A 115343-nucleotide genomic window follows, 5' to 3' on the forward strand; every position below is an offset into this window, starting at 1 on the left:
CTGCTGGAGCCCATCGGCAACATCCCGCCGGCCGAAGCCGAGGCACGATACTACGCCATGCTCGAAGAGCCGGCCATGGCGGCGTGACTCAAACAAAACGGCCTCCGGCAAACCCGGCGCGGTTCATAGCTTCGGGTCGCGCCAATGTGTTCAACGCGATCATGACGAAACGAAAGAGGTTCTCCTGCCTCGGAACCAACCCATCGATAAGGCGGCCAAACTCCTCAAAGGTTGGCGTCCATTCACGAGGTTTGGGTTCGGGAAGATTGAGAGCCTTGGCGACCGCGTTCGCCTGGGTCACCACGTCCGGCGCCCCGCTGAGGAGCTGGACTTCAAACTCTTTGCCAAACCCGTCTTTGACGTCCACCAGCTTCCGACCGAACCTAAACGCTGCCGAGAACACTGAAAGATTTCGGGCGATCGTCGAGGGAGTATGGTCGAAGCGTGCTCTCGACCAGTTCATAAATTCCTTTTGCCTCAGGGGGCCAAACTCGGCGACAGATGCAGTCGGCAACAATCTCTCCTGAAGAAACTGAATACCAAGCTCGATTGCCCGTGCTGCCGGCGAAGCGGAAGGTTTTTCCTTCACCTCATTCTCATAGTAGTGATCGAGCGCTGTGAGGATCATCACTCGATCCGGGCCACGTGTGTCGCCGCCGGCCGCTGAGCCGGCAAGTGCGATTAGCTTTTCCGTCGCTTCTTCGAGTATTTCCGTTCCAAGTGATCTGCGAGCCTCGCGTCCTCGCTGTTTGTCGTACCAGCATGCATAGAGTTTGGGCGAATTCCCGAGGCCTCGAATCTAATATCCTTGGTATTCGAAGAGTCGCTTCGACATGGTACTTCCTTGTATTGGAGATAGGTGGCCAGATGCAGCGGGTGGTAGAGGACAATCCCGCGCTTTCCCTGCACGAATGTGATTTCGCCAGCGCGCCTAGCGGCACGCAGCTCGTAGGCGCTGACTAGATGCTTGAAGCGGGTACAAACTTGCTCTTCCGTCCGAAGTTCGTCGAAGCGTTCAAGCGCAGTGAGCTCTCTCGTCCCTACGCAGTTCGACTCGGTAGAGTTTTTCTGAAATGAGGGTGAGTGCTGATTAAACTCTACGCGCATAGTTCCTCAAGCTCGAAGTAGTAGTCGGCTTGAGGGTACTTGTGGGTGACGAGGAGGATTTGCGAGACACGCTCTGCCAAGCTCTCTAGGGTCTTCGCAGTATTATCCGCCCGATCAACGTCCATTGATGCGTCGATCTCGTCTCCGAGGAAGACAGAGAACTGATTGTTGGTCAGAACCTGCCCCAGTCCAAGACGCAGCGAGAGGTTCGCAACGGCCTTTCCGGAGCCCGACAGTGTGCTGATTGGCTGGCCGTCAACCTGAATGTCGAACTCCTCATCCACTTCGATAAGGTTGCGCTGCCCACCGGTCATCTCGGTGATGTAGTGAGACGCCACCTTGTTCAGCGACGGGATGAGATGCTGTTTCACCAGCTTGCGCAGGATGGTGAGAGCTTCCTTGCCCTTCCTGTAGCCCTGCTCCTCCTCCCGGCGCCGGTCGACCTCGTCCTTCTTGGTCCGGTAGATCCCGAGCGCCTTCTCGTAGGCACCGAGCCGGTCCTCGTAGATCTTGGCAGCTTGATAGGCTGCTTCGAGCTGGGCGAGGTTCTCAGGCACGTTCAGTAGATAGGTGTGGCGCTCCTCGTCCTCGACCCGACGAGCCTTGGCCTCGATCCATTCGGCATGACGCTTCTCGTAGGAGGACATGGCAGCACCGTTTTCTGTTGGGCGACAGACGGATACTTCATCCGTCAACGGTGTTGCACTTCACCTTGAAATTCACGCTCACAGTTCGGGCGTTTTCGGCGGAAAAGGTGTCGGGTCTGTGTTTGCGAGGCATAAGAACGAAATAGGAACATTATCCCATCAGCGCAACAGACGAGTGGTTGCAGTTCTCCCGCATGCATCAGATAGTCACCGGGGGAGCACCAGGTACGGCGCTGAGAAGGACAGACTCGGCTTCAGACCAATTGGCAGTTCGAGTTCGCATGAATAACGGCTGGTTTGATGTTCCGGTGAGAATTGAGACGGGGGGTAGCGTTCAGATCGTTATGAGCGCGAGGGAAGCCGCGGACATCCTCTCCATCCACTGGTTGGAAGAGCGCGGGCCGAAATATGATATAGCTCGTCGAGCTTGTCTCAGCGCGATGCAGCAGCACATCGCCCCGATCGTGGCGCGCCGCGCTTTCGAGAATGCAGCACGTGAAGCAGGGATACTTGTGGAATCGTAGGTTGTGCCTGCGAGCTCACCCATCCCGCTTCATCTTCCCCTCCCGCCGGCTCAAGTCGGGTGACTTGAAGCCTTCCCGGGTGACTGACTTCGGCGGCTCCGATAGCAGGATGCCGGCTTCGTCGGCCGCTTCCGCGAATGCTTTGCGGGCGCGTGCAATCGATGCGGCCGTGTAGGCGCTTTCCATCGCTTTCAGGACGGCCTTGCGCGCGGCCAGGTGTTTTGGCGTCCAGTTGGTCGGCCAGTCCGTGAGCAGGATTTCCGCTGCCTTTTCCGGGGACGTCACGGCGTGCGCTACATTGCCGGCGCGACTGAGCGCTAGGCGGACGGGCGGAGAGAATTGGCCGGGCATACGCGGTACTCACATGATCGGTAAATTGAACGCAGCGCTGGGCTGAGTGTTCCCGTTCAACCCCAGCTGCCATGTTCGGCAATCGCTTCCCCTCACTTCCGCGCGGAAGCCTTTTGTGCTTTGAATATGTCATCTTCTGATGGGGGGTTTGGAGATGAACAAGCGACTGAAAATGCTAGCATTCGTGGCATCACTTTTGATTTTCATGCCTGTACACGCGATCGCATTGGACCAGTGTACTGTCGGGCAAAAAGTCATCGCGCCCGGCGACATACTGGGGACTGTAATAGCAGTAAACGGTTCGGCGTGTACCGTTCGGCAAGATGACGGCGTGATGGGAGAACAGGTGTGGTCGGCCTTCATGCTGAAATCGCCTGGCGGCGTCGATCCCAATCCACTGCCGGCAATGACCAGCATTCCTGCTGGCACGTACAAGTGCTACTCTACTGGAGGATACACCTTCACGGATATCGTGATCCTCAGCGAGGATACGTATTCAGATCGAAACGGCGCTCCTGGCAGCTACACGATCGACGCAGGTGGCAGGATCACGTACATCTCCGGGCCATTTGCCGACCATCCTTCCTACGCGAAGAACGGAAATGTTTACCTCACCGCGCCAAGAGGTGCATTCTACATGTCGTGCAATCCGGACTGACGAGACCATAGGGGAATATTGCGGCCTAGCATGTGCAACCTCTACAACGTCAGCAAAAGCCCCCAGACGATCCTCGAGTTTACCCGGGCGATGATCAACCACGCCGGCATCCTTCAGCCGGGCAACGTCTTCCCCGATTATGCGGCGCCGATCGTGCGACCGGGCGAAAACGGCGAGCGAGAGCTGACTCCTCTCTACGATTGCGAAGAAGAGGTTGCTCCCCAGCCGCCACCGTTAGCCGTCTCGATCACGATCTCGTCCCCCGGCTTCAGAGCCACGCCGCTCGCGAACGTCAGCCGTTCGAAGACCCCATTGGTTCTCGCAACCGTCAGTCCATTCAGGCCGCCGTTGTCGCCACCGTTCGCTCCCCAGACCGGCTGCCGGGCGCGACTGTAGCCCGCCGACAAGATGGCTGGTGCGCGCAGGCGGTAGCTCGTCTGCAGCCCCTTCCCTCCCGAATGCAGGCCGGCGCCCTCACTGCTTTCGTTCAGGCGCTTGAAGCCGACGTCGAGACCGTATCGCGCCTCGCAGATCTCGACCGGGCAGTTGAAAGTTTCGCCATGATTGGTCGAGTACATTGCGTCGAGGCCGCCCCGGGTCGCAGTCGCGCCCCAACCGCCCATCTGCGGCTCTACCATGGTGAAGCGGCGCCCCGTATCGGGGTGGTCGCCCGCGATCACGGTGCCGCATATCGAGGCAAACGAACCCGCCGGCAGCCGTTCCGGCAGGGCTCGCGCCATGCACTGCCAGAGCATGTCGGCCAGCCGGATGCGGGTCTCGAAATAGTAACCGTGCGGCGCTGTGCCGGTCGCGTGGAAGATCGTGCCGGGCTCCGTGATGACCTCCAAGGCGCGGAAGGAGCCGGCATTGGCGAACAGCGTGGGGTCGGTCAGCGCCTTGAAGATCATCTGCGCGGAGATCACCGCACCGTCTCGGCTGGTGTTGTATGGGGCTTCGCGCTGCTTGGGATTGTCCCGGAGATCGACCGTGAAGCGATCTTTCGCGACGGTGATCGCAGCATGCCAGAGCGCGCCGTCGTCTTGCGTCTCGTCGATTTCGTAGGTCCCCTCGGGAAGCTCGGCGAGACCGGCGAGACCGCGACGTTCTCCCTCAGCGAAAAGGTCTGCCAGCGCCGACCGGTAGGCTTCCGCGCCATAGCCGTAAACCAGCTCCCTGATGCGGGACTCGGCCTTGCGGCTTGCAGCCACCTGAGCCCAGAGATCTCCCAGCACGAAGTCCGGAAGGCGGGAGTTGGCCATGATGATGTCGAAGACGGACCGGAGCGGCGTGCCTTTGTCGAAGAGCCTGACCGCGGGCAAGCGCAGCCCTTCCTGGAAGATCTCGGTCACGTCGACAGCCATCGAGCCAGGCGTCTTACCGCCGATGTCGTTCCAGTGTGCGATCGACGCGGCCCAGGCGACGAGCTCTCCGCCGGCGAAGACCGGCAGCGCGATGACGACGTCGTTAAGATGCGTCACGCCGCCGTAGTACGGATCGTTGGTGACGAAGCAGTCTCCTTCGCGGATCGTGTCGAGGCCGTTCAGCTCGATGATGCGCTTCACCGCCTTGTCGAGCACGCCGACGAAGGTCGGGATACCCGCCCCCGAAGAGACCAGTTCGCCCTGCGCATCGGTGATGCCCGTGCCGACGTCGAGCACTTCGTAGATGATCGGGCTCATCGCCGTCTTGTTGAGCACGGCGAACATCTCGTCGGCCGCCGCGATCAGGCTCGATTGGATGACGGAGACGGTAATCGGGTCGATCCGGTCCGCATTCGGCTCCCCAAGCTCCATCACATGGCACTCCCGACCTTAGGCGCAAAGATGGATTCCTGCCTGGACATGGCTACGCCTTCGCAACGAACAGGTCGCGCGGCAGGCCGGAGAAGATCTCCGGACCGTCCCCGCGCAGGATGACGATCTCTTCCAGCCGGATGCCGAAGCGGCCGGGGATGTAGATGCCGGGCTCGATGGAGAAGACCATGCCCTCCTCCAGCAGCGTTTCGGAGGTGGCGGTGAGGTAGGGCGGCTCGTGACCGTCGATCCCCAGTCCGTGGCCGGTGCGGTGCACGAAATACTCGCCATAACCTGCGTCCGCGATCACCTTGCGCGCCGCCGCGTCGACCGCCTTCGCCATCACGCCAGGACGCGCGGCCTTCAATGCCGCCTGCACGGCCTTTTCCACGATGGAATGCACTTGCCCGTAGCCCTCCGGCGGCTCGCCCACGACGGCCATCCGCGTGATGTCGCTCGGGAATCCGTCCTTGCGGCCACCGATGTCGATGACGATAGCGTCGCCTTCCTTCAGCTTGCGACCGCCGGTCTGGTGGTGCGGGAACGCGCCGTTGGGGCCGCCCCCGACGATCCAGAAGGCCGGCGAGGCGCCCTCGGCCGCGAACTGGTCGCGGATGATCTGCGCCAGTTCCTTCTCCGTCATGCCGGGTCGGATCGAGGCGAAGGCCTTCTGCATGGCGCGGTCGGCGATCCCAGCGTTCATCCTGATCTTTTGGTACTCGCTCTCGCTCTTGCGCATGCGCAGCCGGCCGAGCGTGCTTTCGGTGAAGGCGTGGCCGGCGTTGGGAAGCGCATCGAGCAGCAGGAGCGCGAAGTCGGCGCGCATTGTCTCGTCGAGCACCACGTTCTTCGCATCGCTCGCACCTATATCGTCGAGCGCCGTCGCGAGCGCCGCAACCGGTCCCTGGTCGTCGCTCCATGTGTGGAAGGCGATTGCCGTCGATTCGCGCGTGCCCTCGGCATTGAGCACCGGAATCAGGAAGGCTTCGCGCTCCGTGCCGACCAGCAGCAGGCACGGACGTTCGTCGGGATGCGGGTGGAAGCCGAGCAGCCATTCCATGTGCGAGCCGGGCGCGATTGCGAGGAGGTCGGCCCCTTCGGACGCCATGGACTGGCGCAGGCGGGCAAGGCGTTCGGTGGCGGGATGGTTCATCGTGGTCCTCGTTCAGGTTCTGTCGGGGACGGCATGACGCCGGCCTCCTGGTCCACTTGCCGTCGTGCGCGGTCGCGGGGACGGACAATCCTTACCGTCCGCCGCGAAATCGCCCGCGCGAGCTCCAGGCGGGCGACCGTGTTCGTCAGGCGGCGTTGCGGATGGTGCTTTCTCCGCTCGCAGCCACCACCATGCGCGAACCGAAAGCCTCGCCCTCGTCGAAGCCGCCGATCGAGGCGATCTCGTCTTCGGGCGGCGCCTCGCAGGACCATTTCCGGCTCGGCACCAGACCGCACTGGCGTTTCAGGATCGCAGCATATTCGGCACGCTTCAGCGCCGCGATCGACGGGTCAATGACGGGCACGCCGAGTTGACGCCCCAGTTTGCGGTTGAAGCCGACTTCCATGGTGCAGCCGAGGATGAGCGCTTCGGCGAAATCCTCCTCGACCGCCTTGCGGCCGGCCTCGACCAGCCGCCGTTCCGTTTCGGCATGATCCTGCTGGAATTCGGTGACGCCGAGTTCGACGTGGTAGAAGCCGGACAGCCGATGCTCATGCCCGTGCTCACGCACTGTCGCACCCATCTGGTGCACCCATTTGCGCCGCCCCACGATGACGCCGAAGCGGTTGGCGAGCGTGGCCGCGATCTCGCAGGAGGACTGGCACGGCGCCGTTACGATCATTTCACCCGACACCTCGCGCGCGTCGTGCAGGGCCGTATCGTAGAAGCAGCCGATCGCAAAGGCGTCGAAGCCTTCCCGCGCGGCCTGGCGGGCCGCCCGGATGATGCCGCGCGTCGCCATCGCCTCGTAGGAGCGGAACTCGATGTGCGAGAAGTTTCCTTCGGATGTGGGAAGGGAGGTGACGTGGACCTCCGTGCCCGGCAGCTTGTTGTCGCGCGCCATGTCGGCGAAGATCTCGTCATGCGCGTGGTCGCTAGCGACCGGACTGAAGTACATGATCTTCAACGGCTTCTCGTTCATCGCAGTGGTCCTTTCACCATATCTTTCCCCACCGGCCCAACGGGCGGCCCCCGATGCTCACCCGCCGTGGCCGTAGACCTCGCGGGCGCGCTCCGGCGTGATCAGCCCGTTGCGGACATCCTCGGCGACAGCCTTCGGATCACGCTCCTTCGGGTCGCCGATGCCGCCGCCATTGCCGGTCACGACGCGGATGACGTCGTCGGTGTGGGTCGTCAGGCCGGAGACGAAGGAGAACTTCTCCCGTTCGCCGTCCTTGCGGATGACCTCCACGTAGTTGGGCGAGCCCTCCATGCCGCCGTCCAGCGCCCAGGGCGGAAATTTCGAGCGCGTATATCCCGCGGTCAGGAAGCCGTTGTCGGCGCGGACCCGGTAGTCCATGACGATGCCGCGCCCGCCCCGGAACCTGCCCTCGCCGCCCGGCTCGACGTTGAGCTCCATACGGTCGACATAGAGCCCGTTGCGGGCCTCGTTGATCTCGGCCGGACAGTTGTAGGTCTCGCCATGGAAGCCGCAGAAGATCGCCGAGTTGCCATCGCGGCCGCGGCTGGCACCCCAGCCGCCGAGTTGCGGCTCGATGATGGTGTACTGCCTGCCCGTGTCGGGATGGATGCCGCCGATGAAGGTGCCGCAGACGCTCGCGAAGTGGCCCGACGCCAGCCGCTCGGGCATGTGAGCGGCAAGGCAGCGCCACATGAGGTCGTACACCCGAAGTTCGATCTCGTAGTAGAAGCCGATCGGCGCTGGTTCCTTCGCGTGGAAGACCGAGCCTTCGCGGGTGAGAAGGCGGATCGGCCGGAAAGAGCCCTCGTTCGCGGGCGAATAGGGATCGGTCAGGGACTTGAAGATCATCTGGGCGGCGACCATGACGCCGTCGCGACTGGTGTTGACCGGGTTGTTCGACTGGTCTGGGTTGTCGAGCAGGTCAACCTCGAAAGCGTCGTCGGAGATGGTGATCTTCACGTTGAAGGTGCGCCCGTCATCCTGCTCTTCCGAAAGCTCGAACGTGCCCTTGGGTAGCTTCGCGAGTTCGGTGCGGGAAACCTGCTCACCGAAATCCATGAACGAAGTCATGGCCTTCTGGAAGGTGACCACGCCGTATTTGTCGGCGATCTCGACCAGGCGCCTGGCACCGATGCGCACCGAGGCGATCGCCGCCCAGACGTCGCCTTCCAGCACGTCGGGCATGCGCGAATTGACCTTGATGATCTCCATCACCGAGCGGATCGGCTCGCCACCGGCGATGATCTTGATCGCGGGTAGCCGCAGGCCTTCCTGGAAGATCTCCGTCGCCTCGCCGGACAGCGAGCCCGGTGCCATGCCGCCGACGTCGGAATTGTGGGCGATGTTGGCAGTCCAGGCGATGATGGTGTCGCCGGCGAAGACGGGCATCGCCACGACGATGTCGTTGAGGTGCGTGACGCCGCCATAATAAGGATCGTTGGTGGCGAAGACGTCACCCGGCTGGATGTCGCCCGGCTTGTCGAACTTGGCGTTGATCACCTTCACCGCCTTGTCGAGCACGCCGATGAAGGCCGGGATGCCGGCACCCGACGAGGCGAGCGCGCCCTTCGCGTCGGTGATGCCGGTGCCCATGTCGAGAACTTCGTAGATGATGGAACTCATCGCCGTCTTCTTCATGACAGCGAACATCTCGTCCGCGGCCGCCTGGAGCGAGTTCTGGATGATCTCGAGCGTGATGGGATCGTTGGACAAGTCGTTCATGATCCGCCTCCTCAACCGGCCAGAGTGATGTGGATGTTGCCGTAGCCGTCGATCTCCACCTGGTTGCCCGGGTGGATGACCACGGTAGTCCCGGGGTCCTCGACGATGGCGGGACCCGTGAAGCTCATGCCCGGCTCCAGCTTAGTCCCGTCGTAGATGGCCGCCTTCTTCACGCCTTCGAGCGCGTAGTCGACGTCGCGATGACCTTTCAGCGCGCTCTCGGCCGGCGTGCCGGTGGGTTCGCGCTTCGCCATCGCGAGCTTTCCGACCTCCGCGGAAGCGACGAGGTGGATGCCGACCATCTCCACCGGCGCGTCCAGCCGGTAGGTGTATTCGCGCTCGTAGGTCTCGTGGAAGGAGGCCTCGATTTCCGCCAGTCTCTCGTCGGTCACCGCGCCGTCCGCGATCAGGACCTCCGTCGTGTGCTCCTGGTTCTGGTAGCGGAACTTGCCGTAGCGCAGCATCTTCACCTTCTCGGGAGCGACCCCTTCCTGCGTAAACTGCTGGCGCGCACGGTCCTCCGTCTCCGCAAAGATCGCTTCTATGCCGACGGCCGAACCCGGCTTCAGATCGGCGAGCCGGGTGACGAAGTAGTCGCGGCGCAGGTCGGACATCATCATGCCCCAGGCCGAGAAGACGGATGCGCCGGCCGGCACCACCACCTTATTCACCCCGAGTTCCTGACCGAGTGCAACGCCGTGCATGGCGCCGCCGCCGCCGAAGGCGACCAGCGTGAAGTCGCGCGGGTCGTGGCCGCGGTTGAGCGATACGAGCTTGAGCGCGTTGACCATGTTGTTGTTGGCAATGCGGATGATGCCGCGCGCGGCTTCGTCGGTATCCACGCCGAGCTTCTCGCCCACCGCTGCGAGCGTTTTCTCGGCAGCGGCCATGTCGGCGACCACTTCGCCGCCGCAGAAATAGTCGCGGTTGATGCGGCCGAGCCAGAGATTAGCGTCGGTGGTCGTAGCATCGCTGCCGCCGCGTCCGTAGGCGGCGGGACCTGGCATCGCGCCTGCCGACTGCGGGCCGACATGCAGCTTGCCGAAGTCGTCGACCCAGGCGATGGAGCCGCCGCCATTGCCGATCTCGACCAGGTCGACGACCGGCACCATGATCGGATAGCCGGCCGAGGTGCGGTCGCGCTCGATCCAGTAGTCGGTCTTGATCTTAACCTCGCCGTCCTCGATCAGCGAGCACTTCGCGGTCGTGCCGCCGATGTCGAGCGCCAGCACGTTCGGCTCATCGATCAGCTTGCCGAGTTCGGCCGCGCCCCAGAAGCCGGAGGCCGGCCCGGACTCGACCATCGTGATCGGGATCTTCGACACCGATTCCAGCGAATCCACGCCGCAGTTCGACTGCATGATGTAGGGGCTGCCCTTCAGCCCTTTCGCTCTAAGCCCGTTGGCGAGCCGCGACAGGTAGCGCTCGGCGATGGGCTGGACATAAGCCGACAGCACAGCGGTGTTGGTGCGCTCGTACTCGCGCCATTCGCGCGTGATCTGATGCGAAGAGACGACGGAGACCTCTGGCCAGAGTTTCCCTACCTCCGCCATCGTGCGCTCCTCATGCGAGGGGTCCGCGTAGGAATGCAGGAAGGAGATCGCGACCGCCGCGACACCGTCGGCTTTGAAGTCCTCCAGGATGGCCGGCAGCTCGGACAGGTCGAGCGGCTTCAGTTCCTCGCCCTTGTAGCTCGTGCGTTCGGGAAGCTCGCGGCGCAGGTAGCGCGGCACGAAAGGCTTAGGCTTCTCGTAATGCAGGTTGAAGAAGTCCGGCCGGTTGCCACGCGCGATCTCAAGAGAATCGCGAAAACCTTCGGTCGTGATCAGCCCGACCTTGACACCCTTTCGCTCGGTCAGGGCGTTGATGACGACGGTGGTGCCATGCGCCAGGAAGTCGATCGATGCCGGATCGACCCCGCCCTTGGCAAGCACATTCAGAACGCCTTCCTCGAAATTGGGCGGCGTCGTGTCGGACTTGGCGGTGATGACGCGCGCCTCGCCTGTCGCGGCATCGGTCTCGAAGCAGACGAGATCGGTAAATGTCCCGCCGACATCTGTTGCGACGCGGATGGTGGTCTCGGCCATGGTCAGGCTCCCCTACTCTTCATGCGTTCGTGGAGAAGAAGGCACACGAGGCCGGGCAGCTTGAGCACCTCGGCGGCCTCGACCCGTTTGGGCGTATAGTGGCCCGCCGCGTGCAGGCAGTTGATGGTTCCGGCGACCTCGCCGTCGATGAGGATCGGCACGTTCATGACGCTCTCGCACCCGAGCGAACGGATCAGTTCCCAATCGTCGAAAACCGCCTTGATGTCTTCAATGTCGTTGGCGACGAACGTCTTCTTCTCGCCGACCACCCTGCGGGACCAATCTGTCTCGTTGGCCGGCTTCGTTCCGGAGACCGGATAGGCGTCCGGCATGTTAGAATAGACCCGCGCGTTGACGCGCTGCGCACGGTCGCTGGTCATGATCGTGAACAGCTTCGCGCCGACCAACTCCTGCGTCAGGGCGCACAGACTGTCGAAGGCAGTCTGCGGCTGCGGAGTGGCGGCCCCCGCCGCCGCAAGGAACTTGGCATAGTCAGGCACTTGTATTTTCCTTCTTCATGAGACGGTCGCGTAGCCGCACTTCGTCGGCCGTCACGACCGGAACAGCGCAGATCAGGCGGCGCGTATAGGCGTGGTCCGGGTCGGAGAAGATTTTCTCGGTCGGATTGAGCTCGACCAGTCTGCCGCGCTCGAAGACGGCGACCCGGTCGGCGATGTTGCGGACGACCGAGAGATCATGCGTGATGAAGACGTAGGTGAGGCCGCGCCTGCTCCGCAGGTCGTTGAGGAGCTTCAGCACCCTTGCCTGCACCAGCACGTCAAGCGCTGATGTAGGCTCGTCGAGTACGACGAGCTCGGACTCGCACGCCAGCGCTCGGGCGATCGCCACGCGCTGGCGCTCTCCGCCGGACAGGGAGGACGGGGAGCGGCCGGCATAGTCCGCCGGCAAGCCGACTTCCTCCAGAAGCTGCCCGACGTGATCGCCGCGTCGGCCTCGCTCGCCCAGGCCGTGCACATCAAGCGGCAAGCGCAGCGACGCGCCGATCGAGCGTTGCGGATTCAGCGAAGAGAGCGGGTTCTGCTGGACAAGCTGGATCGCCCGGCGATGCACGAGCTCGCGCTTTGCGGGAAGCACCTCTCCCCGGAACGCGATCGTCCCTGTCGAGGGCGGATAAATGCCGAGGACGAGGTTCGCGAGGGTCGACTTGCCGGAGCCGCTTTCGCCCACGACCGCGAGGCATTCGCCCTCGGCCACGTCGAGGATAATGTTGTCGAGGGCACGCACCTCGTGCCTGCCCTGCACGAAGACCTTCGAGACGCCTTGCAGCGAAAGCAGATGGATCATGCCTCTACCTCCGGTTCCTCGCAGCCTTCATGGACCACGAGCGGCTGGAAGTAGGCCTCCGAGACATCATCGATCTCGGGAATGCCCTCACCGGTGATCCGGGGCACCGCCGCGAGGAGAGCGCGCGTGTAGGGATGGCGCGGATCGGCGAAGAGATCGGCCGTGCAGCCATGTTCGACGATGCGGCCCTTATAGATGACGTAGACCCGGTCCGCGAATTCCCGCACGACACCCAGATTATGGGAGATGAAGAGCACCGAGGTGTGGTGCTTTGCGACGAGGTCGCGCATCAGTTCCAGCGTCTGCGCCTGCACGGTGACGTCGAGTGCGGTACCCGGCTCGTCGGCGATCAGCAGCGAGGGCTCGTTGGCCAGCGCCATCGCGATCATGACGCGCTGGTTCATCCCGCCCGAAAGCTGGAATGCATAGGAATCGAGCGCGCGTTCCGGATCGGGGATAGCGACGTCCGCGAGCGCGGCGGCGGCCTTGTCGCGTGCGGCGACGGGACCGATGCCGGGCTCCGCCCGCTCGAGGACCTCGTGGAACTGTTCGCCGATGCGATAAACCGGGTTGAGAGAGGACATCGGGTCCTGAAAGATCATCGACATGCGGTTGCCGCGCAGGCGACGCCGCTCCGCCTCCGTCATCCTGGCGAGATCGCGGCCCTCGAATGCGACGAGCCCGGAGACCCGGGCACTGCGAGTCTGCTGCAGCAGGCCCAGAACGATGCGCGCGGTGACCGACTTGCCCGATCCGGATTCGCCCACGAGCGCTACCCGCTCGCCCTTGTTGATATGGAGGGAAATCCCGTGCAGCACGTCGACCTGCCCGGCCCAACCGCGGAAGGCAAGGTGCAGGTCGCGGATCAGAAGCGACGGCGCGGTCATTGCTCGGCTCCCAGCACGTCCCGCAATGCATCGCCAAGCAGGTTGAAGCCAAAGACCGCCACGAGGATGGCGAGTCCCGGAAACACCGTCAGCCACCAGGAATCGGGCAGGTACTTTGCGCCGTCGGCCACCATGGAGCCCAAGTCCGGGGTGGGCGGCTGCACGCCGAGCCCGAGGAATGAGAGCGAGGAGGCGATGAGAATGACGAAGCCGAGGTCGAGCGTCATCTTGGTGACGATCGACGGCACGCAGTTCGGCAGGATCTCACGGAAGATGACATGCGCTTTCGAAGCGCCGATCACCTCCGCCGCGAGCACGTAGCCTTCTTCCTTCTCCGAGCGGGTGAGATTGTAGACGAGCCGCGTGTACCAGGGCCACCACATCACCGTGACCGCCAGCATGCCGTTCGTCAACGTCGGTTCCAGCAACCCCATCATCGAGAGCGCAAGAACCAGCGGCGGGATGGACAGGAAAACGTCCGTCACTCGCATCAGCACGTATTCGGTCCAGCCACCGATGTAACCCGCGACGAGGCCGATCGTGACACCCACCGGAACCGCGATTGCCAGCACCACCACGCCGAGAAGCAGCGAGATGCGGTAGGCGTAGAGGATGCGCGAGAAGAGATCCCGGCCGACGAGATCGGTTCCGAAGATGTAAGGCCATTCCGGCGCCTTGTTGAAGTTGGCGAAGTCGACGACGGCTCCGCTGTGGCTGGGAAACGGCGCGATGAAATCGGCGAAGATGGCCGATAGGACGACGGTTCCGACCAGGATCAGGCCGATCACCGACAGCGGATTGCGCAGCAGGATGAAGAGCGTCCGCTTCATGCCGCCCTCTGCGACAGACGGATGCGCGGATTGATGAAGGCGATCAGAAGGTCGACGACGATGTTCACGATGAGGAACATGGCCGAGATGATCAGCACTGTGCCGACGATGGCGTTCAGGTCCTTCCTGAGGATGACGGCGACGCCGTAGCGAGACAAGCCCGGCCAGGCGAACACCGCCTCGACGAGGAACGCGTTGCCGAGCATCGCCGCGAAATCCAGACCGATGATGGTGAGCGACGGGATGAGCGATGGGCGGAAAGCGAAGCGGCGCGCGATCTTCGATTCCGGGAATCCGTAGGACTGCGCCATCTCGATGTACGGCTTGTCGTAGGTCTCCACCATGTTGGAGCGTGTCAGACGGGCCGCCTGCCCAATCCCCGAGAGCGCCAGCGCGAAGGCCGGCAGTATGATGTGCCATGCGGCATCGCCGAAAGCGGCGACATTGCCCGCCAGCAGTGTATCGATGAACAGGAATCCGGTGACCGGATCGATCGTGTAGCTGTCGGTGATGCGGCCCGCGATCGGGAAGATCGGCAGGAAGAAAGCGAAGAGTAGCATGAGGATGACCGCCCACACGAAGCTTGGCGCGGACACGCCGAGCAGCGTCACTAGGCGGATGAGATTGTCGGCCCACGACCCCCGGTAGCGCGCCGAGATGATCCCGAGTGGCAGGCCGACCAGCACTATCATCAGTCCGGCCACGACAATCAGCTCCAGCGTGGCTGGCAGGAACTGCGCGATGTCGGCGGTCACCGGACGGTTCGTGTAGAGGGAGATGCCGAGATCTCCCTGCAGCATGTCCCGGATAAAATACGCGTACTGGACGACGATGGAGTCGTCGAGATGCAACCGCTCGCGCAGCATCGCGAGTTGCTCGGCCGTCGCGTTCGGCCCGAGCGCGATGCGCGCGGGGTCGCCGGGAATGATCCGAGCAATGGCGAAGATCAGCATCGAGACCCCCACCAGAACGATGAGCGAGGTCCCCAGCCGCTTCGCAAGGAGGCGGACGACAGGCGGCATGATCGTTTGTCCGTTGTGGAGGGCCGGCGCCAGCCGCCGGCCCTGCCGTCTTGAGGCGTTATTCGCCCGTCATTTCCATCAGCCGGAAGGAGAAGCCCATTCCGTCGAGCCCGAACGCCTTCTCCGGATCGCTGAGCGCCGGCGCCTTCACGCGATTGGAGGCGGCGAACAGGGACTGACGATCATAGCCGTAGATCGTCGGCGCGATCTCCATCAGCCGGTCGTTGAGCTCGGCATAGGTCGCCTCGCGCTCCGCCGGGTCGGTGACCGTACGGCCCTCCGCCAGTAATTCGTCGACCTTGTCATCCTTCAGATATTCGGGCGACTGCCACGTTCCCGCGACCGAAGAATGGTACATCGGATAGAGCAGTGTGTCGGGGTCTCCGGTCACCGCGTTCACGAATATCTGCGAGATATTTGGCGTGTTCTCGGGCTTCGCGACCTGCTCCGTGTAGAGCGCCCACGGCACCTTGCGGATCTCGGACTTGATGCCGAGTTCGGCGAAGTTCGCCTGCATGAGCAATGCGAAGCGCTCCTCGATCGGCACTTCGCCGATCCACGACAGTTCGAGCGTGAAGTCGTCCGGGCTGTACTTGCAGTCCGCGAGGTGCTGCTTCGCGGCTTCGAGATCGCGCTTCAGCACGTCTTCGGCCGGGTTGGCGCCGAACATGCCGACCGGGACCGCGCCGGTGGACGGGCTTCCTTGCGCGACGTCGTCGGTGACCGCCACCATGGTGATCCCGGCGGCGTAGTCGTAGGCTTTCGCGAGCGCCATGCGGCAGTTGACGTCGTCGAGCGGCGGCTTCTGGGTGTTCATCTTGATATAGAAGGCGCCGCCGCCGGTCTCGGTCAGAATCTGCGCACCGTCCGCGGCGAGCGACTTCAGCACCTCCGGCGGCAGCCACTGCGAGGAGATGTCGTGCTCGCCCTGGGCGATGAGCGTCCGTACCGTCGCGGCCTCGAGGCCATAGCGGAGACGGACCTGATCGGGAGCGACTTCCGGAACGCCAAGGAAATAGTCCGGGTTCTTCTCCATGACCGTTTCCTGCTGCGGGTTGTGCGAAACGACTGTGTACGCGCCCGTTCCCGCGCTGTTGCCGGAAAGATAGGCCTGACCCCAGTCCTTCATCTCGCCCTCGCCTTCGCCGAGGTTTTCCATCACCAGCTTCTTGTCGACGATCGGCAGTCGCACGAGCGAGGCCACGAAGGGTGAATAGGCTTCGGTCAGATTGAATCGGACGGTGTGTTCGTCAACCACCTCGGCGCTTTCGACCTTATCGAAGACGAAGGATAGCCCCTGTCCGAGTTCCTTCATGCGGTCGAAGGAGAAAACGACGTCCTCGGCGGTCAGTGGGTTGCCGCTCTGGAATTTCACGTGGTCGCGCAGCTTGAAGACGAAATCCGTGCCGTCCGCCTCCCAGCTTTCGGCCAGATGCGGAGCATAGCCCGGACCGCCTTGCACCGGCAGGACCAGGGTGTCGTAGACGTTGAACATCAGGATGGAGTCGGCGTAATCCGTCGCCTTGCCGGGATCGAGCTCGCCGACGGCGACTTCGTCCAGGCGCAGGACGGTCTGGGCAGACGCCTGGGCGACCATCATCGGCGTGAGCATGGTAGCGGCCAGAAGCGCAGCCGCGAGCGGTCTTGCAGTGGTGTTCATGACGATTCCCCTTTTGTCTTCTTGGGTTTGGCAGTTTCGGTGCCGTCCTCGGCCATCTTGTGAAGAACCGGGTGCACATCGTCCGCTTCTGGATCATCGCCGAAGACATCCATCGTGCAGGTGTGCAGGATAGTGGCCGGCAGTCCGGTGTGGTTCCAGGACGAATGGATCCTGGTGGACGGAAAATGCAGCGAGTCTCCGGCTTCGAGGATGTTTGTCTCCCCTTCGATCTCGACGGTGATCCCGCCTTCGAGAACGTAGAAAATTTCCTCGCCCTCATGGGCGATTGGCTCCGAACGGTATCCGGGCGGCTCGTGGATGATCACGCTGCGCAGCACGTTGCCCGGGAAGAAGGTGGACAGGCGTTCGTAGACAAGGGAGTTGCCGCCGACGGCGTAGTGCGGCCGCTGGTCGTGCCGTGTCATTGGCGCCGTGACCTTCGGCTGCGACAAGAATTCACTCAAATGAGCCCCCAAAACGCGAGCCACGTTTGCGAGCGAAGACAGCGACGGCGTCGTGATCCCTCTTTCGATCTGAGAGATGAACCCAACAGACAATCCTGCGCTGTCGGCGACTTCCTTGAGAGTGAGGCCGAGAACCTGGCGGCGAGCGCGCAAACGATCACCTAGGGAAATCTCGCCCGCCTTTTGCTCTACTCTTGCATGATCAATTTGATGGTCCAACCGACGCACCCGCTTTAGTATTTGTAAAATCCTACTGAGGGCGGGGGAGTTGTCAAGCAGCATTTTAGCAGGGCTAAAACACGGACTGGCTAGGCGGGAAGGCCCAGCTCGGTGAGAAAAGTCGGTTAGCGTAGGGAGTCGTTGATTGTCCCAAGTGCCACCGGTCCTGGGCAGAGCGCGGTCTCGTCCAGCCGGTTAAGGGGAGAGGAGACGGTGTTCAGGCGCCCGTGCAGATCGCGCCGGGCGGGGTCGTAGTACAGCAGTCCAGTGGTGACCATGCCGGCCTCCTCGCGGGCCTGGATGTAGGCGAGGGCGGCGGCTTTGCTGGAGGTCTCATAGTCTTCCGCAACCTTGTGCAGTTCCAGCCGCTCGCCATTGGGTTGCTCGATGGTCACGCTTGTTCCGGGGGCGTAGTCCGCGGTCATGGGTTCCGCCCCGGCGATGACGTCGAGGCGGTTGAGCGTAGCGTTGTGCTCGCGCACATAGTCGTAGCTCCGCGTCGAGCCCTTGTGGTTGTTGAAGGCCACGCATGGCGAGATAACGTCAAGTATGGCCGGGCCGGGATGGCTGATTGCGGCCTTGATCAGCGGCACGAGCTGCCCCTTGTCGCCGGAGAAGGAGCGTGCCACGAAGCTCGCGCCCATCAGGATCGCCATGGATGCCAGGTCGATGCCGGAATCGACGTTTACGGTGCCCTTCTTGGCTTTCGACCCTTTGTCGGCCGTGGCCGAGAACTGCCCCTTCGTTAGTCCGTAAACGCCGTTGTTCATGACGATGTAGGTCATGTTGACTCCGCGGCGCATGATGTGGGCGAACTGCCCTAGCCCGATCGACGCGCTGTCGCCGTCGCCAGAGACGCCTAGATAGATCAGGTCGCGATTGGCCAGGTAGGCACCCGTCAGCACCGAGGGCATGCGCCCATGCACGGTATTGAAACCGTGGCTGCCGCCTAGAAAATAGGTCGGCGTCTTCGACGAGCAGCCGATGCCCGAGAGCTTGGCCACGCGGTGCGGCTCGATCGACAGCTCGAAACAGGCCTGCACAATCGCCGCCGAGATCGAATCATGCCCGCAACCCGCGCAGAGCGTCGAGATCGTTCCCTCGTAGTCGCGGCGGGTGAATCCGATTTTGTTGCGGGGCAGCGAGGGGTGGTGCAGCTTCGGCTTCGCGATGTAGGTCACGACACAGCCCTTTCGAACGGGGCGATGGCGCCTTGCGCCAGATGGTTGCGGATCGCCTCGGCTATGAACCGTGCGGTGATTGGCGTGCCGTCGTAATGCAGCACCGGCACCAGTCGCGCCGGGTCGATCCCCAGCTCGTTGACCAGCAGGCTGCGCATCTGGGCGTCGCGGTTCTGCTCGACCACGAAGACCTGGTCGTGCGAGAGGATGAACTCGCGCACCGCGTCCGGAAAGGGAAAGGCCCGCAGGCGCAAGGCATCGACATGCCGGCCTTCCCCGGCGAGCCGGTCAAGCGACTCAGTCATGGCCGGAGCCGTCGAGCCGAAATGGATCGCGCCCAGCTTCGTCGGCCTTGCCGCATGACGCGGCACCGGCTGCGGCACTAGCTTCCTGGCCGTGTCGAATTTGCGCAGGAGGCGCTCCATGTTCTCGACGTAGTCGGCGCCCTCCTCGGAATATCTCGCAAAGGAATTCTTGGTGGTACCGCGTGTGAAGAATGCTCCCTTGGTGGGATGCGTGCCAGGCAGGGTCCGCCAGGGAACGCCGTCGCCATCGACGTCCAGATAGCGGCCGAAGGTCTTCCCAGCGTCCAGTTCCGCCGCCGTCATCACCTTGCCCCGGTCTAGCCTTCGGCCCTCCTCCCATTCGAAGGGACGGCACAGGCGGTTGTTCATGCCGATGTCGAGGTCCGACATGACGAAGACCGGCGTCTGGAGGCGGTCGGCCAGGTCGAGCGCAGCGGCTGCGAAGTCGAAGCATTCGCGCGGATCCTCGGGGAAGAGCAGCACGTGCTTAGTATCTCCGTTCGAAGCGTAGGCGCAGGATAAAAGATCGGATTGCTGAGTGCGAGTCGGCATACCGGTTGACGGCCCGCCGCGCTGGACATTCATGATCACGGCGGGGATTTCGGCGAAATAGGCCAAGCCGATGAACTCGGTCATCAGGCTGATGCCAGGCCCAGATGTGGAGGTGAACGCCCGTGCCCCGTTCCAGCCCGCGCCGATGACCATGCCGATTGAGGCCAACTCGTCCTCCGCCTGGATGATCGCGTACTTCGCCCTCCCGGTCTCAGGGTCGATGCGCAGCTTCTTGCAATACCGCTCGAAGGCCTCCGCCAGTGAGGAGGACGGCGTGATCGGATACCACGCGCAGACGGTTGCGCCGCCATAGACGGCGCCCAGTGCGGTTGCTGCGTTGCCCTCGACGAAGATCAAGTCGCCGACGGCATCGCGCCGCTCGATCCTCAGCGCGCACAGGTCTGCGGGTAGGTTCTTGCGCGCCCAGTCGAGGCCGAGATGCAGCGCCTTTCGGTTCGAACCGATCAACGACTCCTTGCCCCCGTACTGCTGGACGAACAGCGACTCGATGACGCTGGTCTCGATTCCCAGCAGATCCGCGAGCACGCCGACATAGATGATGTTCTTGAACAGCTGGCGCTGGCGGGGATCGGAATAATTCGTGTTACAGATCACGGTCAGCGGGACTCCAATCGAGATGATGTCCTCGCGAAAGGCGCTGGCGGGCAGCGGGCGCGTGCTGTCGTAGAACAGATAGCCGCCCGGTAATATCTCTGCCATGTCCTGCTGCCAGGTCTCGGGGTTCATCGCCACGATCATGTCGACCCCGCCCCGACGCCCCAGATAGCCGGCCTCGGAAACCCGCACCTCGTACCAGGTGGGCAGGCCCTGAATGTTCGATGGGAAAATGTTGCGCGGGCTGACCGGCACACCCATGCGCAGAATTGAGCGTGCGAAAAGCTCGTTCGCGCTTGCCGAACCCGAGCCGTTGACGTTCGAGAACTTGACGACGAAGTCGTTGGTCGCGCTGATCTTCTGCACCATCCTCAGCCTGCCCACGTCGGTTCGATGAGGTATTTGCGCATGTCCCACGCACCGGTGGGACAGCGTTCAGCGCAAAGGCCGCAATGCAGGCAGACATCCTCGTCCTTAGCCATCACCCGCCCCGTGGCAAGCCCGTCGGCGACATAAATCGGCTGATCGGAGTTCAGCGCCGGCGCCGAAAGGCGCTGGCGCAGATCAGGCTCGTCGAGGTCGGGAGTGAAGTTGATGCAATCCATCGGGCAGATGTCGACGCAGGCATCGCATTCGATGCACAGGGGGGCGGTGAAAACGGTTTGAACGTCGCAGTTCAGGCAGCGCTGCGCCTCCTTCCAGGCCAGGTCCAGGTCGAAGCCCAGTTCCACTTCGGCATGCAGATCGCCCAGCGCGCGGCCCTTGACCAGATGTGGCACCTTGAAGCGTGCATCGAGCGCCACGTCGTTGTCATAGCTCCATTCGTGGATGCCCATCTTCTGGCTGACGATGCTCACCCTCGGCGGGGGCCGTTCGGCGACGTCCTCGCCATTGAGATGCCGGTGAATGGAAATCGCCGCAGCATGGCCATGCGCCACCGCCCAGATGATGTTCTTTGGCCCGAAGGCCGCATCGCCGCCGAAGAACACATGGGCGATGGTGCTCTGCATGGTGACCTGGTCGACCGTGGGCATGTCGGAGCGCGGGTCGAACTCCAGGCCAATGTCGCGCTCGATCCAGGGAAAGGCGTTCTCCTGGCCCACCGCCACCAGCACGTCGTCGCAGGCGAAGAACGGATCGGGCTCGCCGGTGGGCACGAGCCGGCGGCGGCCGTCGCCATCCTGTTCGGCGCGGACAATCTCGAACGTCATCCCGACCAGCCTGCCGCCTTCCACGACGAAGGCTTTCGGGACATGCCAGTTGAGGATGGGGATGTCCTCGGCGATGGCGTCGTCCTTCTCCCAGGGCGAGGCCTTCATCTCTTCGAAGCCCGAACGGACGATGACCTTGACTTCCTCGCCGCCCAGGCGTCGCGCGGTGCGGCAGCAGTCCATTGCGGTATTGCCTCCGCCCAACACGATCACCCGCTTGCCGATCCGGCTCACATGCCCGAACGAGACCGAGGCCAGCCATTCGATGCCCAGATGGATGTTGGCGTCGCCCTCACTTCGCCCTGGAATATCCAGATCGCGGCCCCTCGGGGCGCCGGATCCAACGAAGACCGCGTCCCATCCTTCCGCCAGAAGGGCAGACAGGCTGTCAATCGAGCGGTTCTCGATACGGATGTTGCCGATACCTGTGACGTTTGCCACCTCCTCGTCGATGACCGATTCGGGCAGGCGGAAGCGCGGGATCTGAGTGCGGATCAGTCCGCCCGTTCTGGGACTGTGATCGAACAGTGTGATCTCGTAGCCCAGCACCGCCAGGTTGCGCGCCACCGTCAGCGAGGCGGGCCCAGCCCCCACGCAGGCGATCCGCCGCCCGTTCGGCGCCGGCGCGCGGGGTAAGCGGCCGGTTATGTCGTCCTTGAAATCGGCCGCAACGCGCTTGAGCCGGCAGATCGCCACCGGCTCCTTGCGCTTGCCGGTCAGCGTCTCGTCCTCGACGCGGCCTCGTCGGCAGGCCGGCTCGCAGGGGCGGTCGCAGGTGCGGCCCAGAATGCCTGGAAAGACATTGGACTGCCAATTTATCATGTAGGCGTCGCTGTAGCGGCCGTGCGCGATGAGCCTGATGTATTCGGGAACCGGCGTATGCGCCGGGCAAGCCCACTGACAATCCACGACCTTCAGGAAGTAGTTCGGATCCGCGATATCCGTTCTCTGCAAAATCTCCTCCGCACGTTTCCCCCGGTTCCCCGCGGCGCTGAGCCGCGTGGTACCGCACGCCGTACCCGTGCGAACCAAGCCCGCATCGTGTCGACGTGGCGCCATGGGACCGCTGGGTTCTTCTTGCCCCGGTCTGCCATGACAGCGCGGTGAATTTGGCGACTTTGATATCGCTCGGCAACTTGATTCTGCGGTCGGACTACGAGGGGAGTTCAATCGGCGGAGAAAGTCTAGGACCTTACTGTCCTCGGCGGCGATAGCGGCAAAGCACTTCGGGCGCTCCCGGCATCCGGACGGATTGTCATGTGCGAGATCGACGGTTGTCAGACCCTCGCACCCTAGCCGTCGATCAGGTCCTCGCGCATCACACGGAGATTGATCTCGCCGCCGGTAGCGATCAGTTCATCGCGCCAGGGAGGCCACGTCACGCAAGAATTTCAGCACGATCTACCACAGCACTTGAAAAGCCCTTGGTCCTCGATAGCGACTGGCTACCGAACAACGAAGGACACGATCGGAGGCCTCCGTTGTTTCCGCGCACTCCCACGCAACTGTCCTGCCTTTACTCCGCCCTGGTGGCCTGGAATTGCTCCGCCGTCGGCACTTCCCGCCACAAGGGTTGCGCGTAACTTGCGCGTTGGACCGTGTTTGTTCTTGCATCGTTCGTCCAAGGTTCCCGCCAGCCCTCCGTCGGAAGTAACTGATTTTCCAGCATTTTCCCGGTGCGCGACTTCCTTGACATCGTAGGGGTCACAGGTTCAATCCCTGTCACGCCCACCATCAGTCCTCCTCCGACATCGTGACGCGGATCGATCGCTGGCAACGGAACGGCGCCTGAAGGCTTGTCGACCTTGCCCGGGCCATGTTCGCCGGAAGCGGCTAAAAAGGCGTTCAGCCTTGGGAACATGCCCGCCTCCCGTTGGTTCGTATCCTCACGAGGAGGACGCCATGTTGCGCAGGCTGCTGATGCTGTTCGCAATCGCCATCCGTTCCAGGCGCAAGCCGGTCACGCCCGAGGAGCGGCTGCGGCGCGCCGGACTGGCACCTGAATTCTTCGGCGCCACGAGTGCGCGCAAATCGGGTCCGAAGTCGAAGGTCTGACCGGGACGGACCATCACGCGTCCAGTTGCAGCGGTCAGGCGCACGCCAGCCAGATGGCCAGAACGAGTACCGCAATGCCGCCCCCCGACAGGAGCTCGGAATCAAAGCACCGCATGGCCGGATCGTGCGACGCCTGTTGCTCGCTTGGTACCTCCTCCAAGGCATGCTCGACGCGGGCATTCGCCATCCTCACCCGCTCTCCCGACACGGCGCGGCCGTGGGCTTCCGGGTCGGGTTCCAGCAGCGAGGCGGCCGGTTCGAAGCCCTCGAGCCAGTCTCCCCTGCGGCCCTTCCGGAAATCGCCCCGGACCTGGGCGTGATTGGTTCCGGCACCGTCTGTCGGATCAGCCGTCGGCGCGGGTCTCCTGCCTCCCCGCAATCGAACCGCGCTCGCGGATTTCCGATCCGAGGCAGCAGCCCGACAATGGTCCTGGAACGGAACCGCCGGTTCAGGCCCGTGCGAACATGGTTCCGAGCAGCGCGGGAAGGTCCTCCAGACTGTCGAGGACGTGATCGGCGCCGAGAGCGTCCGTCGATGCCAGCGAATAGCCGCCGCGCACGAGCACGACCGCCATTCCGGCTGCTTTGGCGGAGCGGGCGTCCGCGGCACTGTCTCCGACCATGAACGCGTGTTCCGCAGCGACGTCCATCCCCGCCAGCGCGGCGAACAGCATGTCGGGCGCGGGCTTCTTGGCGATGCCGGGCTCCGCGCCCTGCACCGCCGCGAGGAACGGCGAAAAGCCGTAGTGGTCGACCACGGCGCGCGTGAACGGCATCGGCTTGTTGGAGACGACGGCGAGCTTCAGACCCGCTCCCGAAAGCGCGGCGAGACATTCGCGCGCACCGGGAAGAACCGTCGTGAGGCGGGTCAGGTGCCGACCGTAGATCGGCATCATTTCGGCCACGGCATCGTCGAGCGCGCCGCCTTCGAGCGGCCGTCCGCCGGCTGCGAAGGCACGCTCCACCAGTTTGGACACCCCGTTGCCGATCATCGCCCGCACGTCCGCCAGCGAATGCGCCGGCAACCCGTGCTGCGCCATCAGTTCGTTGGTCGCGGCTGCGATGTCGGGCGCGGAATCGATCAGCGTCCCGTCGAGGTCGAAAAGGACCGCCTTCGGCCAGCCGTCCGGCCGTCCTGCGAGGAGCGGCGCGGCGCTCACGCGGCGCTCCGCATTGCGCCATCGGACGCCCGCCGGATCGCGGCGATGTTGTCCGCATAGGCCTGTTCGTTGCCGCCCTTGAACACCGCCGAGCCTGCCACGAGCACGTTTGCCCCCGCCGCCGCGACCAGCGGCGCCGTCTGGGGCGTGACACCGCCGTCGATCTCGATATCGATCGGCCGCGCCCCGATCATCGTTTTCAACCGCGCCACCTTGTCGACGACCGAACTTATGAATGCCTGGCCGCCGAAGCCGGGATTGACCGTCATGACGAGCACGAGGTCGAGCCGGTCGAGCACGTATTCAATGACGCTCTCCGGCGTCGCGGGGTTCAGCGACACGCCGGCCTTCTTGCCGAGGTCGCGGATCGCCTGGAGCGAACGGTCGAGATGCTTCGTCGCTTCGGCATGGACCGTGATGATGTCGCAACCCGCATCCGCGAAGGCGGCGAGATAGGGGTCCGCGGGCTCGATCATCAGGTGGCAGTCGAAGATCTTCTTCGAGCGTCCGCGCACCGCCTTGATGACGGGGGCGCCGAAGGTGATGTTGGGCACGAAATGCCCGTCCATCACGTCGAGATGGATCCAGTCGGCCCCTGCCCGGTCGATCGCCTCGATCTCCTCGCCGAGACGCGAGAAGTCGGCCGACAGGATCGAAGGGGCGATGATGGTGCTGGTCATGTCGAGCTTCCCTGGCTCTGGCCGGCCGCCGCCGCCGGCTTCGCGTCAGGCGCTGACATGGCTTGCGCGGCGCCGGATGGCAAGGGTGGTGGCGTGCGGCCTGTGCAAAACGCCGCGCCGACCGGCGATCTCCGGGACCGGCCGCTAGGCGTCGAGCAGGTGGACGTCCTCGGGCGAGAAACTGATCGATGCCTTTTCGCCCGCGACGGGGGGCGGGGTCGCCGGGTTGTTGAACGTATCGAGCGAGACCACGTCGTCGCCGAGCGCGACCCGGACCCGGATCACCGAGCCGAGGAAGGAGACCTCGCGGATGACGCCGTGCGCGGTGCTCCCGCGGCCGTCCTTCGGGCCGAGCGAGATGGCCTCCGGCCGCAGCGCCAGCGAGATGGCTTCCCCGACCTTGCGGCCGGCGAGCCGGCGCCCGGTGGCGACATCCTCGGCGCCGATCCGCACGATGCCCTGCTCGGCGTCGGCGACCTTGCCCTCCAGCACGTTGAGCGTGCCGACGAAGCCGGCCACGAAGCGTGTCGCCGGCTTATTGTAGATCTCGAACGGCGTGCCGACCTGTTCGGCCCGGCCATTGTACATGACCACGATCCGGTCGGACATCGACAGCGCTTCCTCCTGGTCGTGCGTGACGAAGATCGTCGTGATGCCGAGTTCCTTCTGGATGGCGCGGATTTCCTCGCGCAGCGACACGCGCACCTTGGCGTCGAGCGCCGAGAGCGGCTCGTCGAGGAGAAGCACCTGCGGCTTGCCCGCCATGGCGCGGGCGAGCGCCACGCGCTGCTGCTGTCCGCCGGAAAGCTGGTAGGGATAGCGGCCGCCGAACTCCTGCAGCTTGATCAGTTCCAGCATCTCGCCCACGCGCGCCTGCATCCGCGCCTTGGGCATGCCGGCCACCTTGAGGCCGAAGCCGATGTTCTGCGCCACCGTCATGTTCGGAAAGAGCGCATAGGCCTGAAACACCATGCCGATGTTGCGCTGGTTGGGCTTCAGGCGGGTGACGTCCTTGCCGCCGATGAACACCGAGCCGGAACTCGGCTCCTCGAAGCCGGCGACGATCCGGAGCATCGTGGTCTTGCCGCAGCCCGAGGGTCCGAGGAAGGAGACGAACTCGCCCTGCCGGACGTCGAGGTTGAACTCCTGCACGACCACGGTGGTGCCGAAGGCCTTGTGCACCTGACGGATGGAGAGGAACGTGTCTGACATGGCGTTTCGCCTCTCCTATCAGTGCGGCTGGGCCGGCGGCCGCGGCGCGAAGCGCGAGACGACCTGGATCAGCGCCATGCAGCCCCAGGTGATGCCGAAGGCGATGACGGCGAGCGCGGCCGGCTCGTAGGCGCGGTTGGCGCCGATCAGTTGCAGGTAGGGCCCGAAGGCCGGCCGGTTGAGGAGCGCGGCCATGACGAACTCGCCGATGACGATGGCGAAGGTCAGGAACGCGCCCGAGAGCACCGCGACCAGCACGTTGGGCAGGATGACCCGCCACATGATCGTCGCCCAGCCGGCGCCGAGGCTCTGCGCCGCCTCCGTCAGGGTGCGCACGTCGATGGCCCGAAGGCCCGTGTCGACCGCACGGTACATGTAGGGCAGCGCCAGCACGACATATCCGAACATGAGGAGGATGTTGGTGCCCATGGCCGTGCCGGTGAGCGGCAGCCAGGACGAGGTGTTGTAGAGCCGGATGTAGCCGAAGACGATGACGATGGGCGGGATGACGAGCGGCAGCAGCGTCACGAATTCCAGCACGGGACGCCAGGCCGGCAGCTTCAGGCGCACCCAGTAGGCTGTCGGCACGACGAGCAGCACGCCGACGACGATCGTGGCCAGCGCCATCATCACCGAATAGGTGAAGGTCTCCTGGAAGCGGGGATCGAAGATCACCGCCTCGTAGGCGTCGAGGCTGTAGACGCCGCGCCGCATCTTCATGGAGAACTCGAAGGTGCCGACCAGCGGCAGGGCGAAGTAAAGCACGCCCAGAACGAGGAAGATCCAGGACCAGAAGCGGTTGACCGTCATTTGATCCACCGTTCGCTGCGGGTCCTGAGCCAGATGTAGACGAAGTTGGCGATGCCGGTGATGACGATCATGCCAAAGGCCAGCGCGTATCCGAGATGCGGGTCCTGCAGCACGTCGCCGCGGATCTGGGCAAAGAGCAGGATCGGCACGATCGACAGGGACGAGCCGGTGAGCGCGTAGGCGGTCGCCACCGCGCCGAAGGAATTGGCGAAGAGCAGCGCGAAGGTGCCGAGCAGCGTCGGCCACAGGATCGGCAGCGCCACCATGCGCCAATACTGAAAGCCGGTCGCGCCGAGGATCGAGGCCGCTTCGCGCCATTCGCGCCGCATGCCGTCGAGCGCGGGCGTGACGATCAGGATCATCAGCGGGATCTGGAAGAACAGATAGGTCATCGTCAGCCCGCCGAAGGACAGGATGTTGAAGCCGTAGGCGTAGATGTTGATGCCGAACCAGTCGCGCAGGATGAGCGTGACGAGGCCAAGCCTGCCGAAGGTGGCGAGAAAGGCAAAGGCGAGCGGTACGCCGGCGAAGTTCGATGCGACGCCGGAGAAGGTCAGCAGTGGCGAGCGGACGCCTTTCGGCAACCCGCCGAGCACCATGGCCCAGGCGAGCAGGAAGCCGATCAGGCAGCCGAGGAAGGCGGATGCGACGGAGATACGGATCGAGATCCAGTAGGCCGCCATGATCGACGGCGTGAACAGGTTCGCGATGTTGTCCAGCGTGAACTCGCCGGCCGGGTTGCGGAAGGCGCCGGTGACGATCTGCAGGGTGGGGAAAACGAGGAAGAGAAGCGCGAAGGCGACAAATGGGACGATGCCGACCCAGGCGAAGGACAGGCGCAGCCGACGGGACCCCAGCGGCGCGGCGGAACTCGCGACAGATGCTTCGGTCATCCCCTACCCGCCCGACGGTCGCTGCATTCAAGGTAGGCGGTTCCCGCCGGGGCGGGAACCGCGCGTTCGTTCAAGCGGCGGACGCTACTGGACGTTGGCGCCGACGACACTGTCCCACTTGCCGGTGATGACCTGCTTGGCGGCGTCCTGCTCCTCGAGCGTGGGGAACACGGCCTTCTCGTAGGCGGCGGCCGGCGGCAGCGCGTCCATCATCTCCTGCGGGATCACGCCCTTGGCGGCGAGATCGTTGAAGCGGATCGGATGGCAGTACCCCTTGAGCCAGCCGAGCTGCCCCTCGTCGGAATAGAGATACTCCATCCACAGCTTGGCCGCGTTCGGGTGCGGCGCGTAGGCGCTGATCGCCTGGACGTAGACGCCGGCGACGACGCCCGAGGCCGGCACGATGACCTCGACCGGCGGGTTGCCGTTGAGCGCATCACGGCCCGAAAGCGCGTTGTAGTCCCACCAGATCACGACCGGGGTCGCGCCCTGGGCCAGGGTTCCGGACTTGCCGATGGTCGGCACGAAATTGCCGGCCTTGTTGAGTTCGGCAAAGAAGTTCAGTCCGGCTTCGCCGGCCGCCGCACCTGCCGCGGCACCCGAGGCGAGGCCGGCGGCGTGCACGCCGAAGATTGCCTGGTTGGAGGCGCGGGGATCGCCCGCCAGCGCGACGCTGTTGGCGAATTCCGGCTTGAGAAGGTCGGACCAGTCGGCCGGCAGTTCCTTGACGATATCGGTGTTCACGGCAAAGGAAAGCACGCCGTAGTAGTCGCCGTACCAGTGGCCGTCGGCATCCTTGGCGCTGTCGGGGATCGTGTCCCAGGTCGAAACCTTGTAGGGCATCAGGAGCCCTTCGGCCTGTGCCTGCGGTCCGAAGGCGAGGCCGACGTCGAGCACGTCCGGCGCCTGCGGGCCCTTGTTGTCCTTGTTGGCGCGGACGGCTTCGAGTTCGTCCGCCGAACCGGCATCGGGGTTCAGCTCGTTGACGGTGATTTCGGGATACTTCGCCTTGAAGCCGGCGATGACGTCGCCGTAGCCGCACCAGTCGTGGGGCAGCGCGATAGTGGTCAGCATGCCTTCCGCCTTGGCGGCGGCCTCGAGTGCGGCCATGTCCTGGGCCGACGAGATCGCCGTCGACACCATCAATAGCGCGGCTGTCACGGACAGCGCTGTTCCCGTGCGTTTCAACATGTTCTCTCTCCGTAGGAATGACGCCGAAGGGCGCCTGCGACGCGGTTACATTTGTCCCGTGACAATTGGATGAACGCCGCCGTCATCTTTCGCACGAGGCGCTAAAAGTTAACAACAGTTAGTCAACTGCGGCAATCGGATTCAGTCCTTCCCCGGCTAATTATCGCCAGATGCCGCGTTTGTTGCCCGATTGCCCGATAGGACAGGCGCTCACCCCGCGATCGCCGCATCCAGAAGGGCCAGAGCGGCCTTCTTCGTCAGCTTGACCGGATTGCCGCCTGCCGTCGGGTCGACGACGGCCATGTCCGCGATGAGCTGCCGCCGCGCCTTGTCCATGTCCAGGCCGTCGATGAGGCCGCCCAGCGTGTGCGGCACCTTCAGGTCCTTGCGCAGCTTCACGATCTCTTTCGCGAAACCGTCGAAACCGCCCTTGATGCCGCAATAGGCGGCCAGGCGCTCTATCCGGTCCTCCACCGCCCCGCGGTTGAAGGCCAGCACGTAGGGCATGAAGACGGCGTTGGTCATGCCGTGATGGGTGTCGTAGAGCGCGCCGATCGGATGCGACAGCGAGTGGATCGCGCCGAGCCCCTTCTGGAAGGCGGTCGCGCCCATCGCCGCCGCGCTCATCATGTGGGCGCGGGCGGTCAGATCCTTGCCGTTCGCAAAGACTTTCGGAAGGTTGTCCAGCACCAGCCGCACGCCCTCCACGGCGATACCGTCGGCCATCGGGTGGTATCCCGGCGCGCAATAGGCCTCCAGGCAGTGTGCCAGCGCGTCCATGCCGGTGCCGGCGGTGATGAAAGGCGGCATGCCGACCGTCAGTTCCGGATCGGCGATCACGATCGCGGGCAGCATCTTCGGATGGAAGATCACCTTCTTGGTGTGGCTCTCCTCGTGCGTGATGACGCCGGCGCGCCCGACTTCCGAACCTGTGCCGGCGGTCGTCGGCACCGCAACGATCGGCGCGATCTTCGAGGCATCCGCCCGCGTCCACCAGTCGCCGATGTCCTCGAAGTCCCAGACGGGCCGTGTCTGCCCCGCCTGGAAGGCGATCAGCTTGCCGAGGTCGAGCGCAGAACCGCCACCGAAGGCGATGACGCCGTCATGGCCGGCAGACTTGAACGCCTCGATGCCGGCGATGAGGTTCGATTCCACCGGGTTCGGCTTGACGTCAGAGAAGACGCGGTAGGGGATCTTCGCCTCGTCCAGCACCTTCAGCGCCTTCGCGGTAACCGGCAGCTTGGCCAGTCCGGGGTCGGTGACGAAGAGCGGATGCGAGATGCCGCACGCAAGCAGCGCGTCGTGCAGCTCGGAAATGCGGCCGGCGCCGAAGCGGACGGTGGTGGGGAAGTTCCATTTGGAGACGAGGGTAGTCATTGGGTTCTTTCCGGATGGCGTTGCATCCCGCTCCGTCTTGCTTCGCTAGCCACCTCCCCCCTCGTCAGGAAGAGATGAAGAGTGCCAGCGCGTTCGGCCAGGTCTTCCTCTCCCCCGGTCGATCGGGGGAGAAGTGGTCGCGAAGCGTACGGAGCGGGGGTCGATTACATGACGGTTGGCAGGTCTAGATCTTTTCTCTCAGATGGAAACTCTTCGGGCGCGTCAGGTTTCCGTAGCCGACCACGCCCATGGCGCCGCCCTTGCCGGTGTCCTTGACGCCGGTCCAGACCAGCCCCGGATCGACATAGTCACAGCGGTTCATGAACACGGTTCCCGTCTCGATGCGGTCGCCCAGCGCGGCGGCATGTTCGGTGTCGGTGGTCCAGACCGAGGCGGTCAGCCCGTAGGGGCTGTCGTTCATCAGTTGGATCGCCTCCTCGTCGTCGCGCACCTTCATGATGCCGACGATCGGCCCGAAGCTCTCCTCGCGCATGACGCTCATCTGGTGGTTGACCTCGGTCAGCACCTCCGGCGCGAGATAGGGCGAGCCTTCCCGGTCGTTCTCGACGGTCATGCCGATATGCGCCTTGGCGCCCTTGCGCAGCGCCTCGGCCTTCTGCTCGCGGATGAAGTCGGCGAAGCGCGCCTGCGCCATCGGCCCCATCGTGGTCGCCTGGTCGAGCGGATTGCCGACGATGTAGTTCTTCGTCTCGGCCACGAAGCCCTCGACGAAGTCGTCGTAGATCGCCTCGTGCACGTAGACGCGCTCGATGCCGCAGCAGCACTGGCCGGTGTTGTAGAAGGCGCCGTCGACGAGGTTTGCGATCGCGTGGTCGAGCTTCGCGTCGGGCAGCACGTAGGCCGGGTCCTTGCCGCCGAGTTCCAGCCCGAGCGTCATGAAGGTGCCGGCCGCCGCCTTCTCGATCGCCCGCCCGCCGGCGACGGAGCCGGTGAAGTTGCAGTGATCGATCTTGCCCGAACCGAGCAGTTTTTCGGTCTGCGCGTGGCTCATCACGAGGTTCTGGAACAGGCCCTTCGGCAGGTTCGCCTTGTCGAAGGCCTGTTGAAAACGCTCGCCGACCAGCAGCGTCTGCGCGGCATGTTTGAGGATGACGGCATTGCCGGCCATCAGCGCCGGCACGATCGAGTTCACCGCCGTCAGATAGGGATAGTTCCACGGTGCGATGGTGAAGACGATGCCCAGCGGCTCGCGCTTCAGGTAGCGCCGGAAGCCGGGACGTTCTTCCGGGACATATGGCGCCAGCGCCTTCTCGGCGAGCGCCACCATGTAGCGCGTGCGTTCTTCCACGCCGCCCTTCTCGCCGCCGTAGCGGACCGGCCGCCCCATCTGCCAGGCGAGTTCCGGCACGATCTCGTCGTTCATGGAAAGCAGCGCCTCGAGGAAGGCGAGCAGGTATTCGCCGCGCCGGGCGATCGAAACCTGCGCCCATTCGGCCTGCGCCGCCCTGGCGCGCGACACCGCCGCATCGATCGCCTGGTCGGTGGCAGTCGGCCGCTCGATGTAGATCGAGCCGTCGACGGGGGATTTCAGTTTCACGGTGTCCAAGGTCGTCTCCCCGACATGTTTTCTTCTCAGCAGGCAATCGTACGAACATGGCCTTCGCGGCCTTAGGCAAGGATCGGACCGTCTCTCGTGACCAGGATCATGTCCAGCATGCGAGCCGAAGCAACGAGGATACGATCCATCGGGTCTGGAACTACACCCCCAAAGAGGTGCAGATCTCTTTAGTACCTCTCGAAGCCCCGGTGAAGCTCCCAGTCAGTGATCCGCCGGTCGTATTCGAACTGCTCCCACCGCGCCGTATGGAGGTAATGATCGATGACGTCCTCGCCGAACGCCGCCTTGAGCATCTTCGACCTGGCCATGGTCTCGGTCGCCGCGCGCAAGGTCTTCGGGATCTCCGGCAGACGCGCGGCCTGGTAGGCGTCGCCGACGAAGGGCTTCTGAAGCGTCAGCTTCTCCTCGATGCCGGCGAGCCCCGCCGCGATCAGCGCCGCGAAGGCGAGATAGGGGTTCAGGTCCGCGCCGCCGATGCGGCACTCCATGCGGATGCCCTTGGTGCCCTCCCCGCACAGCCGGAAGCCGGCGGTGCGGTTGTCTTCGCTCCACATGATCTTGGTCGGCGCGAAGGTGCCGGCCTGGAAGCGCTTATAGGAGTTGACGTAGGGCGCCAGGAACCAGGTGAACTCCTTGGCGTATTTCAGCTGCCCCGCCGCCCATTGCTGGCCGAGTTCCGAGAGCGTCCAGTCGGCATCCCTGTCGAAGAACAGCGGCGTCTTGCCGTCGGCGCTCCAGAGCGAGTTGTGGATGTGGGAGGAGTTGCCGGCCAGCCCGTAATTGTACTTGGCCATGAAGGTCACGGCCTTGCCTATCTGGTGGGCGATCTCCTTGGCGCCGTTCTTGAGGATGACGTGCCGGTCCGCCATGTCGAGCGCCTCGGCATAGCGCAAGTTGATCTCCTCCTGGCCGGGACCCCACTCGCCCTTGGAATTCTCGATCGGGATGCCGGCGGCCTGCATCTCGTTGCGAAGGCGGCGCATGTAGCCTTCTTCCTTGGAGGTGATGCCGATCAGGTAGTCGCCGATGTATGGCGAGGCCGACTTCAGATCCCGCCACTGCTTTTCGCGCGCGGAATCGTAGGTCTCGTCGAGCAGATAGAACTCCAGTTCCGAGGCGAAATAGCCGATCCAGCCGCGCTCGCGCAGGCGCGCCACCTGCTTGCGCAGGATGGCGCGGGGCGAGTGTGGCAGGTCGGCGTGTGTGTGGTGGTCCTGCACGTCGCACAGCACCAGCGCCGTCTTCTCGAGCCAGGGGATGCGGCGCAGGGTCGACATGTCGGGCTTCATGACGAAATCGCCATAACCCTTGCTCCAGTTCGCCGCCTTGTAGCCGGGTACCGGTTCCATATCGATGTCGTTGGCGAGCAGGTAGTTGCATCCGTGCGTCTCGCCATGCGCGGATTCAACGAAGAAGCTTGCCAGGAAGCGCTTTCCGACCAGCCTCCCCTGCATGTCGACCGCGCAGGCCAGAACGGTGTCGACATCGCCGGAAGTGACGTCCGCCTTCAGTTCCTCGAAGGTCAGGTTGCCTGCCATGTGGTTCTCCATCCCTCCCGCGGGTCATGAGAAAATCGATCGACAAGACCCGGCCGCGCGGACGGCCGGGTCCAGTCCGCGTGCGTTGGCTCAGCTGTAGCGGTAGGGCTTGCCGGCCTTGACCATCGTCTCGTTGTAAGCCTTGAAGATGCCGACGATCTTGGCCTTCAACTCGCTTTCGGCTGCGATCTCGTCCCAGAACTTGTGGGCCTCGTCCTCGACCGTCTGCCACTCGCTGTCGGGGATGGTGGTCGATTCCAGCTTGGTCTCGTTGACCCGCAGGCTGGCCTCGCCGTTCCAGTACCAGTGCTGGCGGTGGTAGTGGGACGAGTTGAAGCAGACCTCCATCAACGTCTTGAGGTGATCCGGCACCTCGTTCCAGCGGTCCATGTTGGCGAAGAAATGGCCGATCCAGGCGCCTGAGATGTTGTTGGTCAGGAAGTAGTTGGTCACATTGGCCCAGCCCGAGGTGTAATCCTCGGTGATGCCCGACCAGGCGATACCGTCGAGCTCACCCGTCTGCAGCGCGACCTCGACATCCTCCCACGGCAGGGTGACCGGCACCACGCCGAAGCGCGACAGGAAGCGGCCTGCGGTCGGGAAGGTGAAGACGCGCAGGCCCTTGAGGTCTTCGAGCGACTTGATCGGGGTCTTGGTGGCGAAGTTGCAGGGGTCCCAGGACCCGGCCGAGATGTGCCTGACCCCAACCTTGGCATATTCTTCCTTCCAGATCTCGTCGAGACCCCAGTGGTTGAACAGCGCGGGCACGTCGAGCGAGTAGCGCAGGCCCAGCGGGAAATAGCCGCCGAACACCGTCACCTCGGTCGGGCTCGCCATCGAGTCGTCGTCCGACTGCACGGCGTCTATGGTGCCTTTCTGCAGCGCGCGGAACAACTCTCCGGTCGGCACCAGTTGGTCGGCATAGTAGAGCTCGATCTCCATCTGGCCCTGGGCGATCTCGTTGAACTGCCTGATGCAGGTGTCGACGACCTCGACCGCGAGCGCGGGGCCGGCATAGGTCTGCATGCGCCACTTGATCGGTGCCTGCGCCAACACGGCGGGGGCGGCCAGGGTAGCCGGAACGGAAGCGGCGGCAGTGGTGAGGAACTTGCGTCTCGTCGTCATAGGTCTCTCCTTGCTGGTTGGGGCTGCGCCCGTTGCCGGGTTCTTGTCATCTTGCGTTGATCTGTTGCGGCAGCCACAGAGCGATCTCCGGGAAGGCGAGCACCAGGATCAGAGCCAGGATCATCACGCCGACGAACGGCACGATGGAGCGGTAGATGTCGATGATGTTGATTTCCGGCGGCGCCATCGCGCGCATGAGGAACAGGTTGTAGCCGAAAGGCGGGGTCATGTAGGCGATCTGGCAGGTGATCGTGTAGAGCACCCCGTACCAGATCAGCACGTACTGACTGTCTATCCCGAGATCGAGCGTCGCGACGAGTGGCACGTAGAGCGGCGCCACGATCACCAGCATCGCGGTGTCGTCCAGGAACGTGCCCATCACCAGATAGCTGAGCTGCATCAGGATCAGGATGGTCCAGGGCGAGAGCCCCAGCCTGTCGATGAAGAACCCTTCGATGGCCTTGACCGCGCCGAGCCCGTCGAACACCGCGCCGAAGGCGAGCGCCGCGAGAATGATCCACATGAACATGCACGAGATGGCGAGCGTCTCGCGGGTGCAGGTCTCGAACACGGCGCGCGTGAAACGCCCCTTGATGACGGCGGCGACGACCGCGGCCAGCGCGCCCACCACCGAGGCCTCCACCAGAGAGGTGTAGCCGGTGACGAACGGCACCATCATCACCAGGAAGATGACCAGCGGGAGCACGCCCGCCGTCAGCAGGCGAAGCTTTTCCGAGCGCGGGATGGCCGCCCGCTCCTCGGCGTCGAGCACGGGGCCGAGCTCCGGGTTCAGCCGGCAGCGCAGCCAGATGTAGAGAATGAACATTCCCGCCATCATCAGCCCCGGCAGCACCCCCGCCAGCCACAGCAGGCTGACGGGCTGGCGCGCGATCATGGCGTAGAGCACCAGGACCACGGACGGCGGAATGAGGATTCCGAGCGACGATCCCGCCTGGATGACGCCTGTCACCATGCGCTTGTCATACTTCCGCTTGAGCAGTTCCGGCAGCGCGATGGTCGCGCCGATGGCCATGCCGGCGACCGAAAGGCCGTTCATCGCCGAGATGATGACCATCAGGAAGATCGTCCCGATGGCGAGCCCTCCGGGAATGGGGCCGAACCAGACGTGGAACATGCGGTAGAGGTCGTCGGCGAGCCGGCTTTCCGACAGGACGTAGCCCATGAAGATGAACATCGGCAGGGTCAGCAGCGGATACCACTTCATCAGCTTCATGGCCGCCGAGAAGCCCATGTCCGAGCCGCCCACCCCCCACAGCGGCAGCGCCGCGGCGACGGCCACGAAGCCGATGGCGCCGAAGACGCGCTGGCCAGTGGCCATCATCAGCATCATCGTGGCGAACATCAGGATGGCGATCAGCTCGTAGGACATCAGAGCTCTTCCCCGCGGATCTTCGCCACGTCGCGGAAGAAGAAGGCGATCGCCTGCAGGAGCATGAGCAGAACGGCGATGCACATGATCACCTTGATCGGCCACAGATAGGGCCGCCAGGCCGTCGGGCTGCGCTCGGCATATTCGATTGAATAGGCGGTGGATTCGACCGCTCCGTAGAGCAGGACGCCGAGATAGAACATCAGCGCGAAGATCGAGAAGGCATCGACCCAGGCGCGGGTGCGCGGGCTCCAGCGGTGGTAGAGGAGGTCCATCCGCACGTTCGAATCGAGCTGCAGGGAATAGGGCCCGCCCAGCATGAAGTAGGCGACCATTGCGAACTGGGCCATCTCGAGGGTCCAGATCGACGGCCAGGGCGTGATCTTCGAAATGGTCGACCAAGCCAGGATCGCCATCATCACGTAGAGAATGTACATGGCGAAGCGACCGACACGGCGGTTCACCGCCTCGACGACGCGGACATAGGTCTTCACCGCCTCAGGCACGCGCCATCCTCTTCCACGACGCCCGGCGTTTCGCCTGGCCCCCGACCTGATCGCCCGAAGCCCGATACGCCCTCAGTGCAGAACTTCCCAAAAACCCGCCTCCGGCACCTCGAGCGCCATCTCACGCCGCACCATTTTGCACGCTGCGTCCGGGCATGGAGCCCCCCGCCCCCTGCCCTCGGGGAATGATCTTCATCCGCCGCGTGGACGTTTGTCAAACCCTTGGCACGGTGACTTTTTTCGCTGCGGAGCTATAGTGGAAGGGTATCGGCGGCTGGCACCCCGGTTCTCGGGGGCGATTGCATCTCATATGCGCGTCGAGTGGTCCATCGCGCGAATGTTATCGTATTAAACATTCGTAATGATAATATGCGTGCAGTCGTGCCGGATAAACGTCATATTAGCTGGGCATTATTCGATCGTGCCTGCTGCGGGACCGGGTTGGGCGCCTTGATCCATAGTGCCTTCCAAGAACCCTGGAGTAGCTGATGTCGATATGGAAGCAGGCTGCCCTCACCCTCGTGGTGCTGCTGATCGCGGCGGTCTGCTGGGTTCGCTTCTACCCGGGCGCTGGCGAACTCCTCGAGCGGGCCGGCATCGACTGGGTTCCCTTCGTTCCTGAGGCACCGGTCGAAACGGCGGGCGGCGAAGGCCGCAGGGGCGGTCCCGGCGGCGGCGGTCCGCCGCAGTCGGCAGTGGTGACTGCGCCGGTGCTGGAACTCACGATCAACGACCGGCTCTCCGCGATCGGAACCGGTCGCGCGGTGCGCTCGGTAACCGTGACTCCCTATACCAACGGCCGCCTGACGGAGGTGCTGACCGAATCGGGCGCGACCGTCAGCCGCGGCGACGCCATCGCACGGCTGGATTCGGAAGCCGAGCAGATAGCCTACGACCGTGCGCAGATCGCCGTCGCGGACGCCCAGAGCCGCGTCGATCGTATCCAAGCATTGCGCAGTTCCAATACCGCGAGCGCGGTCCAGCTCACCGATGCTGAACTCGCGCTCGAGAATGCGCGGCTGGAGCTTCGCGATGCCGAACTGGAACTCGAGCGCCGCTCGATCGAGGCTCCGATCGGTGGCGTCGTCGGCATCCTGCCGATCACGGCGGGCAACTACGTGACCACGCAGACCGAGATTGCGACGATAGACGACCGTTCCGAGATCCTGGTCGACTTCTGGGTCGCCGAACGCTTCGCCGGCATGATCACCGTGGGCTCGGCGCTCACCGCGACCTCGATCGCGCGGCCGGGCGAGACCTTCGAGGGCACCGTCAGCGCCATCGACAATCGCGTCGATTCCGACAGCCGCACGCTTAGGGTGCAGGCCAGGCTCGCCAACGAGGACGACAGGCTGCGCGCCGGCATGTCATTCCAGGTCGCCATGCGCTTTCCGGGCGACAAGTTCCCGGCGGTCGACCCGCTCGCGGTGCAGTGGGGCACCGACGGTGCCTATGTCTGGGCGATCCGGGGCGGTCGCGCCGAACGAATCCCGATCAAGGTCATCCAGCGCAACACCGACAGCGTACTGGTGGACGCCGCGCTCAGTCTCCAGGACAGCGTCGTCACCGAGGGGCTCCACGTGGTTCGCGAGGGCGCCGAAGTGCGCATCGCCAGCCGCGACCGCGGCACTGACGTCGGGCAGCAGCCCGCCGGCGGCTCCTGAGCGGAGCCGGCGGCGCGGACATGGATTACGAAGCACAACGCCAGGAACACGGCATAACCGCACTCTTCGTGAGGCGGCCGGTGCTCGCCTTCGTTCTCAACACGCTGATCGTAGTCGCGGGGCTCGCCGCCTTCTTCGGGGTCGAAATCCGCGAGCTGCCGGACGTCGACCGTCCGGTGATCACCATCCGCACCGACTTCGCGGGCGCCGCCGCCGAGACGATCGACCGGGAGCTGACCGGCATCATCGAGGGCGCGGTGTCGCGCGTGGCGGGCGTCAAATCGATCTCCTCTTCCTCGTCGTTCGGCGAGAGTCGCGTCACCGTCGAATTCGGCGACGACGTCAATCTCGATACCGCCGCGTCCGACCTGCGCGATGCGCTGGGACGCGTCACAAACGACCTCCCCGAGGACGCGGAGGCAGCCCGCATCATCAAGGCGGACGCCAATGCCCAGGCCGTCGTGCGGCTCGGCGTGACCTCCGACACCATATCGGTCGAGGACATGACCGTGCTGGTCGAAGACGAGATCATCGATACGCTGTCGTCCGTGCCGGGGGTCGCAGACGTGCAGGTCTACGGCGACCGACAGAAGATCTTCCGCATCGACATCGACCAGAACAAGATGGCGAGCCTCAACCTGACGGTCGCGGACGTCTCCAGCGCGCTCTCCTCCATCGCCTTCGACACCCCGGCCGGTTCGCTGACCAGCAACACCCAGGACCTGATCGTGCGCGCGACCGCGTCGGTCAACACGCCGGCAGCCTTCGAGAACCTGATCATCAACCGCCGCGCCCGGCTCGGCGACTTCGCCACGGTGACACTCGGACCCGACATCGGCCAGTCGCAGCTTCGCGCCAACGGCAAGAGCGGCATCGGGCTCGGCATCATCCGCGCCGCGCAGTCCAACACGCTGGAGATTTCGCAAGGCGTGCGCGAGGCTGCGGCGCGGCTGCAGGAGAACCTGCCCGATGGCATGTCGATCGAGGTCACCAGCGACGATGCCACGTTCATAAATGGCGCCATCCACGAGGTCGAGATCGCGCTCGGAATCTCGGTCTCCGTGGTGCTCCTGATCATCTTCCTGTTCCTGTGGGACTGGCGCGCGACGATCATTCCCGGCCTCGCCATGCCCGTCGCCCTCATCGGCACCCTCGCCGCAATCTATCTCGCGGGTTTTTCCGTCAACATCCTGACCCTGCTGGCCCTGGTATTGGCAACCGGCCTCGTCGTCGATGACGCGATCGTGGTGCTGGAAAACATCGTGCGCAGGCGCAACGAGGGCATGGGCCCTCGCGCCGCCGCGGTCCTCGGCACCGACGAGGTGTTTTTTGCCGTCATCGCCACGACGGCGACGCTGATCGCCGTCTTCGTTCCGCTCTCCTTCCTGCCCGGCCAGACCGGCGGCCTGTTCCGCGAGTTCGGTTTCGTGCTGGCGATCGCGGTGTTCCTGTCGTCGCTGGTGGCGCTGTCGCTCTGCCCGATGCTCGCCTCGCGCATCCTGAAGGATACCGGCCATCACGAAGCCAGGAGCGGCGGCGTGGGCGGCGCGCTTTCGGGCCTCTACCGCCGCTGCCTTTCCGCCTGCCTCAACGCGCCCATGGTCGTTGTCGCCGTTTCGCTGCTGTTCGCCGCGCTTGCCGCCAGCCTCTATCCGACCATCAAGTCGGAACTGACGCCGACGGAGGACCGGTCGATGGCCTTCCTGCGCGTGTCCGCCCCGCAGGGCGTGAGCCTGGATTACCTCTCGCAACAGATCCGAGGGATCGAACAGGTCATCCAGCCCTTCCGCGATTCGGGCGAGATCACCAGCACCTTCTCGCTCGCCGGCTGGGGCGGTTCGTCCAACAGCGGCTTCGTGGTGATGCGCCTGGCGGATTGGGACAAGCGGGAGCGCTCGCAGCAGCAGATCCTCGACGAGGTGAACCGGCTCGTGCGGGACGTTCCCGGCGTCCGCGCCTTCGCCTTCCAGCCCAACAGCCTCGGCATCCGCGGCGCCGGCAGCGGCCTGCAGTTCGCCGTCGCCGGCAACAACTACGCCGAACTCGGCGCTGCAGCGCAGAAGATCGTGGCGGAGCTGGAGAAGGACCCGCGTTTCCAGCAGGCTCGCCTGTCAACCGAGGCGACGCAGCCGCAGCTCTCCGTCGCCATCGACCGCGAGCGGGCCTCCGATCTCGGCATCGAGATCAACGGGCTCGGCCCCGCCATGCAGGCGATGCTCGACGGGCGCAAGATCGGCCAGGTCTTCATCGACGACCGCAGCTTCGACGTGAAACTGGTTTCCACGACCAACCCGGTCAACGACCCCACCGACCTGGAAAACATCTTCATCCGCACCGGAGATGGTCGCTTCGTGCCGGTCTCGACCATCGCCAGCCTGCGCGAGCTGGCGGTGCCACCCGGCCTCGACCGCGAGCAGCAGTTGCGCTCGGTCGCCATCACCTCGGCGCTCGTGGGGGATTTCGCGCTGGGCGACGCCTGGGCCGAGGCGCAGCGCATCGCCGAGCCGCTGCTGCCGCCCGGATCCCGGCTGATCCCGCTCGCCGAAACAGCCACGCTCGGGGAGCAGTCGTCATCCATGGCGCGGACCTTCGGCTTTGCCATCGTCATCATCCTCCTGGTGCTGGCCGCGCAGTTCGAGAGCTTCGTCAGCGCGCTCATCATCATGGCGACCGTGCCGCTCGGTCTCGCCTGCGCCATCTTCGCTATGCTTCTGACCGGCACGTCGCTGAACGTCTACAGCCAGATCGGCCTCGTTCTGCTGGTCGGAATCATGGCCAAGAACGGCATTCTCATCGTGGAATTCGCCAACCAGTTGCGCGACCGCGGCCAGGGCGTGCGGGAGGCGATCGAGAACGCGGCCAACATCCGGCTGCGGCCGGTGATGATGACCATGATCTGCACCATCGTCGGCGGCCTGCCGCTCATTCTCGCCAGCGGCGCCGGGGCGGAGGCGCGCATCGCCCTTGGCTGGGTCATCGTCGGCGGCCTCGCGCTCGCCACGCTCTCGACGATGTTCCTGACGCCCGTCGCATACCTGTTGCTCGGCCGCTTCGTGACGCCCAAGGCGCACGAGGAAGCGCGGCTCCACAAGGAGATCGAGGCCGCGCGACAGCCGAAGCCGGTGCCGGGGGAGTAGGAAGGACCGGGAGCTGCGATCAGCTCCTCAGCCCGGGCGCCTCCTGTCCGGTACGCTGGACGTATTCGACGTAGCCGCCGCCATAAGCCTGCATCCCCTCGGGGGTCAGCTCCAGCACGCGGTTCGACAGCGCGGCGAGGAAATGCCGGTCGTGGCTGACGAAGAGCATGGCGCCTTCATAGCGCGACAGCGCCTCGATCAGCATCTGCTTCGTGGCGATGTCGAGATGGTTGGTTGGCTCGTCGAGCACCAGGAAGTTCGGCGGGTCGAACAGCATCCTGGCCATGACCAGCCGCACCTTCTCGCCGCCCGAGAGCACCCGGCATTTCTTTTCGATATCGTCGCCGGTAAAGCCGAAACAGCCGGCCAGGGCCCGCAGCGGCGCCTGTCCGGCCTGCGGAAAGGCGTCTTCCAGCCATTGCAGGATGGTGCTTTCGCCATCGAGCAATTCCATAGCGTGCTGGGCGAAATAGCCCATCCTGACGCTCGGGCCGCGCGCGACCGAACCGTCGTCCGGCTCCGACGCGCCGGCGACGAGCTTGAGCAGGGTCGACTTGCCGGCGCCGTTGACACCCATGACGCACCAGCGCTCGCCGCGGCGCACCTGGAAGTCGAGGCCCTCGTAGATGCGGCGCGCGCCGTAGCTCTTGTGGACGTTCCTCAGCGTCGCGACGTCCTCGCCGGAGCGCGGCGCGGGCTGGAACTCGAAGCGCACCGTCTGCTGGCGCTTGGGGGGCTCGACGCGGTCGATCTTGTCGAGCTTCTTGACCCGGCTCTGCACCTGCGCGGCATGGCTGGCGCGCGCCTTGAATCGCTCGATGAACGCGATCTCCTTGGCGAGCATCGCCTGCTGGCGTTCGAACTGCGCCTGCTGCTGAACTTCGGCCAATGCCCGCTGCTCACGGTAGAACTCGTAGTCGCCCGAATAGGACGTCAGCGTGCCGCCGTCGATCTCGATGATCTTGCCGACGATGCGGTTCATGAACTCGCGGTCGTGCGAGGTCATCAGGATCGCGCCCTCGAAACCCTTCAGGAATGATTCGAGCCAGATGAGGCTCTCGATGTCGAGATGGTTCGAGGGCTCGTCGAGGAGCAGCATGTCGGGCCGCATGAGCAGGATGCGGGCGAGCGCCACGCGCATCTTCCAGCCGCCGGACAGCTTGCCTACGTCGCCGTCCATCATCTCCGCACTGAAGCCGAGCCCCGCCAGCACTTCGCGCGCGCGGCCGTCCAGCGCGTAGCCGTCGAGTTCGTCGAACTTGCCCTGCACCTCGCCGTAACGCTCGATGATGGCGTCCATGTCGTCGGCCCGGTCGGGATCACCCATGGCCGCTTCCAGCTCGGCCATCTCGGCGGCGAGCGCGCTCACGGGGCCGACCCCGTCCATCACCTCGGCCACCGCGCTGCGACCGGCCATGTCGCCGATGTCCTGGCTGAAATAGCCGATGCTGACGCCGCGATCGACCGAGACCTGGCCCTCGTCCGGCTGTTCCTCGCCGTTGATCATCCGGAATAGCGTCGTCTTGCCGGCACCGTTGGGGCCGACGAGCCCCACCTTCTCGCCGCGCTGGATCGCCGCCGACGCCTCGATGAAGACGATCTGCCTTCCGTTCTGCTTGCCGATGCTCTCGAGACGGATCATTCGGAATGGACCTGGGTTCTGCTGGTAGGACGGAATGGTCGGGTGCGCCCCTCGGTGCGCTTTTCGCACCTGCGAAGGGACGCGTTCCTAAACCATCGCCACCGGTTCCGCGCAAGGTCCGCTCGAACGAAAGAAGCCGACGGATCGCTCCGCCGGCCTCTCATTGTCCGGGATCGTCCGATCAGTTCGACTTGGTGGGATCCACCCGGCCGACCTCGATCCACTTGCCGCCCTCGATCTTGGAGATGACGATCAGATTGCCGCCCTGGTGGTCGGCACCGACATCGATCGGCACGTCGTTGACGACGTCGTCGTACTTCAGCCCTTCCATGGCGGTGCGGAAGCTATCGGACGTCAGGTCCTGTCCCGCCGCCTCCAGCGCCATCACCAGCGTCTTGGCGGCGCTGTAGCCGAGCTGCGCGGCCGTGTCGGCCGGCTGGCCGGCGAAGGCCTGGTACTTGTCGGCCCACTCCTTCACTTCCGGCACGTCCAGCCGGTCCTCGAAATCGACCCAACCGGCGGCCGCGTAGTAGCCTTCGGTGACGCCTTCGGGGACCTTGGCGACGGCGGTGTTGAAGCCGGCCGACGAGCCGATGAAGGAAACGTCCGTCCAGCCGAGCTTCTTGGCAGTGCCGAAGGCGACGATCGTCTGGCGCACGCCGAGCGCCGTGGCGACGATGTCGCAGCCGGCGTCACGCAGTTTCTGGATCGAGCCTACGAAGTCCTGCTCGTCAGGCTTGTGGGTAGTCTCGGCCGCCCAGGTGAGCCCGAGCTCTTCCGCTTCTTCCTTCGCGCCCTGCTGTATCTCGAGGCCGAAGTCGGACGGGATGTACATCGCGCACACCTCCTTGGCACCCTTCTCGTTGGCGAGATACTCGACGCCCGCCCGCAGCTGATCGTAGTACGACGAGAACCCCGCGTACTTGAAGGACGTATCCCCCTCGAGCATCTGGCGCGCCGCCGTGAGCGGGCCGACATTCGCGACTTCCTTCGACGCCATGATCGGGAAGCCGGCGATGTTGTGCGGCGTGCCGAGGTTCAGGATCATCGCGAAGACCTGGTCGGAATTGACCAGCTTGTTGAAGTTCTGCACCGCCTTCGGCACCTGGTAGCCGTGGTCCTCCACCACGAAGCGGATCTTGCGGCCATGAACGCCGCCGGCCTGGTTAACCTCCTCGAAGACCTGCTGCGCGGCCTTGATGGCGCCGACGTTGAAGGCGGCGAAGATGCCGGAGAGATCGCCGTTCGAACCGATGACGATCTCGGTGTCGGTGACGCCCTGCGTGGCGTGGGCGGCCGAAGCCATCCCCGCCGCGATGCCCATCGCGAGGATGGACTTACCTATGGACCTGATCATGAGACTTCCTCCTTGTCTGTTCAGTTCCCAGCATGGCCAGGCTGGCCATACATCTCGTCGATCAGCTTCTTGTGCTTCTGTTCGACGAAGCTCCGTTTCAGCTTCATCGTGGCCGTGAGCTCCTCGTCCTCGGCGGTGAGCAGCACGTCGATCAAGCGGAAATCCTTTATCTGTTCCACGCGCGCGAACTCGGCGTTGGTCTCGGCGACGACGCCGGCAATCAGGTCGCGCACCTCCTGTGCCGCGCACAGGGAGCGGAAGTCGTTGAAGGGCACGCGGCGTTCCTGCGCGAACTTCTCCACGTTTTCCTGATCGATCATGATTAGGCAGGAGAGGAACTTGCGCTTGTCGCCGATCACCACCGCGTCGGAGACGTAGGGCGAGAACTTGAGCCGGTTCTCGATCTCGGCCGGCGTGATGTTCTTGCCGCCCGCCGTGATGATGATGTCCTTCAGGCGTCCGGTGACGAAGAGAAAGCCCTCGTTGTCGAGCCGCCCGACGTCGCCGGTCCTGAGCCATCCGTCCTGCGAGACGGTTTCCGCGGTCTTTTCCGGCTTGTTCCAGTAGCCCTTGAAGACGTTCGGAGCCTTGTACTGGATTTCTCCCTCAGGCGAGATGCGCAGATGACCGCCGGGAACCACCTTGCCGACGCTGCCGGTCTTGTTGTCCTCGATGAGGTTGACCGAGATGACGCCGGAGCTCTCCGTCATGCCATAGCCTTCGAGCACCTTGATGCCGACGGCCTGGTACCATCTGAGAAGATCCGGCGAGATCGGCGCCGCACCGGTCGTGCCGCGCCGCAGCCGGTCGAAGCCCAGCATCCGGCGCAGGTTCTTCAGGACCATGAAGTCCCAGAAGGCGTAGGCGAGCTGCGTCGCGGCCGGCACGGGATCGCCGTTCTCCAGCGCCCGGGCGCGGGCCATCCCTGTCCCGATCGCCTGCCTGTAGGCCCACCGGCCGAGCGGCGTGGCGTCGTTGGCCATGATCGTGACGCGCGAATAGACCTTCTCCCAGACCCGCGGCACGGCGGTAAAGACGTGCGGCGAGACCTCGCGCACGTTGTCGAAGACCGTCTCCGGGCTTTCGGCGAAATTCACCGTCGAGCGCAGGCCGATCGGCGTGAAGACGCTGATCAGCCGCTCCAGGATGTGGCAGAGCGGGAGGAAGCAGAGCTGCTCGTCGCTGTCGTCCACCGGCAGGGTCAGCACCGATCCGATGATCGACACGATGATGTTCTCGTGGCTGATCATCGCGCCCTTGGGCGGACCGGTGGTGCCGGAGGTGTAGACCAGGATCGCGGTCTCCTTCGGGTCGGAACGGGCGATTTCCTCGTCGAAGCGGTTCGGGTTAGCCTTCAGGAAATCGCGCCCGATCCGGTAGAGGTCGTCGAGGAAGATCACCTTGTCGTCGGCGAAATCGTGCAGGCCCTCGCGATCGTAGATGATGACCTTCGCCAGGCCCGGCATCTCGTTGCGGACCGACAGATACTTGTCCAGCTGCTCGTCGTTCTCGAGGAAGAGGAACCGGCTGTCGGAATCGTTGACGAGGTACTGGAGCTGCTTGGCCGAGTCGGTCGTGTAGACGCCCGACGAGATGCCGCCGACCGACTGCACGGCGAGATCGGTGTAGATCCATTCCTTGTTGTCTTCCGAAAGGATCGATACGACCTCGCCACGCTTGAGGCCGAGCGACAGGAGGCCGAGGCCGATCAGCCGCGCGTGTTCGTAGAAGTCGCCCCAGGTGTAGGACAGCCAGATGCCGTAATCCTTCTCCCGGTGCGCCACCTTGGAGCCGAGCTCCTGGCAGCGCTGGCGGAAGAGCTTTGCCAGCGTGTCGCAGCCATCGAAGTAGAACGGCCCGGCGCCTTCCAGGTCCGCGTTGAACGAATGTCCGCGGACGGTCTGCATTGGCGGCAGCTTTTCGGCGATGGTCATCCTGTCCTCCCGAATGGTGCTCATCTCCAGGTCTTCTTCTGCTTCCAGCGCTTCTGGCCGCGCTGGCTCTCTTCGGTCTGGACGCCGAGATAGAACTCCTGGACGTCCTTGGACTGGAGGAGCCGCCTCGCCTCGTCCGCCATGACGATGCGGCCGAGTTCCATCACGTAGCCGTAGTCCGCCACTTCCAGCGCCACCTTGGCGTTCTGCTCCACCAGCATCATGGTTACGCCCTGCTCGCGGTTCAGCCGCTTGATGATCTGGAAGATCTCCTTGACCAGAAGCGGCGACAGCCCGAGGCTCGGCTCGTCGAGCAGCATCAGCTTCGGCCGCGCCATCAGCCCGCGCGCGATCGCCAGCATCTGCTGCTGGCCGCCCGACAGCGTGCCGGCCGCCTGGCGACGGCGTTCCCTGAGAATCGGGAAGTAGGAGAACACCATCTCCTCGTCCCGCCGGATGCCATCGCCGTCGCTGCGAACGAAGGCGCCCATCCTGAGATTCTCCTCCACGGTCAGCAGCGGGAAGACCTCACGTCCTTCAGGCACGTGCACGATGCCCATGCGCACCACCTTGTCGGGCGCAGCACCCGCGATGTTCTGTCCGCCGTAGAAGATCTGGCCCTTCTCCGGGTCCATGACGCCCGAGATCGTCTTCATCAGCGTCGTCTTGCCGGCACCGTTGGCCCCTAGCACGGTGACGATCTGGCCTTCGCGGACTTCGAGGCTGCAACCGCGGATCGCCATGATCGGGCCGTAGTAGCTTTCGAGGTTGCGCACCGAAAGCACCACCTGCTTCTCCGAAGCCGGCGCCGTGTTGCCGAGCACGTTCTGCGCCACGTTCATGCCACCGCCCTTTCCTCGTCGTCCGAGACGCCGATATAGGCCTCGATGACCTTCGGATCGTTCTGCACCTCATGCGCGGAACCGATCGACAGCATCTGCCCGTCGGCCAGCGCCAGCACGCGGTCGGAGACGGCGGAGACAAGGTGCATGTCGTGCTCGACCATCAGCACGGTGATGCCCATCTGCTTCTTGATGTCCTCCACCCAGTAGGCGACGTCCTGCGTCTCCTCGACCGAGAGGCCGGACGCCGGCTCGTCGAGCAGCAGGAGCTTTGGCTCGAGCGCCAGCGCGCGACCCATCTCGACGACCTTGCGCACCCCGTAGGGCAGCCCGGCGATGTACTTTTCGCGGTAGGCCTGCAGGTCGAGGAAATCGATCACCTTCTCCACCGCCTCGCGATGCCGGCGCTCCTCCTGCCGCACGAAGGGTGTGAACAGGAGCTCGGTCATGAAGTTGCTGCGCCGGTGGCGGTGGCGTCCGACGAGCAGGTTCTGCAGCACCGTCGCCTGCTCGAACAGTTCGATGTTCTGGAAGGTGCGGGCGATGCCGAGCGCGGCGATCTCGTGCGGCTGACGCGACAGGATGCTCTTGCCCTGGAAACGGATGTCGCCCTCGGCCGGATCGTAGATGCGGCTGATCAGGTTGAAGATGGTCGATTTGCCGGCGCCGTTCGGACCGACCAGGGCGAAGACCTCGCCTTCCTCGACCGAGAACGAAACCTTGTTGACGGCGACGACGCCGCCGAAGCGCAGCGTCACGTTGTCGAGTTCGAGCAGGCTCATCGCATGCGCTCCGTCTTGAGGTAGCTCTTCTGGCGACGGAACATGTCCTTCCGGTAGAAGGGGAACAGCTCGAAATAGGTCCGGACCTTGACCCAGCGCCCGTAGATGCCCATCGGCTCGAACAGGATGAACAGGATGAGGATGGTCCCGAAGATCGCCGACTCCAGGCCGGGGATCGCCACTGTGCCCCCGCCGAACAGGCCGCCGATCCAGTCGCGCGAAATCGCGATGGCCTGCGGCATCAGCGCCACGATGATGGCCCCGAAAAAGGCCCCGTGGATCGACCCGAGCCCTCCGATGACGATCATCAGGAGGAGCTGGATCGAGATGATGACGTTGAAGGTCTCGTTGTTGAAGATGCCCGCGTAGTGCCCCATCAGCGCGCCGGCCAGCCCGGTGATCGCGGTGGAAATGCCGAACGAGATTGCCTTCGTGCGGGCGACGTTGACCCCCATCGCCTGGGCCGAGACCTCCGAATCGCGAACCGCCGCGAAGGAACGGCCGAGCGGTGAGCGCAGGAGGTTGCGGTAGACCAGCACGACCGCGACAGCCACGGCGAGCACCAGCCAGTAGAATCCGTCGGGATTGGCGTAGCGGTCGAACTTGAGGCCGAAGATGTCGATCGTGGGGGCGAACAGGCCGATGACGCCGTTGGTCAGCGGTTCGGCCAGCACGATGATGTCGTCCGCGAGGATCGAGATCGCCAGCGTCGCGATCGCGAGGTAGATGCCGTGCAGTCGCGTCGTCGGCAGCGCGAGAAGCACACCGGCGAGCCCCGCGATGACGCCTGCGAGCGGGAAGGAGAGGATGAACGGGAACCCGAGCTTCTCCTGCAAGAGTACGTTGGCATAGCAGCCGACGGCCAGGAACGCGGCATGGCCGAGGCTCGCCTGGCCGGTCTGCCCGACCAGCACCATCAGCCCCATGCCGGCGATCGCCCAGATCAGCATGTTGGTCATCTCGCCGATGGCGAACGTGCCCATCAGGAACGGAAGCACGACCGCCAGGAGCAGGAGCAGCATGTACCAGGTGGCCTGCACGCCGTGCCGGAAGTAGTTGATGTCGGCGTCGTAGGAGGTCTTGAAGACTGTCCGCATCGGTTCAGACCTTCTTCCTGTGGACCTGGGCGAGGATGCCGTGCGGCCTGAAGACGAGGATCAGGAAGAGCAGCAGGTAAGGCATGACCTGCGAGTATCCCGCCGCGATGTAGTAGGAGGCGAATGGCTCGATCAGCCCGACGATGATGCCGCCGAGCAGCGCGCCGGGCAGGCTGCCGAAACCGCCGATGACCGCCGCCGCGAAGGCCTTGATGCCCAGGAGCCCGATCGACGGGTCGATCGATCCCTTGGAGGCGAAGAGGATGCCGGCGACCGCCGCCACCGCGCCCGCCAGCGCCCAGATCAGCGAATGCACGCGCTTGACCGGAATGCCCATGTAGTAGGCCGCGAGCTGGTTCTGCGAGGCCGCCTGCATGGCCACCCCGAGCTTGGTGTTGTTGAAGTAGAAATAGAGCGCGACCGTGAGGAATATGGTGACGACGATGATCGACACCTCGTCGAGCCCCAGAACCAGGCCGCCGAAACGGACGTCCTGGCCGGCGATCGGCGATTCCAGCGAGATCGGCTGGTGGCCCCAGATCAGGCCGGCGATGAAGCGCAGCACGAAGCCCAGGGCGATCGTCAGGATCACGACCGCGACCTGGCTCTGGCCGAACATGCGCCGCAGAACGATCATGTCGAGCAGGTAGCCGAAGACACCCATCAGGAAGATCGCGATCGGCACCGAAACCCAGAACGGCAGTCCCCAGAACTGCTCGTTGGTGAGCCCCAGCGTGATGAAGGCACCTAGCATCATGAAATCGCCCTGAGCGAAATTCACTGCTTCCGTCGCCTTGTAAATCAGCACGAAGCCCAGCGCGATCAGGCCGTAGACACAGCCGTTCGCCAGCCCACTGACGAATAGTTGCAAGACGTCCAAGACGTTCGCTCCTCCCAAATCGACGCGGTCTATTGCCGCGTTCTTTTGTCGTTCACCCTACAGACAGCCTGCCCGTCTCCGCAAGCGAGGCTGGTCTTCCTCCTCAGGGCGCGATGAACACTTTTCCGTTCGGCCGCGCCAATTCTCCCGGCACCTTCTCCATCGCATCGCCAAGCTGCACGACCGCGTTGACGTCCGTGGACCAGCGCCCGTCCTTGAAGCGCATCTGCGCCTCGCGGATGGTCGCGATCTTCCGTTCCAGCGGCGTGCTGCGCATCCAGTCCGTGAGCCAGAAGCCCTCGATGCGCTTGTGCATGAAGATCAGCTGCCCCGGTTCCGGTATCGGCGTCGCGTGGGTATCTAGCCGGCCGTAGACGATCCAGCGCGCCCGCTTGGGCATGGCGGCGAAGATCTCGCCCGCGAGCGGCCCCGTCACGGCATCGAGGAAGATGCGCGGTTGTTCGGCCTTGAGCACGCCCTTCAGTTCGTCGGTGAAGCCCGGCGAGGATGCATTGAGGACATGTGCCGCGCCGGCGTTTTTCAGCAGGTCCTTCTGGTCGTCGCGTCGCACGATGGCGATGGGCCTGTAACCCTCGTCGCGCGCGACCCCCATCATGAGCTTGCACAGCTGGCTCGCGCCGGCCGTCAGGATGAAGGATTTCTCCCCCTCCTCCTTGACGATGCCGAACATGGCAAGCGCGGTGAGCGGGTTGACGATCATCGCCGCGGCGTCCTCGTCGCGTACCCCGTCGATGACCGGGATGCATGCTCCCCCTTCAGCGACGGCATATTCCGCCCACGAACCCCAGCCGCTCAGGCCCGTCGCGAAGGCGACGCGCTGGCCGACCGGCACATGCGCGCCGGCATTCTCGCCCGCCGCCACGATGGTCCCGACGCCTTCGAAGCCGGCGGGTTGCCCCTGCCGGCGCGGCTGGCCGTAGAGCCCCTTCAGGAACATGACGTCGGACGGATTTATCGAGGCGAGGCTCACTTTGATCAACACCTGCGAGGGTCCGGGAGACGGCACCCCGATCTCGCCGGCCCGCACGTAGGGCGCCATCGCTTCCAGGCGGGCATCCGAGCGCCCGGTCGCGTAGCCGTCATTGACCAGGAGGAGCGCTTTCATGTGTGCCGGCATGCTCATTGCGTCGCTCTCCTACGGCTTCAGGATGATCTTGCCCGCCGACCCTCGGCCGAGCACGCGTTTCAGCACGGACGGAGCATCGGCCAGGGGGTATTCCCCCTCGATGACGGGCTTGACCTTGCCGGCGAGATACCAGCCGATCAGTTCCTTCATGTTGTCGGCATAGACGGTCGGCTCGCGGCGCGTGAAGTCGCCCCAGAAGACGCCGACCACGCTGAAGCCCTTCACCAGGGCGAGATTGACGGGGAATTTCGGGATCGTGCCGGACGCGAAGCCGATCACCAGCAGCCGTCCGCCCCAGCCCATGGAGCGCGACAGCGCGTCGAAGCTCTCGCCGCCGACAGGATCGTAGCCGACGTCGACGCCCTTGCCGCCGGTCGCCTCCTTCAGCGCGTCCTTGAGGTTTTCGTAGCCGAGCACGACGTCCGCGCCGGCCCGCTTCGCGATCGCCTGCTTCTCGGGGCTCGACGCGACACCGATAACGCGCGCGCCCATCGCCTTGCCGATCTGGACGGCCGCGGTGCCGGTCAGCCCGGCCGCGCCGAGCACGCAGAGCATCTCGCCGGCCTTGAGTTGCGCCCGCTGCTTCAGGGCGTAGTGTGACGTGCCGTAGCCGCACAGCAGCGCGCAGGCGTCAGCGCTGCCGATCCCGTCGGGAAGCTTCATGACGGTGGCTTCGGGCGCGCCGACTATCTGGGCATAGCTGCCCATGGACGACAGCGATGCCACGCGGTCGCCGACCTTGATGCCCTTCACATCCTCGCCGACCGCCGTCACGGTGCCGGCGACCTCCATCCCGGGCACGAACGGGGTCGGCGGCTTCATCTGGTAGAGCCCCTGCACCAGGAGCCCGTCGGGAAAGTTCACGCCAATGGCCTCGGCCCGGATCACCACGGTCGAGCCCTTCGCCTCCGGCTCGGGCCAGTCGGCATATTCGAGGTTTTCCAGCGGGCCGTAGTCGCGGGCGACGATTGCTTTCATACCGGGCTCAGACCTTTTCCTGCGTATATTTCTTGAGCTCGACGCGCGCGACCTGGCGGCGGTGTACGGCGTCCGGGCCGTCGGCGAACCGAAGGGTCCTCAGATGCGTCCAGCTGCGCGCCAGCGGCGTATCCTGGCTGATGCCCTGCGCGCCGAACATCTGCACCGCCTCGTCGGTGACCTTCAGCGCCACCTGAGGCGCGATCACCTTGATCTGGCTGATCCAGGGGGCTGCCGCGCGGGCGTCGCCCTGGTCCATCATCCACGCTGCCTTGAGGCAGAGAAGGCGCGCCATCTCGATCTCCATGCGGCAGTTGGCGATGATGTCGTAATTGGCCCCGAGCTTGGCGAGCGGCTGCCCGAAGGCCTCGCGGCGCATCGCCCGCGTGCACATCATCTCCAGCGCCCGCTCGGCCTGGCCGATGGCGCGCATGCAGTGATGGATGCGGCCGGGGCCCAGACGCCCCTGCGCGATCTCGAAGCCCGCCCCTTCCCTCAGAACGATGTTTTCGACCGGCACGCGCACGTCGGTGAAGCGCACGTGCATGTGGCCGTGCGGCGCGTCGTCGTGGCCGTAGATTTGCATCGCGCGCAGGATCTCAACCCCCGGCGTGCCGGCGGGCACCAGCACCATGGAGTGGCGGCGATGCTTCGGTTCGTCGTCGCTGCCGGTCTTCACCATGACGATGTAGATCTTGCACCGAGGATCGCCGACCCCGGAGGACCACCATTTCTCGCCGTTCAGCACGTATTCGTCGCCGTCACGCACGCAGCTCATCGCGATGTTGGTGGCATCCGAGGACGCGACGTCCGGCTCCGTCATCAGGAAGGCCGAGCGGATCTCGCCCTTCAGCAGCGGTGCGAGCCACCTGTCCTTCTGCGCCTGCGTGCCGTAGCGCTCGAACACTTCCATGTTGCCGGTGTCGGGCGCCGCGCAGTTGAATACTTCGGCGGCCAGGTGCGACTTGCCCATCTCTTCGGCGAGATAGGCATACTCGACCGTCGTGAGCCCATAACCGCGTTCCGAATCGGTGAGCCAGAAGTTCCACAGGTTGTTCTGGCGCGCCTTGGCCTTCAGCCCTTCGAGGATCTCGGTCTGGCGCGGCGTGTAGGTCCAGCGGTCGCCGTTCCTCCCCACCTCGGCGAGGAACTCCTCATCCAGCGGGATGATTTCCTCGCGCACCATACGGGCGACCTTTTTGAGGATCGGCTTCAGCCGCTCCGTCATCCCCAGATTCATGTCCGTCATGCGCTTTCCTCTCGTCTCTTCGACAGCCCGCCGAGGGCGTAGTCCACGACCTTCTTCGCCACGACCTCGACGTCGGCCCGCGTCTCGCCGACGCGCGGCGAATACCAGAAGATCGGCGAATTCAGCGTCATGAACATGAGCTGGTTGGTGATGCTGAGATCGTCGAACCGGAACACGCCCTCGTCGCGCCCCTGCAGCAGCGTGTTCCGGAACAGCATGCCGTAATTGTGCCGGTATTCGATCAGTTCGTTGAAAACCGACCGCTGCTCCGGCGTGGTAGCGCCGCGCAGGTGCATCTCGACGCCGATCCACACCGCGCGCTGGAACGGCTTGGTGTCGATCATCAGAAGGACGTGCGCCATCGCCATCCTGCGCCAGCGGGGCAGCGCAGGCCCCGGCTGGTCGATGAATGGCCGGACGGCCTCGTAGTTGAGGTCCATCCCGTGCTTGAACACGGCAGCGAACAGATCTGCCTTGGACGGGAAATGGTGATAGATGCGGCCCTTCGTGGCACCGAGGCTGCGTGCGACGTCGTCGATCGATGCCGCCGCGTAGCCGCGGTCCATGAAACACTTCGCCGCCGCGCTCAGGATGTCGATGCGCGAATTGTCGGCGATCTGCTCCCTGACGCTCAGCGCCATCCCTTGTCACGACCTCCCGTTCGCGGAGCCTCTTGTTTTTCCGGCGCATGGCCGATCGGCTCTTTACTCACGGTGCAAGGATGAACATACTACCGGGTATGTTGTCAACGCGGTATCGTCGATAACCGCGAGGGAGGAAGAATGTCGTACCTGGAAGAGCTCTTTTCCGTGTCGGGCAAGACCGCGCTCATCACGGGTGCTGCGAGCGGCATCGGCCGCATGGCGGCCACCGCGCTGGTCCACGGCGGCGCCCGCGTGATGATCGCCTCGCGCCGCGCGGCCGAATGCGAGAAAGTCGCGGATGAACTGAATGCCTTGGGTGCATCCGGTAGCGCGGAGGGGTTCGGCGGCGACGTCGGCTCGGAAGCCGGCGTCGTGGAGCTAGCCGAAGCCGTCAAGGCGCGCACGGACCGCCTGCACATCCTGATCAACAATGCCGGCCTCAGCTGGGGCGAGAACCTCGAGACCTTCCCGTACCACGCCTGGGCGCGGGTGCTGAACGTCAACGTCACCGGGCTGTTCCACCTCACGCGCGAGATGCTGCCGCTCCTGGAAAAGGCGGCGTCGCACGAGGATCCGGCCCGCGTCATAAACCTCGGATCCGTGATGGGGACGCAGCCTATCGCGGACGGCGCCTATTCCTACACGGCCTCGAAGGCGGCTGTGCATCACCTCACCCGGACGCTCGCCGGCGAGCTTGCCGGACGCTGGATCACGGTGAACGCCTTCGCGCCCGGCCCCTTCCAGAGCCGCATGACGGCGTTCGCGACCGGAACGGACGAGAAGGCCGCCAAGGTCGGCAGCCGCGTGCCGCTGGCGCGCATCGGCAATCCGGATGACATAGCCGGCGCGACTCTGTATCTGTGCAGCCGTGCCGGAAGTTACGTCACGGGCGCCATCCTTCCACTGGATGGCGGACAGGCGGTGCAGCACGGCATGTCGCTGTTCAAGGACGTGGATTGACGCCACCGCATGCAGGATACCCAACTGAAGCCCGTAAGCACGGATGATCTCGTCGCGGCGATCGGCACCGAGATCGGCGTGTCTTCCTGGCGGACCGTCAGCCAGACGATGATCGACCGGTTCGCCGAGGCGACCGACGATCACCAGTTCATTCATGTCGATCCCGAGAGGGCGGCGCGGGAGACGCCGTTCGGCGGCACGATCGCGCACGGGTTCCTGTCGCTTTCGCTGCTCTCCACGCTGGCCTACGAAACCCTGCCGCCGCTCGCCGGCAGCACAGTGGGCATCAACTACGGTTTCGACGAGGTGCGCTTCAAGTCGCCGGTCAGGTCGGGCGCCCGCATCCGGGGGCGGTTCGTGCTCGCCCACGCAAACGTGCGCCTGTCGGGATGGGTCGAGGCGAACTACGACGTCACGATCGAGATCGAGGGCCTTCGCAAGCCGGCGTTGACCGCGCGCTGGCTGACGCTCACGCAGATGCCGCGGCAGGAACCCGCGACATGAGCGATCCCAACGCACTCGACGCAGCGGCCCTTGCTCCGTACCTCGAGAAGAACGTGCCCGGCTTCTCGGGTCTGAAGGCGATCGAGAAGTTCAAGGCCGGCCAGTCGAACCCGACCTACATGCTGCGCGCGGCGAGCGGCAACTACGTGCTGCGGGCAAAGCCCCCCGGTGCGCTTCTGAAGTCCGCTCATCAGGTCGACCGCGAGTACCGCATCATGAAGGCGCTGCGGAGCATCGGTTTTCCGGTTCCGCAGGTTCTGCACCTGTCGGACGAGGATTCGCCGATCGGACGGATGTTCTTCGTCATGGCATTCGTCGAGGGACGCATCTTCTGGAACCCGGCCCTGCCGGAGGCGCGCGACCAGGAGGAACGCGCCGCAATCTTCGATGCCATGAACGCCACGCTGGCCGCGCTGCACGACGTGGATTTCGCCGCGATCGGTCTCGCCGACTACGGCCGGCCCGGCAGCTACTTCGAGCGCCAGCTCGGCCGCTGGACCAGCCAGTACCGGGCCTCCGAGACGGAGCGCGTAGAGGACATGGAACGCCTCATCGCCTGGCTCGAAGGCAACCGGCCACCGGACGACGGGCTCGTCTCGCTCGTGCACGGCGACTATCGCCACGACAACATGATCTTCGCGCCCGACCAGCCGCGCGTCATAGCGGTGCTGGATTGGGAATTGTCGACGCTGGGACATCCCTACGCCGATCTTTCCTATCAATGCATGCAATGGCGCCTGCCGCACGAGTCCGGCTTCCGCGGCCTTGGCGGGCTAGACCGCCGGAGCCTCGGATTGCCGAGCGAAGAGGAATATGTTGAAGCCTATTGTCGTCGGCGTGGCATCGATTCGATACCCGACTGGACATTCTGCCTGGCTTTCTCGTTCTTCCGGCTGGCCGCCATCTGCCAAGGTGTCTATAAGCGGGCCCTCGACGGAAATGCATCCAATCCCGAAAGGGCGCGGACCTACGGCCAGGCGGTGAAGCTGCTGGCGGGCCTCGCGGTGGAGCGGATCGAGAAGGGGGTTTGAGGATGGGGCGTTTTTCCGATCACGTTGTTCTCGTGACGGGCGCATGCGGGGGCTTCGGACGGCGCACGGCCGAGCGGCTGGCCGACGAGGGCGCGAAGCTCGTCCTGTCCGACATGGACGAAGGCGAACTCGAAAAGCTGACGGAGACGCTGTCCTGCGAGTGCGCGATCCTCGCCGGCGACGTCACGAACGAGAAGCTCTTCGAGAAGCTGGTCGCGCTCGCGGTCAGCCGGTTCGGCAGCCTCGACATCGCCATCAACAATGCCGGTATCGCCCAGAGCTTCGTCAAGCTGCCGCAGGTCCCCTCGGAAGAGGCGCGGCGCATCATCGAGATCGACCTTCTCGGCGTCTTCTTCGCCATGAAATACCAGTTGCCGCAGATGGAAAAGCAGCAGCGGAAGTCCGGCCGGGGCGGCACGATCGTCAACATCGCGTCCGTCGCCGGCCTTTCGGGCGCCGCCCGCCTGTCCGTCTATTCGGCGGCCAAGCACGGCGTCATCGGCCTGACGCGCTCCGCCGCCGTCGAATACGCGGCCAAGGGCATCCGCGTGAACGCCGTCTGCCCCTCCTATGCCCGCACCGCCATGGTGGGCGAATTCGTAAAGCTCTCCGGCCGCGGCGAGAACGAGGCGATCCTCGAACTGACCCGGGGCGTGCCGATGAAGCGCGTCGCGGAAGTGGACGAGGTCATCGAGGTGGTGCTGTTCGCCGCCGATCCGAAGAACTCGTTCATGACCGGCCACGCGCTTTCGGTCGACGGCGGCATCAACGCGATCTGAGTTCGCCCGAGCGACGCGACCGCCGGGGTTCGTCGCGATCCGCGACGTTCAGGCGTCCCTTGCCGCCTCGCTGAGAAAATCCCAGGCGTATTCGGAGAAGGATCGCCACACCTCCACCCGGAAGGCGGTCTCTGACGTGCGCTGCAGGACGATCTCGATCTTTCCGAGAACCGTGCGGCTGCAGGCTCCCACAGGGAACGCCGTCAGCGACAGGTCCTGCGGGCAGCCGGCGTTGAGGCAGGCCGCAGCGCCCGCACCTTCCACCAGGATCGCCACGTTGCGGTGGGAAACCTCGACCGCCGAATGAAGCGCCTTCGCCTTGGCTGCGTCCGCAAGGATGTCGGCGCCGTCCTCGTCGATGACCAGCCATTCGTCGGGGCCGAGCCATAGTGCCGTCCGGTTTCCCGATTTGGCTTTTGCGGACGTCTTCGGCGCCTGCGGCAGCGTCACTCCGAGCGCGCGGGAGACCGAATTCACCGACAGCTCCGGCGCCCGCAGCGACAGCCGCGTCGCGGGCGGCGCAGGCGTGACGCGGACATTTTCCGCCGCGAGCGACAGGCCGGCCCGCTTCTCGCGGCGCTCGGCGGCGGCGACTTTCGTTTTCGTGGCAGCCCTAGCCATGCAGGCGCTCCCCTTTCTCGTCGTAGAAGACGGTACCGCCGACTTCGACCTCGATGACGCCCGACGGCATCGGCACGTAGAGCGTCTGCCCCATCCGGTCGCGACCACCCTCCACCACCGCCAGCGCGATTGATCGGCCGCAATTCTCCGACCAGTAGGACGAAGTCACGTGGCCGATCATCTTCATGGGGATCGGCTGGTTCGGGTCGGCGACGATCTGCGCGCCCTCTTCCAGCACGACCTTCGGTTCCTTCGTACGCAGTCCGACCAGCTGCCGCCGGCCCGGCGCAACGAGGTCGGGCCGCATCAGCCCCCTGATGCCGACGAAATCGGTCTTCTTCTTGCCGACGGCCCAGTCAAGCCCGGCGTCGTTCGGTGTCACCGTGCCGTCCGTGTCCTGACCGACGATGATGTAGCCTTTCTCGGCGCGCAGCACGTGCATGGCTTCGGTGCCATACGCGCAGGCGCCGTGCTTTTCGGCCTCGGCCCACAGCGCCTCCCACACCGCCTCGCCGTAGTCGGCGGGCACGTTGACCTCGAAGCCACGGTCGCCCGTAAAGGACATGCGGAAGAGCCGCGTCGGCACGCCGCAGATCGTGCCCTCGCGAACGGACATGTGCGGCATGGCCTCATCGGACAAGTCGATCCCTTCGACCAGCGGCGCGATGATGTCGCGCGATTTCGGGCCCTGGACGGCGATCACCGCCCACTGCTCGGAGACCGAGGTCAGCCATACGCTCAAGTTCGGGAACTCGGTCTGGAGATAGTCCTCCATGTGATGCAGAACCCGCGCAGCGCCGCCCGTCGTCGTCGTGACGTGGAACCGGTCGTGGGCGAGCCTCCCGACGACGCCGTCGTCGTAGATGAAGCCGTCCTCCCTCAGCATGATGCCGTAACGGCAGCGCCCGGCATCCAGCCTCTGCCACGGGTTGGTGTAGAGCAGTTCCATGAAGGCCGCGGCGTCGGGACCGACCACCTCGATCTTGCCGAGCGTGGAGGCATCGAACAGGCCGGCGCTCTCCCGCACCGTGCGGCATTCACGGTTGACGGCGGCATGCATGTCCTCGCCGGGCTGCGGATAATACCAGGCCCGCTTCCACTGCCCGACATCCTCGAACACCGCGCCGTGCCGCTCTTCCCAGCCATGCATCGGCGTCTTGCGGGTCGGATCGAACAGCTTGCCGCGCGAGTGGTTGACGATGGCGCCATAGGTGACCGGCGTGAAGGGCGGACGGAAGGTCGTCAGACCGACCTCCGGAATCTCCTTGCCGAGCATGTCGGCGGCGATGGCGAGCCCGTGCAGGTTGGAGGTCTTGCCCTGGTCGGTCGCCATCCCGTTGGTGGTGAAGCGCTTGACGTGCTCGATGGAGCGCATTCCCTCCTTCACCGCCTGGCGGATATCCTTGGCCGTGACGTCGTTCTGGAAGTCGACGAAGGCCTTCACGGTGCTATCGCGCCCGGCACCCGGTGCGGCGCCGACCATGCCGGCCGACCAGCCTTCCGAGGCGTCGACCTTGATCGAGGTGCGGGTCTCCGGCCGTGCGCCTGCCGCCGCGCGCGCCGCGCGCTCGCCCGCCGCCACAGCCTCCTTGACCGCCGAAGCGAGGTCGTCGGTACCGTTGCAGGATCCGACGCAGGCGCAATCCTGAGCGTAGGTGCCGGGAAGGAAGCGCTGCGTGGCGGCGTCGAAGGCCACCTTGCCCCGCGACTGCGAAAACAGGTGGACGGACGGGGTCCAGCCGGCCGACATCAGGAGCGCGTCGACCGGGATGTTGCGACCCGTGCCCTCGCCGGTCTTGGGCGTCACCGTTACCGACGCGATCCGCAGCCGGCCGCCGACGGCGGTCACGGCCCGGCTCGGGAGGACTTCGATCCCGAGCGAACGCGCCTGCTCGACCGCGGGGCCGGTCGGGTTGTCGCGCAGGTCGATGATCGTACGCACGCCGACGCCCGCTTTCCTGAGGTCGATCGCGGCCCAGTAGGCGGATTCGTTTGCCGTGTAGACGGCGACATTGTTGCCGACCGCCACGCCGTACTGGTTGAGATAGGTGCGCGCCGCCGAGGCGAGCATGATGCCCGGCCGGTCGTTGCCGGAGAACACCATGTGCCGCTCGATCGAGCCGGTCGCCAGCACCACGCGCCGGGCGCGGACCTGCCACTGCCGCTCGCGGGGCAGGTCGCCGGGCTCGGCCAGGTGATCGCTGACGCGCTCGGTCAGCGCCACGAGGTTCTGGGCATAGTAGCCGAAGGCCGTGGTGCGCGGCAGGAGCCGGACGTTCTCCATTCCGGCGAGCCGGCGCGCCGTTTCCTGCGCCCATGTCCAGCCGTCCTGGCCCTCGATCCGGGCGCCGCTCTCGTAGCGCATTGCGCCGCCGAAACCCGCTTGCTCGTCGCACAGGATCACCCGCACGCCGGTCTCGGCCGCCGCGAGCGCCGCCGCCAGGCCGGCCGCGCCGCCGCCGACCACCAGCACGTCGCAATGGGCGTATCGCGAGGAATAATGGTCGGGATCCGGCAGGTCCGGCGCGACGCCAAGACCCGCCGCTGCGCGGATGTTCGGCTCGTAGAAGGATTTCCACGCCGATTTCGGCCACATGAACGTCTTGTAGTAGAAGCCGGCCGAGAAGAACGGCGCGGCGAGGTCGTTCACGGCGCCCACGTCCATGGCAAGCGACGGCCAGCGGTTCTGCGAGACCGCGGTCAGCCCGTCGTACAGTTCCTGCACCGTGGCGCGCACGTTGGGTGTCTTGCGGGCGTCGTCGCGGTGGATGCCGACCAGCGCGTTCGGCTCCTCCGCGCCCGCCGACAGGATGCCGCGCGGGCGGTGATACTTGAACGAACGGCCGACGAGGTGCACGCCGTTGGCCAAGAGCGCGGAGGCGAGCGTGTCGCCCTCGCGGCCCGAATACCTATGGCCGTCGAAACTGAACTGCGCCGGCTTCGTGCCTGACAGCCGGCCGATTCCTATGCGATGCGCTTCGGCCATCAGGCCTCACCCTCGTCGTTCCTGGGTTTGCGGGGCCGCTTGGGCGCCTCCGTGGCAGCTCCTTCGGAACCCTCGGAGGACGGCGACCCCGCCTTGCGGCTGCGGGTCGCCTTCGGCTTCTCCGATACGTCGGGCCGGCTCTCGGCCGGGGTGGCGGCGGCCCTGGCGCGGCGCGGCTTCGGCTCGGCGGCCGGAGGCTCCGAATTCGATGGTGGCGAAGCCCGCTTGCCGCCGCGTGCCGGCTTGCGCTCGCCCGGCGGGGCATCGGCGGGCGACGGGTCCGCCGCGCCGGCCGCGTCCTGTTTCCTTGTCGGCCTGGCCGGAGTGGCAGGCTGGGCCTTCTTCGCATCGACGGCCGGGATGCTGGCGTCCGCCGTCAGCGGCTCGACCGCCGCCGCGGCCTTGGCGAAGCGCTCCGGGTTCGGCTTCGGCATGCCTGCCTTGTAGGTGGTAAAAAAGCGGTCGGTCACCGTGTCGCGCACCGCATTGAAGAACCGGCCGCAGCCGTGCACGTGCCGCCAGCGCTCGTAGACGATGCCCTTGGGATTGGTGCGCAGGTAGAGGAAGGCCTCGAAAGCCTCGTCGTCCACCTCGGCTATGTTCGCAGGGCGCGCGATGTGGGCTTCGCCGGTGTTGCGGAATTCCAGTTCGGGCCGTTCCTCGCCGCAGTAGGGACAGTTGATCAGGAGCATTGGTCAGATCTCGGTCTTCGTCGCGGCGGTGGCGGGATCGCCGGTGTTCGGCGTGCCTGCCGGCTCGATCAGGAGAAGATGCGTCTCGACGTCCGCCTTCGGGCAGTGCTCGACGCCCCTGGGCACGACATACACCTCGCCCGGCTCGAGCACCACGTCGCCGTCGCGCATCTGGATCGTCAGCCGACCCGAAAGCACCATGAAGAAATCGTCGGTGTCGGGATGCGAATGCCAATTGAACGCGCCCTTGACCTTGACCACCATCAGGTCGTGGCCGTTGAACGCGCCGACGATCTTCGGCGACCAGTGCTCGGAAAACAGTCTGAGCTTGGCCGCGAGGTTGACCGGCTGCCGCATCGCCGGTCTCAGTGCGCCACGGCGGCCGCGGCCGCCTCGTCGATCAGCCGGCCGGTGCGGAACCGTTCCAGCGTGAACGGCGCGTTGATGCGGTGCGGTTCGTCGCGGGCGATCGTATGGGCGAACACATGGCCCGAACCAGGCGTCGCCTTGAAGCCGCCCGTCCCCCAGCCGCAGTTGACGTAGAGCCCTTTGACCGGCGTCCTGGCCAGGATCGGCGAGCGGTCCGGCGTCACGTCGACGATGCCGCCCCAGGAGCGCAGCATCTTCATGCGCGTGAACATGGGGAACATCTCGCAGATGGCGTCGAGCGTGTGATTGATGATGTGCAGGCCGCCGGCCTGCGAATAGGAGATGTACTGGTCGGTGCCGGCACCGATCACCAGTTCGCCCTTGTCGGACTGCGAGATGTAGGCGTGCACCGTGTTCGACATGACGACGCAGGGGAAGCACGGCTTCACCGGCTCCGACACCAGCGCCTGCAGCGGATAGCTCTCCAGCGGCATGCGCACGCCCGCCATTTCCATCAGAACCGACGTGTGGCCGGCGGCGACGACGCCGATCTTCTTCGCGCCGATCGGCCCGCGCGTGGTCTCGACGCCCGTGACCCTGCCGTCCGGCCCGCGATTGATTGCGGTCACCTCGCAATTCTGGATGATGTGGACGCCGCGCGCCGAGGCGCCGCGGGCATAGCCCCAGGCCACCGCGTCGTGGCGCGCCGTGCCGCCGCGTCGCTGCAGCGCGGCACCGACGATCGGATAGCGCGCCTGCTTCGATATGTTGAGCGGCGGGCAGAATTCCTTCGCCTGCTCCGGCGTCAGCCATTCGTTGTCGATGCCGTTCAGCCGGTTGGCATGCACGTGCCGCTTCAGTACCTGGACGTCGTGCACGTTGTGCGCCAGCATCATGACGCCGCGCGGCGAATACATGACGTTGTAGTTCAGTTCCTGGGAGAGCCCCTCCCAGAGCTTCACCGCGTGATCGTAGATGCCGGCCGATTCGTCGTAGAGGTAATTGGAGCGGATGATCGTCGTGTTGCGGCCGGTGTTGCCGCCGCCGAGCCAGCCCTTCTCCAGCACCGCCACGTTTGTGATGCCGTGTTCCTTGGCGAGGTAGTAGGCCGTCGCCAGCCCGTGCCCGCCGGCGCCGACGATGATGACGTCGTACTCCTTGCGGGGCTCGGGGAAGGACCATTGCTCCTCCCAGCCCTTGTGGCCGCGAAAAGCTTCGCGGGCGATGGCGAAAGCGGAATATCTGCGCATCAGCGGGAAAGCCTCGCGTGCCCTTGCACTCAATGTCCATCCAGGTCGGCGGGTGTATCACTAGCCAAAAGCCGATGCCACCCTTGCGCTGAATGCGACGGCAGATGGCGAATTGCGACGCGGACGGAGACGGCGTCACAGTCCGCGAAATCTCCCTTTGCAACCGCGAGCGTGTTGGAGGATTTTCCCTGCGCCGATTCGGCCCAGTGGAGAGAATTCGATGCTTCTCGTGAACACGTTCGTGGGTGCCAGTCCGATCGAGGGGGTGGGCGTCTTCGCCGCCGATCCGATCCCCAAGGGTACGCTCATCTGGCGGCTGGAGCCGGATTTCGACCGGCTCATCCCGGTCGAGAAGTACGAGACGGCCGAGCCGCGGCTGAAGGACTTCCTCGACCGCTACGCCTATCCCAGCCCGGACAAGCCCGGATTCCTGGTCTACGAAGTCGACAACGGCCGCTTCATGAACCATTCCGACGATCCGAACACGGACTTTTCCGATTCAGGCGGCGCGACAACCGTGCGCGACATCGCGGCCGGCGAGGAAATCACCTGCAACTATTCCGATTTCTATCCGGACTTCGAGCTGATGCCGACGGCAGAGGCGGCAAAGGGCTGACCGCCGCGACTCCGGTGCCCTTTTTCCGACGCTCGGGCAATTGCCTGTGAATCGTCGTGTTCCGCCGACGCATCCGACGGCTTGCGATGATAATCAGCATCTTCGCATCGCCGGGCGGAGGCGCGCTGGATATCGAAGCGGACCGGACGGCGCACGCAGGGGTTCACCCGGAAGAATGGAATGAAGATCGGCATCGACATGGGGCTGGACGGCGGCGGCAAGCCGGCCATGCTGGACCTGGAGGAACTGCTCGCCACGCGGCTTCTGGTGCAGGGCAATTCGGGTTCCGGCAAGTCGCACCTCCTTCGGCGCCTGCTCGAGCAGAGTGCCCCCTGGGTGCAGCAGTGCGTCGTCGATCCGGAAGGCGATTTCGTCACGCTGGCTGAGAAATTCGGCCACCTCGTCGTGGAGGCGACGCGCAGCGAAGCCGAACTGACGCGTATCGCCGCGCGCGTTCGCCAGCACCGGGTTTCGGTCGTGCTGAACCTCGAGGGGCTCGACGTCGACCAGCAGATGCGCGCGGCCGCCGCCTTCCTCGGCGGCATGTTCGATGCCGAGCGCGACCACTGGTACCCGGTCCTGGTCGTTGTGGACGAGGCGCAACTGTTCGCCCCCGCCGCCGCAGGCGAGGTGGCCGACGACGCACGCAAGGTCTCGCTCGGCGCGATGACAAACCTGATGTGCCGCGGCCGCAAGCGCGGTCTGGCGGGCGTCATCGCGACCCAGCGGCTGGCGAAACTCGCCAAGAACGTCGCCGCCGAGGCGTCGAACTTCCTTATGGGCCGAACCTTTCTCGACATCGACATGGCGCGCGCGGCCGATCTGCTCGGGATGGACCGCCGGCAGGCGGAGATGTTCCGCGACCTGGCGCGCGGCCATTTCGTCGCGCTCGGCCCGGCGCTCTCGCGACGCCCGCTGCCGATTCGCATCGGCGAGGTCGAGACCGCGGCGCGATCGACCAGCCCCAGGCTGATGCCGCTTCCCGAAACGGCGCCGGAAGACGCGGCGGACCTGATCTTCGCGCCCGGTCCGGAAGAGGTGCGCGCCGTCCCGCGCCGCCACGTGCCGCCTCCCCCGACCCCGACCGCCGACATCCTGGCGCAGCTCGCCGCCTCGCGTTCCCAGCCGCAGTCCGACGCACCGCAGCCGGCGATCGATCCGGCCGAGCGCCGGCGCCTGCTCGATGCGGTCATGGGCGAAATCCTGGAGGATCCGGACGCCGCCTTCCGCTCCGACGCGGTGCTCTACCAGGACTTCCTCGTCCGGTGCCGCATCCGCCGCGTGCCGGGCGACCCTCTGAGCCTGTCCGCTTTCAGGCGCGCCCTGGCCGTCGGGCGCGCCGGCGTCGCCGGAGAGGCGGTGGACGGCTCCGCCTGGCACTCGGCGCTGGACCTCTCCGCCTCGCTGCCGGACGATCTGCAGGGCGTCTTCCTGCTCGTGGCGCGTGCGGCCGTCGATGCCGCCCCCTGCCCGTCCGACGCAATTCTCGCGCGCGCCTACGGCACGCATTCGGCCCGGCGGGCGCGCCGTCTGCTCGCCTTTTTCGAGGAGCGCGGCCTTGTGGTGCTGCGCACCGACCTGCGCGGCTGGAGGATCGCCGCCTTCCCCGACCTCGGCTGCGAAACGGCGGCCGGCAACCCGGATGCCGCGGACACCGAAACCGCGATGCGCCATGCCGCGGAGTGACGAAACGTAAGCCTCGGTCGAGGATCCGCCTGGAAGCCACCTCCCATGCGGCTTTGCGGCCCGCGGGCGGGCTGCAAATCCTGATGGACAAAGACCGTTGATTCTGCTATTGGCCGCGCACTTCGCGGTGAACCTCGCCGCGTGGCGTCGCCCCTTTTGTCGGGCGCCGGCAAAAGTGTGATCGACCCGCCAACTAGGAACGACAGGAACGCCCGTGCAGGTACTCGTCCGCGACAACAACGTAGATCAGGCGCTTCGCGCGCTGAAGAAAAAAATGCAGCGCGAAGGCATCTTCCGCGAAATGAAGATGCGCGGCCACTACGAGAAGCCCTCGGAGAAGCGTGCCCGCGAGAAGGCGGAAGCCGTTCGCCGAGCCCGCAAACTGGCACGCAAGCGCGCCCAGCGCGAAGGACTGATCGCCGGCCCGAAGCCTGCGCCCGCGCGCTGACGCCTGCCCATCTTTCGTCTCTTTGTGACGCTAGCAGAGTGGCGCGATGAGAATCGCCGCCACTTTTTTGTTGAGGCGGCGACCGCATGGCGAGCGATCGCGGTGATTGTCGCAAAAAGAGGCGGACAGCTCGGAAAACGAGATCGAATGAACCTTATCTCAGGCAACACCCCTGCTGCCCGGCGCGGCATTTCCGCAGCCGCTCTCCTGGCTTGTGCGGTGGCGCTTGCCGCATGCCAGACCTCGTCCGGCCCCGCGGCGCAGATCGCCGCGATCGACACCGCGCAGGGTTCGGCCGAGAACATTGCCTCGCTGACGTCGGTCATCGAGCGCAGCCCGAACGACGCGCAGGCCTACAACGTCCGCGGCTCCGCCTTCGGCCGGGCCGGCCGCTACGAGGATGCGCTGAAGGACTTCGACACCGCGATCCGGCTCAATCCCCAGTACTATCAGGCCTACGCGAACCGGGCCCTGATCTGGCGCTACGTGGGCGACGACGCCAAGGCCGTGGCCGACTACAACCGCGCCCTGCAGATCAATCCGAGCTACGACGCCGCCTATATCGGCCGCGGAAATCTCTACCGCCTGGCCGGCCGCACGCAGGAAGCCTTCAGCGATTTCCAGCGCGCCATCCAGCTGGACACTACCGATCCGCGCGCCTACCACAACCGCGGACTGCTCTATCAGGCGCAGGGCCAGCAGAATTTCGCGCTGGAAGATTTCTCCACCGCCATCTCGCTGGCGCCGGATGCGGCCGAGCCCTACAATGGGCGAGGCGTCTCCTATCTCGCGCTGGGCGACGAGGACAACGCCTTCGCCGATTTCAACACCGCCATCAAGCTGGACGAGGACAACGCCGAAGGCTGGGCCAACCAGGCCCTGGTCTACGAACGGCGGGGCGACAAGGCGCGCGCCCGCAAGTCCTACCAGCAGGCCGTGAAGCTCGATCCGAACTACGGCCCCGCCGTCGCCGGGCTGGATCGCACAAAGGGCAGCTGACCTTCTTTTCCGGCTCCACCGGAACCGATGTGGGCGGCAGGACATTCCCGCCCCAGTTCCAACGGAGATCACGACGATGAACATTCGCGCACTTACGGCCGCCGCCATCATCACGCTGGCACCGGCGACCGTCCACGCCCAGGAGGGTGTGAAACTCGGTCTACTCGACTGCGTCGTCGAGGGCGGCGCCGGCTTCATCATCGGCTCGACCAAGGATGTGAGCTGCACCTACGCCCCCGCCGACGGGGCGATGCCGGCAGAGCAGTATTTCGGCGTGATCAGCAAGTTCGGTCTCGACATCGGCGTGACCGGCGCGACGATCATGCAGTGGCTGGTGCTCGCGCCGGCTCCCGACGTCTACGAGCCGGGTGCGCTGGCCGGTGACTATGTCGGGGCGAGCGCCGAGGCTTCCGCCGGTGTCGGCGTCGGCGCCAACCTGCTCGTCGGCGGCTCGGACGAGAGCTTCACCCTCCAGCCCGTCAGCGTGCAGACGCAGACCGGCGTGAACCTCGCCCTCGGCGTCACCAGCTTCGAGCTGCGGTCGGCGCAGTAGTAGCCGATCCAGCGACAGCCTAAGCCGGCGTTGAATTCCGAAACGGACGGGTCGCGGCAGAAGGCGTGGCCCGTCCGCTTATGGTTCTGTCAGTTCGGGCTGCCCACGGCTTGATCGTGCTCTGCCACTTCCGTCCACTTACGGCCTGATCGCGTCGTCTGCGCGCCTTGCCAGGTCGACCGCTTCGCGCAACGCCTTCAGATGGTCCGTCGCGGCGGCTTCCCCTTCAACCTTCGATCCCGCCGCCTCCGTCGACCAGTAGTGCGTATGGGTGAAGAGCCGCGTGCGCATGCCGAAGAGTGTCCACTCCAGCCGCACCCGGTGCTCCTCGACGCCGCCGCCGAAATTCTCGCGCATCGGGCCCGAGAACGGATCGCCGGTCGACCAGCCATTGCCGATGTCAAAGATGTTGGTCCACCGCGTCGCCGCAAAGCAGGCGGCGTGATGCACAGCGCGGATGCGCGGCCGCTCGTAGTAGAGCAGCGTGCGCCTGGAGCGTGAATCCGAAATCGGCGGCGACAGCGAATAGAGCCGCTCCTCCGCGCCTTTGCGGAACGCGTCCGCGTTGCGCGCAATCAGGAACTCGGCGTGGCTGAGCGGGCTGCCGAGCGTGACGAAATCGCTGAACTTCCAGGGTTTCTCGTTGACGGCGCTTTTCACCTTCAGGCGCGAGAAGAGTTGCCACTGCGCCCGGCGGAACGCCTCCAGCTGCGCCTGGTCCAGCGGCACGGCGCCCTCCCGCGGCAGCGCGGCGAAGGCTCCGACTGCATGGATAGCGCGCACGACCTCCCGGTCGCGCGGCCACTCGAGCCCGCGGGGCCGCCGCTCGGCCCAGAGGATCTGCAGGAGATCATAGGCGATGATCGATCCGAGGCTGTGGCCGACGACGACGATGCGGTCGTATTCGTCGTCGTCGGCCAGCGCCCGCAGCAGGCCGAGCCCTCTCTCGCGCACCTTGGCGCGGCTCTCGACCGTGTCCGGCGTCGCCTGCACATAGGCCGCCACGTCGCCGAAGTAGGGCAACGCGAACTGATCGAGCACCCACAGGACGAACGAGGCCGCGATCGTCAGCAACACCGCCGTGACGGGCAAAAGCCAGGCGCCCCAGAACGAGAAGGCAAGCAGAGCCGCGGCAAGTGCGACGACCACTGCGAAAATCCAGGTCGCGACATAGAGTTTCCGCGCATCGGGGGGAATCTCGGAACGGCTTCGCAAGAGCAATTCGCGGATCCAGGCGAAAAGGCGCGCCCGCGTCGTGCCCTGGGTCAAGTCCGCCCAGTAGAGCTCGTAGAAGTCCGTGCGCCGGCCCTTTCTGTCATAGGGCGTGGTGATGCGGCGCAGTTCGTGCGAGGCCGTGCGCCTGTCGGGCGTGATCCAGCTCTGGTTGACCCGCGCCGCGCCACTTCCGTCTGCCGGCGCCTTGCCGCGATGGGGCGGCGTCAGATCGGGATCGCGCGTCCAGAGCGCCTCGACGAGGCTGCGGATGGTAGCCATCGGCCGCTGCTCGCCGATGCCGTGGATGACGACCACCGCCTGCTTCTGCCTGCGCGCAGCCGCGGCAGGCTGCGAGACGGCGCTGCTGGAAGGCTCCGGATCATCCATGGACTGAGCCCTAACATGAACCCCCCGCATCCTACGCCAGCGGGCGCCGATGTCCAACCGCTGACGGGGTCAGCCGCGCCAGCGAAGCGGCGCCGGCAGGTCGTCGGGACTGTAGTCGACATGCAGCACGCGCCGCCGGGACGGCCGGGCCGAGCGAACGGACCTGTGGATCGTCGTCAGCCGTATGGCGAGGATGTCGCCGCTCTTCGCCATGCATTTCACCGCAACGCCCGCCCGTACGGCTTGCTCCACGTCGGCTGCGGGTACGCGGCCGAGACGATGCGATCCGGGAAGGATGTCCAGCGCGCCGTTCTCAGCGCCGGCATCGTCGACATGGAGACGAAGGGTGATCATGCGGGACAACAGCCAAACCGGCGGCTCGACATGGTCGACGCCGTTTTTACGGTTCCAACTGGCGAAACCGTCCACCTCGCATCGCTCGGCAACCGCGATCGTGCGGTCCTGATGCCACGGTACAGCCCAGTTGACCTCTGGCGTCTTGTCGAAGAAGACGACGCGCACCGGCCGCATGAAGTCGCCTGGCGCTTCCGAGAATTGCTGCGCGACCAGTCCGAGGTGGCCGCCGGGCGCCAGGATCGCGGCCACTCCGGGGTCGGCTTCAAGGGATCGCACGCCCGCGCGTCCGTCGATGCTCTTGGCAAAGGCCTCAGCGACGAGCCGCACCACCGAAAGCGGAACGGCGCCGGAGATGATCTCGGCGCCGTGCTCCCAAAAACTCAGGTCTGCCGCAGGCAGCCCCGTCAATGCTCCATCGCCTTGACGATCTCCTCGGTCATCTTCTTGGCGTCGCCGAGCAGCATCATGGTGCCGTCCTTGTAGAACAGCGTGTTGTCGATGCCGGCATAGCCCGAGCCGAGCGAGCGCTTGACGAAGAGGCAGGTACGCGCCTTGTCGACGTCGAGGATAGGCATGCCGTAGATCGGGCTCGACTTGTCGTCGCGCGCCGAAGGGTTCGTCACGTCGTTGGCGCCGATGACGTAGGCGACGTCGGCCTGTGCGAATTCCGAGTTGATGTCCTCGAGTTCAAAGACCTCGTCGTAGGGCACGTTCGCCTCCGCGAGCAGCACGTTCATGTGCCCCGGCATCCGGCCCGCGACCGGGTGGATCGCGTACTTCACCTCGACGCCATGCGCCTTCAGCTTGTCGGCCATCTCGCGCAGCGCGTGCTGCGCCTGCGCCACCGCCATGCCGTAGCCCGGCACGATGATGACCTTCTGGGCGTTCATCATCAGGTAGGCCGCGTCGTCGGCCGAGCCCTGCTTGACCGTGCGGTCGATGCCGTCGTCGCCGCCCGCCGCCGCCGTCTCGCCACCGAAGCCGCCCAGGATGACCGAGATGAAGCTCCGGTTCATGCCTTTGCACATGATGTAGGACAGGATCGCGCCCGACGAGCCGACCAGCGCGCCGGTGATGATTAGCGCGAGGTTGCCCAGCGTGAACCCGATGCCCGCCGCCGCCCAGCCGGAATAGGAATTGAGCATCGACACGACCACCGGCATGTCGGCGCCGCCGATCGGGATGATGATCAGCACGCCGAGCGCCAGCGAGACGAGCACGATGAGCCAGAACACCGTCGTGCTTTCGGTGGTGACCAGCATCACGATGAGAATGACCAGCGCGATCGCCAGCGAGGCGTTGATGACGTGCCGGCCCCCGATCATGATCGGCTTGCCGGACATGCGCCCGTCGAGCTTCAGGAAGGCGATGATCGATCCGGTGAACGTGATGGCGCCGATCGCCACGCCGATCGACATTTCCACGAGCGCCTGGCTGTGGATGTCGCCGATGATGCCGATGCCGAAACTCTCGGGCGCATACATGGCCGCCGCCGCGACCATGACCGCAGCCAGACCGACCAGCGAGTGGAATGCCGCGACGAGTTGCGGCATGGAGGTCATCGGGATCGAGCGCGCGATATAGGCGCCCGCGCCGCCGCCGACGGCGAGACCCACCACGATCAGCAGCAACCCGCCGAAGCTCGGCGTGGCCAGCGCCAGCGTGGTGAGGATGGCAATTCCCATGCCCACCATGCCGTAGGTGTTGCCCTGCCGGCTGGTCGTGGGGTGCGACAGTCCGCGCAGCGCCATGATGAACAGCACGCCGGAGACGAGGTAGAGAAAGGAGGCGAAGTTTTCATTCATCGTTCGGCGCTCACTTCTCTTTCTTCTTGTACATCGCCAGCATGCGCTGGGTGACGAGGAAGCCGCCGAATATGTTCACGGATGCAAGCACGAGCGCGATGAAGCCGAAGCCGGTCGCCAGCCCGGAGGCCGAGATGCCCACGGCAAGCAGGGCACCCACGACGATCACGGAGGAAATGGCGTTGGTCACGGACATCAGCGGCGTGTGCAGCGCCGGAGTCACCGACCAGACGACGTAGTAGCCGACGAAGATCGCCAGGACGAAGATCGCGAGCCGGAAGACGAAGGGGTCGATGGCGCCGCCGGTGACGCTCGTGCCGAGCGCCGCCGCCGCCTCCGCCGCGTTCTGGTCTTCAAGCGCCATGCGCACTGAAGCCGCCGCCTGGTCGAGCTGGTCGAGCGCGTGTTCGAGAGCCGATTTTTCCATCAGACGCCTCCCTCGGGCTTGGACGCATCGTCTGTGCCGCCCGCCGGATCTTCCATTACCGCCGCGCCATCGGAGCGCTTGTCGACAGGTCCCTTCAGCGGAGCCGCCGCCTTTGCTTTCGCAGCGGCCGGCTTTGCCGCCGCGGCTTTCGGCGCGGACTTGCGGGGCACCGGTTTCCTCTTGGGCTTCGGCGACGCATCGAGACCGGCTTCCGTCCCCGTCGCCGCCTTCAGCATGTCGGGATCCGGTGGAGCGTTGTCGGCCGGCGCCGCGAGCTCGTCGACCTTTTCAGGCTTGGAAACGGCAGGCTTCGCTACCGGGGCCGAGGCAAAATTGGGATGCACCACCTCGCCGCCGTGCGTGAGCAAGGTCGCCTTGACGAGTTCGTCGTCGCGGTTGATCGCCAGCGACTTGTTCTGCTTGTCGATCAGGGTCTCGAGGAAGGCGTAGAGGTTACGGGCGTAGAGCAGCGACGCCGAAGCCGCGATGCGCCCCGGCACGTTGAAATGGCCGATGATCCTCACGTCGTTGTCGGTCGTGACCACCTTGCCGGCCACCGCACCCTCGACGTTGCCGCCCCGCTCGACCGCCAGGTCGACGATGACCGAACCCGGCCGCATCGACTTCACCATGTCGGCCGAGACCAGCCGGGGCGCCGGGCGGCCCGGGATCAGGGCGGTGGTGATGACGATGTCCTGCTTGGCGATGTGGTCGGCCACGAGCGCCGATTGAGACTTCTTCTCGTCCTCGGTGAGTTCGCGCGCATAGCCGCCCTCGCCCGAGGCGTCCTTCAGCGCGTCGGTCATGATGAACTTCGCGCCCAGAGAGGCGACCTGCTCGCCGGCGGCCGCGCGCACGTCGGTGGCGGTCACCACCGCGCCCAGCCGGCGCGCCGTGGCGATCGCCTGCAGGCCGGCGACGCCAGCGCCCATCACGAAGATTTTCGCGGCGGGAACCGTGCCCGCCGCCGTCATCATCATCGGGAACGCACGATCATACGCCGCCGCGGCGTCGATGACCGCCTGGTAGCCGGCGAGGTTCGCCTGGCTCGACAGGACGTCCATCGACTGCGCGCGGGTGATGCGCGGCATGAATTCCATCGCGAAGGCCGTGACGCCCGCCTTGCCCATCGCCGCGACGGCGGCTTCATGGCCGTAGGGATCCATCGTCGCAATGACGACGCCGCCCTTCTTGAAGGACTTGAGCTCGGCCTCGCGGGGCCGGCGCACCTTCAGGACGATGTCGGCTTTGGACGCGTCGGACGATGTCCCGATCGCAGCGCCGCCCTTCGAGAATTCCTCGTCGGTGATGCGGGAATCCCGGCCGGCCCCCGTCTCGACCACGACGTCGAGACCCAGCGCCACCATACGCTTTACGGTATCGGGCGAGGCCGCGACGCGCGGCTCGCCGGCACCAGACTCGTTCGGCACGAAAACAGTCAGTCCCACCGTCTACTCCCTCCGGTTGGAACCTCTCCTCCCTCTCGTCGGGAAGAGCGGTGCATCAGCGCAGTATATACGACGCCAGCGCCACCACGAGGATAAACACGATCAGGGACGAGAAGAAGCCGCCGCCAGCGAAGAACCCGAACGCCATGGCGATCATCAGCGCGGCACAGACGATGATGCCGTACTTGGTCATGAAAAGGAACATCGAGTAGGTCTTGTCGTGTTCCGCGTAGTCCATGTCCGCGCCCATCTCGACCGGACCGGTCGGCGTGTCTTCAGCCATCGGTATGCCCCGTTGAAAATTCCTGTTGCGCACATACCGAAAAGCCGATGCGAGGGCAATGCCGCGATCGAGACGCATATGGACGCATTCCGCCGCGCTTCATGGTGGCAGATCACTCTGCTATGATCGTTGAAGAAGGTAGCGGGACCCTTGCCGATGGCCGAGCGCCAGCCGAAGAGAATGACGGTCGAGGAGTTCTTCGAATGGCAGCAGCGCCAGGACAAGAACTACGAACTCGTGGACGGCGTACCCGTATTGCACGTCAAGGCGATGACGGGGGCCAGCCGGCGGCATGACTGGGTGACCGTCAACGCGCTTGCCACCCTGTTCAACGCGCTCCGCGGCAAGCCGTGCCGCCCGATGACGAGCGACCAGTCGGTGGAAACAGATCGCGGTACACGTCGGCCCGATGTCACCGTCGACTGCGGAAAGGCGGAAGGCCGTTCGATGTCCGCCGCCGATCCTCGCCTTGTCATCGAAGTGCTCTCGCCGTCCACCATCCGCTTCGACCGGTTCCAGAAGATCGAGGAATACAAGCGTCATCCCTCGATCCGGGTGATTCTCCTCGTCGATTCGGAAGCGCCACAGGTCACCGTCTGGCGTCGCATCGAAGGCGAGTGGACCTATTCTGAACTCAGGGGCCTCGAAGCCGTCATCGCCCTTCCCGAGATCGAAGCAGCGCTGCCGCTTGCCGATCTCTACGCCGATCTCACCTTCGAGCAGCCTGGAGAGTTCTGAAGGCTCCGCCGCGATCTCCGCTCACGCCAGCCAGCGCTTGCGGCGCTTGTAGTGCTTGACGTTCTTGAACGACCGCCGCCCCTCGCCGCCGACGCCGAGGTAGAACTCCTTCACGTCCTCGTTCTCGCGCAGTGCCCTGGCCTCGCCGTCGAGCACGATGCGGCCCGATTCGAGGATATAGCCGTGGCGCGCGTAGCGCAGCGCGATGTTGGTGTTCTGTTCGGCCAGCAGGAAGGACACCCCCTGCTCCTCGTTGAGCTTCTTGACGATCTCGAAGATCTCCTCGACCAGTTGCGGGGCGAGCCCCATCGAGGGTTCGTCGAGCAGGATCATCTTGGGCCGCGACATGAGCGCCCGGCCGATCGCCGTCATCTGCTGCTCGCCGCCGGACGTGTAGCCGGCCTGCGATCCGCGCCGTTCCCTGAGCCGCGGGAAATAGTCATAGACCATCTCGAGATCCCGCTTGATCCCGGCCGCGCCGTCCTTACGCGTGAAGGCGCCGGTCAGCAGGTTCTCCTCGACGGTCAGATGACCGAAGCAATGCCGGCCCTCCATCACCTGGATACAGCCGCGCCGCACGAGATCGTTCGGCGACAGCGCCTCCACGCGTTCGCCTTCGAAGTGGATGCTGCCCTTGGTGACCTCGCCGCGTTCGGCCCGCAGCAGGTTGGAGATCGCCTTCAGCGTCGTCGTCTTGCCGGCGCCGTTGGCGCCGAGCAAGGCGACAATGCCGCCGCGCTGCACGGTCAGCGAAACGCCCTTCAGCACGAGGATGACGTGGTTGTAGATCACCTCGATGTTGTTGACCGCCAGGATGGCGTCGGCGGCGGCTTCGGTCTTGCCGTCCCGATCGATGTCGACAGCCGTCATGCGAGCCTCGTTCCTCCTCCGGGATGTAGTCCGGCCCGCCCTGGGGGCGAGCCGGCCGGCCTTCTTCGAACCGTCAGTTCGAGAGGCACTTCTCCTCGCGCTTGGGCCATGGCGCGTTGGCGGTCGTGTACTCCTCCGCGGCCTTCTCGAGCATTGGGCGCACGACGTCGGTCATCGGCGAAAACCACTCGCCCGCCTTCTGCCAGTCCTTGCCGTCCCATTCGACGACGTAGACCTGGTGGTGGCCGGAGTGGTCGGAGCACGACAGCTTCACCGGCTTGGCGAAGCCCTCCATGCCGATCTCCTTCAGGCGCGCCTCGTCGACGTTGAGGTTTTCGAGGCCGGCGCGCATGTCGGCGGCGTCGATCACTTTCTTGCCGGTGAGTTCCTGCGCCTGCCGGATGCCTTCAGCGATCAGCATCGAGTTGTAGACGCCACGGTTGTAGAGGTTGTCGGCGAACTTCGCCGGATCGACCTGGCTCTTGCCGGCATCCACCACATATTTCTTGATGTCCTGGATGACCGGATAGTCGCTGCCCACTCCGTGGAAGTTCATCGTGCGGTAGCCCTTGGCATCCTCGCCGCCGGCGCCCGCGTCGTCGTTACCGCCCGACCACCAGATGCCGTAGAACTTGTCCATAGGATAGCGGATCTTCACCGCTTCCTTGACCGCGGTCGGGTTCATGGCGCCCCAGCCCCACATGATCATGTAGTCGGGACGGTCGCGGCGCACGTTGAGCCACTGCGACGACTGGTTCTGCATCTCCTTGCCCGGCACCGGGTAGAGGGTGAGTTCGAAGCCGTATTTCTTCGAGAAGTCCTCCAGCAGCGGGATCGGCTCCTTGCCGTAGCCCGCGTCGAGATAGATGTAGCCGATCTTCTTGCCCTTCAGGCTCTCCATGCCGCCTTCACGGTTGGCGATGTCGGTGATGATGGCCGAGGCGCCGTCCCAGTAGGTCGCGGGCGGATTGAAAACCCAGGGGAAGGAATCGCCGACCGCCGCCGCCGAAAGCCCGTAGGCCATCGAGAGCACCGGGATCTTGTCGACGCCCGCCTTCGGGATGACCTGCAGCGTGATGCCGGTCGAATAGGGCGAGATCACCAGCGGGTTCTTCGCCTTGACCTGCTCGTAGCATTCGACGCCCTTCTGGGTGTCGTAGCCGGTCTCGCACTCCTCGACGTTGATCTTGACGCCGTTGATGCCGCCGTCGCGCTCGTTGAGCATGGTGAGATAGTCGCTCATGCCGTTGGCGATCGGAATGCCGGAGCCGGCGTAGGGGCCGGTCCGGTAGCTGAACAGCGGCACGTAGACGCTGTCCTGCGCCAGGGCGGGCAGTGCCGCCGTCGACGCCATGGCGGCGAGAATGCCGCCGACAATCAGCGATTTCAGTCTCATGTCGTTCCTCCCGTTGCACTGGCCGCAAGGCCGTGTGTGAGCCTTTTCCTCCAGCAGGATCCGGACAAGGCTCGAAGCCCGGATCGTAGGCTGTCGTCCTGCACGCGCAGGCATTCTTCGGTATGGCCCTCACGCATAGGGGAAGGGCCACACCCTGAGCTTTTCCTTTCCGATCTGCCAAAGCCGGGCGAGACCATGCGGTTCGAGGATCAGGAACGCCACGATCAGAGCGCCGATGATCATCGAGGTCACATGGGTCGCCGTCTCGGCCGCGATCGGAATGCCGATCATCGGTGGCCCCGCGCGAAGCAGGATCGGCAGGATCCAGATGAAGGCGGCGCCGAAGAAGCAGCCGACCAGGGAGCCCAGTCCGCCCAGGATGGCCATGAACAGCACCTGGAAGGACAGCGTGATCGAGAACGCCGAAGGCTCCGCGGCGCCGAGATAGAAGAACACGAACATCGCTCCCGCCACGCCGCACAGGTACGACGAGACGGCGAAGGCGGAGAGTTTGGCGTAAAGCGGCCGCACGCCCATCAGCTCGGCGGCGATGTCCATGTCGCGGATCATCATCCACTGCCGGCCGATGCGCCCGCGCAGGAGGTTCTTCACCAGGACGGTGAGAAGGATCACGATGGCGAGGACGACGTAGTAGCGCGGGATGCTGCCGGCGGCCGGCCCCGTGACCGTAACGCCGAGGAGCGTCAGGCCCGGCACTTCGATCGCCCCGGAGGCGTTGTAGTTGTAGAGCCAGGGAATGCGAATGAAGCACCATTCGAAGAAGAACTGCGCCGCAAGCGTGGTGACCGCGAGGTAGAGCCCCTTGATGCGCAGCGACGGCAGGCCGAACACCACGCCGGCCGCCGCCGCGAAAATGCCCGACAGCAGGATATGCGCGACGATCGGAACGTCGGGAAAAATCGTCGCCAGCTTGTAGCAGGCATAGGCGCCGACGCCCATGAAGCCGCCCGTGCCGAGGGAGAGCTGTCCGGCGTAACCCGTCAGCACGTTCAGCCCTATGGTAGCCAGCGCCAGGATCAGGAAGGGAATGGCGATCGCGGACATGAAAAAATCGTTCGCGACGAAGGGAACGACGGCGATCGCGATGAAGAGGATGACTGCGACCCCGATCCGGTCCTGCAGGATCGGGAAGACCTGCTGGTCGGCCGCGTAGGTCGTCTTGAACTGTCCGGCTTCGCGATAGAACACGGCTCGCCCTCACACCCGCTCGATGATGCGTTCGCCGAACAGGCCCTGCGGCCTGAACAGCAGGAAGACCAGCGCGATCATGTAGGCGAGCCAGCTCTCGATGCCGCCGCCCACCAGCGGTCCCCAGTAGATCTCGCCGATCTTCTCGCCGATGCCGATGATCAGCCCGCCGACGATGGCGCCCGGGATCGAGGTGAAGCCGCCCAGGATAAGCACCGGCAGTGCCTTCAGCGCCACGATCTCCAGCGCGAAGGAGACGTCGGAGCGCGCGCCCCACATGATGCCGGTGGCAAGCGCGACGATGCCGGCCGCGAACCAGACGATCGCCCAGATCTGGTTGAGCGAAATGCCGACCGACTGCGCCGCCTGGTGATCGTCGGCCACGGCGCGCAGCGCCCGTCCGATCCGCGTCTTGTTGAAGAAGAGTGCAAGCGAGGCGACCATGATGATGGCGATCACCGCGGCGGCGATGTCGATGTGCTGGAGGATCACCAGCCCCTGCTCGCCGATCTCGAAGGCGGTCGAGCCCGTGGGCAGACCGAGTTCCTCGGTGATCATCTGCTTGGGCTCGCCGCCGAACACGAACTCACCAAAACCGATCAGGAAGTAGGTCATCCCGATGGTCGACATCAGGAGGATGATCTCGGGCTGGTTGACCAACGGGCGCATGACGAAGCGTTCCACCGCGATCGCCAGCAGCGCCATGACGCCGATCGCCAGGATCAGCGCCAGGAAGGCCGGCACTCCCGCCTCGTGCAGCCCGACCAGGGTCAGGCCGGCAAAGACGACCATGATCCCCTGCGCGAAATTGAAGACGCCGGAGGCCTTGAAGATGAGCACGAAGCCCAGCGCGATCAGCGCGTAGAGAATCCCGGCCACAAAGCCTTCCCATATCACCTGGATGAGGAAGTCGGGCATCGACACCATCTGCGCGAAGGGGTCTACGAAGATCTGGTAGAGCATCATCCCTCCCCTTCGTCCTGGTGCGAGACGCCGAGATAGGCGTCGATGACGTCCTGGTTCGCCTTCACCTCGTCGGGCGTCCCGTCGCCGATCTTGCGGCCGTAGTCGAGCACAACCACGCGGTCGGAAATGTCCATGACGACGCCCATGTCGTGCTCGATCAGCGCGATCGTGGTGCCGAACTGGCTGTTGACGTCGAGGATGAAGCGGCTCATGTCCTCCTTCTCCTCGAGGTTCATGCCCGCCATCGGTTCGTCGAGCAGGAGCAGCGACGGCTGGGCCGCCAGCGCCCGCCCAAGTTCCACCCGCTTCTGCAGCCCATAGGGCAGCCGGCCGACCGGCACCTTGCGGATGTGCTGGATCTCCAGGAAGTCGATGATCTCTTCCACCTTGCGGCGGTTGGCGATCTCCTCGTTCAGCGCCGGCCCGAAATAGAGAAGCTGCCACAGGAAGTTGCGGTGCATGGCCAGTGTGCGGCCCGCCATGATGTTGTCGAGCGTCGTCATCCCCTTGAACAGGGCGACGTTCTGGAAGGTGCGCGCGATGCCGGACGCGGCCGCCTGGTAGGGCGCGATCTTCTTGCGCTCCTCGCCGCGGAAGGTGATCGTGCCCTCCTGAGGCGTGTAGAAGCCGTTGATGACGTTGAGCATCGAGGTCTTGCCGGCGCCGTTGGGGCCGATGATGGCGCGTATCTCTCCCTTGCGAATGTCGAACGAGATGTCGGAAATCGCCTTCACCCCGCCGAAGCGCAGCGAGACGTTCCTCACCTCCAACAACACCTCTCCCTTCGCAAGTCCATCCCCGTCCATCGCCAGGTCTCTCGGATCGACCGCGCGATTCATTCGGCGGCTTCCTTCATCGGGGTCTCGGCACCGCCGAACACGGGCGCATCGAAGATGCGAACCGTGGCGCTGACGCGGCCCTTGCGGCCGTCCTCGAAGGTCATCTCGGTCTCGACGTACTTCTCCGTGGAGCCGTCGTAGAGCGCCTCGATCAGCTCGCCGTAGCGCTCCGAGATGAAGGAGCGGCGCACCTTCTGCGTGCGTGTGAGTTCGCCGTCGTCCGCGTCGAGTTCCTTGTGCAGGATCAGGAAGCGCCGGATCTGGGATGCCGCCATCATCGGCTCCCCGGAGAGCTTCCGGTTCGCCGCTTCGACGTGCGCGCCCACGATACGGCAGACTTCCGGATGCTGGGCCAGTTCCTGGTAGGACCCGTAGGACAGGTTGTTGCGTTCGGCCCAGCTTCCGACCGACTGCAGGTCGATGTTGACGAAGGCGGCGCAGAACTCGCGGCCGTCGCCGAACGCCACCGCCTCCTTGATGTCGGGAAAGAACTTCAGCGTGTTCTCGATGTATTTCGGCGCGAAGAGCGCGCCCGACCGCAGCTTGCCGACATCCTTGGCGCGGTCGATGATCTTGAGGTGGCCTTCCTTGTCGATGAAGCCCGCGTCGCCGGTATGGACCCAGCCGTCCGGTGTCTTGGTGGCGTGCGTCGCCTCGTCGTTCTTGTAGTAGCCGACGAAGACGCCCTCGGAGCGGTAGAGCACCTCACCGTTCTCGGCGATCCTGATCTCGACGCCCGGCGAGGGAATGCCCACCGTGTCGGCGCGTATGTTCCCGTCCGGTTGCGCGGTGACGTAGACGCAGGCCTCCGTCTGGCCGTAGAGCTGCTTCAGGTTCAGCCCGATCGACCGGTAGAATCGGAAGAGTTCCGGCCCGATCGCCTCGCCGGCCGTGTATCCGACCCTGAGGCGGGACATGCCCATCCGGTTCTTCAAGGGACCGTAGACCAGCAGTTCCCCGACGAGATACCTGAGGCGATCCCAGAGGCCGACCTGCTCGCCGTTCAGGATCGGCTCGCCGACCTTGCGGGCGTGGGCGAGGAAATAGTCGAACATGCGTTTCTTCAGGCGGCCGGCATCCTGCATGCGGACCATGATCGCCGTCAGCAGCCCCTCGTACACGCGCGGCGGCGCGAAGAAATAGGTCGGGGCTATCTCGCGGCGATCCTCCGTCACCGTCTCCGGGCTCTCCGGGCAGGAGACGCAGAAGCCGGCGGTGTAGGATTGCGAATAGGAGAAGACGTGGTCGCCAACCCAGGCGAGCGGCAGGTAGGCGATGATGTCCTCGTCGCTTCCGAGGTCGTCGAAGGCGTTTCCGTGCAGCGCTGACTTCACGAGATTGTCGTTCGACAGCATCACGCCCTTGGGGCGGCCGGTCGTCCCGGACGTATAGAGGATGACACCGAGATCGCCGCCCGTGCCGGCGGCGACCGATGCCTGCCATCTGGAGACCTCCTGCGGATCGGCGGCGATCAGGGAGAGGCCCTTCTCACGAACCTCGTCATAGGCATGCAGATGCGTGTGATCGTAGTCGCGCAGGCCGCGCGTCTCGTCGTAGATGATCTGCGTGAGCGATGGCACCTTCTCGGCGATCGAAAGGAGCTTGTCCACCTGCTCCTGGTCCTCGACCACGGCGTACCTCACCTCGGCGTGGTCCAGGACGTAGGCCATCTCCTCGGCGACCGAATCGGCATAGACGGGGACCGGAATGCCGCCGATCGACTGGACCGCCGCGAAGGTCCAGTAGAGGCGCGGCCGGTTCGATCCGACCACGGCAACCCTGTCGCCGCGCTTCAGCCCCAGGGCCGACAGGCCGATCGCGAAAGCCCGCACCTCCTCCAGCTGCTGCTTCCAGGTCCAGCCCTGCCAGATTCCGAGATCCTTGTGGCGCATGGCCGGGCGGTCGGCGAACCGCTCCGCATTCAAAAGCAGATACTTCGGAAAGGTGTCGAGCGTCGTTCCGGCTTTGGCCGTCGCAAGCATCTCCGGTTTCCTCCCAGACCCCGCCTTGTTCCTGCGGTTGGTCCCATTCTTATGAACCGCCCTACCCCGCCATGCAAGTTGGACATGCACCGGTTGGAAGGCCAGTTTTCAACCCTTGATCCACTGCGGGATCGTTGCATCGAACATCCCACGATCAAGGGTGATCGGCAACTTCGCGATTGACAGACAAGGGGCCGGGTGGTCTGGTAACGGGGCGAACTTCTTGTCCGCCACGGCCAGCTCCCCCACACGTCAGGGCTCGTAGCGTCTCAACCCTTCGAGGTCGATGACGCGTATGCGACCGTGTTCGGAGGCCAGGAGCCCTTCCTGTTCCAGTTCCTGCAGCGAGCGGTTGGCGACGGCGCGTGAAACGCCGGCCAGCAGGCCCAGTTCTTCCTGCGAAATCTCAATGTCGGTCCGCACTTCGGGGTAAAGCACGGGATTGAAGAACCACGAGAGATGCCGCGCCACACGGGCCCGCGGGGTCAGTATGCGGTCGTGCTCGATCGTGGCGATGAACTGGCCGACCCGCTCGTTGAGCTGGCGCACGAGAAAGCGGTTGAAGCCCTTCGAGTTCTCGTAGAGCCACGCAAAGGTGGACCGGTTCATCATGGCGAGCCGAGTGTCGCGTATCGCCACGACGTCGTACTGGCGCGGCTCGTCCTTCAGGACGGAGCCTTCGCCGAACCAGCTGCCGTTCGCGACGCCGGCAAAGGTCATCGCCTTGCCGTTACGGGATATCGCGCTGACCTTGACCAAACCCTCGACCACGCCGGTCCAGTAGTCCAGCCTGTCGCCCCGATGGCAGATGTAGGCGTTCTTGGGGAACGTCCTGTCCACGACCCCGCGCAACGAGCGCTCTATCTCTTCATCGTCCAGCTCGCGAGCCCAGATCGCGTTCCTGACGAACTCATCCCTTGATGTCATATCTCCCGCCGGTATCGGCCCAGTTTGGCCCGTTATGGCGGCGGCACGGGATCAAGACAAGCGTGGCATATGCGCCGCTCAGGCGGCCTTGCGCATGTATTTTGCCGTAGGCAGGACGGTCAGCGGCGCAGGATCGCCCTTTCGGGTCGTCCCGAACAGAAGCCGCTGTTCGACCGGCGACGACCAGAAGAACGGGAACCGCGCGAACGTCTCGTCCTGGATGGCCAGCACGTCGGCCTGGTAGAGCAGTGCGAAGCAGTTGATGACCCCTTCGTAGGGACGCGCGTCGCCAATCGGGCGCGACCGGTAGACCCGCTTGTAGAAGGCCGCGTGATCCTCCCGGATCATGGAGATGCAGTATGGCGCGTTGAAGTGGAAGCAGGCCATGCCGGCCAGCCGCAGCGTCAGGTACGGGATCTGCGGGTAGAGGCGCGACCACTCCGGATCGGCCGCGAACCGGCTCGGCTCCACGAAGCGGTCGCCCATAAGCAGGCGCGGCATCAGGACGTCGGGGTACACTGACATCGACGGCGACCAGGGTGTCCGCCGGCTCACGTCGTGCAGACGCAGCGTGCTGACCAGATTTCCGTCGATGTAGACGCCAAAGCGATGGCAATTCGGGAGGTCGTCGAAAGCGTCGTGGACCGTGCCTTCGGCATTCTCCGGCACAAGATCGTTCAGCCGGTAGGATTTGTAGCGGAGGCGGTAGATGCTCTCCAGGTCCTCGCCGCTCTCGACACGCCGGTACTCGGTCCGTTCAAGCACTGAGAAGACGTTGCGCGTGAAGGCGTTCACGACTTCCGGCGCGTCTATCGATTCAAAGCGGGCCGCATCGCCCTGCATGATCGGATACGCATTCATCCACTCAAGATCCCCGTACACGTGACCAGAACGGTACCCTAGCCGGTTCTTAAGTAAAGGCGAAACTTCTAAGCGTGCCGTTTACCCGTTGTTAACCTTAACGCAGAGGCCCCCGTATTACGCGATCGCACCATGACGTAACGTACGAAACGGGGAAATGTCCGCTCGAGGGGGAGGAATTGCGGCCGGAGACGGCTGCCGGCGGGCGGATCAGCCGGCCGCGGCCATCCGGGCGCGCTTCAGGTCTTCGCTGAAAGGCCAGCCGCTGTGTGCCATGGTATCGATCCCCGCCGGGCTCAACGCCGACCCGAACAGAAAGCCCTGCAGGAGGTCGGGATGGACTGCCACCGCCAGGATCTTGAGCTGCTCGAACGTCTCGACGCCCTCGATCGTGACCGTGAGCCCGAGTTGGCGCGACAGGTTGACGACGCCCTTCAGGAGTTCCAGCGACCGCTCGTTGCTGGTGATGTCCTGCAGGAAGCTGCGGTCGATCTTGACCTTGTCGAGGGGCAACGTGTGGAGATAGCTGAGCCCGGAATAGCCGGTACCGAAATCATCCAGCGCGATCCTCACGCCGAGCGCGCGAATCTCCTCGAGATAGTCGCGGGTCGAGCACTTGTCGTCCAGCACCGCCGTTTCGGTCACCTCGATCTCGAGGCGGCTGGGTTCCAGGCCGGTCTCCTCGAGGGTACGCCGCACAGTCTCGACGATGTCGGCGTCACGGAAATCGCGTGCGGAGAGATTGACCGAGACGCCGAGCGGCGCCGGCCATTTGCCGCACTCCCGGCAGGCGGCGGCCAGGACCTGGCGGCTGATTTCGGTGATGATGCCCATCTCCTCCGCGAGCGGGATGAAGATTCCGGGCGAGACGTTTCCGAGTTCCGGATGTTGCCAGCGGCACAGGGCCTCGCAGCTGGTGATCCGCATCGTGTCCATGCCGACGATCGGCTGGTAGACCACGCGCAGCTCTCCCGTCGCGACTGCGTTGCGCAGGTCGGCCTTGAGCATCTGCCGCTGCCGGAACGCGGCGTCCATTGTGGATTCGAACAGCCGCCAGCCGTTCTTGCCCATTTCCTTGGCTTTGTAGAGGGCGAGATCCGCCTTGACGACCATGTCGTCGAAGTCCGAGATCGCGACCGGCCGAAGCACCGCGCCCGCGCTTACCTGGATGCGCAGAACGTGGCCGGCGACGTCCACTTCCTCGCGAAGCCCGTCGAAGATGCCGTCGAAGATCTTGCCGAGGCTTAGTTCATCCTCCACCCGGTCGAAATAGATGACGAACTCGTCTCCCCCGAAGCGGCTGACGCGCGTGTTCTCGTCGGCGAAGAAGGAGAGCCTCTCGGAGATCGCGTAGATCAGCCCGTCGCCCACCGGATGGCCCAGCGTGTCGTTGATGCTCTTGAAGTCGTCGATGTCGAAGATCGCCAGCGCGCAGAGGCGGTCGCGGTCGCCGCCGCTCATCTGCTCGGTGACGAGTTCGTGGAAATAGGCGCGGTTGGCCAGCCCGGTGAGGCTGTCGAACCGCGCCATGGTGCGGATCTTCTCCTCTGCATGGACCCGCTGCGTCACGTCCTCGAAGGTGATGACCCCCAGGTCGTCGCTGCCCTCGCGCGCCGAGAATTCAAGGTGCCGGCCGTCGGTCAGGTCGACGAGAAGCTTGCGGCCGCAGCCGTCGCGCAACGCGCGCGAGAGCTGGGCCTCGACGAAGCTGCAGTCCTTGCGGTTGATGAGGCCACCCGCCGCGCCGCGAAGCAGCAGCGCCTTGAGGCTGCGGCCGATGAGACGCTCCGGGTTGCCCACCCGCATCAGTTCGGCCGCCTCGGCATTGGCCACGATGACCCTGCCGTCGGCGCTCAGCATGATGAGGCCGTGCGACATGGTGTTCAGCGCCCGGTTGAAGCGCTGCGCCAGGCGGTTCGCCTTCTTCTCTTCCGAGAGCGCCGAGAAGAGCACCTCCCGGACGAGTTCGGCGTATTTCCGGATGGCGTAGAAGAAGGGTATCGAGAGAAGCCCGAGGATGACGTGGAAAGCGTCTCCGCGCAGCATTAGTCCAAGCGAGATCGGCCAGGTCGCGGCGACGATCTGGAACATCACGAGGCGCGGCGAGCCGTAGTTGCGGCCGGCGATCGACGTGACAGAGGCGAGCGTCACGCAGACGGCGGCGATCTCCGCGAACTGGTCGTAGGCAAGATAGATCGCCGAAAAGCAGAAGAGGCCGAGGGTGGAGGCATGCAGCGTCCCCCACAGGATGTAGATATTCTCGCGATGACGGCCCTCGTCGCGGTCTATGCACGGCGGGGCGTCGCGATACTTGTTGACGTGGTAGAGCCGCAGCAGACCGATGCTGAGGATGCAGAGTGCGACGCCGAGATAGACTTCCAGGCCGGTCCGAAGATAGACGAGCACGGCCAGCAGCGACTGCGCGGCAATGCCGATCGCCAGGGTGGCTCCGTCACGAAACAGCGTCTGCACGAACGGCAGGTAGATGTCGAGCGGCAGTTCGTTGTTGCGTCTCGTCGGCATCGGGAATCCCGTGTCTCAGGGCGAAGACATGACACGGTCGCATTAAAGAATGTTTAGCCGCCGGGGTTGCAGACCGCCAAACTTGATGAGCGCCTCATATACCGAGGCTGCGATTCCCTTCGCCAGAAGTCCGTACTACTCCGCCGCTTCCAGCACCTTCGTGCTCTTGTCCAGCCTGTCCAGGAGCCTCAGCCGCTCCGCTTCCGCCTTCTGCGCATTCGCCGCCTTCACGTGGCCGAAGCCCTTGATAAGCGACGGCACCGAAGCCAGCGCGGTGGCGGCGTCGAGCCTCTCGCGGGAAAGCTTCTGGCCGATGAGCGCCAGATCCTCTTCGTACTGATCGAGCAGCCGCCGCTCCATGTGCCGCTCCGCCGAACGGCCGAATGGATCGAGCACGGTCCCGCGCAACCCCTTCAGCCGCGCGAGCAGACGGAAGCCACCCATCATCCAGGGTCCGAACGAGGACTTGCGCGGTTTGCCGTCGCTCCCCTTGCGCCCCATGATCGGCGGCGCGAGGTGGAACTCCAGCCGGTCGTAGCTCTGGAACTGTGCGTCGAGCTGCCGGCGGAAACTGCCGTCCGTATAGAGCCGCGCCACCTCGTACTCGTCCTTGATGGCCATGAGCTTGAAGAGGTTGCGCGCGACCGCCTCGGACAACTGCTCCGAACCGGGAGCGACGCTCGTCTCCGCGGCGCGGATGGCGGCGACCTGCCTCTCGTAGCGGTTGGCATAGGCGCGGTTCTGGTAGGCGGCGAGGAATTCCGAGCGCCGGGCGACGATCTCGTCGAGGCTCGCCGAGAGCGTCCTGTCGGCCGGACCGTTTTGCGCGTCCGAGGCCAGGCCGCGAACGAACTCCGGATCGTGCGCGGCGCGACGGCCCCAGCGGAAGGCGGCGTGGTTCATCGCCACCGCCTGGCCGTTCAGTTCGATCGCCTTCTCGATCGCCTCGGCCGAGAGCGGCACGCCGCCGTGCTGCCAGGCGAAGCCGAGCATGAACATGTTGGCGCCGAGCGAATTGCCAAACAGCGCCGTCGCGGTGCGGGTCGCATCGAAGAAATGCGCGTTGCCTTCGCCGGCGGCCGTCCGGATCGCCCGTTTCAGGCGCTCGGTCGGCAGCGAGAAATCGGCGGACCGCGTGAAATCGCCGGGCATGACTTCCGCGGTGTTGGCGACGAACACGGTGCGGTTCTCGCGCACGGCGCCCAGCACCTTCTTCGACCCCGACACCACGAGGTCGCAGCCAAGCACCAGGTCGGCCTTGCCGGCAGACACCCGGATGGCGTGGATGTCCTCGGGCGTCCTGGCGATCCGAACATGGCTGAAGACGGCGCCGCCCTTCTGCGCGAGGCCGGCCATGTCGATCATGCCGCAGCCCTTGCCTTCGAGATGCGCGGCCATGCCAAGCACGGCCCCGATGGTGACGACCCCGGTTCCGCCGATGCCGTCGATGATCCCCGACCAGCCGTGCTCGAGATCGGTGCGGCGCGGTTCGGGCACCCCGTCCAGCGGATCGGCGCTGCCGGCCACGCCCCCGGCCTTGCGGAGCTTGGCCCCGTGGACCGTCACGAAGGACGGGCAGAAGCCGTTGACGCAGGAGAAATCCTTGTTGCAGGACGACTGGTCGATCCGGCGCTTGCGGCCGAACTCGGTCTCCAGCGGCTGGATCGACACGCAGTTCGACTGCACGCCACAATCGCCGCAGCCCTCGCAAACCAGTTCGTTGATGATTACCCGCTTGTCCGGATCGGGGAAGGTGCCGCGCTTGCGCCGGCGGCGTTTCTCCGCCGCGCAAGTCTGGTCGTAGAGCAGCACGGAGACGCCCTTCACCTCGCGGAGTTCGCGCTGCACGGCGTCGAGGTCGTCGCGGTGATGCACCGTCGCGCCCGACGGGATGGTGACGCCGCCGTATTTCTGCGGCTCGTCGGTGACGATGGCGATGCGGGATACGCCTTCCGCCCTCACCTGCTCCGCCACCATGGGCGCCGAGAGCCCACCCTCGTGCGGCTGTCCGCCGGTCATGGCGACGGCGTCGTTGTAGAGGATCTTGTAGGTGATGTTGGCGCCGGACGCGACCGCGAAGCGGATCGCCAGCGAGCCCGAATGGTTGTAGGTGCCGTCGCCGATGTTCTGAAAAATGTGGTCGCGCGTCGAGAACGGCGCCTGGCCGATCCACTGAGCGCCCTCCCCGCCCATCTGCGTGAAGCCGACGGTGGAGCGGTCCATCCACAGCGACATGAAATGGCAGCCGATGCCCGCGCCGGCCAGCGAGCCTTCCGGCACTTTGGTCGACGAATTGTGCGGGCAGCCGGAGCAGAAGTACGGCGTGCGGTTCCCGACGTCCTGCGTGTCGGCCAGCATCGCCTGGAACTGCTTCAGCTGGTTGACCCGGGCCGCGACTTCATCGGAATGGCCGATGACCCTCAGGATGCGTTCGCCCAGCGAGATCGCGATGTCGTTGGGGTCGAGCGCGCCCTTCGCCGGGAAGAGCCAGTCGCCGCGTTCGTCCCTTTTGCCGACGACGGTCGGCTGGTGGTCGGTCCCGTAGAGGTGCTCCTTCACCTGCACCTCGATGAGGGAACGCTTCTCCTCGACGACGATCACCATCTCCAGCCCCGAAACGAACTCCCGGATGTGCTCCAGATCGAGCGGCCAGGGGCAGGCGACTTTGAACAGCCGCACGCCGATCCGGTTGGCGCCGGCTTCGTCGATGCCGATGTCCTCAAGTGCCTGCCGGACGTCGAGATAGCTCTTGCCGACGGTGATGATGCCGATCCTGGCGTTCTGCCCGCCGGAATAGACGATCCGGTTCAGCCCGTTCGCGCGGATGAAGGCCGCCGCCGCCGCCCGCTTGTATTCGTGCAGCCGCGCCTCCTGGCCCATCTGGTCTAGTTCGTGGCGGATGCTGAGGCCGCCGGGCGGCATGTCGAACTCCGGCACGACGATGTTCAGCCGGTCGAGCGACACGTCGACCGAGGCGGTCGATTCGATGTTGTCCTTTACACACTTCATCGCAGCCCACGTGCCGGCGAAGCGCGACATGGCGAAGCCGTAGAGCCCGTAATCGACGATCTCCTGCACGCCTGCCGGATTGAGGATCGGGATCATCGCATCGACGAAATGGAACTCGGTCGCATGCGCGTTGGTCGAGGACTCGGCCGTGTGGTCGTCGCCCATCAGCGCCAGCACGCCGCCGTTCTTCGAGGTGCCCGCAAGATTGGCGTGGCGGAAGACGTCGCCCGAACGGTCAACGCCCGGTCCCTTGCCGTACCAGACGGCGAAGACGCCGTCGTGCCTGCCTTCGCCCAGGAGTTCAGTCTGCTGCGAGCCCCAGCAGGCCGTGGCGGCGAGTTCCTCGTTGAGTCCCGGCTGGAAGACGATGCTGGATTGCGCGAGTTCCTGCCTGGCTTTCCACAATTGCTGATCGAGCCCGCCGAGGGGCGATCCGCGATACCCCGAGACGAAGCCTGCGGTGTCCAGCCCGCTCCGCCGGTCGCGCTCGCGCTGCATGAGGAGCATGCGCACGATCGCCTGCGCGCCGGAGATGAAGATGCGCTCCTTGCCGAGATCGTACTTGTCGGCGAGCGATACGTCGTGAAGCGTCATGGAGCCATGTCCTCGAGTGCTCGCCATCTTCGGGCGATTGCCACCTGGAAACGAGTCTTTCTTCCCGCCGCGCTCGCGTCAAACGAATTCGAGCGGGTCGCCCGCGGGAACGTGATCGTCGCGACCGGGGCGGGTGGAGCGGAAAGGCTCGGCGGTCTCATGCCGACATGCCGTCCAGGGTGCGACATTAGGTAAAACTACTATATGCGGAAAAAGCCGTTCGGTTTGAGCTCCAATCTCCTTTGATTGCACCTGCAAAGCTGATAATCAGCCGGTTCGCGCGAGGGCTCCTCGCGGAATGAACGACATCGTCCGGCGAAACCATCGAAAAAATGACGCCGGACGACGGGGAAAATCTGGCGCAGGACGCATCGGGAGGAATCGCATGGCCGGGCTACTGGCTCTCTCGCGGGTCATTGATCGCATCAATGGGTTCATCGGCAGGAATGTCTCCTGGCTGATCCTGGTTGCCGTTCTGATCAGTGCTGGCAATGCCAGCATGCGCAAGGCATTCGACATGTCCTCGAATGCCTGGCTTGAAATGCAATGGTATCTCTATGGCGCCGTCTTCATGCTGGCCGCCGCCTACACCTTGCAGCAGAACGAGCACATCCGCATCGACATCCTGTCGAACCGGCTCTCCAAGCGCACCCGCGACTGGATCGATCTCTTCTGCCACGTCTTCTTCCTGCTGCCCTTCGCCGCCCTTCTGGTGCGGCTGTGCTGGCCGTGGTTCTGGCTCTCCTACACGAGCGGGGAGGGTTCCACGAATGCCGGCGGCCTGATCATCTGGCCGGCCAAGGCGATGGTGCTGATCGGCTTCATCCTTTTGCTCGTGCAGACGTTCTCGGAGATCATCAAGCGCTTCGCCGTCATCCGCGGCATCATCGAGGATCCCTCGCCGCGGCACGACCTGCCTCCCGCGGCCGAGGCCGCCGTGGAGATGGAGGCCGACCGCCGTGGTTGATTTCGTCGCCCACAATCTCGCGCCGATCATGTTCGTCGTCGTCATGGCGATGCTGCTCATCGGCTACCCGGTGGCCTTCACGCTGGCAGCCGGAGGGCTGATCTTCTTCGTCATCGGCGTCGAGGTGTCGCACATCTCGAGCGAAATCCGCCTGTTCTGGCCGCTCCTTCAGTCGCATCCCGAGCGCATCTACGGGATCATGTACAATGACACGTTGCTGGCGATCCCGTTCTTCACCTTCATGGGGCTGATCCTGGAGCGGTCGCGAATGGCGGAGGACCTGCTCGACACGATCGGGCAGCTGTTCGGGCCGATCCGTGGTGGTCTGGCTTTCGCGGCCGTATTGGTCGGCGCGCTGCTTGCCGCGACGACGGGCGTGGTCGCCGCGTCCGTCATCGCCATGGGCCTCATCTCGCTGCCCATCATGATGCGCTACGGCTATGACCGTTCCGTCGCGACGGGTACCATTGCGGCGTCGGGAACACTCGCACAGATCGTGCCGCCCTCGCTCGTCCTGATCGTCATGGCCGATCAGCTCGGCCGCTCTGTCGGCGACATGTATGTCGGCGCGTTCGTACCGGCCCTCATCATCATCTGTGTCTACTGCCTCTACATTTTCGCTGTCAGCATCATCAAGCCGCAGTGGGTCCCTGCCTTGCCGGTCGAGGCGCGTACGCTGGGCGGCGGCGTATGGTCTCTCGTGGGCATCCTCGTAGCCGCCGCCCTCATCTATCTGATCACCTACCACACCATATTCGCCGACATGCGCTACGAGGTGCGGCTAGTCTGGGCCGCGACGGTGGCGACGCTGGCAGCCTACCTCTTCAGCCTTGCGAACCGGCAGTTCAAGCTCGGTATCCTGTCGCGGCTGGCCGAGCAGGTCGTGATCGTGCTGATCCCGCCGCTGGCGCTGATCTTCCTCGTGCTCGGAACCATTTTCCTCGGCATCGCCACGCCGACCGAAGGCGGCGCGATGGGAGCGACCGGGGCATTGTTCCTTGCATTCGTGAAGGGCCGGCTGAGCTTCAGGGTCCTGAAGCAGGCGCTGGATTCGACGACGAAGCTCTCCGCTTTCGTCATGTTCATCCTGATCGGCGCACGCGTCTTCGGCCTCACCTTCTACGGCATCAACGGCAATATCTGGATCGAGGAACTACTGCTGGCGCTGCCCGGCGGCGAATACGGCTTCCTGATCGTCGTCACGATCATCATCTTCATCCTCGGCTGCTTTCTCGATTTCTTCGAGATCGCCTTCATCGCCGTGCCATTGCTGGCGCCGGTGGCGGAAAAGTTGGGCATCGACCTGATCTGGTTCGGCGTCATCCTCGGTATCAACCTGCAGACGTCGTTCCTGACGCCGCCCTTCGGCTTCTCGCTGTTCTACCTGCGCTCCATCGCCCCGATGCGGGAATGGACCGACACGGTCTCCGGACGCGTCCTGCCGGGCATTCGCACGGCGGAAATCTACAAGGGCGCCCTGCCCTACATCGTCATCCAGTTCCTGATGATCCTTCTCGTCATCGCCTTTCCCGGCCTGGTCATGCACTACAAGTCGGCGCCTCCGGCCAGCGACATCCAGATCCAGCTGCCGCCGATGGGCGGGGCGGGCGGGGGCATGAGCCTGCCGCCATTGGGGGGCAACACAAACGATGGTGGCGGCGGTCTCGGACTGCCGCCTCTCGGACTGCCGCCCGCCGGCGGTCAGGGAACCGGAGGACAGGGAGCCGGCGGGGGCGCGGACAGTGGAGGAGGCCTCGCCCTGCCGCCGCTGGGACTGCCGCCGCTCGGCGCACCCGGGACGACGCCGGCCCAGCCGGCACCGGTCGAAACCGCCCCGGCACCCGCGCCGAACGATCTCAGCCAGCCGCCGAAGTTCGACTGAAGGGCTCATCGAAAGAAAAAAACCCCCGGGATGGCGACATCCCGGGGTTCTTGGTTTCAGGCGATCGGGTCGATGTGCGTCAGAGGTTGCCGGCGCGCTGCTGGATCATCATGAAGGTGTCGAAGTTGTACTCGGTCAGCTGCGCCCACAGGTAGGCGTCCTTCTTGAAGGCCTGCTGGTCCTCGTAGATCTTCTTGAACGTCGCATTCTGGGCGTTGATCTCGGCATAGGTCTCCAGCGCCGCCTTGTAGCAGGCATCCAGGATTTCCTGGCTGAACGGCCGGAGCTGCGCGCCACCCTGCACGAGGCGCTTGATAGCCGAAGGGTTCTTGAAGTCGTAGTTCGCCATCATGTCGGCGTTCGCCGCGCGGCAGGCGGTCTGGAGGATCGCCTGGTAGTTCTTCGGCAGCTCGTTCCACTTGGCGAGGTTGGCGAGCGTGTGCAGCACCGGACCGCCTTCCCACCAGCCTGGGTAGTAGTAATACTGCGCGACCTTCTGGAAGCCGAGCTTCTCGTCGTCATAAGGACCGACCCACTCCGTGGCGTCGATCGTGCCCTTCTCCAGCGCCGGATAGATGTCGCCGCCGGCGATCTGCTGCGGCACGACGCCGAGCTTCTCGATGATCTTGCCGCCCATGCCGCCGATGCGCATCTTGAGGCCCTGCAGATCCGCGACCGTGTTGATCTCCTTGCGGAACCAGCCGCCCATCTGCGCGCCCGTATTGCCGCAGATCATGCCGTAGAGGCCCTGCGTGGCGTAGAACTCGTTCATCAGCGTGTTGCCGTTGCCATAGTAGTACCAGGCGTTCTGCTGACGGTAGTTGAGGCCGAAGGGGATCGCGGTGCCGAAGGCGTAAACCGGGTCCTTGCCCCAGTAGTAGTAGGACGCCGTGTGCGCGAGCTCGACGGTTCCCGCCGACGCGGCGTCGGCGGCCTGCAGGCCCGGAACGATCTCGCCGGCCGCGAAGACCTGGATCTCGAAATTGCCGTCGGACGCTTCCTTGACAAAGCTCGCCATCGTCTCGGCCGCGCCGTAGATCGTGTCGAGCGCCTTGGGGAACGAGGACGTGCAACGCCAGGTGACCTTCGGCGATGACTGAGCGATGGCCGGCGCGGCCAGCGCCGACGCGGCCGCGGCGCCCGCGCCCGCAAGTCCTGCTTTCTTGATAAATGAACGACGATCCATGCTGTTACCTCCCGATTGACTGCGGATCAAAAGCCGGCCGCCAGTGCAAATCCCACTTCTGGCAAACCAACTGTTGGCAATCAATGCATAGGCCCGGGATCAAGTCCAGCGCTGCGGCGACAGTGCGTTAAATCTTCATGGCGAAGCGGGCGCGCGGCTGCGACGAACCCATACCAGGCCCGGACAAGTATCGCGGCGTGCGCAGTCCGCTTCGCGATCGGCAACGAAAAAACCCCGGAGCGTTGCCGCTCCGGGGTTCCCTTTTGATATGCTGCCGGCTGCGTCAGATCTTGCCCGACCGCTGCTGCACCATCATGAAGGTGTCGTAGTTGTACTCCGCCACCTGCTGATAGAGGAAGTGCTTGGACCGGAACTCGACGATAGAGTCCCAGATCTTCTTGAAGGCCGCGTTCGAAGAGGTCAGTTCGTCATAGATGCCGAGCGAGGCATCGAAGCAGGCCGACAGGATTTCCTGGCTGAAGGGACGCAGTTGCGTTCCGTTGGCCACGAGCCGCTTCAGCGCATCCGGGTTGAGGTAGTCGTACTTCTGCAGCATGTTCGCGTTCTCGGCCTGGGCGGCCGTGCGCAGAAGCGACTGATAGTTCGCCGGAAGCGAATCGTACTGCTCCTTGTTGAACATGAGATGGACGGTCGGACCGCCTTCCCACCAGCCGGGATAGTAGTAGAAGGGCGCGACCTTGTAGAAGCCGAGCTTCTCGTCGTCGTACGGGCCAACCCACTCGGCCGCGTCGATCGTGCCTTTTTCGAGCGACGGATAGATGTCGCCGCCAGCGATCTGCTGCGGCACCGCGCCGAGCTTCTCCATGATGCGGCCGGCGAAACCGCCGATGCGCATCTTCAGGCCCTGCAGGTCGGCGACAGTGTTGATCTCCTTGCGGAACCAGCCGCCCATCTGGACGCCGGTGTTGCCGCCCGGGAAGCCGACGAGATTGTGCTGGGCATAGAACTCGTTCATGAGGTCGATGCCGCCGCCGTGGTAATGCCAGGCGTTCATGCCGCGCGCATTGAGCGCGAACGGAACCGCGGCACCCAGCGCCCACGCGGGGTCCTTGCCCCAGTAGTAGTAAGAGACCGTGTGACAGGCCTCGACCGTGCCGGCCGTGGTGGCATCGGCGGCCTGCAGGCCAGGAACGATCTCGCCCGCGGCGAAGACCTGGATCTGGAAATTGCCGTCCGTGGCTTCCGAGACCATCTTCGCAAAGACCTCGGCACCGCCATAGATGGTGTCGAGCGACTTCGGGAAGGACGACGTCAGGCGCCAGGTGATCTTGGGGCTAGACTGCGCGATCGCCGGGGCGGCGAGCGTCGTTGCGGCGGCCGCGCCGGCACCGGCGAAGCCGGCTTTCTTGATGAATGAGCGACGATCCATGATTTCTCCTCCGATCGTATCGATGTAGCCCGGAATCGTGAGCGGCCCGGGCAAGCCGCGGCGGATGCTGGTGCGTCCTTTGCATAGCGGTCGGAGGCCGTCCAGCGGTTGGACCAAAAAATGCTTCCGGTATGGTATTTTTACCTAAGCCGTTGAAACTGAGGCATAAAATTGTTTTAGCACATACTGTTTCATGGCCTACGCATCGCTTCCTCTTGATTGGATCGGCCTGGCAATGCGATTAGATAAGGTGGAAGTCGATCGCCGCGCCCGCGGGCGCGAACAGCCGGAACCGAACTCGTCATGATGCAGCCTCTCGTCGCCGTCTCGTCCGATGTACGTACCTTCGACACTTACACGTGGCACGCCACCCCGCAGCAATATGTCGAGGCGGCAATCACCGGAGCGGGCGTGCTGCCGGTGCTGCTGCCTTGCCTTGGCGAGCGGATCGACTTCGACCAACTGCTGTCGTCGGTCGACGGCGTCATGATCACCGGTTCGAAGACGAACGTGCACCCCGACCTTTACGGCGGCGAGGCCACCGAAGCGAACGGTCCCTACGATCCGGCGCGCGACGCCACGACGCTTCCCCTGATCCGCAAGGCGATCGAACGCGGCGTGCCGCTGCTGGCGATCTGCCGCGGCATCCAGGAACTCAATGTCGCGCTAGGCGGAACGCTGGCGACCGAAATCCAGGAGAAGGAGGGTCGCCTGGATCATCGCGCGCCTGCCGACCACGACCACGACGTGCGGTTCTCCATCCGTCAGAACGTCAGGATCGAGCCCGGCACCTGCCTCGCGGGCGTCTTCGGTGCCGGCGACATCCGGGTGAACTCGGTGCATCGGCAGGCGATCGACCGGCTCGGCGACCGGCTCGACGTGGAGGCCGTTGCCGAGGACGGCACGGTCGAGGCCGTGTCGGTGCGCGGCGCCAAGGCTTTCGCCGTGGGCGTCCAGTGGCATCCGGAGTACTGGGTGCGCACGGACGATACCTCTGCCCGCATTTTCAGGGCATTCGGCGACGCAGTGCGCCGGCATGCGAGCACTCGATCGGGATTGATGCAGGCCGCCGAATGAAAGGAGCCGCCGGCCGCGGGATCACTCCGCCGATTTCAAGGTGATGATCGGGCTAGCCGGTTCGATCGATTCGAAATCGAGGCCGTCCGAGACTGCGAACACCACGACCGGTTCGCCACTGACCGAAGCCAGCGAAATGCCTCCATCCGCGCGGTCGCGCCAGGTCCTGGCCTGTGCCAGAGCCGGATAGAGATCGGCACAGCGGGCATCGAGCACGAGGTCGTGCGAGCCGCCCGCCTCCGCAATTCCCCTTTCGATCCGGCATTCGCCGGAGACCCCGACCAACTGCAACGCGAAGCGGTCCGGTTTCCTCGACGCGCCCTGGTCCGTCCCGGGCTCCGGGTTCCCGGGCTCGGTATACTGCGTGCCGGCCAGCACGGCGACCGCGAGCCCGATTCCCACGAGGGTTCTCATAGTGCACCTCTTGCGGCGAAGAACGTCACGAGAGAATCGGCTGCGCAGGTTAACGGATGGTTAACGACGCGTCCGCGCGATCCCGGACGTTTCCGGCACGGGCGTCAACGCCCTGTCGAAGGAGAACCACGAGACGAGGTTGTCGACCACGAGATCGGCCATCGCCTGCCGAGTGTGGATCGATGCGGAGCCGACATGCGGCAGCAGCGTCGCGTTGTCGAGTTCGAGGAGTTCGTCGGGAACGTTCGGCTCGTCGGCGAAGACGTCGAGCCCTGCCGCGCGGATCGTGCGCTCCTTCAGCGCCTTCGCCAAGGCCGGTTCGTCCACCGTCGTGCCCCGGCCGACATTGATGAGGACACCGTCCGGTCCGAGCGCCCGCAGCACATCCGCGTTGACGGCCTTTTCGGTCGCCGCGCCGCCCGGCGCGACGCAGATGAGCGTGTCCACCGCCGCCGCGAGTTCCGCCAGCGACGGGTGATAGGCATACGGGACGTCGTCGACCCGGTTGCGGTTGTGGTAGGATACGGGCAGCCCGAACGCCTCGATGCGCCGGGCGATCGCCCGGCCGATTCGTCCCAGGCCAAAGATGCCGACCGTCCGGCCGCGCAAGGTCATTTCGGTCAGGGGATAGTTGCCCTCCTTCACCCAGCGCCCGGCCCGCAGGTAGTTTTCAGCCTTCGCGAACTCCCTCGTCGTGTTGAGAAGCAGCCCGATCGTGGTGTCGGCGACCTCCTCGGTCAGCACGTCCGGGGTATTCGTCACCATCACGCCCCGCGTCGCGGCGTGCCTGGCGTCGACGGCATCGTAGCCGACGCCGAAGCTGGCGATGATCTCGAGAGCCGGCAACGCGTCGATGAAGGCGGCGTCGATGCGGGTGGATACCGCAAGGCCCCTCACCTTTTCGGCCATCCCGGCATCGATGAAGGAGGGATCCGACCGCTCTATGGTCAGGAGGTCGAACTCTCCGCCCAGCCGCTTGACCGCGTGGTGGTGCAGCCCCCCCGGGACCAGCACCACGTTCCTCTGAATTTCACTCACCTGTCAGTCCCCTGCTGCATCCCTCGCGACGGCCGTCACGCCTCTGCGAGCCTAGCATGCGTATCGGTGATGCCAAGCGCCGCCATGGCGGACGGTGGCGGACGGCCGATCGCCGGTGTTTGTCCGGTACACATAAGGAAAGCGGGCGTTGGCCGGGGACCATGCAGATGAAAAGATCCTCGTCCATTCGCGGGTCGTGTCGAGGGGCGGCTATTTGCGCTCCACCGGCTTGCCCGTCGATTGCCGGACGTGGAGTTCCGGCTTGATCAGTTCCTGGGATACCTTGACGGCGACGCCGTTCAGACGGTCGAGCAGCGCGCGCGCCGCGCGGCGGCCGACGTCGCTCTGGCCGTTCCAGACCGTGGTCAAGGCAGGCGTGGCGATCGCTGCTTCCTCCAGATCGTCATAGCCGGTGACCGAAACGTCGACGCCCGGCACGAGACCCGCGCGCGCGATGCCGTTCATGAGCCCGATGGCCACGAGGTCGTTCCAGCAAACGGCGGCGGTCGGCTTGTCGGGAAGGGCGAGGAACTGGCCCGACACCTCGAAACCCGCCTGCTTGGTGCGCGGCCCCGGGATGCGCCAGTCGGGCTGGACGTGGAGCCCGGCCTTCTCCATCGCGAGCACGTAGCCCTGGTAGCGGTGGCGCCCCGTCGACGTCTGGTCGGTGCCGCCGATCATGGCAATGCGCCGGTGGCCGAGCGAGATCAGGTGGTTGGTCGCAAGTCCGATCCCGTAGGAATCGTCGCCGCGGAACACCGGCACGCCCGCGCCTTCGACGGAGCGGGCGACCAGCACAGCCGGCAGTCCGTTCTCCTCCAGCATCTGGATGTCTTCGCGCGGCGTGCCGATCGCCGGCGACATGATGACGCCGTCGGCCCCGAGCTGCAGCAGCGTGTCGATGAAGTTCCGCTGCTTCTCGAGCTGGTCGTAATGGTTGGACAGCAGGAAAGTCTGGCGGCTGCGGTCCAGTTCGCTCTCGATCGCCTTCAATATCTCCGCGAAGAACGGGTTCATGATGTCGTGCACGACGACGCCCACGATGCCCGAGCGCGAGGTCCGCAGGCTGGCTGCGCGCCGGTTGTAGATGTAGCCGATGGCCCGCGCATGTTCCTTGATGCGTTCCCGGGTCGAATCGGCGACCAGCGGACTGTCCCGCAGCGCCAGTGATACCGTGGCCGTCGAGACGCCCAGCGCGTCCGCGATGGTCGAAAGCTTTATCTTCTGCGCCAGAACGCCCTCCCGCCTGAGCCGTGGCAATCTTTAAACTGTTTAAGTCAGCTATAGGCGAAGGGCTTTGTCCTATTCAATGCTTTTCGTGCGGGATCACTCGGGCGGGAGCGGAGCGGCCGTGGCCTTCAGCCGCAATTGCCGCTCGCGATGCACGATGTAGAGGCCGCTCGCCACGATGATCATGGCGCCCCCGAGCGTCCAGACGTCCGGAAAATCGCCGAAGATGACGTAGCCGAGCATTACCATCCATACGATCTGCAGGTAGGCGTAGGGCGCCAGCGCCGTCGTCGTCGCGACGCGGTATGCCTGGATCAGCAGCCAGTGACCGAAGGCGCCATAGAAGCCCAGCGAAATCAGGAGGGCCCAGTGAAGCCATTGGTCCGGCACCGAGCCGTAGACCGGCAGGGCTGGCGCCATCAGCACGACCGGAGCGAGGGCCGAATAGAAGATCAGGCTTTCGGCTGTCTCCCGCGCGCCCATGTGGCGGGTCATGATGACGTAGAAGCAATAGCTCAGCATGGCCCCTAGCGCGTAGACATGCCCGATCCCGAACACCCCGAGGCCGGGACGCGTGATGACGAGGACGCCGCAAAATCCCACGATGACGGCGAGCCACCGCCGCCACCCGGCCCACTCCCCGAGCATGGGGCCTGCCAGTGCGGTGATGACCATCGGGGCGAAGAAGGCGATCGAGACCGTCTCCGCCAGTTGCAGCGTCTGCAGCGCCAGGAAGTTGAACAAGGTGGACGCGAACAGCAACATTCCCCGCAACAGTTGAAGCGGCAGGCTCGCGGTGGCGAAAAGGGCCAGCGTCTTCCATGGCCGCAGAAACAGGAAGGCGAGAACGGCGTGGCCGGCAAACCGCATCCAGGCGATGAACGGAGGAGCGAACCCTTCGCTGGCGAGAAACTTCGCGCTGGAATCCAGAAAGGAGAAGGTCAATCCGGCGCTGAACACCAGGAGGATCGCAGCCACGGGCGTCGCCGCTTCCTGATGCCTGGAGCTGGTTTTCACTTGGTTTCGCCGTTGCGCGCCTGATCGGCCCCTGTTTCAGGGATCGCGAATTGAAGAGCAAGCAAAAAAGCCGGCACGTCCCGGCCGTCGTTCCGCGCGAAATCAGTCCTCGTCGTCGGTGTCGTCCGGCTGCTCGGCATGGGAATTGCCGGCGAGATTGACCTCGATGCGGGCCAGGAGTTTGGCGAGCGCCTTCTGCTCTTTCTTGTCGAGCCCCTTCAGCGCCTGCTTTTCCGTCTTGCGGACGGACTTCTCGATCGAGCGGATGGCATCCCTGCCCGCGTCCGTCAGGAAGATGTGCGCCTGGCGGGCGTCGTTCTCCGAAGCCCGTTTTTCCAGGAAGGCCTGTGCCTGGAGCCGGTTTATGGTCTTGGTCACAGTCGGCGGGCGGACACCGAGCCGGGTCGCGAGTTGGCCTGGAGTCTGACCGTCCTCATGCGCCAGCGCCAGCATGATCTGGTCCTGCCCGGCATAGAAGCCATGGTCGAGCAGACGCGCTGCGAGCGCGGTGCGGGACAGGCGCGCGGCTGATTGCAACCGCGTGATCGCCGCGCCCTTTTCGGCTTTCGCCATGACCCCTCCATCCTTTCGGACCAGCCGCCCGAGCTTAGATGTCTGTCCCCGGAACTCAAAACGCCCCGGCTGCCCTTCCCCGACGACCGGTTCCGGCCCAGCCGGCTAATTCGCCGACGAACCCATGTCAGACCTCTGTATCAGACAGATGACACTTTGCGGTGCCGTCGTGAACCCTGGGCGCGTCGGGGGAGCGTCCTCTTCCTCCCGTGCAATCTCGGCTCGTCCGTCCTATATGGGCGGCGAACGTTCATCCTCCGATCGAGGGCAAGACATGTCCGACCTTCAGACGCAGATCCCCGTCACCGTGCTCACCGGCTATCTCGGTTCCGGCAAGACCACGTTGCTCAACCGTATTCTCTCCGAAAACCATGGCAGGCGCTACGCCGTCATCGTCAACGAGTTCGGCGAGATCGGCATCGACAACGACCTGATCGTGGAATCCGACGAGGAGATCTACGAGATGAACAATGGCTGCGTATGCTGCACCGTGCGCGGCGACCTGATCCGGGTCGTCGAAGGCCTGATGCGCCGACCGGGCCGCTTCGACGCAATCGTCGTCGAGACCACGGGGCTCGCCGATCCCGCGCCGGTCGCCCAGACCTTCTTCATGGACGACGACGTGCGCTCGAAGACAAAGCTCGATGCCGTGGTGGCGCTGGTCGATGCCAAGCACCTGCCGCTGAGGCTGAAGGACAGCCGCGAGGCGGAAGACCAGATCGCGTTTGCGGACGTGGTCGTGATCAACAAGACCGACCTGGTGAGTGAGGATGAGCTCGCCGCCGTGGAGGCAACGATCCGCGCGATCAATCCTTCGGCCACGATTCACCGCACCGAGCGCGCCGGCCTCGACCTCGGGAACGTGCTCGACCGCGGCGCCTTCGACCTCAAGCGCGCGCTCGACAACGATCCGCATTTCCTCGAGCACGAGGACCATGACCACGATCACGATCACCATGACCACGGCCATGCGGCGCCCTCCCCGCTCCACGACGTGACCGTGCAGTCCGTCTCCATGCGGGCGGGCGAACTAGACCCGAAGAAGTTCTTCCCCTGGATCGAGAAGATCACCCAGATGGAGGGACCGAACATCCTGCGCCTGAAAGGCATCATTGCCTTCAAGGACGACGCCGAGCGCTATGTGGTGCAGGGCGTGCACATGATCATCGAAGGTGACCACCAGCGCCCGTGGAAGGACGGAGAGGCCCGCGAGAGCCGGCTCGTCTTCATCGGGCGCGAACTGGACCGGGAACGGCTGGAGCGAACGTTCCAGGCGTGCCAGGCGTGAACTGATCCATGCCCACTGTCGCCCCGCTCGACCTCGACGGCCATTGCATTGCCGCCGCCTTCCTGTCCGACATTCCGCATTTCGCTCTTGCGGACGGGACCGTGCATCGGCTCGACAACGGCCACAAGCACGTGGCGGCCCATGACGGGCTTCTCTGTGCGACCGTGACCGACAAGGCCGATCGGATGATCACAGGCGGCGAGGACGGCAAGGTCGTCGCCGTCTCGCCCGCCGGAGAGATCGAGGTCCTGGCCGAGATCGGCCGCAAATGGGTGTCGAGCGTCGCGGCGGGTCCGCAGGGAGCGGTCGCCTTCGCATCCGGCCGCACGGCCTACGTCCGCTTCGCAGACGGCAGGACGAAGGAGTTGCAGCATCCGCGCACGGCGGAAGGCGTCGCCTTCTCGCCCAAGGGCATGCGCATCGGCGTCGCCCGCTACAACGGCGCGACGCTGCATTTCCCTGCCGCCGACGGCAAGCCGGTCGAACTCGAATGGGCGGGCGCGCATACCGGCATCACCTTCTCGCCCGACGGCGCCTTCGTGGTCACCACCATGCAGGAAAACGCGCTGCACGGCTGGAAGATCGCCGACGGAAAGCACATGCGCATGACCGGCTATCCGGGCAAGGTGAAGAGCCTGTCGTGGAGCGCAAAGGGGCGCTGGCTCGCGAGTTCCGGCGCGCCGGCCGCGATCGTCTGGCCCTTCCAGGGCAAGGACGGCCCCATGGGCAAGGCGCCGCTGGAACTCGGCACGCGGGGCAACACGATGGTCACTGCCGTTTCGTGCCATCCGGCCGACGATTTCGTCGCGATCGGCTATGCAGACGGAATGGTGATGGCTGCACGGTTCGCCGACCAGAAGGAGGTGCTCCTACGCCGTCAGGGCAAGGGAGCGATAACCTCGCTGGCCTGGGACCGCGGGGGCCGGCGGGTCGTGTTCGGTTCGGAAACCGGCGACTGCGGCGTCATCGACGTTTCGGCCTGAGCGCCTTCATTCGGCGAAGCAGGTCACCTTTCCCTCCGCCTGATAGGTCCTGCCCTCGCCGACATTCTCGAAAACCGCGATTCGATAGGTTCCTGCGTAGCTTCCCTCGCCTTCGGATAGCGTGTCGACCGAGAGTTCTACATAGCCGTGCGGAAGATCCCCCTCTCGCTCGCGGTAGAGAACGAGCGCGAGCTGCCTCCCGTTGAGCAAGTATTGCGCGACCTGGTCGCGACCGAACACGACCTCACGCAGATCATGCGCCACGGCGGCCGACTTGATCGAAGCGCTACCCTCGAAGCTGAACAGTGCCCCGCCCATGCCGTGTGTGACGCCGCCGCCGAGATCGAACGCGACATGTTTGTCCTCGGCCTCGCAGGAAATCCCGCCGGATGCCTGGGCCCCGCTGGCTATCGTCATCATGAGAAGAACAGCCGTCACACGCATCCCAACCTTCTCCGTCGACCAGCCAGACATCCGACCCGGCGCGAAAGATCGGGCTGTCCTGTAACCTCATTATGGCGTTCCGACGGGCGGAGAGCCTCGCGCCGGTTTCGCAATACCAGGGCATTGCGACCTGGTTGAACCACTTCCGCCTGCCGGCGTTCTTCAGCTGTTTTGTAGATCGGAAGGCACCCATGTCCAAGCAGTTCGTCCTGAAGGCGGACGCGCCTGCCCAGCAGTTCGCGCTCAAGTTCGCGGCTCCCAAGGAGCTTCCGTATGTGGACAAGCCGCTTGGCAGCAACATTTCGGCTCTGGCGATCGCAGGACGCACCTTGTTCTGCGCCGCCGACGAGACCTCCACGGTGGAGCGGCTCGTCTATGATCCCGCGAAGAAGGAATTCCAGTCCCACGCGAACTTTCCTCTCGGCAATGCATTCGCACTGCCCGGCGGACCGACGGGCGAGATGGACGTCGAGGGTCTCGCGGTCTCGGGCGGATTCCTGTGGATCACCGGTTCGCACAGCCTGAAGCGGGACTCTCCGGATGAAATAGACCCCAAGGTCGCGGATCTCGACGACATCGATTGGGACCCGAACCGGGGATTCCTGGGATGCGTCCCACTCGACGATCACGGGGACGGGTTGTACGAACCGGTCGCTGCGATCGATCCTGTCCGTGGCGGCGATGCCCGTAAAGCCGCCATGATGAAAATGGGTAGGAACGGGCAGGAAAACGTACGTCGGTTGCTCGGCTCCGACCCGCTGCTGAAGCCTTTCATGAACGTGCCATGCAAGGAGAACGGGTTCGATATCGAAGGTCTGGCGGTGATCGGCAACCGGGTGTTGCTCGGTCTGCGCGGTCCGGTGGTCGGCACCTACGCCATGATCGTGGAGATGCAGCTCAAGGTGTCGAAGAAGGGCTGGCTCAAGCCGGCGAAGTTCGCAGATGGCGCCCCATATCGCCTGCATGCGGTCGATCTCGCGGGCCTGGGTATTCGCGACCTCCTCGTGGTCGGCGACGACCTGCTGATCCTGGCGGGGCCGACACAGGATATCGAAGGAATCCAGCGTGTGTTCTCGGTTCCCCTCGGCGATCTGTCCGGTGTCATCCCCCGCACAGCCATTCAGGTCGTCAGGACCCTGGAATTGCTCGATGGCCACGACCATGCCGAAGGCATTGCGGTCTTCGAGGCTGACGGCAAGAAGCTGCTCCTGGTATCGCACGACAGTCCGGCACCTGCCCGCTATAGCGAGGCGCGCAACCGCCTGTTGCTGGACGCATTCGCGTTCAAATGACACCCTTTCCTGACCCTAGATCCGGCGCGAAAAATATCGGACCCGCCGTTCGCCGCCGTAGATCTCCGCCTCACCGACCACTTCGAAGCCCAGTGCAGTATGGAAAGCGTCCGAGGCGGGGTTCGGCGGATCGGAGTTCACCTCCGCCGTCACGATCGAATGGCCGGCCTGTCGGGCCGCCTCGAAGAAATGTTGGTAGAGCCGTCGCGCATGTCCCCGCCCCCGCGAGAATGGGGCCACCGCTATCCGGTCGACATAGGCGAAGCGGGGAAAGCGCTCCCGGAACCAGAGGAAGTTTTCGCTGTCGTAATCGGCATCCTGGTCGAAACCGATCATGAACGCCTCCAGGCTGCCGATCCTCCATCCCGCGAAGGACTGCGCCAGGAGATGCGACAGGCGTTTGGCGTCCAGCAGCGACAGTTCCGCTGCGTGCTCATTGTTCAGCGCCAGCACCGCCGGCTCGAAAGCCGCGGTGATCGGCTCGATTGCGGACGGGTTGGCGTGGCTGTCGGACAGGCTCATCGTGGGCGCACCATAGCCGCCGCCAAGCGCACCGCAAGAGAATGCGCCAGTGATTTCCCGCCGGCATGTCAAATTTCATAGCGCCGCCGCAATTCGGAACATATCATGAACTCATGACTGTGATCCCCCTGCGCGAGAAACTCGCGATCCTGTCCGACGCCGCCAAGTACGACGCGTCCTGCGCCTCTTCCGGCGCAGCGAAGCGCAACTCGCTGAAGAGCGGCGGCATCGGCTCGACCGAAAGCACCGGCATCTGCCATTCCTACGCGCCGGACGGGCGCTGCATCTCGCTGCTGAAAATCCTGCTCACCAACTTCTGCATCTACGACTGCAGCTACTGCATCAACCGCTCCTCCTCCAACGTGCGCCGCGCCCGCTTCACGGTCGACGAGGTGGTGAAGCTGACGCTCGACTTCTACAAGCGCAACTATATCGAGGGCCTGTTCCTCTCCTCCGGCGTCATCCGCTCGCCGGACGACACGATGGGCGAGATGGTCGAGATCGCGCGGCGCCTGCGCATCGAACATCGCTTCGCTGGCTACATCCACCTGAAGACCATACCCGAATGCTCGCAGGAGCTGGTCGAGAAGGCCGGGCTTTATGCCGACCGCCTGTCGATCAACGTCGAACTGCCTACCGACGAGGGCGTGAAGAAGCTCGCCCCCGAGAAACGGCCCGAGACGATCCGCGTCTCCATGGCAAGGCTGCGCTCGAAGATCGACGAGAAGTCCGAACCCACGCTGCGCACCAAGACGCGCGAGCGCTTCGCGCCCGGCGGCCAGTCGACGCAAATGATCATCGGCGCGGATGCCACGCCCGACGCCACGATCCTGAAGACGAGTTCCCGGCTCTATGCCAGCTACCACCTCCGCCGCGTCTACTATTCCGCCTTCAGCCCGATCCCGGATTCCTCCGCCGCCCTGCCGCTGATGAAGCCGCCGCTGATGCGCGAGCACCGGCTCTACCAGGCCGACTGGCTGATGCGCTTCTACGGTTTCGGCGAAAGCGAGATCCTCTCCGCCCGCCCCGACGGCATGCTCGACCTCGCCATCGACCCGAAGCTCTCCTGGGCGCTCTCCAACCGCGCCATGTTCCCCCTCGACGTCAACCGCGCCGATCGCGAGGCGCTGCTCCGGGTCCCCGGCCTCGGCACCAAGGTCGTCAAGCGCATCCTGGAGACGCGAAAACATCGCCGGCTGCGGCTGGAGGACGTCGGCCGTCTCTGCCAGTCGATCGCCAAGGTGCGGCCCTTCATCATGGCCGAAGGCTGGTCGCCCGGCGGGCTCACCGATTCCGCCAACCTGCAGGCCAAGGTCGCGCCCGAACCCCGCCAACTGTCGCTGTTCTGACCATGGACGCCGTCGCGAAATCCCTTCCCCGCATCACCGTCCGGCTCGCCGGCCAGACCGATTTCGACGGCTGGCGGAAGGCCGCCCGCGCGCTGGCGATGCGTGAGATCCCGGCCGACCAGGTCGGCTGGGCGGTGTCGGGCGCCGCGAGCGCCGATCTCTTCGACGGCGGCGACCTATCCTCCGATGCAGTGCCGAACGGCGGCACGGCCTTCACGGTGCCTCGCTCTTTCGTGGAAGCGGCGGAAACCGTCATCTGCCATTCGGATCCCGAGCGCTTTTCGCTTCTCTACCGGGTGCTCCTGCGGCTGCGCCGCGAACCGGACCTTTTGAAGATCGCTTCCGATCCCGACGTGCGGCGGCTGGAGGCGATGGCGAAGGCGGTGCGCCGCGACATCCACAAGATGCGCGCCTTCGTGCGCTTTCGCCGCATCGGTTCCGGCGCGGAGGAGCGCCACGTCGCCTGGTTCGAGCCGCAGCATTTCATCGTCGAGCGCAACGCGCCCTTCTTCGTGCGCCGCTTCACCGGCATGCGATGGACGATCCTGACGCCCTGTGCCTCGGCCGACTGGGACGGCGAGCGCCTGGCGATCGGCCCGGGTGCTGCCCGCGCCGACGCCCCGGCCGAGGACAACGCGGAGGCGCTGTGGCGCACGTATTTCTCCTCGATCTTCAATCCCGCACGGCTGAAGGTGAAGGCCATGCAGGCCGAGATGCCGAAGAAATACTGGCGGAACCTTCCCGAGGCCTCGCTCATTCCCGACCTGATCCGCGGTGCCGAAGACAAGGCCAGGGACATGATCCAGAAACTGCCGACCGAACCCGCCCCGCACCATGCCAGGGTCAAGGCGCGCCACTGGCCGGAACCCGACGTTGAGCCGGGCTCCGACGACGAAGGCGCGAATGCCCGCACCATCCCCGAACTGCGCGCGGCGGCTGAAGGCTGCCGTCGCTGCCCGCTCTGGAGCGACGCCACCCAGACCGTGTTCGGCGAAGGACCGGAAAATGCAATAGTCGTGTTCGTCGGCGAGCAGCCGGGCGACCAGGAGGATATTGCCGGGAAACCTTTCGTCGGCCCCGCCGGCAAGATGCTGGACGCCGTGCTGGTGGAAGCCGAGGTGGACCGCTCCGAGGTCTACGTCACGAACGGGGTCAAGCACTTCAAGTTCGAGCCGCGCGGCAAGCGCCGCATCCACGCCAAGCCGAACGCCGGGGAGGTGAAGGCCTGCCGCTGGTGGCTCGACAGGGAACTGGCGATCCTGAAACCCAGCCTCGCCGTCGCGCTCGGCGCAACCGCGGCGCAGTCGCTGCTCGGCAAGACGGTTCCCATTACGAAGATGCGCGGCCAGGTGGTCGAACGCGAAGACGGCCTGCGCGTCTTCCTGACCATCCACCCCTCCTACATCCTGCGCATCCGCGAGTCCGCCGACAAGGAAGCCGAGCGCGGGAGGTTCCTGGCCGACATGAAGGCGGTCAAGAGGTTGATGGCGGCGTAGCTGCGAGGTTACCCGGCCGGTCCCGGCGCCTGCCCCTCATCTGCCTGCCGGCATCTTCTCCCCGCAAGCGGAGAGAAGAGCGCGAACCCGCCACTATCCGCCAATGTTGCAAGTTGGGCTACACGGTCGTCGCCGCTCCTTCTCCCCGCTTGCGGGGAGAAGTGTCCGACAGGGCGATGAGGGGCGGCGAGATGTGCGAGTGTCCGCACCAACGGCGCCACGCCTACCGCACCAGCACCGCCCTCAGATCGTTGACGTTCGTCCCGCTCGGTCCCGGCACGAACAGGTCGCCGATCGCCTCGAACGCAGTCCAGGCGTCGTTGTCGCCGAGCAACGCGCGAGGATCCATACCGGCCGACCGCAGGCGGGACACCGTGGTGAAATCGGCGAAGGCGCCGGCGTTGTCCTGCGATCCGTCGATGCCGTCGGTGTCGGCGGCGAAGGCGTGGACGCCCTCGACACCATCGATCCCGAGCGCCAGCGAGAGCAGGAACTCCGTGTTGCGACCGCCCTTGCCCTTTCCGCGCAGCGTCACCGTGGTCTCGCCGCCAGACAGGATTACCACCGGCCTTCGGAACGGCCGGTCCTTCAGCGCCACCTCGCGCGCGATCGCGGCATGCACGGAGCCGACCTCGCGCGCCTCGCCCTCGATAGCGTCCGATAGGATCACCGCCTCGATGCCCTGCGACCGCGCGGCCTGCGCCGCCGCTTCGAGCGACACGGCGGCCGAGGCGATGATGTGCACCTCGTTGCGGATGAAGCGGGCATCGCCGGGATGCGGCGCGTCGGCGTCGGGCGAGCGCAGATGGTTCATCACAGCTTCAGGCAACGCGATCCGCCAGGTCTCGATCAGCCGCAGCGCGTCCTGCCTTGTCGAGGCGTCGGGCACCGTCGGCCCCGAAGACACCAACGACGGCCGGTCGCCGGGTATGTCGGAGACGAGCAGCGTTACTACATTTGCCGGCCAGGCGGCGGCGGCGAGCCGTCCGCCCTTGATCGCCGAGACGTGCTTGCGGATCGTGTTCATCGCCGAGATCGGCGCGCCGGAGGCGAGCAGCGCCTGGTTGACGGCGATCTCATCGTCAAGTGTTAAGCTTCCGGCCGGCGCGGGCAAGAGCGCCGATCCGCCGCCCGAGACCAGCGCCACAACAAGATCGTCCTGCGACAGCCCCGAGACGGTTTCCAGGAGGCGTCGCGCGCCCTCCAGCCCCGCTTCGTCGGGAACCGGATGCGCCGCCTCGATGACCTCGATCGAGCGGCACGGCACGGCATAGTCGTAGCGGGTAACCACCAGGCCCTCCAACGGCCCGTCCCAGACGTCCTCGAACGCCTTTGCCATCTGCGCGGAGCCCTTGCCAGCGCCGACTACGATCGTGCGCCCGACCGGTTTCGGCGGCAGATGGCTGCCGATTACCCGCGCCGGATCGGCGGCGGCGATCGCCGCGTCGTAGAGCGAGACGAAGAACGTCTTCGGATCGATCTTCTTCATGACGCGCCTGCTTGCAGCCATTCCCATGCCCACCCGAGCCCGTCCTCCGTCGTCCCGGCCGGCACGTATTCGCAACCGACGAAGCCCTCGTAGCCCCTGGCGTCCAGCGCCTTCAGCACGAAGCGGTAGTCGATCTCGCCCGAATCCGGCTCGTGCCGGCCGGGATTGCCGGCGATCTGGACATGCGCGATCAGGTCGCGGTATCGGTCGAAGGTCGCCAGCAGTTCCCCGCGCGTGCGGCTCTGGTGGTAGAGATCGTACTGGATCCGCACCTGATCCGACCCAACCCGCCGCACGATCCCGGCCGCCTGGTCCACCGAGGTCAGGAAGTAATTCGGCGTATCGTAGGGGTTGAGCGGTTCGATCAGCGCGCGGATGCCGTGGGGTGCCAGAACCCGGGCGGCATGGAGAAGATTATCGACGAAGGTGTCTTCGCGCTCGTCCATCGACGCGTCGCCGGACAGCACGCCGGCCATGCAGTGCAGTTGCCGGCAGCCGATCGTCCGCGCGTAGTCGAGCGCGATCCCGATGCTTTCGGCAAACCGCTCTCGCGCCTCCGGAAGGCTCGCATGGCCGCGTTCCCCGGCCGCGAGGTCGCCTAGCGGCATGTTGAACAACACGATCTCCAATCGGTTCCGCTCCAGTTCGACCGCGATATCCGCTGCGGAAAACTCGTAGGGAAACTGGAACTCCACCGCCGAAAATCCCGCCCGCGCCGCCCGCCCAAAGCGTTCGAGGAATGGGACTTCGAGGAACATGGTCGACAGATTGGCGGCTAGCTTCGTCATCGGCACCTCAGACGACGATCATGATGAAATTGGCCGGCGAGGCAATGCCGCTCACGCCGTCGGCAGCGCCAGCGCCGCGTGGTCGAGCCCGAGATGCGTGCAGAGCACCTCGACCACGAGAGCATGATCCTCGCGCTGCGGCAGCCCCGACACCGTCACGCAACCGACGATGCCGGCATTCTTCAGCCGGATCGGGAATCCGCCGCCCGCCAGCACGAAATCCTTCGCGTCGAGGCCGTGCCGTGGCGCGAACAGGTCGTCGTCGCGGTTCTGTTCGAGAGCGACTCGATAGGTGCTCCTGCCGAACCGGCGCAGCACGTTGATCTTGCGTCGTACCCAGTCGGCATTGCCCTCGTTCGAGCCGGGCGTGGCGCAGAAGAAGAGCTGCCGGTCCCAGGTGCGGATGTCGATCACGATCGGAAGATTACCGGAAACCGCCCGCTCGCGCAGCGCGAGCCCAAGGCGGAATGCTTCCTCCTCGTCGAAACGCTCGAAGACGATCGCCGCCTCCCCGACCGGGTAGCACGCTGCGACCGCCTGTAAAACGGCCAGACGATCCGCCTTAGCTCCCTTTCAGTCGTGCCGCCGTATCCTCGCGGCCGTTGCCGTCCGCCATGCGCCCGAACGCCTCGCGCCATCCCGCATAGAGCTCCGGCATACCGGCCAGGATCGCGGCGTCGGCATGACCGATCCGGCGAGTGAGCCTGGCCTGCGTCACGCGCTTCACCGTCCAACCGGGATTGCGCCGCTCAACGAGCACGATGCGGTCCCCGCGCTGGACATGCCCCGGATCCAGCACGCGGAAGTACCAGCCCGTCCGGAGCGTCTTCTGAAACAGGAAAGCCACGCGCTCGTCACCCGTATGGGCACTGAGTTTCCAGCACGGCTGTCGCCCCTGGCTGACCTGCACGGTGGCCGTGCCCAGCGAAAGGATGTCCCCGATGCAGAGGTTGTCCTCGGTCAGGCCCAAGGTGGAGACGTTCTCGCCGAAACCGCCCGGCACGAGATCCTCTCGCCCGAGTTCGGTCCGCCAAGCGGGATAGTGATCCCCGGGATAGTGGTGGATCGCCTTCTCGGGCCCTCCATGCACCGCGAGATCCGCCTGCGCGTCGCGGACGAAGCCGGTCCAAGTGATCTCCAGCCTGTCCGGTGTCGCATGCTTGCCGATCGCCGACGCCGGTCTGCCCGGCCAGCGCTCCTCGACCGTGCCGATGAAGAGACCGTCGATCGTGGCGGAGAGTGGCGACTCGGTCACCTTGTTCACGCGGCGTCCAGAGCCTGGATCGCGTCGATCTCCTGCTTCTTTGCCCTCGCCTCGACCGCCAGGTCGTAGGAGGCCTGCATCGAAAGCCAGAAATCGGGTGTCGTCCCGAGCAACTTCGCCAGCCGCAGGGCCGTGTCGGGCGTGACGGGTGTGCTCTCGGCCACGAGACGTTCGATGCGTGTGCGGGGAACGTTCAGCCGCTTCGCGACGCCATAGGGCTTCAGGCCAAGCGGCTTCAGGAATTCTTCGCGAAGTATCTCCCCGGGGTGGATGGGGGGATCGAAATGCACGATTCTAGATCGTTCCGGCATAGCGTCCTCTCAGTGATAGTCGACGATTTCCACATCCTCGACATTGCCTGCCAACCACCGGAAGCAGATCCGGAACTGGTCGTTGATCCGGATGGAATACTGCCCCTTGCGATCCCCTTTCAGGGCCTCGAGCCGGTTGCCCGGCGGGGTCAAGAGGTCTTCGAGTGCCTTGGCATTGTCCAGCATGAAGAGTTTTCGTCGTGTCGATGCGACGAGATCGGACGGGAACCCCTTCGGCGCCCGCGAGGCGATGATCGCCTCTATCCGCTTGTCGCGCACCGAACGGATCATTCCAAGCTCCTCAAAGTATCATGTCACGATACGAACTCGGAGTCAATAAGAACGTATCATCTTACGATACGTTCAAGGATGCAAAAGCGCACCCTTCGCGGCCTTCCCGGCCACATACACCTCCCTCACAGCGCGATCGTCCCCCAGCGTCTGCAGCAGGAAAAGCTCCTGCGCCAGCGTCGTCACCGTCTCCATTCGCACCTTCATCGCCGGCGTGGCGGAAGCATCCAGCACCACGATGTCGGCATCGGTCCCCGGCTCCAGCGTGCCGGCGCGGTCGGCAATCGACAGCGCCTCGGCGTTGCCGCGCGTCAGCTGCCAGAAGCTTTGCAGCGGGTTCAGCTTCTCGCCCTGCAGCGCGACCACCTTGTAGGCTTCGTCCATGGTGCGCAGCATGGAATAGTTAGTGCCGCCGCCGACGTCGGTGGCCGACGCGACCCGGAGCGGCTTCCCGCGCCGCCGGTAGCGGTGGTAGTCGAACAGGCCCGAGCCGAGGAAGAGGTTCGAGGTCGGGCAGAACACCGCGACCGAGCCGCTCTCCGACATGGCGTCCGCCTCGCGCTCGGACAAATGGATGCAGTGGCCGAACAGGCTGTTGCCCCCCAACAGCCCGTAGCGGGCATAGATGTCGGTGTAGTCCTTCGCCTGCGGATAGAGCTCTTCCGCCCAGCGGATTTCGGCGTGGTTTTCCGAAAGGTGCGTCTGCACGTGGCAGTCGGGATGCTCCGCGGTCAGTGCGCCGGCCATCTCCATCTGCTCGGGGGTAGAGGTGATCGCGAAGCGCGGCGTGATGGCATAGAGCTGCCTGCCCCTGCCGTGCCACTCGGCGATCAGCGCCTTCGTGTCGTCGTAACCCGTCTGCGGCGTGTCGCGCAGCGCTTCCGGCGCGTTGCGGTCCATCATCACCTTGCCGGCGATGTTGAGCATGTTGCGGGCGTGGCTCTCCTCGAAGAAGGCTTCCGCGGAGGCCTTGTGCACCGAGCAGTAGGCGGCGACCGTCGTGGTGCCCTGGCGCACAGCCTCATCGAGGAACAGCCGCGCGACGCGGCGCCCGTGCTGCGCGTCGGCGAATTTCGACTCCTCTGGAAAGGTGTAGTCGTTCAGCCAGTCGAGCAGTTCGGCGCCGTAGGAGGCGATCACCTGCATCTGCGGGAAATGGACGTGAGCGTCGATGAAGCCGGGCAGGATCAGATGCGGCCGGTGATCGGCGATCTCGACAACCCCGCCAGCCTGCGTCCGCACGACGGCAAAATCGCCGACTGCGACGATCTTGCCATCGCGCACCAGCACCGCGCCGTCCTCCTCGTGGAGACAGGACTCGAGATCGTCGACGGATTCCGGTTCGCGGCGGAAGGATAGGACGCGTCCCCGGATGAGGAGCGAGGTCATTGCCTCCCTCCCGCCGTGAGGTCGGAACCCCCACCCCTAACCCCTCCCCTCAAGGGGGAGGGGGACGCCGGCGTCGCAGAATTCCCCTCCCCCTCGATGGGGTCAGAAGGACGGGCGAGACAAGCGGCTCGCCCCGGCAAGGTCAGGGGTGGGGGTACATTGAAGCGCGGCGAACGCGTCCCGTCGATCACTGCGCGGCCGCCTCTTCGAACCATGCCACGATCAGCGCCCGCTCGTCCGGCGTCACGCCGGTCAGATTTCCCGGAGGCATGGCGTGGCTGCGGCCGGCCTGAAGGTAGATCTCGCGCGCATGGGCGGCGATCGTCTCATCCGTGTCGAGCCGCACGCTCTTCGGCGCCATATGGACGCCCTCCCATGCGGGCTCGGCGGCGTGGCACATGGAGCAGCGCCCCATCACCGTGTCGCGCACCGCCTCGAAATGCGCAGACGCGAGAAAAGGCCCCGAACCGGCGGCCGCGCGATCCTCGCCTGTCAGCACCTTCGGCACGGTCGAGAGCCACATGATCACGACGAACAGGATGGCCGCGATCAGCCAGGTCCAGGTCGGGTTTCCCTTGCGCGCGTGGACGGTGTTGAAATAGTGCCGGATCACCACGCCCATCAGGAACACCAGCACCGCGATCACCCAGTTGAACTCGGTGGCGAAGGCCAGCGGGTAGTGGTTCGATAGCATCAGGAACAGCACCGGCAGCGTCAGGTAGTTGTTGTGTAGCGAGCGGGTCTTGGCGATGCGGCCGTATTTCGGGTCGGGCTTGCGCCCCGCGATCAGGTCGGCGACGACGATCTTCTGGTTGGGGATGATGATCATGAAAACATTGGCCGACATGATCGTGGCGGTGAAGGCGCCGAGATGCAGGAGCGCCGCGCGTCCCGTGAAGAGCTGCGTATAGCCCCAGGCCATGAACACGAGCACGACGAAGAGCACGAGCATCAGCCGCGTGTCGTTCATGCCGAGCGGCGACCTGCACAAAAGGTCGTAGACGATCCAGCCGACGGCGAGCGAGGCGATGGAGATGAGGATCGCCACGGGTGCGGAGACGTCGAGCACGTTCGGGTCGATCAGGAAAAGCTCGGCGCCGGCGTAATAGACGATTGCCAGCATGGCGAAGCCGGTCATCCAGGTCGTATAGGCTTCCCACTTGAACCAGGTGAGGTGGTCCGGCATCTCGGCCGGAGCGACCAGGTATTTCTGGATGTGGTAAAAACCGCCTCCGTGGACCTGCCATTCGTCGCCATACGCGCCAGCGGGAAGGCCAGGGCGTTTGTGCAACCCGAGGTCGAGCGCGACGAAGTAGAAGGACGAGCCGATCCAGGCGATGGCGGTAACAACGTGCAGCCAGCGCATGCCGAAGGACAGCCATTCCCAGAAAAGCGCGAAATCGTTCATGCCCGTGTCCCCTCGTCGAAGCCTCGGACATTACGTTTTGCAGTGCAAACGAAAAGCGGGGCGAGGTCCCGACACTTTCAAAAAAATCTAGACAATATAGGCTGACACAAGCGCAAGCAGGCAAGCGCCCCCGGAACGGATCGCCGCCGCCATGGCCTATCTCGACAACGTCGCCGTTTTCGTCCGCGTGGTGGAACTGGGAAACCTCTCCGCCGCCGGGCGCGACATGCGCATTTCGCCGGCCGTTGCATCGAACCGCATCAAGGAACTGGAAAAACATCTCGGCGTGCGGCTCTTCAACCGCACGACAAGGCAGCTGATGCCGACCGAGCAGGGCCGCGTCTTCTACGACGGCGCCAGGAAAGTGCTCGAGGCCGTCGCCGATGCGGAAGCCGCGGTGAGCGCCCTGTCGGGCCAACCGCGCGGCACCATCCGCGTCACAGCCCCGCTCGGGCTCGGCCGCCGGATGATCGCCTCGGGCATTCCCGAGTTCCGCGCCCGATATCCCGACATCGAGGTGCGGCTCAGGCTTTCCGACCACGAGGTCGACATCATGAAGGAGGGCATCGACGTCGCCTTCCGCCTCGGGTTGCTCGAGGATTCCAGCCTCAGGATGCGCGGTGTTATGGATTGCGAGCGCGTGCTGGTCGCCGCTCCCCGCTACCTGGAGGATCATGGCGAGCCGCAGTCGCCAGAAGAGCTGCTGAAGCACGACTGCCTGATGCTGCGCTACCCCGGGGCGCGCGAACACTTCTGGACGCTGCAGACCCCGTCCGGGCCG

General features: G+C 65.0%; 104 protein-coding genes and 1 pseudogene (1 of these 105 running past the window's edge). 24 read left to right on the plus strand and 81 right to left on the minus strand.

The annotated features are described in order from the left end of the window. Positions 1-88: 88 nt before the first annotated feature. Both ABGN05_RS27335 and ABGN05_RS27340 read right to left on the minus strand, forming a co-directional pair. Entirely contained in the window at positions 89-628 is a 540-nt protein-coding gene (locus ABGN05_RS27335; RefSeq protein ID WP_367957201.1) for a hypothetical protein, read from the minus strand. 469 nt (positions 629-1097) lie between these two features. Further along, positions 1098-1754, minus strand: a complete 657-nt coding sequence (locus ABGN05_RS27340) for an AAA family ATPase (RefSeq protein ID WP_367957202.1) — start codon at positions 1752-1754, stop codon at positions 1098-1100. A gap of 281 nt (positions 1755-2035) precedes the next feature. Here ABGN05_RS27340 and ABGN05_RS27345 point away from each other — a divergent pair, with 281 nt between their 5' ends. Further along, positions 2036-2278 (plus strand): DUF982 domain-containing protein, encoded by a 243-nt coding sequence (locus tag ABGN05_RS27345; protein WP_367957203.1) that lies wholly within the window; start codon positions 2036-2038, stop codon positions 2276-2278. A gap of 15 nt (positions 2279-2293) precedes the next feature. On the opposite strand, the gene ABGN05_RS27350 is transcribed toward ABGN05_RS27345, so the two are convergent. Next, positions 2294-2629: a DUF982 domain-containing protein gene (locus ABGN05_RS27350; RefSeq protein ID WP_367957204.1), complete on the minus strand. Its 336-nt coding sequence runs from the start codon at positions 2627-2629 to the stop codon at positions 2294-2296. A gap of 154 nt (positions 2630-2783) precedes the next feature. On the opposite strand from ABGN05_RS27350, the gene ABGN05_RS27355 reads away from it, so the two are divergent. After that, a complete protein-coding gene (locus ABGN05_RS27355) occupies positions 2784-3287 on the plus strand; it encodes a hypothetical protein (protein ID WP_367957205.1) in 504 nt (167 codons plus the stop codon). A 194-nt stretch (positions 3288-3481) separates the two neighbouring features. On the opposite strand, the gene ABGN05_RS27360 is transcribed toward ABGN05_RS27355, so the two are convergent. From ABGN05_RS27360 to ABGN05_RS27435, 16 genes are all read right to left on the minus strand, one after another. Beyond that, complete coding sequence (locus ABGN05_RS27360; RefSeq protein WP_367957365.1) at positions 3482-5080, minus strand: hydantoinase B/oxoprolinase family protein; 1599 nt, start codon at positions 5078-5080, stop codon at positions 3482-3484. 52 nt (positions 5081-5132) lie between these two features. Beyond that, positions 5133-6233 (minus strand): M24 family metallopeptidase, encoded by a 1101-nt coding sequence (locus tag ABGN05_RS27365; protein WP_367957206.1) that lies wholly within the window; start codon positions 6231-6233, stop codon positions 5133-5135. A 145-nt stretch (positions 6234-6378) separates the two neighbouring features. Next, positions 6379-7215, minus strand: a complete 837-nt coding sequence (locus ABGN05_RS27370) for an aspartate/glutamate racemase family protein (RefSeq protein WP_367957207.1) — start codon at positions 7213-7215, stop codon at positions 6379-6381. A gap of 57 nt (positions 7216-7272) precedes the next feature. Further along, entirely contained in the window at positions 7273-8937 is a 1665-nt protein-coding gene (locus tag ABGN05_RS27375; protein ID WP_367957208.1) for a hydantoinase B/oxoprolinase family protein, read from the minus strand. 11 nt (positions 8938-8948) lie between these two features. Then, positions 8949-11024, minus strand: a complete 2076-nt coding sequence (locus tag ABGN05_RS27380) for a hydantoinase/oxoprolinase family protein (RefSeq protein ID WP_367957209.1) — start codon at positions 11022-11024, stop codon at positions 8949-8951. 2 nt (positions 11025-11026) lie between these two features. Continuing rightward, entirely contained in the window at positions 11027-11524 is a 498-nt protein-coding gene (locus ABGN05_RS27385; protein WP_367957210.1) for a GAF domain-containing protein, read from the minus strand. After that, positions 11517-12329 carry an ABC transporter ATP-binding protein gene (locus ABGN05_RS27390; RefSeq protein ID WP_367957211.1) on the minus strand — a complete coding sequence of 271 codons (813 nt, stop codon included), beginning with the start codon at positions 12327-12329 and terminating at the stop codon, positions 11517-11519. Before ABGN05_RS27390 ends, ABGN05_RS27385 begins: the two co-directional genes overlap by 8 nt. Then, a complete protein-coding gene (locus tag ABGN05_RS27395) occupies positions 12326-13216 on the minus strand; it encodes an ATP-binding cassette domain-containing protein (protein ID WP_367957212.1) in 891 nt (296 codons plus the stop codon). The genes ABGN05_RS27390 and ABGN05_RS27395 overlap by 4 nt, the downstream gene beginning before the upstream one ends. Beyond that, complete coding sequence (locus ABGN05_RS27400) at positions 13213-14046, minus strand: ABC transporter permease (RefSeq protein ID WP_367957213.1); 834 nt, start codon at positions 14044-14046, stop codon at positions 13213-13215. The genes ABGN05_RS27395 and ABGN05_RS27400 overlap by 4 nt, the downstream gene beginning before the upstream one ends. Continuing rightward, positions 14043-15068, minus strand: a complete 1026-nt coding sequence (locus tag ABGN05_RS27405; RefSeq protein WP_367957214.1) for an ABC transporter permease — start codon at positions 15066-15068, stop codon at positions 14043-14045. The genes ABGN05_RS27400 and ABGN05_RS27405 overlap by 4 nt, the downstream gene beginning before the upstream one ends. Positions 15069-15126: 58 nt before the next feature. Continuing rightward, positions 15127-16728 (minus strand): ABC transporter substrate-binding protein, encoded by a 1602-nt coding sequence (locus ABGN05_RS27410; protein ID WP_367957215.1) that lies wholly within the window; start codon positions 16726-16728, stop codon positions 15127-15129. Then, entirely contained in the window at positions 16725-17411 is a 687-nt protein-coding gene (locus ABGN05_RS27415; RefSeq protein WP_367957216.1) for a cupin domain-containing protein, read from the minus strand. Before ABGN05_RS27415 ends, ABGN05_RS27410 begins: the two co-directional genes overlap by 4 nt. A gap of 125 nt (positions 17412-17536) precedes the next feature. Further along, entirely contained in the window at positions 17537-18592 is a 1056-nt protein-coding gene (locus ABGN05_RS27420) for a 2-oxoacid:ferredoxin oxidoreductase subunit beta (RefSeq protein ID WP_367957217.1), read from the minus strand. Continuing rightward, complete coding sequence (locus ABGN05_RS27425) at positions 18589-20433, minus strand: 2-oxoacid:acceptor oxidoreductase subunit alpha (RefSeq protein ID WP_367957366.1); 1845 nt, start codon at positions 20431-20433, stop codon at positions 18589-18591. Before ABGN05_RS27425 ends, ABGN05_RS27420 begins: the two co-directional genes overlap by 4 nt. Positions 20434-20435: 2 nt before the next feature. Next, positions 20436-22229, minus strand: coding sequence for an FAD-dependent oxidoreductase (locus ABGN05_RS27430; RefSeq protein WP_367957367.1), 1794 nt, complete (start codon positions 22227-22229; stop codon positions 20436-20438). A 562-nt stretch (positions 22230-22791) separates the two neighbouring features. Next, on the minus strand, positions 22792-23136 hold the full coding sequence (locus ABGN05_RS27435) for a hypothetical protein (RefSeq protein WP_367957218.1): 345 nt from the start codon (positions 23134-23136) through the stop codon (positions 22792-22794). Between the two features lie 41 nt (positions 23137-23177). On the opposite strand from ABGN05_RS27435, the gene ABGN05_RS27440 reads away from it, so the two are divergent. Continuing rightward, positions 23178-23330: a hypothetical protein gene (locus ABGN05_RS27440; RefSeq protein WP_367957219.1), complete on the plus strand. Its 153-nt coding sequence runs from the start codon at positions 23178-23180 to the stop codon at positions 23328-23330. A 34-nt stretch (positions 23331-23364) separates the two neighbouring features. Here the strand turns inward: ABGN05_RS27440 and ABGN05_RS27445 are convergent, their stop codons facing one another. The 13 genes from ABGN05_RS27445 to ABGN05_RS27505 form a co-directional block, all read right to left on the minus strand. Next, positions 23365-23709, minus strand: a complete 345-nt coding sequence (locus ABGN05_RS27445) for a hypothetical protein (RefSeq protein ID WP_367957220.1) — start codon at positions 23707-23709, stop codon at positions 23365-23367. 70 nt (positions 23710-23779) lie between these two features. After that, positions 23780-24490 (minus strand): HAD family hydrolase, encoded by a 711-nt coding sequence (locus tag ABGN05_RS27450; RefSeq protein WP_367957221.1) that lies wholly within the window; start codon positions 24488-24490, stop codon positions 23780-23782. Further along, positions 24487-25170, minus strand: coding sequence for a ribulose-phosphate 3-epimerase (gene rpe / locus ABGN05_RS27455; RefSeq protein WP_367957222.1), 684 nt, complete (start codon positions 25168-25170; stop codon positions 24487-24489). The genes ABGN05_RS27450 and rpe overlap by 4 nt, the downstream gene beginning before the upstream one ends. A 144-nt stretch (positions 25171-25314) precedes the next feature. Further along, on the minus strand, positions 25315-26382 hold the full coding sequence (locus tag ABGN05_RS27460; RefSeq protein WP_367957223.1) for an ABC transporter ATP-binding protein: 1068 nt from the start codon (positions 26380-26382) through the stop codon (positions 25315-25317). Between the two features lie 18 nt (positions 26383-26400). Then, positions 26401-27192 carry an ABC transporter permease gene (locus ABGN05_RS27465; protein ID WP_367957224.1) on the minus strand — a complete coding sequence of 264 codons (792 nt, stop codon included), beginning with the start codon at positions 27190-27192 and terminating at the stop codon, positions 26401-26403. Continuing rightward, positions 27189-28085: an ABC transporter permease gene (locus ABGN05_RS27470; protein WP_367957225.1), complete on the minus strand. Its 897-nt coding sequence runs from the start codon at positions 28083-28085 to the stop codon at positions 27189-27191. The genes ABGN05_RS27465 and ABGN05_RS27470 overlap by 4 nt, the downstream gene beginning before the upstream one ends. An 84-nt stretch (positions 28086-28169) precedes the next feature. Beyond that, positions 28170-29276, minus strand: coding sequence for an ABC transporter substrate-binding protein (locus tag ABGN05_RS27475; RefSeq protein WP_367957226.1), 1107 nt, complete (start codon positions 29274-29276; stop codon positions 28170-28172). A 210-nt stretch (positions 29277-29486) separates the two neighbouring features. Further along, positions 29487-30653 (minus strand): iron-containing alcohol dehydrogenase, encoded by a 1167-nt coding sequence (locus tag ABGN05_RS27480; RefSeq protein ID WP_367957227.1) that lies wholly within the window; start codon positions 30651-30653, stop codon positions 29487-29489. 184 nt (positions 30654-30837) lie between these two features. After that, positions 30838-32220, minus strand: coding sequence for an aldehyde dehydrogenase family protein (locus tag ABGN05_RS27485; RefSeq protein WP_367957228.1), 1383 nt, complete (start codon positions 32218-32220; stop codon positions 30838-30840). Between the two features lie 179 nt (positions 32221-32399). After that, positions 32400-33770 carry a glutamine synthetase family protein gene (locus ABGN05_RS27490; protein WP_367957229.1) on the minus strand — a complete coding sequence of 457 codons (1371 nt, stop codon included), beginning with the start codon at positions 33768-33770 and terminating at the stop codon, positions 32400-32402. Between the two features lie 90 nt (positions 33771-33860). Continuing rightward, a complete protein-coding gene (locus ABGN05_RS27495; protein ID WP_367957230.1) occupies positions 33861-34895 on the minus strand; it encodes a TRAP transporter substrate-binding protein in 1035 nt (344 codons plus the stop codon). 46 nt (positions 34896-34941) lie between these two features. Beyond that, on the minus strand, positions 34942-36285 hold the full coding sequence (locus ABGN05_RS27500; protein ID WP_367957231.1) for a TRAP transporter large permease: 1344 nt from the start codon (positions 36283-36285) through the stop codon (positions 34942-34944). Beyond that, positions 36285-36791, minus strand: coding sequence for a TRAP transporter small permease subunit (locus ABGN05_RS27505; RefSeq protein WP_367957232.1), 507 nt, complete (start codon positions 36789-36791; stop codon positions 36285-36287). The genes ABGN05_RS27500 and ABGN05_RS27505 overlap by 1 nt, the downstream gene beginning before the upstream one ends. 488 nt (positions 36792-37279) lie before the next feature. On the opposite strand from ABGN05_RS27505, the gene ABGN05_RS27510 reads away from it, so the two are divergent. Next, positions 37280-38455, plus strand: coding sequence for an efflux RND transporter periplasmic adaptor subunit (locus ABGN05_RS27510; RefSeq protein WP_367957233.1), 1176 nt, complete (start codon positions 37280-37282; stop codon positions 38453-38455). A 20-nt stretch (positions 38456-38475) separates the two neighbouring features. Continuing rightward, positions 38476-41592: an efflux RND transporter permease subunit gene (locus ABGN05_RS27515; protein WP_367957234.1), complete on the plus strand. Its 3117-nt coding sequence runs from the start codon at positions 38476-38478 to the stop codon at positions 41590-41592. Positions 41593-41611: 19 nt separating this feature from the next. On the opposite strand, the gene ABGN05_RS27520 is transcribed toward ABGN05_RS27515, so the two are convergent. From ABGN05_RS27520 to ABGN05_RS27570, 11 genes are all read right to left on the minus strand, one after another. Next, entirely contained in the window at positions 41612-43234 is a 1623-nt protein-coding gene (locus tag ABGN05_RS27520; protein WP_367957235.1) for an ABC-F family ATP-binding cassette domain-containing protein, read from the minus strand. Between the two features lie 181 nt (positions 43235-43415). Beyond that, the gene (locus ABGN05_RS27525) at positions 43416-44591 is read right to left on the minus strand and encodes an ABC transporter substrate-binding protein (protein WP_367957236.1); all 1176 of its coding nucleotides are present in this window, start codon (positions 44589-44591) and stop codon (positions 43416-43418) included. Positions 44592-44611: 20 nt separating this feature from the next. Continuing rightward, the gene (locus ABGN05_RS27530; protein ID WP_367957237.1) at positions 44612-46549 is read right to left on the minus strand and encodes an AMP-dependent synthetase/ligase; all 1938 of its coding nucleotides are present in this window, start codon (positions 46547-46549) and stop codon (positions 44612-44614) included. Further along, positions 46546-47367: an ABC transporter ATP-binding protein gene (locus ABGN05_RS27535; protein WP_367957238.1), complete on the minus strand. Its 822-nt coding sequence runs from the start codon at positions 47365-47367 to the stop codon at positions 46546-46548. Before ABGN05_RS27535 ends, ABGN05_RS27530 begins: the two co-directional genes overlap by 4 nt. Then, the gene (locus ABGN05_RS27540; protein ID WP_367957239.1) at positions 47364-48149 is read right to left on the minus strand and encodes an ABC transporter ATP-binding protein; all 786 of its coding nucleotides are present in this window, start codon (positions 48147-48149) and stop codon (positions 47364-47366) included. Before ABGN05_RS27540 ends, ABGN05_RS27535 begins: the two co-directional genes overlap by 4 nt. Further along, a complete protein-coding gene (locus ABGN05_RS27545; protein WP_367957240.1) occupies positions 48146-49246 on the minus strand; it encodes a branched-chain amino acid ABC transporter permease in 1101 nt (366 codons plus the stop codon). Before ABGN05_RS27545 ends, ABGN05_RS27540 begins: the two co-directional genes overlap by 4 nt. A gap of 4 nt (positions 49247-49250) precedes the next feature. After that, positions 49251-50126: a branched-chain amino acid ABC transporter permease gene (locus ABGN05_RS27550; protein ID WP_367957241.1), complete on the minus strand. Its 876-nt coding sequence runs from the start codon at positions 50124-50126 to the stop codon at positions 49251-49253. A gap of 103 nt (positions 50127-50229) precedes the next feature. Further along, positions 50230-51270, minus strand: coding sequence for an alcohol dehydrogenase catalytic domain-containing protein (locus tag ABGN05_RS27555; protein ID WP_367957242.1), 1041 nt, complete (start codon positions 51268-51270; stop codon positions 50230-50232). 12 nt (positions 51271-51282) lie between these two features. Beyond that, positions 51283-52251, minus strand: a complete 969-nt coding sequence (locus ABGN05_RS27560) for an NADPH:quinone oxidoreductase family protein (protein WP_367957243.1) — start codon at positions 52249-52251, stop codon at positions 51283-51285. A gap of 7 nt (positions 52252-52258) precedes the next feature. Beyond that, positions 52259-53500 (minus strand): acyl-CoA dehydrogenase family protein, encoded by a 1242-nt coding sequence (locus ABGN05_RS27565; RefSeq protein WP_367957244.1) that lies wholly within the window; start codon positions 53498-53500, stop codon positions 52259-52261. Continuing rightward, entirely contained in the window at positions 53497-54141 is a 645-nt protein-coding gene (locus ABGN05_RS27570; protein ID WP_367957245.1) for a TetR family transcriptional regulator, read from the minus strand. Before ABGN05_RS27570 ends, ABGN05_RS27565 begins: the two co-directional genes overlap by 4 nt. 141 nt (positions 54142-54282) lie before the next feature. Here ABGN05_RS27570 and ABGN05_RS27575 point away from each other — a divergent pair, with 141 nt between their 5' ends. The 4 genes from ABGN05_RS27575 to ABGN05_RS27590 are packed head-to-tail and all read left to right on the plus strand — an operon-like array spanning position 54283 to position 57418. Beyond that, positions 54283-55104 carry an SDR family oxidoreductase gene (locus ABGN05_RS27575; RefSeq protein WP_367957246.1) on the plus strand — a complete coding sequence of 274 codons (822 nt, stop codon included), beginning with the start codon at positions 54283-54285 and terminating at the stop codon, positions 55102-55104. Between the two features lie 9 nt (positions 55105-55113). Further along, positions 55114-55608, plus strand: coding sequence for a MaoC family dehydratase (locus ABGN05_RS27580; protein WP_367957247.1), 495 nt, complete (start codon positions 55114-55116; stop codon positions 55606-55608). After that, positions 55605-56639 carry a phosphotransferase family protein gene (locus ABGN05_RS27585; RefSeq protein ID WP_367957248.1) on the plus strand — a complete coding sequence of 345 codons (1035 nt, stop codon included), beginning with the start codon at positions 55605-55607 and terminating at the stop codon, positions 56637-56639. The genes ABGN05_RS27580 and ABGN05_RS27585 overlap by 4 nt, the downstream gene beginning before the upstream one ends. Positions 56640-56641: 2 nt before the next feature. Then, positions 56642-57418: an SDR family NAD(P)-dependent oxidoreductase gene (locus tag ABGN05_RS27590; RefSeq protein ID WP_367957249.1), complete on the plus strand. Its 777-nt coding sequence runs from the start codon at positions 56642-56644 to the stop codon at positions 57416-57418. A 48-nt stretch (positions 57419-57466) separates the two neighbouring features. Here the strand turns inward: ABGN05_RS27590 and ABGN05_RS27595 are convergent, their stop codons facing one another. From ABGN05_RS27595 to ABGN05_RS27615, 5 genes and pseudogenes are all read right to left on the minus strand, one after another. Next, positions 57467-58039 carry a sarcosine oxidase subunit gamma gene (locus tag ABGN05_RS27595; RefSeq protein WP_367957250.1) on the minus strand — a complete coding sequence of 191 codons (573 nt, stop codon included), beginning with the start codon at positions 58037-58039 and terminating at the stop codon, positions 57467-57469. Continuing rightward, positions 58032-61025 (minus strand): sarcosine oxidase subunit alpha, encoded by a 2994-nt coding sequence (locus ABGN05_RS27600; RefSeq protein WP_367957251.1) that lies wholly within the window; start codon positions 61023-61025, stop codon positions 58032-58034. Before ABGN05_RS27600 ends, ABGN05_RS27595 begins: the two co-directional genes overlap by 8 nt. A gap of 371 nt (positions 61026-61396) precedes the next feature. Then, positions 61397-61717: pseudogene (locus ABGN05_RS27605) on the minus strand (sarcosine oxidase subunit delta); the annotation flags it as partial. A 3-nt stretch (positions 61718-61720) separates the two neighbouring features. Then, entirely contained in the window at positions 61721-62074 is a 354-nt protein-coding gene (locus tag ABGN05_RS27610) for a cupin domain-containing protein (protein ID WP_367957252.1), read from the minus strand. An 8-nt stretch (positions 62075-62082) separates the two neighbouring features. Then, positions 62083-63336 (minus strand): sarcosine oxidase subunit beta, encoded by a 1254-nt coding sequence (locus ABGN05_RS27615; RefSeq protein WP_367957253.1) that lies wholly within the window; start codon positions 63334-63336, stop codon positions 62083-62085. Between the two features lie 220 nt (positions 63337-63556). Here ABGN05_RS27615 and ABGN05_RS27620 point away from each other — a divergent pair, with 220 nt between their 5' ends. The 5 genes from ABGN05_RS27620 to ABGN05_RS27640 all read left to right on the plus strand — a co-directional run bounded on the left by ABGN05_RS27620 (position 63557) and on the right by ABGN05_RS27640 (position 67638). After that, positions 63557-63952, plus strand: coding sequence for an SET domain-containing protein (locus ABGN05_RS27620; protein ID WP_367957254.1), 396 nt, complete (start codon positions 63557-63559; stop codon positions 63950-63952). A gap of 180 nt (positions 63953-64132) precedes the next feature. Next, the gene (locus tag ABGN05_RS27625) at positions 64133-65638 is read left to right on the plus strand and encodes a helicase HerA domain-containing protein (RefSeq protein ID WP_367957255.1); all 1506 of its coding nucleotides are present in this window, start codon (positions 64133-64135) and stop codon (positions 65636-65638) included. Positions 65639-65852: 214 nt separating this feature from the next. Next, complete coding sequence (gene rpsU / locus ABGN05_RS27630) at positions 65853-66086, plus strand: 30S ribosomal protein S21 (RefSeq protein ID WP_367957256.1); 234 nt, start codon at positions 65853-65855, stop codon at positions 66084-66086. 147 nt (positions 66087-66233) lie between these two features. Continuing rightward, positions 66234-67085: a tetratricopeptide repeat protein gene (locus ABGN05_RS27635; RefSeq protein ID WP_367957257.1), complete on the plus strand. Its 852-nt coding sequence runs from the start codon at positions 66234-66236 to the stop codon at positions 67083-67085. Positions 67086-67161: 76 nt separating this feature from the next. Further along, a complete protein-coding gene (locus tag ABGN05_RS27640) occupies positions 67162-67638 on the plus strand; it encodes a DUF992 domain-containing protein (protein ID WP_367957258.1) in 477 nt (158 codons plus the stop codon). A 138-nt stretch (positions 67639-67776) separates the two neighbouring features. Here the strand turns inward: ABGN05_RS27640 and ABGN05_RS27645 are convergent, their stop codons facing one another. The 6 genes from ABGN05_RS27645 to ABGN05_RS27670 all read right to left on the minus strand — a co-directional run bounded on the left by ABGN05_RS27645 (position 67777) and on the right by ABGN05_RS27670 (position 73560). Beyond that, positions 67777-69240 carry a hypothetical protein gene (locus ABGN05_RS27645; RefSeq protein ID WP_367957259.1) on the minus strand — a complete coding sequence of 488 codons (1464 nt, stop codon included), beginning with the start codon at positions 69238-69240 and terminating at the stop codon, positions 67777-67779. Between the two features lie 69 nt (positions 69241-69309). Then, entirely contained in the window at positions 69310-70005 is a 696-nt protein-coding gene (locus ABGN05_RS27650; RefSeq protein ID WP_367957260.1) for a phytanoyl-CoA dioxygenase family protein, read from the minus strand. Next, positions 70002-71402, minus strand: coding sequence for an NAD(P)(+) transhydrogenase (Re/Si-specific) subunit beta (locus ABGN05_RS27655; RefSeq protein WP_367957261.1), 1401 nt, complete (start codon positions 71400-71402; stop codon positions 70002-70004). Before ABGN05_RS27655 ends, ABGN05_RS27650 begins: the two co-directional genes overlap by 4 nt. 10 nt (positions 71403-71412) lie before the next feature. Further along, positions 71413-71829, minus strand: coding sequence for an NAD(P) transhydrogenase subunit alpha part 2 (locus ABGN05_RS27660; RefSeq protein WP_367957262.1), 417 nt, complete (start codon positions 71827-71829; stop codon positions 71413-71415). Beyond that, positions 71829-73277: a Re/Si-specific NAD(P)(+) transhydrogenase subunit alpha gene (locus tag ABGN05_RS27665; protein ID WP_367957263.1), complete on the minus strand. Its 1449-nt coding sequence runs from the start codon at positions 73275-73277 to the stop codon at positions 71829-71831. Before ABGN05_RS27665 ends, ABGN05_RS27660 begins: the two co-directional genes overlap by 1 nt. Positions 73278-73332: 55 nt before the next feature. Continuing rightward, positions 73333-73560 (minus strand): aa3-type cytochrome c oxidase subunit IV, encoded by a 228-nt coding sequence (locus ABGN05_RS27670; RefSeq protein WP_367957264.1) that lies wholly within the window; start codon positions 73558-73560, stop codon positions 73333-73335. Between the two features lie 156 nt (positions 73561-73716). Between ABGN05_RS27670 and ABGN05_RS27675 the strand changes: the two genes are divergently transcribed. Beyond that, positions 73717-74298, plus strand: coding sequence for a Uma2 family endonuclease (locus ABGN05_RS27675; RefSeq protein ID WP_367957265.1), 582 nt, complete (start codon positions 73717-73719; stop codon positions 74296-74298). Between the two features lie 21 nt (positions 74299-74319). Here ABGN05_RS27675 and ABGN05_RS27680 read toward each other — a convergent pair whose 3' ends face one another. The 10 genes from ABGN05_RS27680 to ABGN05_RS27725 all read right to left on the minus strand — a co-directional run bounded on the left by ABGN05_RS27680 (position 74320) and on the right by ABGN05_RS27725 (position 89474). Beyond that, positions 74320-75168 (minus strand): ABC transporter ATP-binding protein, encoded by an 849-nt coding sequence (locus ABGN05_RS27680; protein ID WP_367957266.1) that lies wholly within the window; start codon positions 75166-75168, stop codon positions 74320-74322. 73 nt (positions 75169-75241) lie between these two features. Beyond that, positions 75242-76564, minus strand: coding sequence for an ABC transporter substrate-binding protein (locus tag ABGN05_RS27685; RefSeq protein WP_367957267.1), 1323 nt, complete (start codon positions 76562-76564; stop codon positions 75242-75244). Positions 76565-76693: 129 nt separating this feature from the next. Further along, complete coding sequence (locus ABGN05_RS27690) at positions 76694-77773, minus strand: branched-chain amino acid ABC transporter permease (RefSeq protein ID WP_367957268.1); 1080 nt, start codon at positions 77771-77773, stop codon at positions 76694-76696. 9 nt (positions 77774-77782) lie between these two features. Continuing rightward, positions 77783-78736, minus strand: coding sequence for a branched-chain amino acid ABC transporter permease (locus tag ABGN05_RS27695; RefSeq protein WP_367957368.1), 954 nt, complete (start codon positions 78734-78736; stop codon positions 77783-77785). Beyond that, entirely contained in the window at positions 78736-79578 is an 843-nt protein-coding gene (locus ABGN05_RS27700; protein WP_367957269.1) for an ABC transporter ATP-binding protein, read from the minus strand. Before ABGN05_RS27700 ends, ABGN05_RS27695 begins: the two co-directional genes overlap by 1 nt. Beyond that, positions 79575-81560, minus strand: a complete 1986-nt coding sequence (locus ABGN05_RS27705) for an AMP-dependent synthetase/ligase (protein ID WP_367957270.1) — start codon at positions 81558-81560, stop codon at positions 79575-79577. Before ABGN05_RS27705 ends, ABGN05_RS27700 begins: the two co-directional genes overlap by 4 nt. A 252-nt stretch (positions 81561-81812) precedes the next feature. Further along, a complete protein-coding gene (locus ABGN05_RS27710; protein WP_367957271.1) occupies positions 81813-82487 on the minus strand; it encodes a Crp/Fnr family transcriptional regulator in 675 nt (224 codons plus the stop codon). Positions 82488-82565: 78 nt separating this feature from the next. Then, positions 82566-83348: an N-acyl amino acid synthase FeeM domain-containing protein gene (locus tag ABGN05_RS27715; RefSeq protein WP_367957272.1), complete on the minus strand. Its 783-nt coding sequence runs from the start codon at positions 83346-83348 to the stop codon at positions 82566-82568. 210 nt (positions 83349-83558) lie between these two features. Continuing rightward, the gene (locus tag ABGN05_RS27720) at positions 83559-85871 is read right to left on the minus strand and encodes a putative bifunctional diguanylate cyclase/phosphodiesterase (protein WP_367957273.1); all 2313 of its coding nucleotides are present in this window, start codon (positions 85869-85871) and stop codon (positions 83559-83561) included. Between the two features lie 135 nt (positions 85872-86006). Then, positions 86007-89474, minus strand: a complete 3468-nt coding sequence (locus tag ABGN05_RS27725) for an indolepyruvate ferredoxin oxidoreductase family protein (RefSeq protein ID WP_367957274.1) — start codon at positions 89472-89474, stop codon at positions 86007-86009. Positions 89475-89859: 385 nt separating this feature from the next. Between ABGN05_RS27725 and ABGN05_RS27730 the strand changes: the two genes are divergently transcribed. Next, on the plus strand, positions 89860-90441 hold the full coding sequence (locus ABGN05_RS27730; protein WP_367957275.1) for a TRAP transporter small permease subunit: 582 nt from the start codon (positions 89860-89862) through the stop codon (positions 90439-90441). After that, a complete protein-coding gene (locus tag ABGN05_RS27735) occupies positions 90434-92323 on the plus strand; it encodes a TRAP transporter large permease (RefSeq protein WP_367957276.1) in 1890 nt (629 codons plus the stop codon). The genes ABGN05_RS27730 and ABGN05_RS27735 overlap by 8 nt, the downstream gene beginning before the upstream one ends. A 79-nt stretch (positions 92324-92402) precedes the next feature. Here ABGN05_RS27735 and ABGN05_RS27740 read toward each other — a convergent pair whose 3' ends face one another. Next, complete coding sequence (locus ABGN05_RS27740; RefSeq protein WP_367957277.1) at positions 92403-93509, minus strand: TRAP transporter substrate-binding protein; 1107 nt, start codon at positions 93507-93509, stop codon at positions 92403-92405. 283 nt (positions 93510-93792) lie between these two features. Beyond that, entirely contained in the window at positions 93793-94899 is a 1107-nt protein-coding gene (locus ABGN05_RS27745) for a TRAP transporter substrate-binding protein (protein WP_367957278.1), read from the minus strand. Between the two features lie 303 nt (positions 94900-95202). Here ABGN05_RS27745 and ABGN05_RS27750 point away from each other — a divergent pair, with 303 nt between their 5' ends. Further along, positions 95203-95976: a gamma-glutamyl-gamma-aminobutyrate hydrolase family protein gene (locus tag ABGN05_RS27750; protein WP_367957279.1), complete on the plus strand. Its 774-nt coding sequence runs from the start codon at positions 95203-95205 to the stop codon at positions 95974-95976. A 21-nt stretch (positions 95977-95997) separates the two neighbouring features. On the opposite strand, the gene ABGN05_RS27755 is transcribed toward ABGN05_RS27750, so the two are convergent. The 5 genes from ABGN05_RS27755 to ABGN05_RS27775 form a co-directional block, all read right to left on the minus strand. Continuing rightward, positions 95998-96390, minus strand: coding sequence for a hypothetical protein (locus tag ABGN05_RS27755; protein WP_367957280.1), 393 nt, complete (start codon positions 96388-96390; stop codon positions 95998-96000). A gap of 60 nt (positions 96391-96450) precedes the next feature. Then, positions 96451-97428 carry a 2-hydroxyacid dehydrogenase gene (locus tag ABGN05_RS27760; RefSeq protein WP_367957281.1) on the minus strand — a complete coding sequence of 326 codons (978 nt, stop codon included), beginning with the start codon at positions 97426-97428 and terminating at the stop codon, positions 96451-96453. 210 nt (positions 97429-97638) lie between these two features. Next, entirely contained in the window at positions 97639-98661 is a 1023-nt protein-coding gene (locus ABGN05_RS27765) for a LacI family DNA-binding transcriptional regulator (RefSeq protein WP_367957369.1), read from the minus strand. 93 nt (positions 98662-98754) lie between these two features. Continuing rightward, on the minus strand, positions 98755-99636 hold the full coding sequence (locus ABGN05_RS27770) for a DMT family transporter (RefSeq protein ID WP_367957282.1): 882 nt from the start codon (positions 99634-99636) through the stop codon (positions 98755-98757). A gap of 141 nt (positions 99637-99777) precedes the next feature. Further along, positions 99778-100248: a MarR family winged helix-turn-helix transcriptional regulator gene (locus tag ABGN05_RS27775; RefSeq protein WP_367957283.1), complete on the minus strand. Its 471-nt coding sequence runs from the start codon at positions 100246-100248 to the stop codon at positions 99778-99780. A gap of 274 nt (positions 100249-100522) precedes the next feature. On the opposite strand from ABGN05_RS27775, the gene ABGN05_RS27780 reads away from it, so the two are divergent. Next, positions 100523-101536 carry a CobW family GTP-binding protein gene (locus ABGN05_RS27780; RefSeq protein ID WP_367957284.1) on the plus strand — a complete coding sequence of 338 codons (1014 nt, stop codon included), beginning with the start codon at positions 100523-100525 and terminating at the stop codon, positions 101534-101536. An 8-nt stretch (positions 101537-101544) separates the two neighbouring features. After that, complete coding sequence (locus ABGN05_RS27785) at positions 101545-102519, plus strand: WD40 repeat domain-containing protein (RefSeq protein WP_367957285.1); 975 nt, start codon at positions 101545-101547, stop codon at positions 102517-102519. A 6-nt stretch (positions 102520-102525) separates the two neighbouring features. On the opposite strand, the gene ABGN05_RS27790 is transcribed toward ABGN05_RS27785, so the two are convergent. After that, positions 102526-102963: a hypothetical protein gene (locus ABGN05_RS27790; RefSeq protein WP_367957286.1), complete on the minus strand. Its 438-nt coding sequence runs from the start codon at positions 102961-102963 to the stop codon at positions 102526-102528. 191 nt (positions 102964-103154) lie between these two features. Between ABGN05_RS27790 and ABGN05_RS27795 the strand changes: the two genes are divergently transcribed. Continuing rightward, positions 103155-104255: a DUF3616 domain-containing protein gene (locus ABGN05_RS27795; protein ID WP_367957287.1), complete on the plus strand. Its 1101-nt coding sequence runs from the start codon at positions 103155-103157 to the stop codon at positions 104253-104255. Positions 104256-104270: 15 nt separating this feature from the next. Here the strand turns inward: ABGN05_RS27795 and ABGN05_RS27800 are convergent, their stop codons facing one another. Then, positions 104271-104777: a GNAT family N-acetyltransferase gene (locus ABGN05_RS27800; RefSeq protein ID WP_367957288.1), complete on the minus strand. Its 507-nt coding sequence runs from the start codon at positions 104775-104777 to the stop codon at positions 104271-104273. A gap of 113 nt (positions 104778-104890) precedes the next feature. Here ABGN05_RS27800 and ABGN05_RS27805 point away from each other — a divergent pair, with 113 nt between their 5' ends. Further along, positions 104891-106126: a putative DNA modification/repair radical SAM protein gene (locus ABGN05_RS27805; RefSeq protein WP_367957289.1), complete on the plus strand. Its 1236-nt coding sequence runs from the start codon at positions 104891-104893 to the stop codon at positions 106124-106126. A 2-nt stretch (positions 106127-106128) separates the two neighbouring features. After that, positions 106129-107622, plus strand: coding sequence for a UdgX family uracil-DNA binding protein (locus tag ABGN05_RS27810; RefSeq protein ID WP_367957290.1), 1494 nt, complete (start codon positions 106129-106131; stop codon positions 107620-107622). A gap of 223 nt (positions 107623-107845) precedes the next feature. Here the strand turns inward: ABGN05_RS27810 and ABGN05_RS27815 are convergent, their stop codons facing one another. The 8 genes from ABGN05_RS27815 to ABGN05_RS27850 all read right to left on the minus strand — a co-directional run bounded on the left by ABGN05_RS27815 (position 107846) and on the right by ABGN05_RS27850 (position 114562). Next, positions 107846-109111, minus strand: a complete 1266-nt coding sequence (locus ABGN05_RS27815) for a glycerate kinase type-2 family protein (protein WP_367957370.1) — start codon at positions 109109-109111, stop codon at positions 107846-107848. Beyond that, complete coding sequence (gene otnI / locus ABGN05_RS27820; RefSeq protein WP_367957291.1) at positions 109108-109899, minus strand: 2-oxo-tetronate isomerase; 792 nt, start codon at positions 109897-109899, stop codon at positions 109108-109110. The genes ABGN05_RS27815 and otnI overlap by 4 nt, the downstream gene beginning before the upstream one ends. A gap of 51 nt (positions 109900-109950) precedes the next feature. After that, positions 109951-110451: a heme-degrading domain-containing protein gene (locus ABGN05_RS27825; protein WP_367957371.1), complete on the minus strand. Its 501-nt coding sequence runs from the start codon at positions 110449-110451 to the stop codon at positions 109951-109953. 10 nt (positions 110452-110461) lie between these two features. Then, positions 110462-111163 (minus strand): MOSC domain-containing protein, encoded by a 702-nt coding sequence (locus ABGN05_RS27830; protein WP_367957292.1) that lies wholly within the window; start codon positions 111161-111163, stop codon positions 110462-110464. Then, positions 111160-111456, minus strand: coding sequence for a HigA family addiction module antitoxin (locus ABGN05_RS27835; RefSeq protein WP_367957372.1), 297 nt, complete (start codon positions 111454-111456; stop codon positions 111160-111162). The genes ABGN05_RS27830 and ABGN05_RS27835 overlap by 4 nt, the downstream gene beginning before the upstream one ends. A gap of 27 nt (positions 111457-111483) precedes the next feature. Then, on the minus strand, positions 111484-111765 hold the full coding sequence (locus ABGN05_RS27840; protein ID WP_367957293.1) for a type II toxin-antitoxin system RelE/ParE family toxin: 282 nt from the start codon (positions 111763-111765) through the stop codon (positions 111484-111486). A gap of 72 nt (positions 111766-111837) precedes the next feature. Further along, positions 111838-113154 carry a guanine deaminase gene (guaD, locus tag ABGN05_RS27845; RefSeq protein WP_367957294.1) on the minus strand — a complete coding sequence of 439 codons (1317 nt, stop codon included), beginning with the start codon at positions 113152-113154 and terminating at the stop codon, positions 111838-111840. Positions 113155-113341: 187 nt separating this feature from the next. Then, the gene (locus tag ABGN05_RS27850) at positions 113342-114562 is read right to left on the minus strand and encodes a urate hydroxylase PuuD (protein WP_367957295.1); all 1221 of its coding nucleotides are present in this window, start codon (positions 114560-114562) and stop codon (positions 113342-113344) included. A gap of 151 nt (positions 114563-114713) precedes the next feature. Between ABGN05_RS27850 and ABGN05_RS27855 the strand changes: the two genes are divergently transcribed. Continuing rightward, positions 114714-115343, plus strand: the 5' portion of a protein-coding gene (locus ABGN05_RS27855) for a LysR family transcriptional regulator (RefSeq protein WP_367957296.1). It continues 285 nt past the right edge of the window; only the first 630 of its 915 coding nucleotides appear in the window; the start codon lies at positions 114714-114716; its stop codon lies off the right edge, out of view.

Source organism: Aquibium pacificum (genome assembly GCF_040839445.1).
In the GTDB taxonomy this organism is placed as follows: Bacteria; Pseudomonadota; Alphaproteobacteria; order Rhizobiales; family Rhizobiaceae; genus Aquibium; species Aquibium pacificus.

Coding starts and splice junctions, on each gene's coding strand:
- ABGN05_RS27555 (WP_367957242.1), bottom strand. CDS start 51,270: ATGAGCATGCCGGCACACATGAAAGCGCTCCTCCTGGTCAATGACGGC.
- otnI (WP_367957291.1), bottom strand. CDS start 109,899: ATGACGAAGCTAGCCGCCAATCTGTCGACCATGTTCCTCGAAGTCCCA.
- ABGN05_RS27405 (WP_367957214.1), bottom strand. CDS start 15,068: ATGCCGCCTGTCGTCCGCCTCCTTGCGAAGCGGCTGGGGACCTCGCTC.
- ABGN05_RS27500 (WP_367957231.1), bottom strand. CDS start 36,285: ATGTCCTACGAGCTGATCGCCATCCTGATGTTCGCCACGATGATGCTG.
- ABGN05_RS27730 (WP_367957275.1), top strand. CDS start 89,860: ATGGCCGGGCTACTGGCTCTCTCGCGGGTCATTGATCGCATCAATGGG.
- ABGN05_RS27625 (WP_367957255.1), top strand. CDS start 64,133: ATGAAGATCGGCATCGACATGGGGCTGGACGGCGGCGGCAAGCCGGCC.
- ABGN05_RS27425 (WP_367957366.1), bottom strand. CDS start 20,433: ATGGTGCAGAAGATCAGCGCGACCAACGACTTCGTCGTCAAGTTCTCG.
- ABGN05_RS27790 (WP_367957286.1), bottom strand. CDS start 102,963: ATGCGTGTGACGGCTGTTCTTCTCATGATGACGATAGCCAGCGGGGCC.
- rpe (WP_367957222.1), bottom strand. CDS start 25,170: ATGACCAGCACCATCATCGCCCCTTCGATCCTGTCGGCCGACTTCTCG.
- ABGN05_RS27660 (WP_367957262.1), bottom strand. CDS start 71,829: ATGGAAAAATCGGCTCTCGAACACGCGCTCGACCAGCTCGACCAGGCG.
- ABGN05_RS27480 (WP_367957227.1), bottom strand. CDS start 30,653: ATGACTACCCTCGTCTCCAAATGGAACTTCCCCACCACCGTCCGCTTC.
- ABGN05_RS27590 (WP_367957249.1), top strand. CDS start 56,642: ATGGGGCGTTTTTCCGATCACGTTGTTCTCGTGACGGGCGCATGCGGG.
- ABGN05_RS27335 (WP_367957201.1), bottom strand. CDS start 628: ATGATCCTCACAGCGCTCGATCACTACTATGAGAATGAGGTGAAGGAA.
- ABGN05_RS27545 (WP_367957240.1), bottom strand. CDS start 49,246: ATGCGGACAGTCTTCAAGACCTCCTACGACGCCGACATCAACTACTTC.
- ABGN05_RS27370 (WP_367957207.1), bottom strand. CDS start 7,215: ATGAACGAGAAGCCGTTGAAGATCATGTACTTCAGTCCGGTCGCTAGC.
- ABGN05_RS27375 (WP_367957208.1), bottom strand. CDS start 8,937: ATGAACGACTTGTCCAACGATCCCATCACGCTCGAGATCATCCAGAAC.
- ABGN05_RS27520 (WP_367957235.1), bottom strand. CDS start 43,234: ATGATCCGTCTCGAGAGCATCGGCAAGCAGAACGGAAGGCAGATCGTC.
- ABGN05_RS27700 (WP_367957269.1), bottom strand. CDS start 79,578: ATGAATCGCGCGGTCGATCCGAGAGACCTGGCGATGGACGGGGATGGA.
- ABGN05_RS27815 (WP_367957370.1), bottom strand. CDS start 109,111: ATGAAGAAGATCGATCCGAAGACGTTCTTCGTCTCGCTCTACGACGCG.
- ABGN05_RS27750 (WP_367957279.1), top strand. CDS start 95,203: ATGATGCAGCCTCTCGTCGCCGTCTCGTCCGATGTACGTACCTTCGAC.
- ABGN05_RS27725 (WP_367957274.1), bottom strand. CDS start 89,474: ATGACGCTTCACGACGTATCGCTCGCCGACAAGTACGATCTCGGCAAG.
- ABGN05_RS27640 (WP_367957258.1), top strand. CDS start 67,162: ATGAACATTCGCGCACTTACGGCCGCCGCCATCATCACGCTGGCACCG.
- ABGN05_RS27525 (WP_367957236.1), bottom strand. CDS start 44,591: ATGATCAGGTCCATAGGTAAGTCCATCCTCGCGATGGGCATCGCGGCG.
- ABGN05_RS27440 (WP_367957219.1), top strand. CDS start 23,178: ATGTTGCGCAGGCTGCTGATGCTGTTCGCAATCGCCATCCGTTCCAGG.
- ABGN05_RS27580 (WP_367957247.1), top strand. CDS start 55,114: ATGCAGGATACCCAACTGAAGCCCGTAAGCACGGATGATCTCGTCGCG.
- ABGN05_RS27715 (WP_367957272.1), bottom strand. CDS start 83,348: ATGAATGCGTATCCGATCATGCAGGGCGATGCGGCCCGCTTTGAATCG.
- ABGN05_RS27560 (WP_367957243.1), bottom strand. CDS start 52,251: ATGAAAGCAATCGTCGCCCGCGACTACGGCCCGCTGGAAAACCTCGAA.
- ABGN05_RS27795 (WP_367957287.1), top strand. CDS start 103,155: ATGTCCAAGCAGTTCGTCCTGAAGGCGGACGCGCCTGCCCAGCAGTTC.
- ABGN05_RS27615 (WP_367957253.1), bottom strand. CDS start 63,336: ATGCGCAGATATTCCGCTTTCGCCATCGCCCGCGAAGCTTTTCGCGGC.
- ABGN05_RS27670 (WP_367957264.1), bottom strand. CDS start 73,560: ATGGCTGAAGACACGCCGACCGGTCCGGTCGAGATGGGCGCGGACATG.
- ABGN05_RS27510 (WP_367957233.1), top strand. CDS start 37,280: ATGTCGATATGGAAGCAGGCTGCCCTCACCCTCGTGGTGCTGCTGATC.
- ABGN05_RS27805 (WP_367957289.1), top strand. CDS start 104,891: ATGACTGTGATCCCCCTGCGCGAGAAACTCGCGATCCTGTCCGACGCC.
- ABGN05_RS27540 (WP_367957239.1), bottom strand. CDS start 48,149: ATGAGCCTGCTCGAACTCGACAACGTGACGCTGCGCTTCGGCGGCGTC.
- ABGN05_RS27575 (WP_367957246.1), top strand. CDS start 54,283: ATGTCGTACCTGGAAGAGCTCTTTTCCGTGTCGGGCAAGACCGCGCTC.
- ABGN05_RS27390 (WP_367957211.1), bottom strand. CDS start 12,329: ATGATCCATCTGCTTTCGCTGCAAGGCGTCTCGAAGGTCTTCGTGCAG.
- ABGN05_RS27740 (WP_367957277.1), bottom strand. CDS start 93,509: ATGGATCGTCGTTCATTTATCAAGAAAGCAGGACTTGCGGGCGCGGGC.
- ABGN05_RS27610 (WP_367957252.1), bottom strand. CDS start 62,074: ATGCGGCAGCCGGTCAACCTCGCGGCCAAGCTCAGACTGTTTTCCGAG.
- ABGN05_RS27745 (WP_367957278.1), bottom strand. CDS start 94,899: ATGGATCGTCGCTCATTCATCAAGAAAGCCGGCTTCGCCGGTGCCGGC.
- ABGN05_RS27490 (WP_367957229.1), bottom strand. CDS start 33,770: ATGGCAGGCAACCTGACCTTCGAGGAACTGAAGGCGGACGTCACTTCC.
- ABGN05_RS27595 (WP_367957250.1), bottom strand. CDS start 58,039: ATGGCTAGGGCTGCCACGAAAACGAAAGTCGCCGCCGCCGAGCGCCGC.
- ABGN05_RS27840 (WP_367957293.1), bottom strand. CDS start 111,765: ATGATCCGTTCGGTGCGCGACAAGCGGATAGAGGCGATCATCGCCTCG.
- ABGN05_RS27755 (WP_367957280.1), bottom strand. CDS start 96,390: ATGAGAACCCTCGTGGGAATCGGGCTCGCGGTCGCCGTGCTGGCCGGC.
- ABGN05_RS27460 (WP_367957223.1), bottom strand. CDS start 26,382: ATGTCAGACACGTTCCTCTCCATCCGTCAGGTGCACAAGGCCTTCGGC.
- ABGN05_RS27495 (WP_367957230.1), bottom strand. CDS start 34,895: ATGACGACGAGACGCAAGTTCCTCACCACTGCCGCCGCTTCCGTTCCG.
- ABGN05_RS27380 (WP_367957209.1), bottom strand. CDS start 11,024: ATGGCCGAGACCACCATCCGCGTCGCAACAGATGTCGGCGGGACATTT.
- ABGN05_RS27585 (WP_367957248.1), top strand. CDS start 55,605: ATGAGCGATCCCAACGCACTCGACGCAGCGGCCCTTGCTCCGTACCTC.
- ABGN05_RS27695 (WP_367957368.1), bottom strand. CDS start 78,736: ATGCTCTACCAGATCTTCGTAGACCCCTTCGCGCAGATGGTGTCGATG.
- ABGN05_RS27570 (WP_367957245.1), bottom strand. CDS start 54,141: ATGGCGCTGAGCGTCAGGGAGCAGATCGCCGACAATTCGCGCATCGAC.
- ABGN05_RS27360 (WP_367957365.1), bottom strand. CDS start 5,080: ATGGAGCTTGGGGAGCCGAATGCGGACCGGATCGACCCGATTACCGTC.
- ABGN05_RS27410 (WP_367957215.1), bottom strand. CDS start 16,728: ATGAACACCACTGCAAGACCGCTCGCGGCTGCGCTTCTGGCCGCTACC.
- ABGN05_RS27530 (WP_367957237.1), bottom strand. CDS start 46,549: ATGAGCACCATTCGGGAGGACAGGATGACCATCGCCGAAAAGCTGCCG.
- ABGN05_RS27395 (WP_367957212.1), bottom strand. CDS start 13,216: ATGACCGCGCCGTCGCTTCTGATCCGCGACCTGCACCTTGCCTTCCGC.
- ABGN05_RS27645 (WP_367957259.1), bottom strand. CDS start 69,240: ATGGATGATCCGGAGCCTTCCAGCAGCGCCGTCTCGCAGCCTGCCGCG.
- ABGN05_RS27850 (WP_367957295.1), bottom strand. CDS start 114,562: ATGAACGATTTCGCGCTTTTCTGGGAATGGCTGTCCTTCGGCATGCGC.
- ABGN05_RS27720 (WP_367957273.1), bottom strand. CDS start 85,871: ATGCCGACGAGACGCAACAACGAACTGCCGCTCGACATCTACCTGCCG.
- ABGN05_RS27535 (WP_367957238.1), bottom strand. CDS start 47,367: ATGAACGTGGCGCAGAACGTGCTCGGCAACACGGCGCCGGCTTCGGAG.
- ABGN05_RS27340 (WP_367957202.1), bottom strand. CDS start 1,754: ATGTCCTCCTACGAGAAGCGTCATGCCGAATGGATCGAGGCCAAGGCT.
- ABGN05_RS27475 (WP_367957226.1), bottom strand. CDS start 29,276: ATGTTGAAACGCACGGGAACAGCGCTGTCCGTGACAGCCGCGCTATTG.
- ABGN05_RS27470 (WP_367957225.1), bottom strand. CDS start 28,085: ATGACCGAAGCATCTGTCGCGAGTTCCGCCGCGCCGCTGGGGTCCCGT.
- ABGN05_RS27465 (WP_367957224.1), bottom strand. CDS start 27,192: ATGACGGTCAACCGCTTCTGGTCCTGGATCTTCCTCGTTCTGGGCGTG.
- ABGN05_RS27565 (WP_367957244.1), bottom strand. CDS start 53,500: ATGACGGACATGAATCTGGGGATGACGGAGCGGCTGAAGCCGATCCTC.
- ABGN05_RS27400 (WP_367957213.1), bottom strand. CDS start 14,046: ATGAAGCGGACGCTCTTCATCCTGCTGCGCAATCCGCTGTCGGTGATC.
- ABGN05_RS27710 (WP_367957271.1), bottom strand. CDS start 82,487: ATGACATCAAGGGATGAGTTCGTCAGGAACGCGATCTGGGCTCGCGAG.
- ABGN05_RS27600 (WP_367957251.1), bottom strand. CDS start 61,025: ATGGCCGAAGCGCATCGCATAGGAATCGGCCGGCTGTCAGGCACGAAG.
- ABGN05_RS27365 (WP_367957206.1), bottom strand. CDS start 6,233: ATGAACCATCCCGCCACCGAACGCCTTGCCCGCCTGCGCCAGTCCATG.
- ABGN05_RS27810 (WP_367957290.1), top strand. CDS start 106,129: ATGGACGCCGTCGCGAAATCCCTTCCCCGCATCACCGTCCGGCTCGCC.
- ABGN05_RS27785 (WP_367957285.1), top strand. CDS start 101,545: ATGCCCACTGTCGCCCCGCTCGACCTCGACGGCCATTGCATTGCCGCC.
- ABGN05_RS27800 (WP_367957288.1), bottom strand. CDS start 104,777: ATGAGCCTGTCCGACAGCCACGCCAACCCGTCCGCAATCGAGCCGATC.
- ABGN05_RS27775 (WP_367957283.1), bottom strand. CDS start 100,248: ATGGCGAAAGCCGAAAAGGGCGCGGCGATCACGCGGTTGCAATCAGCC.
- ABGN05_RS27355 (WP_367957205.1), top strand. CDS start 2,784: ATGAACAAGCGACTGAAAATGCTAGCATTCGTGGCATCACTTTTGATT.
- ABGN05_RS27515 (WP_367957234.1), top strand. CDS start 38,476: ATGGATTACGAAGCACAACGCCAGGAACACGGCATAACCGCACTCTTC.
- ABGN05_RS27685 (WP_367957267.1), bottom strand. CDS start 76,564: ATGAGACTGAAATCGCTGATTGTCGGCGGCATTCTCGCCGCCATGGCG.
- ABGN05_RS27350 (WP_367957204.1), bottom strand. CDS start 2,629: ATGCCCGGCCAATTCTCTCCGCCCGTCCGCCTAGCGCTCAGTCGCGCC.
- ABGN05_RS27675 (WP_367957265.1), top strand. CDS start 73,717: ATGGCCGAGCGCCAGCCGAAGAGAATGACGGTCGAGGAGTTCTTCGAA.
- ABGN05_RS27620 (WP_367957254.1), top strand. CDS start 63,557: ATGCTTCTCGTGAACACGTTCGTGGGTGCCAGTCCGATCGAGGGGGTG.
- ABGN05_RS27780 (WP_367957284.1), top strand. CDS start 100,523: ATGTCCGACCTTCAGACGCAGATCCCCGTCACCGTGCTCACCGGCTAT.
- guaD (WP_367957294.1), bottom strand. CDS start 113,154: ATGACCTCGCTCCTCATCCGGGGACGCGTCCTATCCTTCCGCCGCGAA.
- ABGN05_RS27635 (WP_367957257.1), top strand. CDS start 66,234: ATGAACCTTATCTCAGGCAACACCCCTGCTGCCCGGCGCGGCATTTCC.
- ABGN05_RS27435 (WP_367957218.1), bottom strand. CDS start 23,136: ATGTTCCCAAGGCTGAACGCCTTTTTAGCCGCTTCCGGCGAACATGGC.
- ABGN05_RS27345 (WP_367957203.1), top strand. CDS start 2,036: ATGAATAACGGCTGGTTTGATGTTCCGGTGAGAATTGAGACGGGGGGT.
- ABGN05_RS27680 (WP_367957266.1), bottom strand. CDS start 75,168: ATGACGGCTGTCGACATCGATCGGGACGGCAAGACCGAAGCCGCCGCC.
- ABGN05_RS27655 (WP_367957261.1), bottom strand. CDS start 71,402: ATGAATGAAAACTTCGCCTCCTTTCTCTACCTCGTCTCCGGCGTGCTG.
- ABGN05_RS27705 (WP_367957270.1), bottom strand. CDS start 81,560: ATGCTTGCGACGGCCAAAGCCGGAACGACGCTCGACACCTTTCCGAAG.